The sequence below is a fragment of the Novosphingobium sp. FG137 genome (assembly GCF_057809735.1).
Genome location: NZ_JBMDKN010000002.1, coordinates 108,636 through 216,229 on the forward strand (window position 1 = coordinate 108,636; position 107,594 = coordinate 216,229).

Consider the following 107,594-nt stretch of genomic DNA (forward strand, 5'->3'; position numbering starts at 1 on the left):
ATTGAGCGGCCAGGAAGAGCGCGGCCCCATCAGCCGCACTTGCCCCAGCACATCGCCCATGCGTTCCTGCACCGCGCTCTGGAATGCGCCGTCGGGCAGCGCCATCGCGCCGGGCGCGTCCTTCTCGCTCACCGTCCACACCAGCGCCGAGCGGTGGTTGCCTTCCGCATCGTCGAGCAGCGGCAGCAGCGCGAAAGGCCCCGCCGGATAGAAGATTTCCCACGCCACGTTGCCGTGCGGCTTCGAATGCGCCAGCCCCACGATCATCGCGCGGTGGCCATAGCTCCAGCGCGCGGGGGTGAAGCCCGCCTCGTCGCGGGTTGGCGAAGCGCGGCCTTCGGCGCCCACCATGAGGCGCCCCTTGATCACGCGGCCATCGGCAAGCGTCACCGCCACGCCATGCGCATCGCGCTCCCGTTCCGCCACCCGCGCATTGGGCAGGAAGGTGATGAGGTCCTCCTTCGCCGCCGCATCGTACATCGCCACGCGCAGATCGCGATTGGCGAACATGCGGCCAAGCGAGCCATCCCCCGGTGCGGGCTGGAAATCGATCCGCCCGGGCTTCATCCCGTCCGTCACTGCGATCGAATCGATCGGGCAGCCCAGCGGCTCGAGCACTTCGGCAAGGCCGAGATGGCTGTAGAGATTCCAGCTCGCGGTCGAAATCGCCGAGGCGCGACCATCGAAGCCTTCGGCGGTCTGCGCCGAAGGGTCGGAGCTGTCGATCACCACGCTGGGGATGCCCGCCTTGGCAAGACCGATGGCGAGCGTCATCCCGACGAGCCCGCCGCCGATGATCACGATATCAGAGGCCATCGTCTGGCTTCTGGGTGTTTCGCTCATGGCCGTGCTCCGCAAGTATCGCCGGTGCCTGCATCGAGATCGAGGCAGCGCCCGTCAAATGCCCCTGCGGGCACGGGCAGACCGATCAGTGCCGCAAGCGTGGGGGCAATGTCCACCGTTTCGACCGGGCTGGGCTGCTCGAAGGAGGCCATCCCCTTGCGCCAGAACAGCATCGGCACGCGCCGATCATAGTCCCACGGCGAGCCATGCGTCGCAACATAGCCCGGCCCCGGCACCGGAATCGGCACCACCCCGCGCTTCAGCATCAGCACGAGATCACCCGAGCGCGGGCGGTAGAACGAGGCCTTGGCGCGCGCGATCAGCGGCCAGGTCTCGGGCGAGCCGGTGGGCGCGGGGGCGGCCGTGATCTCGTCGGCGGTGAAGGCGGCGGCAACTTCAGGGTTGGCCAGCAGTTCGGCCTTGAGCGCTTCGAGGGCGCGGGCCTTGTCTGCCGGCGCCAGATCGCGCCGCAGCCAGATGTCGCCCGAAGCGCCATCGGAGAGGACGAGGCCGCTCGGATCGAGCCCGGTCTTCGCCGCCACTGCCGCGCTCAGCGCTTCGGGCAGGAGCGACTTGCTCACCCGGTGCGAGGCAGGCAGCGCCTGCTCGCCCAGCCGCTCGGGCATGTCGAACCCGCCGTGATCCGCCGTAAGCACCACGGCATAGTCGATCCCGCGCTGGTCCAGCGCCACGAAGAAATCGCCCAGCGCCAGATCGAGCTGCTGCATCTGGATGCACATCTCGCTGCCTTCGGTGCCATAGCCGTGGCCGACATAATCCGTTGCGGAAAGGCTGACCGACAGGACGTCGGGCGTCGCGCCCTTGCCCAGCTTGTTCTCGTCCACCAGTTCGGTCGCGAGGTCGATCGTCGCGCGGTCGAGCCGGGGCGAGGCGCGGAAGCCGTTCTTGTCGCCCGGGGCCAGCGCAAAGCGGCCGGTGCCAACCGCAAACGTGCTGCTCAGCGGCACGGCACGGTCCTTGGCCTTGCACCAGTCAGGCAGCGAAAGCTCCGGCGCGCCCGCGCTCAGCACTTCGCCAAGCGCCTTGTTCTCGTTCACCGCCGCCGGGGTCAGCGCGCGCCCGTCGAGCGAGGTGAAGCCGGCACCCTTCCACCAGTAGACGCTGTCGATCAAATGGCCGCCCATCATCAACGCGGCGCGGTCCTTGCCTGAAACGGCGACATTGCGGCTGGTCGGCCAGAGCGCCTTGACCCGCTCGCCCAGCGTGGGGACGAGGAGGTGACCGACCGAGGCGACATAGTCCTTGGGGTCCGCGGCCGCCTGAGTCTCGTCCTCGGCGCAGTAGACGGCCTTCTTGCCGCGCGCGACTGACTGGTCGATCCAGGTGTTGGCGATGATCCCGGTGCGCGCGGGGTGCACACCGGTCAGGATCGTGGAGTGGCCGGGGCAGGTCTCGGTCGCGGCATGGCTTTGATAGCCCGCCGGAAACACCGCGCCGGTGGCGAGCCGCGCCAGGCCGCCGGTGAAGTGCGAGCGGTACTGGGCGAAAAGGTCTGCCGAGAACTGGTCGATCGAAATCGCGACGATGAGCTTGGGCGCATTCGCGGCCGGCAGGACTGCAGGGGCAGCCGCCGGGGCTGGTGCCCGTTTCGCGGCCGGACGTGCCAGCCCGCAGTGCGGCAGGACGATCACGGCGGCGAGCGCAGCCGCGCCCAGAGTGACGGACCGGAACGTGCGAAGCGCCATAGAGTAACCTTTCTCGGTACTTGGCCGAACCGGAGTCGCCTGCTCCGGGCCGGGCCGCTGCGTGATGGCCCCGGCGGCGCATGCGCGCAAGAGGCCTCGCGTGGCTGCTTGCCCGCAAAGGCACCGGGGGCGCCGGAGCCGGGCGGGCAGGTGGCCAAAGCGATTGCGGTGCGATAGACGAGGCATATGGCATTCCTGCGAAACATCGCCCTTCTGCTCGCGGCCTGCTGGCTAGCGCTGGCTGGCCCGCCCGTTGCGGCGCAAGGGCCGCACATCCGCGCCTCGCTGCTCGCCGAGCGGCCCGCAAAGCCCGGCGAGACGATAACCCTCGCGGTGCTGATGCAGCCGGACAAGGGCTGGCACGGCTATTGGACCAATCCCGGCGATGCCGGCCTGCCGATCACGCTCGAATGGACCCTGCCGCCGGGCGCTGGCACCGGCGCGCTCGAATTCCCCGTGCCGCAGACGCTGCTGCTGCAGGGCTTGATGAACCACGTCTACGAGCATGACTACGCCGTGCTCGTGCCCTTCACCGTACCTAAAGATGCTGCCCCCGGCACCACGCTGCCGATCAGCGCCAAGGCCAATTGGCTCGCCTGCACCGAGGCGATCTGCGTGCCCGAAAGCGCGACGTTGCAGGGCACCGTGACCGTGGGCAGCGGTGCGGCGGATGCGCGCTTCGATGGCTGGCGCGCTGCGCTGCCTGCCCCGCTCGACCGGCAGGGCACCGTCGCAGCATCCCCCACCGGCTGGCGCATTGCGCTGCCCTTCCCGGCGGGCGCCGCCATTGGCGAGCCGCACTTCTTCATCGATGCGCCGGGCGTGGCGAGCTACGCCAAGCCGCAAGCGTTCAGCCGCGTGGGCGATACGCTCGTGATCGAACTCGCCAAGGCCTCCTTCGCCTCGCCAGAGCCGCCCGCCACGCTCTCTGGCGTGCTGTCGCTGGGCACTGGCGCGAAGGGCGAATCGCTCGGCGGAATTGCCTTCACCGCCGCACCCGGCGCGGTGCCGACGGGCGGCACGCCGCTCGGCAAGGGGAGTGCGCCCGCACCGTTCTCCGCCGCCACGCTGGTGCTCGCCATCCTTGGCGCGCTCGTGGGCGGGCTCATCCTCAACGTCATGCCCTGCGTCTTCCCGATCCTCAGCCTCAAGGCGATGGCGCTGGCCCGCGCAGGCAGCCACAACGCGCATGTCGAAGGCCTGGCCTACACCGCCGGCGTGATGCTGGCCTGCATGGGCCTCGGCGCGGCCATGCTCGCATTGCGCGCGGCGGGCACGCAAGTCGGCTGGGCATTCCAGTTGCAGGACCCGGGCGTCGTCGCGCTCCTGCTGCTCCTCGCGGTCGCGATCACGGCGAACTTCATGGGGCTTTATGAGTTGCCGGGGCTTTCCATCGAAAGCGGCGGCGGCGCAGGCAAGGGTGGCTGGGTCGGCGCGTTCGGCACCGGTCTGCTGGCTGCTTTCGTCGCCACGCCCTGCACCGGCCCGTTCATGGCCGCTGCGGTCGGCGCTGCGCTGGTTCTGCCGGCATGGGCTGCGATGGCGGTCTTCGCCGCGCTCGGATTCGGCCTCGCGCTGCCGTTCCTGCTGCTGGGCTTCGTGCCTGCACTGCGCCGACTGCTGCCCAAACCCGGCGCATGGATGGAGCGCTTTCGCCGCGCGATGGCCGTGCCGATGGGGCTGACGGTGCTGGCGCTGTGCTGGCTGGCATGGCGGCTGGGCGGACCGGCTTATGCGGCAGGTGCCATCGCGCTCGCCGTGCTGGTCGTGGCGCTGCTGATCATGATCGGCCGCGCACAGCGGCAGGGCCTCGGCACGATGAAGTGGGCCCTGCCCGGCAGCGTCGCGCTGGCCGCGCTCGCCCTAGCCGCCACGCCGCGCCTCGCCACGGCGGGCCCCGGCGGCGAGGTGGAAGCGGGACTCCTCGATGCCAAGCCCTTCAGCGAGGCCGCGCTGGCTGCGGCGCGGGCTGAGGGCAAGCCGGTGTTTGCCTATTTCACCGCCGACTGGTGCCTATCCTGCAAGGTCAACGAAGCTGCCGCGATCGAGCGCGAGACCACGCGCGATGCCTTCCGCAAGGCCGGCGTCGTCGTGCTGGTGGGCGATTGGACGCGGCGTGATCCCAAGATCACGAGCTTCCTTGCGCAACAGGGCGCAGCGGGCGTGCCGCTTTACCTGTGGTATCCGGCCAAGGCCGCCGAGCCGCAAAAGCTGCCGCAAGTGCTGAGCGCGGACTTCATGGCGGGGCTGCCGGGGGGCTCAAGCTAGCATTCAGGGTTTGATTGGCCGCGTGTGCATCCAGAGCGCACTCCAGCGGTATGGCTCGCAAGCCACCCCGTCTGCATCCGCATCAAGGCTGTCACGATAGCCGGGTTCCCCGATGTACAGTGGCACGGTGCCTGCGGCTCGCGCCTGATCGCAACTGATCCAATGATCGCCCGTCTGCGGCGCGCGCTTTCGCATCAACCCGAGATTTACCGCAGCCGAGCCTACCCAGTTCCTCGCGGTCGCCAGCGCACCATCGTTGATCGCCAAGCTTGCAGTTCCGGTTCCGATTCCTACAATTGCCGCCAAGGTGAGCACGCCGAGGCTCTTCCGATGCTTGCCAAGCAAGCCTGCACGCGCACGCCGTTCTGGCCGTGCCGCTACAAGACGAAGGTTACCCCGTGGTCGCATGACATCCGGTTTAGCAGGCTATGGTAAAATCTCCGTTTGCCCCGATGCCTGCTGCCGCCGCCCCCTACAAACTCTGCCCGTCGTCCACCGTGATGTGCGAGCCCGTCACCTGCCGCGCAGCATCGCTGGCGAAGAACACCATCGGTTCATCCAGCGCGGTGATATCGGTCAGGCGGCGGCGGGGCCAGGTGTTGATCTGGGCCTTGCCGCCTTCGGTATCGAACCAGTCGCCAGCGATTTCGGTGCTGATGTAGCCGGGCTGGATCGTGTTGACGCTGATCCCCAGCCGCGCCCATTCCTGCGCCAGCTGACGGCCGAGGTGCTGCACGGCGAGCTTGGTGGCGGCGTAGGAGGCATCGCCCTGCCCGGTCATGTGCGAGGTGATCGAGCCGATCAGGATGACGCGGCCCTTCTCGCTCGCCTTCGATCCCGCCTTGATCATCCGCCGCGCCCCTTCGCGGGCGGTGAGGTACACGCCGGTGAAGTTGGTATCGACGACGGAGCGGATGCCTTCGGCGGGCACATCGATCGCCCGGCCCGGCACCACGATCCCGGCATTGGCGACGACCACATCGGGCACGCCGATGGCTGCTTCTGCCGCATCGAACGCCGCGATGATCGAGGCTTCGTCCGTCACATCAAGCGCCACGGCCAGCGCTTTCCCGCCGCCAGCGTTGATCTCGTCCGCCAGCGCCGCAATGCGCTCCACGCGCCGCGCGCCGATGACAACCGCAGCGCCCTCACTCGCATAGAGCCGCGCGAAATGCTCGCCGAGGCCCGAAGAAGCGCCGGTGATCAGCGCGATGCGTCCAGCCAGTCTGTTACCCGTCATGTGAACCTGTTGTCCCTCGGAAAGCCGGTGGGCGGAAGCCGCCCAGCCGCGCCGCGCGCGACCTTCCACGGCAGAAGGTCCTTTTCAGTGCGCGTGCGCCCGCTTTCTCCCCCCATTGCCCACGAAAGGCCATCCGCAAAAGTGAGCGTGATGGCGTCTGCCAGCCCGCCATCCTTGTAGCGCTGCAAGGTCACGCCCTGCCCTTTGGCGAGCACTGGCACTTCGCTCAGCGGGAAGATCACCAGCTTGCGGTTCTCGCCCACCACGGCGACATGGTCGTGCTCCGCCGCAATCTCGCGCACCACAGTCAGCTTCACGCCGGGTTTGGTGGTGACGACGCCGCGGCCCTTGCGGGTTTCGGCCAGCAGCTCGTCCATCTCGGCGGCAAAGCCGCGCCCGCTGCTCGCGGCAAGCAGCAGCTGCCCCTTGGCCTTGTGCACCACCAGCGCCGCGATCTGCGCCTCCGGATCGATATCGAGCATCGTGCGCACCGGCTCGCCAAACCCGCGCGCGCCCGGCAGCTTGTCCGCCCCCAGCGTGTAAAACCGCCCGTTGTCGAGGGCGAACAGCAGCTTGTCGGTCGTCTGGCAGTGCAGCGCGAAGGCCGGGCCATCGCCTTCCTTGAACTTGAAGTCCGTATCAAGCGCGAGGTGGCCCTTTGCGGCCCGGATCCAGCCGCGCGCCGAAAGGATCACCGTCACCGGCTCCTTCTCGATCATCGCATCCATGCTGAATTCGCGCGTCGGCGCGGCCTCCAGCAGCGTGGTGCGGCGCGCGCCGAGCGGGGTCGTCTCGGCGTATTCCTTGCGCAGCGCCTTGAGGTCGGCCTTGAGGCGCTTCTTCTGGAGCTTGGGATCATCGAGCAGCGCCTGCAGGTCGGTCTGCTCGGCGATCAGCCCGTCGCGCTCCTTGCGCAGTTCCATCTCTTCCAGCTTGCGCAAGCTGCGCAGCCGCATGTTGAGAATCGCCTCGGCTTGCCGGTCGGTCAGCTCGAACTCGGCCATCATGATCGGCTTGGGCTCATCCTCGGTGCGGATGATCTCGATCACCCTGTCGAGGTTGAGGTAGGCGATGATGTAGCCGCCGAGCAGTTCGAGCCGGTTCGCGATCTTCTCCAGCCGGTGGCGTGAACGGCGCAGCAGGATGTCGATCTGCGCGATCACCCATTCCTGCAGCAGCAGCTTGAGCCCCAGCACGCCGGGCGTGCGCCGCGCATCGAGCACATTCAGGTTGAGCCCGAAGCGCACTTCGAGATCGGTCAGCCGGAACAGCGATTCCTTGAGCAGATCGGGATCGACATTGCGGCTCTTGGGCACGAGCACGATGCGGATCGCCGAGTCGCTCTCGTCGCGCACGTCCTCGAGGATCGGCAGCTTCTTGTCCGCAATCAGGGCGGCGATCTGCTCGATCAGCTTGCCCTTCTGCACCTGGTAGGGGATTTCGGAGAGCACCAGCTGCCACTGGCCGCTGCCGAGCTTCTCGATGCCGGTTTCCTCCCAGCTGCCATCCTCCTGCCGCCCGGTGGAGAACCGCCCGCGCACGCGGATCGCGCCCTTGCCGCTTTCATAGGCGGCGCTGATCGAAGCCTTGCTGTCGACCACAAGGCCGCCGGTCGGGAAATCGGGGCCGTGGAACACTTCCATCAGCTCGGCATGGGTGGCCGCCGGGTTGTCGATCAGCATGAGCGTGGCGTCGACGATCTCGGCCACGTTATGGCTGGGGATATTGGTCGCCATGCCGACTGCAATGCCGCTGGAACCGTTGGCGAGCAGGTTCGGGAACAGGCCGGGGAATATCTCCGGCTCTTCCTCCTCGCCGTTGTAAGTGGGGTGGAAGGTGACGGTGCCTTCTTCCAGCCCCGCCATCAGCCGCATCGCGGTGCGCGTCAGCCGCGCTTCGGTGTAGCGGTAAGCGGCGGCATTATCCCCGTCGATATTGCCGAAATTGCCCTGTCCCTCGACCAAGGGATAACGCAGCGCGAAATCCTGCGCGAGGCGGACCATCGCATCATAGACCGAGGCATCGCCATGCGGATGATACTTGCCGATAACATCGCCCACCACGCGCGCGGACTTCTTGAACGCGCCCGTTGGATCGAGCTTCAGCTGCTGCATCGCCCAGAGCAACCGCCGATGTACGGGCTTAAGCCCATCGCGCAGATCGGGCAGCGAACGCGCGGTGATCGTGGAGAGCGCATAGACGAGATAGCGCTCCGACAGCGCTGCATCAAAGGGCGCATCGACGATGGCGTCGAAGGGATCGGGTTCGGCTTCGGTGGTGATCTTGGTCATGCTGGCGAATCCATAGCAAGCGCGCCCAGCTTCCGGAACCGCCCGGAACACCGGCATCCCCCGATCATTACCCTGTCAGTCCCGCCCCCGACAGAAAGCATATTTCCCATGGCCAAGCGCGTCCTCATCATTGCGACCGACGGTTTCGAGCAATCCGAACTCATGGAACCCCGCAAGCTTCTCGAAGCCGCGGGCATCAAGACGACGCTCGCCAGCCCCACCCCGGGCAAGATCCGGGGTTGGAATCACGGGGAGTGGGGCGAAGCCGTCACCGTCGACAAGGACATTGAGGAAGTTTCCGCCGAGGACTTCGACGCACTGCTGCTCCCCGGCGGGCAGATGAATCCGGATGTGCTGCGCATGGACGACCGGGTGATCGAGCTGATCGAGAACTTCGATGCGGACGGCAAACCGATCGCGGCGATCTGCCACGCGCCGTGGCTGCTGATCGAGGCCGATCTCGTTCATGGCCGCACTGTCACTGGCTGGCCCTCACTCCACACCGATCTCGAAAATGCCGGTGCCGATGTGGTTGACGAGGAAGTTGCGATCGATGGCAATCTCATCACCAGCCGCAAGCCCGAGGATATTCCGGCCTTCACCGAGGCCCTGATCGAGGCGCTTGAAGCAGCCGACGAGGAAATCGACGAGGAAACTGGTGAGGGAACCCACGACGGGACCGAAGTGGACGAGATCGAAAGCATCTAAGCCAAGCCCGCTCTTGCCGGCAGTCAATCCGGCAAGGGCGGGCCCTGCCCTGCCCCTCAGCGGCCCTGCCCCTCAGCGGCCCTGCCCCTCAGCGGCCCTGCATATCCCGCGCTTCTTCGGGAACGCGCACTTCCAGCCCGTCGAGCGCATCGGTGAGGACGATCTGGCACGAAAGGCGGCTCGTCCGCGTTACCCCGGCGGCAAGATCTAGCATGTCTTCCTCGTCATCGCTGGCAGGATCGAGCTTGCCGAACCATTCAGGCGCCACGACGACATGGCAGGTCGAGCAGGCCATCTGCCCCTCGCACGTGCCTTCCAGCGGCATCCCGACATTCTGGCCCGCTTCGAGCAGCCGCGTCCCAACTGCCGCCTCGGCGCTGATCCGCTGGTCCTGCGCGGTGATGAAGGTGACCTTGACCATGGCTTATGTCGCTCCCTGCAACCCGGCGCGCAAAGCGCGCCACGCGCTCACTGACTGTTCGCCGCCGCGTTGATCGCAGCCGCCGCCCGCTCAAGATCCTCTGCCCTGGTATAGCGTCCGAAGCCGATCCGGATCGCGGTTTTTGCTTCCCTGTCCGAAAGTCCGAGCGCGCGCAAGACATGGCTGGGCCGACCGGAGCCACTGGCACAGGCAGAGCCTGCAGAAAATGCGAGGCTGCGGCAATCGGACATCAGTCGCGCCACATCGAGCCCATCGCGGCGGATGTTGAGATTGCCATGCCAGCGCTGGTTTGCGCTGCCGTTGAGTGTCCAGCCCGCAAACAGCGCACGGGCCTGCTGCCACAGGCTTTCCACGTGCTGTCCATCGCTTTCCCGCAGACTTGTACACAAGGCGGCCGCCGCACCGAACCCAGCGCAGAGCGCAGGCGAAAGCGTGCCAGAGCGCAGGCCCTGCTCCTGCCCGCCGCCATGGATAAGCGGCGTCAGTGTCAGCCCGTCGCGCACCCACAGCGCGCCGATGCCCTTGGGGCCGTGGAGCTTGTGCGCGGAGATCGCGATCATGTCCGCGGTCGCGGGCGGTGCGAGCTTGCCGGCGGCCTGCACCGCATCGCAGAGAAACAGCGCACCCGCCGCATGCGCCGCCTCGGCCAAGGCCTCCACCGGTTGGATCGTGCCGATCTCGTTGTTGACCTGCATCGCTGCGACGAGGCCTGTGCCCGCCTGAATGGGGGCAGCTGCGTCCACCAGCCCGTCCGCGCTGACCGGCAAGACCACACAATCCGGATCGGCAAAGCGCGCGGTATCGAGCACCGCCGCATGCTCGATGGCCGAAACAGCCATGCGCCGCGCCCCGCAGCCCAGAATGGCGATATTGAGCGCCTCGGTCGCGCCGGCGGTGAAGATCACCCGGCCACCGGGCGGCAGGAGCGCCGCCACCTGCTCGCGCGCCACCTCCACCGCCGCCGCCGCTGCCCGCCCCGGACGGTGCGGGCTGTGCGGATTGGCGAAACCGTCATCAGCCAGCCAGCGCAGCATGGCCTCGCGCGCTTCGGGCGCGAGCGGGGTGGTGGCTTGATAGTCGAGGTAGATCACGCGTTCACCTCGGCCCAAGCCTGCGCAAAGGCATCCAGTTCGGCGGGCGTGGTGTTCCAGCCAAGGCTGACCCGGATCGTGCGGCGCGCCACATCGTGATCGATGCCAAAGCCTTGCAGCACGCGGCTGGGTTTCAGCGTGCCCGACGAACAGGCGCTGCCTGCGGAAATCGCAAAGCCCAGCGAATCCATGCGGATGAGCATCGCCGTGGCGGCCATGCGCGGGGCGGCAACGGCGAAGATATGGCTGCATTGCACGCCGGGCGTGAGCACTTCACCATGGCGGAACAGCGCATTCCTGAAATCGAAGCGCTGCTCGGCGGTGGTCTGCCAGCTTTCAATGTCCCCCGCCTCGAGCGCCGCCGCAAGGCCAAGCGCGCCGGGCAGGTTCTCCGTTCCCGGACGATAGCCGCGCTCCTGTCCGCCGCTGGGCTGCAGCATCGCCCAATCGCGCACCAGCAGCGCGCCTACGCCAATCGGCCCGCCCAGCTTGTGCGCGGAAACCACGATCATGTCGGCATCCGGCAGCGCCGCCTTGCCCGCCGATTGCGAACAGTCCGCCAGCAGCATCCCGCCCGCCGCGCGCACCTGCTCGGCAAGGATGTTACGCACAAGCGGCATCAGTACGGTGCCCGTTTCCGAATTGATCGACTGCACGGCAACCACCGCGCGGCCCGGTGCGGCAAGCATGGCCGCAAGCGCATCGGCATCCGGCTCGCCCTCGCGGATCGGAAGCACCTGCGCATCGGGCGCCGCGCGGAAGACCGCATCGTGCTCCACTGCCGAGACAATCCGCCGGTCCGCCTGCGCTCGGCCCAGTCCGATCGCCAGAGCCTCGCTCGCGCCGCTGGTGAACACCACTTCGCCCGGCCAGCCCAGCGCCGCCTTCACCCGCGCGCGTGCGTCTTCCAGCGCCGCCCGCGCGGCGCGGCCAGCCTTGTGCGGGCTCGAAGGATTGGCCCAGATCGCAAAGCCCTCCATCATCGCCTCGCGCGCTGCGGGCAGCAGCGGCGTGGTGGCGGCATGATCGAGGTAGATGGCAGGCATCGGGCGCAGGGATCCGTCGTATGGCGGGAATGATTGCTTTTGAGGCAACCGTTTCTATATAGCGGCTTCTCGCTTTTCCCAGCCCCGGCGTGCCGCGCGGCCCCTTGGCCCCACGACAGGGCTCGGTAAATCAGGACAGTCCATGCCCGCAGTCATCTTTCCCGGTCCCGATGGTCGCCTCGAAGGCCGCTTCCAGCCCGCTTCACGCCCGCGTGCGCCTGTCGCCATGATCCTGCACCCGCACCCGCAGGCAGGCGGCACGATGAACGATCGCATCACGCAGGCGATGTACAAGACCTTCGTGGCGCGCGGCTTTGCTGTGCTGCGCTTCAACTTTCGCGGCGTTGGCCGCAGCCAGGGCAGCTTCGACAACGGCATCGGCGAACTGTCTGACGCTGCCGCCGCGCTCGACTGGGTGCAGTCGATCCATCCCGAGGCGAGCACGACATGGATCGCAGGCTATTCGTTCGGCGCGCTGATCGGCATGCAACTGCTGATGCGCCGCCCGGAAATCCGCGGCTTCATCTCGGTCGCCCCGCCGGCCAACATGTATGATTTCAGCTTCCTCGCCCCTTGCCCCGCCTCCGGCATCATCGTGCAGGGCGCGGCCGATACGGTGGTGACGCCGAATGCGGTGCAGAAGCTGGTCGACAAGCTGCGCACCCAGAAGCACATCACCATCCACCACGACGAAATCCCGCGCGCCAACCACTTCTTCGAGAACGAACTCGACGATATGATGCGCGCGGTGGACAACTACCTCGATATGCGCCTCTCGCCGGATTGCCCGATCCGCTGAGCCGGGAAAGCCCCCTCCCCGTTACGGGAGAGGGGGTGTTCAGCTCAGAACTGCACGCGCTTGGTATAGCCGCCATCGACGACAATGTTCGCACCCGTCATCGCCAAGCAGGCAGGCGAGGCGACGAACACGATCGCCCGGGCCAGTTCCTCGCCCGTCGCCATCCGGCCGATCGGGATCTTGGCCAGAGTGCTTTCGTAGAAGGGCGTCATGTTGTTCTTGATATAGGTCCAGGGGCCGTCCTCGGTCATGATCGGACCGGGGGTGATGCAGTTGACGCGCACGCCCTGCGGCGCGAGCGCTTGCGACAGGTCTGATGAATAGACCATCACCGCCGCTTTCAGCGCATTGTAGGGCTGCACGCCCATGAATTCCTCGACCGCGCCGGTCGAGCTCATGCAGATGATCGAGCCGGCATCGGACTTGAGGAGGTGGGGCTTTGCTGCCGCAACGCCGCGGCGCATGGGGAGGATATCGGCCTGCATCACCGCATCCCAGCCGGCATCGCTGTCCTCGCCCAGATTGGCGGAGGTGAAGCTGATGAAGATGTCGCAGCCGCCCAGCGCTTCGGCCGCCTTGTCGACGAAGGCTGGAACCGCCTCGGCATCGGTGACATTGAGCGCCTCAGCATAGACGGTGACCCCGCTCGGCGCGAGTTCACCGACGATCTTGTCAACCTTGGCCTGCGTGCGGCCGCAAACCGCGACATGGCAACCCTCCGCCGCGAGCGCGAGCGCCACCTGACGCCCGATCCCGCCATTGGCGCCAACCAGAATGGCCTTCCTGTCCTTGAGCCCCAGATCCATTGCGCGTTCCTTCTTTGCGTGTTGCGATGCGCGACCATGGGCAGGGCGCGTGGCCGCGGCCACTCGCGTTTTGGGCAGGGGGTGCCCCCAACATTCCCATGCGCTGTTGCGTGTTTACCGATCTCAGGCCCGGTTACGAGTCGCGATCATGTCTGCGGCTTTTTCGGCAATCATGATCGTCGGCGCGTTGGTGTTTCCCGAAACCAGACATGGCATCACGCTGGCATCAACAACCCGCAGTCCATCCACGCCGTTTACCCGCAGCGCGCCATCGACCACTGCCCGATCATCGATGCCCATGCGGCAGGTGCCCACCGGGTGATAAATGGTTTCCGCCCAGCCCCGCATTTTTTCAAGCAACGCGGCGCGGTCGGTCACCTGTGGTCCCGGCCAGGCTTCGCCATCGTTGAACGCAGCAAACGCAGGCTGGCCGCCAATGCGCCGGGCCATTTCAACCCCGCTGAGCAGCGTTTCGACATCTTCGGGCGCGCTGAGATAATTCGGGTCGATCGCCGGGTGTGCAAGCGGATCGGGCGATTTCAGGCGGATTGTGCCGCGGCTTTCGGGGCGCAACTGGCAGACGTGGAGCTGATACCCATGGCGACTGCCAAGCCCGCCGCGGCCATGCGGATTGCCGAGCACCGGCATGAAATGCATCTGGATATCGGGCGCGGCAAGACCTTCGCGGGTTGAAAGGAACGCGCCCATGGGCGTGGGCATATGCGCGCCGTTGCCAGAGCGCAAAAAGACCCATTTGCCCAGCGCCGCCAGTTTGTTGATCATCTTGCTGTTGCGGTTCAGCGTGATCGGCTGGCTGCAATGCCATTGCACAATCACATCGAGGTGATCCTGAAGATTGCCGCCGACATCCGGGCTATCGGCCACCACCGGCACGCCGAAGCCTTGCAGATGCGCAGCCGGACCGATGCCGGACAGCATCAGCAATTGCGGGCTGTTGACCGCGCCGCCGCAGAGAATAACCTCGCGGCCCGCGACGCTGAACGCCGCATTGTTCTGCCGATAGGACACCCCTGTCGCCCGCGTGCCTTCAAACAACACACGTTCCACCTGCACCCCTGTCAGGATGGTGAGATTGGGGCGTTTGCGCACCGCCTCGGTCAGATAGGCCTTGGCTGCGGAGAAACGTTCGCCATCCTTGATCGTGGCATCATACTGGCCTACCCCTTCGAATTGCGGGCCATTGAAATCATCGGTGCGGGCATATCCGGCTTGCACAGCAGCTTGTACGAAGGCTTCGTTGAGCACGCTTTGCAGCGCGCCCTTGCGGCTGGTGTGCAAGGGGCCGCCGCTACCGTGAAAATCGTCCGCACCGCGTTCGCTGTCTTCGGACTTGCGGAAATAGGGCAGAACATCCTCCCAGCCCCAGCCAGTCAGGCCGAGCTGCGCCCAGCGATTGTAATCGCTGGCATGGCCGCGAATATAAACCATGCCATTGATCGAGGACGATCCGCCCAGCGCGCGCCCGCGCGGCCAGTAAAGCTTGCGATTGCCAAGCTGGGTCTGCGGCTCGGTCCAGAAACTCCAGTCAAACGCGCTGTTCTTGTCCGGCGGGATGATTTCGGCGATGCCGCCCGGCATCTGGATGAACATGTTCTTGTCGCTACCACCCGCCTCGAGCAGCGCCACGCGCGTGCCGGCATCGGCCGACAACCGATTGGCCAGCGCGCACCCTGCAGACCCGCCGCCAACGATCACAAAATCAAATTGCCCGTCCATGTTGCAACATTCTCCCCGGAACCCACGCTGCCCATATCCTTGCGCTGCCATGGGTGCGAGCCGATCATGCGGAATGGAAATCACGGTAACAAGTGCATTGCCGCCAAATCCCCTGCCCAACTGGCGCAGCGCCATATTCCTGTAACGCGCTGATCTGGCTCAAGGTCGCCCAAGCCCCCGGGCCTTGCTCTTTGTCATTGTCGGTCGGGTCTGCAACAACGCGCGGCGGGGTGTGCCACCTTCAAGGCGCCAAATTCGGGGGTGCACGGGCTGTGGCCCTTGCCCGCCGGAGGCTCTTCTTCTGGCCTCGCTCCGAGCCGAGAAGACCTCTCCCCTGTCCTTCGACTCGCTCAGGATGAGCGGGGGAGAGGGCTTTACGGGGTCAGATCAGAACTTCACCGTTGCTTCGATGCCGAACTGCTGGCGCGGCGCGACAACGCCGAAGTAGAACAGGCCGGCGTCGAGTACGTTGGCAAGGCGGCCGCCCTTGTTGAGCAGGTCGCGGGCATAGGCGGAGACGCGCAGGTTCTTGATCGCGCTGCCTTCGTGGAGGAGCGCGATCGAGGCATCGAGCGTGCCGTAGGCCGGGATCACGTCGCGCCGGGCGCCGGTGGTATCGGCGAGCGGCGAGGCGGTGAGGTCGTCGATGAAGGCGTAGTCGAGCGTGAAGGTCACGCGGTCGGCCGAGCTGACCTGCATCCCGTAATCGACGCCGGCGTTGAACGAGACCTTGGGCGCGCGGCGGAAGTTGCGCTGGCTCGAGACGTCGATGAATGTGCCGGGGTTGGCAAGGTTGGGGATGAGGAACGTCTTGTACCTGCCGTTGAGGTAGCCGCCCGAGGCACGCAGGGTGAGGTCGGGCGTGGGGCGGGCCTGCATTTCAAGCTCGAGGCCCCAGATCCGCGCCGAGGCCGCGTTCTCGACGATGGTTTCAGTGCCGGCGCCCGCCGCGCGGATGATGTCTTCCTGCTTGTTGTTGTAGTTCACCCAGAACGCGGTGGGATTGAGCCGCAGCTTGCCGCCGAAGAATTCGCTCTTCACGCCGGCTTCGTAGCTGTCGACCTTTTCGGGGTTGTAGGGCCCGATCGAAGTGGCCGAAGTGGCGCGGCCGTTGAAGCCGCCCGAACGGAACCCGCGCGACCAGCTGGCATAGAGCATCGTGTCGGGGTTCGGCTTCCAATCGAGGATCACGCGGCCGGTGGGATCGCTGAAGGTCTTCTTCGCCTTGGCCGAAAACGCGCCGGGCACGGTGAAGTCGATGTTGAAGTCCTTGGTTTCCCACGTGTAGCGCCCGCCGACAGTGAGGCGGACGTTGCTGCCCAGCTTGATGATCGATTCGGCGAAGACCGCGAAGGAATCGAGCCTTTGCCCCGCGGTGAAGTTCTGCACCGGGCCGTTGAGGATATAGGCCTGCGCGGCGCGCGCGCCGTTGTAGGGGTAGGGTTTGATGAAATAGTTGGTGTGCAGGTAGTAGGCACCGGCGACGATATCGATCCGGTCGGTCAGGTTGCCGCTGATGCGCACTTCCTGACTGAACTGCTTGTAGGACTGATCGCGCGCGGCAACGAACAGCGGCAACGCAACGCCGGGTGCAACCGGGATCGGCGGTGCGCCGGTGTTTTCCTCGAGCAGCGAGTCGTTGGTATTGCGGTAGCCGGTGATCGCGGTGAGCTTGAAGCCGCCGAGCTTGGTGTTGATTTCAAGGCTGCCGTTCACCCCGTCGATAAAGCTGCGGAACGGCAGCGAGGTGTTGGCCAGCGTGTAGTTCTCCTTGGCCTGCTTCAGGTAGCCCTGCGAGGCGCAGCCGAGATCGCCGAGGCCGATGGCGAGCGTGAAATCGCAGATATTGCCGCCCGCACCGAAGGGGAGGCCGCTGGCCTGCGTGAGGTTGACCGTGGACGGGTAGCCTGAGCGGTCCTTCTGGTAATCGACCGAGAGCAGCGCGGTGGTATCAGGCCCCAGATCCAGCAGCATCGAGCCGCCGATGTTCCAGAAATCACGGCCCTTCTCGCGCTCGCCGGTGTAGCGGTTGCGGGTGAAGCTGTCGCTTTTCCGCAAGAGGCCGAACAGCTTGATCGAGGCGACATCGCCGATCTTGGGCAGGTTGACCACAGCATCGAGATCATACGTGCCATAGCTGCCGTAGCGGCCATGGAGGGTCGCGCCGAGTTCGCCGGTGGGCTTGGTGCGGCGCATGGAGATCGTGCCGCCGATTGTATTGCGGCCATAGAGCGTCCCCTGCGGTCCGCGCAGCACTTCGACCGATTCCAGATCGAAGAAGTCGACATTCGCGCCGGTGTTGGTGCCGAGGAATACGCCGTCGATCGAGATGCCGATGGCCGGATCGAAGGTCTTTTCAAGGTCCGCAAAGCTCACGCCGCGGATCGAGGCGGCGAGCGCATTGCCCGCGAAAGATACGCGCGCAAGCTGCACGTTGGGCAGGAACTTCTGGATGTTCTGCACATCGAGCAGCACCGAGTTCTGGATGATGTTCGCATTGAGCGCACTGACGGAGAGCGGCGTGTCCTGCAGCTTTTCATTGCGGAAGCGCGCGGTGACCACGATGTTGTCGATCCCGCTGGTGTCAGTCTGACCTTCACTGGCGCCTTGCGCATCGGCTGGCTGGGACTGTGCCATGGCGGCGGCGGGCACCAGCGCACCACCGATCATCAAGAGCTTGAAAAAGCGCGCCCTATTGGCGCGGGCCAATTGCTTCATGCTGCCTCTCCCCATTTTTCTTTTGTTTCGGCGAAAGGCAACAAGGCCAAACGCCGATGGGGAGAGGCTGAACCGGATCGGACCTTTGGGCCACTGCGGATTTGGTTAGGGGAAACCGCGCAGTGCGGCGGCGTCCTCAGAGGACGAAATGATCCCCCGAAGCGCGGACGGTGACCTCGGAAATCGAGACGCCCCACGGCTGGTTGATCGCGTGGATGATCGCATCGGCGATGTGATCGGGCGCGAGGCTGGCGTAGTCGATCGAATCGGGGCTGAGGCGCTCTGCGGGGAAGGTTCCGGCGCCCATCTGGCCGACCATCTCCATGAAATCAGGCATGTTGTGCGCCACAATGCCAACCCCGGCGGCGGGGTTGATCACGGTGCCGGAAAGGCCCGTGGTGGGCACGCCGGTGGGCTTGATCGTGGTGACTTTGATCTTGCCCCGGCTTTCGACACGCAGCGATTCCGAAAGGAAGTTCACCGCAGACTTGGACGCGCCATAGACCGCCGCGCCGATCACCGGGAAGTTGCCGTAGATCGAGGAGAGATTGACGATATGCCCGCGCCCGGCGGCGATCATCGGATCGTAGGCGGCGACCATGCCGTTGAGCACGCCCTTGATGTTGATATCGATGCAGCGCTCCCACGCGGGATAGGCCGCCTCGTGATCGGAAAAGAACGCGAGCGGCATGATGCCGGCGTTGTTGATCATCACGTCGATCCCGCCGTGGGCTTCGGCAGCGCGGGCGATGAGCGCCTTGACTGCACCAAGATCGCGCACGTCGGTTTCGACCGCGATGGCCGCACCGCCAGCGCTGATGACCGCGTCCGCAGTAGCCTCGGCAGCGGCAAGATCGATATCGCCGCAAGCCACCTTGGCGCCGAGCGCGGCGGCCTTGAGCGCGACAAGCCGGCCAAAACCGCCCCCCGCACCGGTGATAACGATGGATTTGCCCGCGATGTGGTTGGTCATGGTCTCTCCGAAGGTCTGGGTGCCTGTGGCACCGGGTTAGTCGGAGAGATTTACGGCGGCGGCAGCGGGAATCCACCCCCGTTCCTTCAGGCGCAGCATTTCGTCACCGGCATCAGGGCTGCGCAGCCGCTGCCGTGAGCGTCTGGCCGCCGGTTGTCGGCAGTGACCAGATCACGACATTGGTGATCATCACGGCTGCCAGGATCGCCATGAGCGCCGGGCGCTGGCGCTCGCCCTTGCGCCAGAGGAACACCGCGCCCGCGAGGAGTGCGAGCGCGGTGAGCATGGCGAGCGATAGTGCCGCGTCAGTCATCGAGGTGCGAAAGCGCCGGCTGTCAGGACTTGAACAGGCCCGAGGCCAGGCCACCAAGATTGCCGAGCGGGTTTTCGCCTTCCTTCCCGCCGAGCAGTCCGCCGATCATGTTGGCCGCATCGGGGTGCTGGGCGAGCATAGTCGCGAAGCTGGCGAGCGAGCCCTCGCCGCCGATGTGGCCGACGATCTGCTGCAGCACGCCGGCATCGATCCCGGTGTTGGCCGCAGCGGTTTCGACCGTATCGGTCGGCGCGGCGTGGCCAGCGGCGAGCCCGGCAATCGCAGATTCCATCATCGAGGGATCGATGCCGACCTTGGCGGCAAGGTTCTTCACATCGACATTGCTGCTGATCTGGCCGAGGATCTGATCGAAAATGCTCATGCGCCGAACTCCCTGAAGGATGAGGCGCGCAATCTAGCCGATGATGATCCGGAAGCCATCACCAATATGGCCCGCCGCAATCAGGCGAAAGCGCCGCGCGTGCCCGTGGGCGCCGTGCGCGGCTGATCGCGTCGGCGGAGGATCTGCTGCACCGGCGCATCGAACCAGCGCATCGCGAACCAGGCAAGCGCGAGGGCGCAGGCCGCCTCTGCCACGGCGAACAACGCGAACTGGGCGGGCGAAAGCGGGTAGCGGCGCACTACTTCGAGCCCGAGCCGCAGCACAGCGGCCTGCGTGATGTAGAGCGGATAGGACAAGGCCCCGATCACGGCAAAGGCGCGTTCAAGCCTGGGGCCAGGCCGGTTGGCGATGCCCAGCCACACCAGCAGCGGAAACAGCATGACGACACAGGCAAGCGAACTCCCCGCACCCCAGCCGAACGGCGCCAGCAGCACGGCAAGCAGGACAAGCATCAGGCCTCCCCCCGCCAGCACGCCGCTGCCAGGGGCGGCAGGCAGGCGGCGCAGGAGGACACCGGCGAAGAACGGAAAGATCACGCGGGGCACGCCGAGGAGTACGGTTGCCTGTTCGTGCCCGCCGCTGATCCCAGCATTGGCATAGGCGAGCCACGCCAGTGCCGCGCCGCCTGCCAGTAGGATCGCGATCAACACCGCGTTGCTGAGCCAGCGCGCGATGCACGCAAAGAGCACGTTGGCGAGCGCTTCGAACGTGAGCGACCACGCCGCCGGATTGAAAGGATAAGCCGTGGGCCACTGTGGAAACACGAAGGACGGCAGCAGGAGGAAGGCAAAGAGCGCCGCAGTCGCCACATCAGCCGGGCTGACCGAACCCTTCACCGCGGCCGCGAGCGCCGCCAGCATCGTGCCCAGCAGAATGCCAAGGAACGCCAGCGGATAGAGCCGGATGAAGCGAAGCCGCGCAAACGCGCGCAGCGATAGCGCGCCGCCCGCCAGCCGCGCCTCATAGGAATGGGCAACGACGAAGCCGCTCAGCACATAGAAGAAATCGACCGCAAGCCCGGCGAAGGGCAGCGCGGCCAGCGTGCGCTGCTGGACGATGTGGAACACAAGCACGACGAGGGCCGCGATACCGCGCATGCCATCGAGAGTGTGGAACCGCATCGTGCATTCTCCTGCGGGACAAGCGGCCATCGGCACCTGCCGCGGCACGACGCGCAAGGGTGCGCCGTGCCGCAGCCTTCGGGTTCAGATCACGATGGGATCCGGATGGATGTTGCTGAGCGTGATCGCCTGCGTGTGACCGAAGGAATCGTTGAGCAGGAACGTGGTGCCATCGAAGGGCCCGCCCTTGATCTCGTAAAAGCTGCCCTTGGTCGGGTTCGCAGTGAGGAACCGGGCCATCGCGTTGATGTCTTCCTGACCGTCGATGAAGTAGGAACCGGTGCCCTTGCGCGACATGCCGAGCGTGCCGAAGATATCGTCGAAGCCGGTGATGCGCACATTGTCACCGTCCGCGAAGGTGAGGTCGGTGACCATGACCCACTGCCAGACCTCGGTGACACCGCGGCCGCCGCTGAAGCTCATGGGCGCGAAGCCTTCGCCCGAGCGGAACACGAACTGATCCGCGCCGGCGCCACCGGTAAGCGAATCCTGGCCCCCGCCGCCCTTCAGAACGTCGTTACCATCGCCGCCATAGAGCCAGTCCTTGCCGCCACCGCCGTAAAGCATGTCGTTTCCGCCGCCGCCAAACAGCACATCCCTGCCACCCCCGCCGGTGATCGTGTCGGCACTTGCCGTGCCCGTGATGATTTCATTGCCCTTTGTTCCGTTGATCGTCGCCATTTTAATCTCCAATACTTCTATGACCGCGTACTTGACGCTCTCATCCGGAATTAACGTCCGACAATTGCAATTATTAATTCCATATTAAGGATAGCACGTTTGACAAATACTTATCTATACGTGGTAACCCAGTCGGTATTGGCCTTGATCGAGGCAGACGGCCGGCGCAGCGAACGCCTCTAACCTCGTGCATAGCGGTGCGTGGTGGCCTCGCCGCGTGGAAACAGGTTCAGTTCCGAAGCAGTTGGCGGCGCTCACGCTATGTCGCCGCACGAAAGCGGCGGAGAAAACCGGTGCGGCGCGGCCGCGCGGTGCCTGCAGGCGAATCAGCGCCGACTAGAACATGCCGCGCAAGCCAGGCGCGGGCCGGTTCATCGAACCAGACGAGCACGGCCCAAGCCGCCAGCAGCAACAAAGGCGCGAGCAGAAGCGCTGCCCAGTTCCCGCCTGCGCCTCCCCCAGCATATTTCAGTACGCCGGCGGCAAGCGCGAGCACCGGCACATGTATGCCGTAGACCGGATAGGAAAGCCGCCCGAGCAGCGCACCTCCGGGCAGCACTTGTTCCTGTCCGGCGGCGACGGCGACCATCAGCACGGCCGGCATGCACACAAGCACGACGAGCAGCTGCCAGCCCAGCACTGGCAATGGCAGCGCGAGGAAATAGACCAGCGCTGCCAGCACCATGATCGCGCTGGGGCGGCCCATGCGCGGGAGATTGTGCCGCACGCGGTGCAGCAGCAGACCGCTGCCGAAACCGAAGCCCACCCGCGCCGCGCCGCCAGCCAGCGACACGGCCTCCCAGCCGATATCGAGCGTGCCGAAGCGCAGCCCCAGCACGACGAGCAGCCCCGCACTCACGGCGACGAGGCTGCAGAGCACCTTCGTGCTGCGCCCGGCAAGGAAGGCAGCCCAGACGAAGTTGATCGCGATCTCGAAGAACAGCGACCACAGCGGGCCGTTGGCGGGGAACATCTCCCAGCCCGTCGCGCGGCCATGCCAAAGCTTGGGCAGGAGCAGGAGGTTCAGCAGGTTCGCGCCGAGAACTTCGGCCAGCGGATCGGAACGAGCAGGTGCGGCAAAGGCGCGCGCGACGAGATAGGCCCCGCCGGCTAGTGCCCCGAGCACGGCCACCGGCGCCATGCGGACAAGGCGGCGCGCGGCGAAGGCGTTGAACGACATGCCGCTGGCAAGCCGCGCCTCGTACGCCTCGGCAATCACGAAACCGCTGAGCATGAAGAAGAAATCGACCGCGAGGAAGCCGTTGGGCAGGATCAGCGGGCCGCCGCCCCGCGTGCCGATGTGGAAGACCAACACCGCCAGCGCGGCAACCCCGCGCAGTTCATCAAGCAGCCGATAGCGTTCGTGACCAGCCATGGGCCGGGATCTCCTTCGTTCGCGCTGAAAGGCGGGAGAAAGGGCCGGCAAGTCCATGCCCGGTTGCTCCATTTTCGAACCAATCCCCGCCGCGCGATGGTGCACGACGCGGCTTTGACAGCGGGCGGCTGGTGGGACACTGTCCGCCGCATGACACAGCAAGCCTCTGCCGCCCCCGCCCTTTCGCCCGCTCTCTCCCCTGCCCTATCGCGCCGCGAGGCGATCGCGGGCCTCGCTGCAGGGGCTGCCGCGCTGGCGCTGCCTGCGCAGGCTCTTTCGGCGCAGGTGCAACCGGCAGGAGCGCCCTCGCCGGCTGCGGCACTGCTGGATGATGCCGCGTGGCGGATGCTGGCGCTGAAGCCGGAGAGCGCGACCTCGCTGGGGCTCGATACCGGGGCCCATGCTGCCTTGCGGGGCGCGCTGGAAGACCGCTCGGCTGCGGGGCAGGCGGCTGTCGCGGCGCTGGTGCGCGCCGATCTCGCCAAGGTCGAGGCGATTGCCGACGCGGGCCTCGATCCCGTCACCCGCACCAGCCTTGCGGTGGTGAAGAGCGCCTATCGCACCGCGCTGGACGGGTTTGCCCTGCCTTATGGCGACGTCACCGTCGGCGGATGGCGCAACACGCCCTACGTCGTGATCCAGAACGTGGGTGCCTACATCGACGTTCCGCGTTTCCTCGATTCGGACCATCCGGTGGGCTCGGCGGCGGATGCCGAGGCCTATCTGGCGCGGCTGGCGCAGTTCCCTGCGGTGCTGGCTGGCGAGACGGCGCGGCTGAGGGCCACGGCGGCGCAAGGCGTGATCGCGCCCTCGTTCCTGATCGAAAAGGCGATCCGGCAGATGGGCGCGAGCCTTTCGGCGATGGGTTCAGGCGGAGGCCTTGTCGAATCGATCGAGCGGCGCACGCGCGAGAAGGGGATCGCCGGCGATTGGGCGGGCCGTGCGCGCGAGATCGTCACCAAGCAAGTCGCCCCGACTTTGGAGCGGCAGCTTGCCGAGTTGATCGCACAGCGCAGCAACGCGGTGCCGGCAACGGGCATGCACCAGCGCCCCGGCGGCGATGCGTTCTATGCCTGGGCCCTGCGCGCCAGCACCACGACGCGGATGACGCCAGACGAGATCCACAAGCTGGGCCTCGAATCGCTGGCCGAACTGCAGGGGCAGATGGACCCGATCCTCCGCAAGCTCGGCTATACCAGCGGCACGGTGGGCGAGCGGATGACCGCGCTGGGCAAGGACCCGCGCTTCCAGTTCCCCGACAACGACGAGGGCCGCGCGCAGATCATCGCGTTTATCCAGAAGCGGCTGACCTATATCCGCGCGCAGATGCCGCGCGCGTTTTCCCGGCTGGTGCGCGGCAATCTGGAGGTGCGGCGCCTGCCCCCGGCAGAGGAACCCGGCGCGCCCGGTGCCTATGGCGGTCCCGGCTCGATCGATGGTTCGATCCCGGGCAAGATGTGGATCAATCTCGGCACCACGCGGCTCCACAGCACTTACAGCCTGCCGACACTGGTCCACCATGAGGCGATCCCCGGCCATGTCTGGCAGGGCGAATATTCGAACCAATTGCCGACGATTCGCGCGATGCTGGCCTTCAACGCCTATTCGGAAGGCTGGGCGCTTTATTCCGAAACGCTGGGCGACGAGCTTGGCGCCTATGACGACGATCCGGTGGGCAAGCTGGGCTATCTCCAGTCCATCGCCTTCCGCGCCTGCCGACTGGTGGTCGATACCGGCCTCCACGCGCGCGAATGGACCCGCGAGCAGGCGATCGACTGGTTCGCCAATTCAAACGGTTCGGGCCGCGACGAGGTGACCAGCGAGGTCGAGCGCTATTGCAGCTGGCCGGGGCAGGCCTGCGGCTATTTCATCGGGCGCAGCGAGATCCTGCGCCAGCGCGCGCGTGCCATGGCGGCGCTTGGCAAGGCCTATGACTTGCGCGATTACGACAACGCGGTGGTCGAGGGCGGGAACGTGCCGCTCGACGTGCTGGCGGCCAATATCGACCGGTATATCGCGGGCAAGCAGGCCGGCTGAAGGGCGCCGTCAATCCCGATCCGGCGCGCCGAGCGGAAAGAAGGGACGGTAGGGGCGCGCGTCTTCCACGCAGCGCGCCACCGGCGGCAGCGCGAGCAGATAGGCGCGGTAGGCCGCAAGGCGCGGGCATGATGCGGGGATCGGCAGAACCCAATCGGCGTAGAACAGGGACGGCGCCGCTGCGCATTCGATAAGGCTGATGGCCTCGCCCGGTGTGTAGTGCTCCAGCCAGCGCTCGAGCCAGATGTAGGTCCGCTCCAGATTGGCGCGCGCCTTGGCGATGCGCGCCTGATCCATCCCGCCGCCGGGCAGGTGTTCATCGACGACCGCCTGCATCGGCGCCATGACGTAGTTGTCGAAAACCCTGTCGATCATCCGCACATGGGCCGCCCGGACAGGATTGGCCGGAAGCAAGTGCGCCGCGCCGGAATGGTGGAGCCAGAGATGCTCGATGATCGAGGTGGCCTCAAACACTTCGGCATCGCCATCGATCAGCAGCGGAAACTTGCCGAGCGGACTGGCGGCGGCCACGCGGGCGCCGTTTTCCGGCTCATCCGGGCCGAGCATGCGGAAGGCGAACGGCGTTTCGCTGGCGTAGAGCGCGATCAGCGCTTTCCAGGTGTAGGATGAGAAGGGGTGGCCATAGAGTTCGAGCATCAGCTTTCCCCGGCTCGTGCTGCCTCGATGGCGGCGATGTCGATCTTGCCCATGGTCATCATCGCCTCGAACACGCGGGCGCGCGCGGCCGGGTCCGGGTCTGACAGGCCCCGCGCCAGTGCGTTCGGGGTGATCTGCCACGAGAGGCCCCACTTGTCCTTGCACCAGCCGCAGCGGCCCTCGCTGCCGCCGGCCGCCATGATGGCATTCCACAGGCGGTCAGTCTCTTCCTGCGTTTCGGTAGGGACCTGTAACGAGACGGCCTCGTTGAGTTTGAAATAGGGTCCGCCGTTAAACCCCACGCAACCGATGCCGAGCACACTGAACTCGACGGTCTGGACGCTGCCTTCCTCGCCCGGCACACGGCGTATCGCGCCAACCCGGCTGTTCGGGAAGGTCGCGGCATAGAATTGGGCGGCATCCTCGGCCCCGCTTTCGTACCACAGGAACAGGACCGCGGAGGTCATCCCTTGGCCGCCTTGATCAGCTCCCGGTCGATCGCCTTGGCGGACTGGTAGCCGGCGCGGGTGCGGATGCGTTCGGCATAGGCGGCAAAGCTGGGGAGCGGCGGGATCGAGCCGAAGTTCAGGCCCCAGTCGATCTGGCTGCCGACATAGACGTCCGCCATCGTGAAGCGCGGACCGCAGACCCAGTCGCGGCTGGAAAGCAGCCCGTCCATCACTTCAATGGTGAGCTCATAGGTGCCGAAACCGGCCATCCCCGTTTTGCCTTCAGGCACATTCCAACCCATCGCGCGGCTGATCACCGCCTGCTCGAGCGGACCAGCCGCAAAGAACATCCAGCGGTAGTAATCCGCCTTTTCCTCCTCGCGCGGGAAAAGATCGGCTTCCGCGTGGATATCGGCCAGATAGGCGCAGATGCCCGCGCATTCGGTGATCACGCGGTCGCCCTCCGGCGCGTGGTGGATCAAGGTGGGCACCTTTTTCATCGGATTGGCGGCGGCCAGTTCGGCCGGGCGATCCGCCCAATCGACCAGCACATGCTCATACTCTGCACCCGCTTCGTGGAGCGCCCAGCGGGCAATCTGGCCGCGCGACATGGGGACGGTGAAGAAGGTGTAGTCTGCCATGGCTCAGCTTTCTCGTTGGCCGACAAGCGCGAAGGGCGCGCCCTGGGGATCGGTGCCGGCAACGGTCCAGTCGCCGCCCGGTACCTGATGCGGCCCGTTCAGCACCTGTCCGCCGTGCGCGGCAACCGCTGTGACGGCCTGATCGATATCGGCCACGCGGATGTAGTAGGTCCAGCCCCTGCGCGGCCAACCAGGCGGCGCTTGCATGGCCGCACCAATATCGACGCCGTTCTGGTCGATGAAGCAATAGTCCCCGAGTTCACCCATCGGCATCGTGCGATGGAATTCGAAGCCGAAGTGGCGCGCGTAGAAGTCCTTCGCCGCTGCGAGATCGGGCGTGACGAGTTCGTTCCACGAGACGTGCTGCGGTGTGGTCCGATCATAGCAGGTGCTCACCGCATCGGGCATATCGGGCGGCGGGACCGGGTGCATGACGTAGAAGGGCATGCCCTGCGGATCAGTGACCATGGCGAACCGGCCCTGCGGAATGTCCTGCGCGGGCATGAGCACGCGTCCGCCTTCGGCCACGATCGCCGCGGCCTTGGCATCGACATCATCGACGTGGAAATAACCGAGCCACGTGGGATGCGCGCCCTCGGCGATCATCTCCTCCGAGAGGCGGAGCGCCCCGCCGGTAGCGCCGCCATCACTGCGCATGATCATGCGGTAGAAATCCTCGCCCGGCTGCTCGCCCGGGCCATCGATCCGCCAGCCGACGACCGCATCGTAGAACGCCTTGGCCCCATCGAGATCGGGCGTCATCAGTTCGTACCAGATGAAGCTGCAGGGCACGCTCATGTCCGTTCTCCGATCCACAGCAACTGTTCGATCATGCGCGGTCTCTCGCCTCGCCGCTGCACGCCTGTGCCTATCTACACCCTCTCCATTCCGGTTGCCCGGCGCCTGCGATCAGGCGGGAACGAGATCGGGCAGGATGCGCTGCATGAGTGCCGCTTCCTTCTGCGCGACAGCCTGCCACGCAGGGCGCGCCAGCGCGCGGGCATGCCATGCGGCGGTCTTCGGATAGGTCGCCGCATTGGGGCCATGGCCGACATAGCGCAGAGTGCAGAGCATCGAGGCGACGGTGATGTCTGCAATGGTGAAGCCCTCACCCAGCAGCCAGCCTTCGTCCGGCGTCACGCTCTCGATGTAATCGAAAATGCGCGGCAGTTCGGCCTCGCCCTCAAGGGCAAGCGCCTCGTTGACAGGCAGGCCGAGGAAGCGCGGGCCGACCACGCGGTTGAACAGGATCTTGAGGCCCGAGGCGGCGAAGATGGTATCGCCGAACTCGTCGAACCACACCGCGAGGCCGAGTGCCTGCGGATCGGTGGGGATCAGTGCCGGGGAGGGGTGTTTCGCCTCAAGATAATGAACAATTGCCGACGAATCGGCGAGTGTGAAGCCATTGTCATCGATCGCCGGGATCTTCGCAAAGGGGCTGACCGCGAGGAACTCTGCGTCCGTGACGCCTGGGCCCCCGCGCGCGGGGGTGTAGTCCAGCCCCTTCTCGCCCAGAACCACCGCCACCTTGCGCACGAAGGGCGAGAGTAGAGCCCCATACAATTTCATAGCATCCGCCTCCCGCGGTCGAGTCAGCACGCAAAGCTTATTGCAGCCTTTCGCAGCCCCGTATAGGCGATGAGGCGATGAGCGATATTCCGAACCTGCAGGCCGATACCCGCGCCACCACCGTCCTTGCCGCCCCCGACATCACGCTGAGCGTGCGGGAGACCTTCGGCATTCCCATCGACATGACAGTCCCGGCCTTCTCGGTGGCCGACGAGCGGGTGCCGGATCTCGATCCGAACTACGTGTTCGATCCGGATACAACGCTGGCGATCCTGGCGGGCTTTGCCCACAACCGCCGCGTGATGGTGCAGGGCTATCACGGCACCGGCAAATCGACGCACATCGAGCAGGTGGCAGCCCGCCTCAAGTGGCCGTGCATCCGCATCAACCTTGATGCGCATATCAGCCGCATCGACCTCGTGGGGCGCGACGCGATCGTGCTGCGCGATGGCCTTCAGGTCACTGAATTCCGCGAGGGCCTGCTGCCCTGGGCCCTGCAGACGCCGACCGCACTGGTCTTCGACGAATACGATGCGGGCCGGCCTGACGTGATGTTCGTGATCCAGCGCGTGCTGGAAACCGAGGGCAAGCTCACGCTGCTCGACCAGAACCGCGTGATCCGCCCGAACCCCAACTTCCGCCTTTTCGCCACTGCGAACACGGTGGGCCTGGGTGACACGAGCGGGCTTTATCACGGCACGCAGGCGATCAACCAGGGCCAGATGGACCGCTGGAACATCGTCGTCGCGCTGAACTATCTGCCTGCCGCGACGGAGATCGACGTGGTGACCAAGAAGGTCCCCGGGCTCGACGCCAAGACGGCGGCGGACATGGTGCGCGTCGCTGATCTCACCCGCAAGGGCTTCATGGCCGGTGACATCTCGACCGTGATGAGCCCGCGCACGGTGATCAGCTGGGCGCAGAACACCGGCATCTTCGGCGATACCGGCTTTGCCTTCCGCCTCTCGTTCCTCAACAAGTGCGACGAGACCGAGCGGGTGCTGGTGGCCGAATACTACCAGCGCGTGTTCGGCAAGGACCTGCCTGAAAGCGTCGTCGGCAAGGTTTGATTGCCGCTTGCCAGCGGCTGCTTTGGGGGAAGCAGATGTTTGCAGGTTTGAAGACCGCGCGGCGCTTCGCGGCGCTCATACTGGCGGGCCTCGCGCTCTGGTCGGCGCCCGCTCATGCCGGGGGCAACCAGCCCTATGACGTGACGCTCACCGGCTATGTCGTCGAGGCCTCGGGCAAATCGATGCCGCTGGCGAAGGACGTCACGCTGAAGGAGCACGACATCGTGTTCTCCGGCAAGCTGGCCTGGTTCAGCACCGCCGACCTTGCCGCCCCGGTCTCGTTCGATGCGGTCGGGGCGAAGTTTGCGGTCACGCAGGATGCCGTGCTCCGCCTCGCCGTGGGCCTGCGCGGCGGCGATCTTGCCGATCTGCCCAAGACCACCCGCACCTTCTGCGATGCCAGCCGCCACAACATGGCCAAGGGGCTCGCCAATCTGGCGACCGCGGGCATTCTCTCGCTCGGCGCGCGGCTGCGCAGCGATACGCAGGTCTGCCTTGTCGACAAGGACGCCAACGGCGATTTCGAGAGCGCCTTCATCATCGGCACGAAGAAGCCCGAGGACCGCCACCTCGTCGCGATCGAGCCGGTCCGCTACGTGTCCCGGACGCTGACACCGATCGACGGCGATTCCGTGCTCGAAGTCGAATACCTCGATGGCGGCGCGCTGACTGGCCCCAAGTTCTGGCTGAACATGCGCGTGAAGGGCGAGAAGTTCCAGTTCGCGGCGCTGCACATGTTCCAGCTGGGCCGCTTCGGCTGGCGCACGCGCGTGCCGATCGCGCAGTCGATCAAGGTTGCCAAGCTGCCGACCACGTTCCTGTTCGGCGCGGCGAGCCTCACCGTCACGAAGATCGATCCGGTGACGCGAGCGGCAACGGTCGATCTTCTGACGGACTTCCGCCTCGACGGGTTCGTGATCGAACCGACGCCGCAGACGATTTACATCTACTACTGAGCCTCAGGCAGTCGGCACCACCAGATACTTCTCGCCCGTGCGCCGCGCGTTGTACTCGGCGACGGCGGCGGGTTCCAGCATGCCTTCAAGGCTGACTTCGGCCTTGTAGTGGCTGGCGAAGGTGGTGGTGAGATCGCGCGCGACGCGGGCGCGCATGCGGCCCACTGTGTCCATGCCGGCCTTGGCCATGAACGGCGTCAGCAGCCAGCCGCCGAGATCCCAGGTGAGGCCGAAGGCGCGATTGAGGATCGTCGGCCCGAGATCGAGCGCGCCGTAGATGTAGACTTTCTTGGCCACCGAGGAGCCATAGCGGCTGAACGCGGCGCCCCGGCTGGCGGAGGATTCCATCGCGGCGAGGATCTGCCCTGCGAGCGTGCCGCCGCCGATCGGATCGAAGCCGAGCATCGCGCCGGTTTCGTGGATTGCATCGACAAGCGCGGCCTGGAAGCCGGGTTCGGTCATGTTGAGTACATGCGTTGCGCCAAGGCCCTTGAGCAGCGCGACCTGCTCTTCGCTGCGCACGATGTTGACCAGCGGCACGTTGTCTTCCTGACAGATGCGCACCAGCATCTGGCCGAGGTTGGACGCGGCGGCGGCGTGGACGAGGCCGGTGAAGCCTTCCATCCGCATCGTCTCGACAAAGCCCAGCGCGGTCATCGGATTGACGAAGCTGGAAGCAGCCTGCGCGGCGCTCACGCTGTCATCGACGGGAAGGCACATGCCCGCCTCGGCATAGGCGTAGCTGGCATAGGCGGTGCCCGGCACGCAGGCGACGCGCTTGCCCATCAGCGCCTGCGCGGCAGGGCTGTCACCAGCGGCGACGACGATCCCCGCCGCCTCGTTACCCGCCGGCATGTCGAGCCCGTGGCGCGCGGTCATCGCGCGGGTGGCATTGTCGGGCATCTTCGCCACGACCTTGCCGGGGCTGTAGGCGGCATTCGCGGTATCGGCAGAGGCGAACAGCAAGCCGAGGTCTGAAGGGTTGATCGGCGTCGCCTCGACAGCCACGAGGACCTGGCTGCCGGTGGGGGCCTCCCACGTCTTCGGTACGATCTGGACGGTCAGCGTGCCGTCCGCATCGAGTCGGGTGGTGAGCTGTTTGCCGGAAAATGCCATGGTTCTCTCCTGATTGCGGCCGCGCCGGGTCTGTCCCGCGCGGGTTTCAATCCGCAACTTAACGGCTCAATCGGCCGGGTAAAGCGCGCGCATGAAATAGAGGCCATCGGGAGGCGCATTGTGGCCGAGGCGTTGCCGGTCGCAAGCATCGAGCGCATCGCGCAGATCGGCGGCGCTCCACCGCCCCTCGCCCACCATGGCAAGGCAGCCGACCATCGAGCGCACCTGATGATGGAGGAAGCTGCGCGCCTCCGCCGCAACGATAACGTGATCCCCTTCGCGCCGCACGGAGAGGTGGCGCAGCGTCTTCACCGGGCTCGCCGACTGGCATTGCGCCGAACGGAATGTGGTGAAATCGTGCCGCCCCACCAGCACTTGCGCGGCGTGGTGCATGGCGTCCGCGTCCAGCGGCTGCGCGATGCGCCACGCCCGCGACGCTTCCAGCACCAGCGGCGCGCGGCGATTGGCGATCACGTAATCGTAGGACCGCCCAATGCATGAAAACCGCGCGTGCCAATCGTCCGGCACTACCACGCAATCGAGCACCGCCACCGCCTGTTCCGCCAGCCGCAGCCGCGCGTTGAGCGCCTCGCCCATGCGGAACGGCGGCAGGGGCTTCTCGCTATCGAAATGCGCGCGCATCCCCCGCGCATGCACGCCTGCATCGGTGCGCCCGGCGGAATGCAACGTGACCGGATGGCCGACTACGCTTTCCGCCGCGTCCTCGAACGCCTGCTGCACGGAAGGCCCATGCGCCTGCCGCTGGAAGCCCATGTAGGGTCTTCCATCGTATTCGAGCGTGAGGGCGTAGCGGGTCATGCAATCACCCAAGCTGTGTGCCGGCCGGGATCGCCCGCCCGCGCAGCAGGGCGGCGGTCTCCATCGCCGGCTTGCCCGCGCGCTGGATCAACGTCGGCACCAGCACACCTTCGCCGCAGGCAATCGCGAGTCCGTCATCGAGCGTGGTTCCGGGCTCGCCACTGCCCGGCTGGATCGTAGCACCCAGCACGCGGTACCGCTCGCCCTCAAGCTCGAAAAACGCCCCCGGCGCCGGCGCAAAGGCGCGCACCTGCCGCTCCACCTCGATTGCGCTGCGGGTGAAATCGAGCCGGCTCTCCGCCTTCTCGATCTTGTGCGCATAAGTAACGCCCTCCTCCGGCTGCACCACCGGGGGATGCGCGGGCAGATTGGCCAGCACCGCAACCATCAACGCCGCACCCTTCTCCGCCAGTTCAGCGGAGAGTTCACCCGCCGTCTTGCGCGCCACCGGCGTCTCGACCGTGGCCAGCATCGGCCCGGTATCGAGCCCGCGCTCCATCTGCATGATCGTCACGCCGGTAGTCTCATCCCCCGCCAGAATCGCCCGTTGCACAGGCGCCGCCCCGCGCCAGCGCGGCAGCAGCGAGCCATGGACATTAAGGCACCCCAGCCGCGGTGCATCGAGCACCGCCTGCGGCAGGATCAGGCCATAGGCGGCGACCACGCCGAGATCGGCTTCCAGCGCCGCGAACGCAGCCTGCTCGTCTGCGCCCCTTAGCGAAAGCGGCGTGTAGACTGGAATCCCCAGCGCCTCCGCCGCGCGGTGCACCGCCGAAAGCTGGAGTTGCTTGCCCCGCCCCGCCGGACGCGGCGGCTGGCTATAGGCGGCAACCACCTCATGCCCCGCCGCGACCAGCGCATGCAAGGTCGGGACGGCGAAATCCGGGGTTCCCATGAAGACGATGCGCATAACGCTCAAAAGGGCCTTTCGTTTGCGTGGCGTGGCCCTATCTCTCCCCCCATGGCATCGCAAGAGATCGAGGCGCTGGCGAGCGCACTGGCGCGGCTTCCCGGCCTTGGGCCGCGTTCGGCGCGGCGCGCGGTGCTGTGGCTGATCAAGCGGCGCGAGACGAGCCTTGTCCAGCTGGCCGAGGCGTTGGAAGGCGTGCGCGCACGGCTGGTGGAATGCAGCACGTGCGGGAATGTCGATACGGCTAACCCTTGCAGCATCTGCACCGATCCGCGCCGCGATGCCCGCGCGCTCTGCGTGGTGGAGGAAGTCGCCGACCTGTGGGCGCTCGACCGCGCTCGGCTGTTCACCGGGCGTTACCATGTCCTTGGCGGACGACTCTCCGCGCTGGATGGCGTCGGGCCGGAGGATCTTTCGATCGGCCAACTCCTAGTGCGGCTTGAGGCAGGCGGGATCGATGAAGTGGTGCTCGCGATGAACGCAACGCTGGAGGGTCAGGCCACTGCCCACTATATCGCCGAACGGATCGACACCCTGCCTTTGCGCGTCACGCAACTGGCGCACGGCCTGCCGGTGGGCGGCGAACTGGACTATCTCGACGAAGGCACCCTTGCGCAGGCGCTGCGGGCGCGAAGGCCGGTCGGGTAGCACCTTGCGAGTCGGGCGCGCGTTGCTTATCTGCGCCTCATGGCTATCCGCGAAATCCTCGAAGTCCCCGATCCGCGCCTCAAGCAGATCTCCGCGCCCGTCACCGTGTTCGACGAGGAGCTGAAGACGCTCGTCGCCGACATGTTCGAGACGATGTACCACGCGCCCGGCATCGGGCTGGCCGCCGTCCAGGTCGGCGTGCCGCTGCGTGTGCTGGTGATCGACCTGCAGCCCGACGATCCGGATGCCGAGCCGGTGCCCTGCGCGCACGACGGGCATCACCACCATCATCAGCCGACGAAGCGCGAGCCTCGGGTCTTCATCAACCCGGAGATCCTCGATCCTTCCGAAGAACGCCGCGTCTACAATGAAGGCTGCCTCTCGGTGCCCGAAATGTACGCCGAAGTGGAGCGCCCCGCGCGCATCCGCGCCCGCTGGCAAGACCTCGACGGCACGGTCCACGAGGAAGAGATGGACGACCTCCTCGCCACCTGCCTGCAGCACGAGATGGACCACCTCGAAGGCGTGCTTTTCATCGACCACCTCTCGCGCCTCAAGCGGCAGATGGTGCTGCGCAAACTGGAAAAGATGCGCCGCGCGGCGTGAGCTCCACCCCGCTTGCGCTGCCGGTAGAGTCAGGATAAGTTCACGCTTCGTTCCTGTATTGGAGTCGGCGTGGATACCACCCTTGTCTTTGTTTTTCTGATCATTGCGCTGCTTGCCGGCCTCGCCGTGGGCTGGTTCCTCGGCGCGCGGCCGCTTGGCGAACTGCAGGCGCGCCTCGCCGTCCGGGATGCCGAGGCGAAGGATCTTGACGAGAAGTTCCGCCGCGCGATCACCGAACTCGCCGCCGCCAGCGTCAAGGCCGGGCAGCACGATGCACTGGCCGCCGAAGTGACCACCGTGCGTGAGGAACGCGATTCGCTCGCCGCCGGTTTCGCCGCCGCGCAGGAACGCGCTGCCGAGGCAGACCGCATGCGCCCCGAACTCGCCGCGCTGCGCGCCGACCGGGAGGCCTTGCGCGCCGAACTGGAGCGGATGAAGGCCGATGCAGAAAACTTCGCCGAGCAGAAGCGCCTGCTGATCGAAGCGCAGGAGACCTTGCGCAAGGAATTCGAGAACGCCGGGCACAAAGTTCTCGAACGCGCGCAGGAAGCCTTCCTCGCCCGCGCCAATGCGCGCTTTGCCGAAAGCGAGAAGACCAGCGAAGCGCGGCTGCAAGCCGTGCTGGAGCCGGTCGGCGCGCGGCTGCAGAAATACGAGCAGCAAGTGCAGGACCTTGAGGCCAAGCGCGTCGATGCCTTCGGGCAGCTGACGGGGCTGATCGAGGGCATGCGGCAGGGCCAGGAAGCCGTGCGCACCGCCGCGCTGCAGCTCGGCAACTCCTTGCGTAACGGCCCCAAGACGCGCGGGCGCTGGGGCGAACTGCAGCTGCGCAACGTGCTTGAGCAATGCGGGCTGGCCGAACACACCGATTTTGTCACCGAGCATTCGGTCGATACCGAGGACGGGCGGCTGCGCCCCGATGCCATCGTCAAGGTGCCGGGCAACAAGATCCTCGTGATCGACGCCAAGGTCTCGCTCAACGCCTATCAGGACGCCTTCGAGGCGGCGGACGACGATGCGCGCGGCGTGGCGCTGGCGGCGCATGTCCAATCGATGCGCAATCACATCCAGACGCTGGGCGCCAAGAGCTATCAAAGCCAGTTTGATGAGGCGCCGGACTATGTGCTGATGTTCGTGCCTGGCGAGCACTTCATCGCCGCCGCGCTCGAACGCGATCCGGGGCTGTGGGACTTCGCTTTCGAACGCCGCGTGCTGCTGGCCTCCCCCACCAACCTCGTCGCCATCGCGCGCACGATCGCGCAAGTCTGGCGGCAGGACGGCCTGGCACGCGAAGCGCGCGAGATCGGCAAGATGGGCGGCGAGCTTTACGACCGGCTCGCGGTGGCGGCGGAACACCTCAAGCGCGTCGGCTCCGGCCTCGACAGCGCGGTAGGGCACTACAACAAGTTCGTCGGCAGCTTTGAACGTAACGTGCTCTCCGCCGGGCGCCGCCTGCGCGACAAACATATCGAGATCGGCAAGCGCGAGATCGAAGATGTGCCGTTGATCGAGACAGCGCCGCGACACGCCGAAAGTGGTGAGGCAGCAAAGCTGGCGCTGGTGGAACCTGAGGACAGTTCAGCCGTAGTAGGCGAAGAGGCGCCGGAGTAGCGTTCGCCGCGTGCTTCTGGACAGGGCCAGCGCCTTCGTGCGACCCCTTTCGCGAAGGCGCAGGTCAGCAAGGATCATCCATGAAGGCAAGACACGCAGCGCCGGGCCTGATCGCGCTGGCCCTCCTTGCCGGCTGCGGCGGGAAATCCGCGCCGACCGAAGCCCCCTCAGCCTCATCTTCGGCGAGTGCTCCGGCCAGCCCGGCTCCAGCCCCTTCTGCAGCAGCGCCAGTTGCAGCAGCCTCACCTGCCGCACCATTGATCAAAGCCGCCAGCTACCCGCCGCGCGACGATTGCGCCGGTCTGCCCGGCTGGACGGACTTTCGCGCGAAACTGAAACAGGCGGTTGCACAGCGCGATACGGCGGCGCTGGCGGCGCTCGCTGATCCCGCTGTGAAACTCGATTTCGGCGGGGGCTACGGCGTCACAGAGTTGAAGAAGCGGCTGACCAACAAGGAATACCGGCTGTGGGACGAGATTGCGGCGGTTCTGCCGCTGGGTTGCAGTTCATCGCCGGTGGAGGGACAGGGCAAGAGCGCCAGCATGCCTTGGATTTTCGAGAGGTCGCCGCAGGATGTTGATCCTTATGCGGCCATGCTGGTCCTTGGCCCCAGCGTCCCGGCTTATGCCAAGCTAAGCTCGGCATCGTCGGTGATCGGCACGCTCGATTGGGCGCTGGTAGCGGTCCAGACCTATCCGGAACCGGGCAAACCCCTCGCCAAAGTGACGCTGCCCGATGGCAAGAGCACCGCCTTTGTCGAAACCGCCAAACTGAGAAGCATCATCGACTACCGCGTACAAGCTACGCGCGGGAAAAACGGCTGGCGCATTGACGCAATCATCGGCGGCGATTGAACGGTCGCCGTCCTACCCCCTCCGCTTCGTCATCCCCGCGAAGGCGGGGAAGGGGGCGTGGGCGCTGTGGATTCTCTGGATTGCCGTCTGCGCGGGAATGACGAAGATGGGTTTAGGGCACTTATTCGCCCAGCGCCGCCAGCACCTCATAGGCCAGCACCGCCGCTGCCACCGCCGCATTGAGGCTGTCGGCGCGGCCCTTCATCGGCATCGTCACGCGCAGATCGCAGGCCATCTCATACTCTTCCGGCAGGCCGCGCGATTCGTTGCCGACCAACACGAAACATGGCGCCGTGTACGGCGCACCGCGATAGGGCACCGCCTCACGCAAGGACGCCGCGACCAGCTGGCCCGGCCCGGCGCGCAGCCAGCTCTGGAAATCCTCCCACCGCGCTTGCGCCAGCGGGACGGTGAACACTGCGCCCATGCTCGCGCGCACGGCTTCGACCGAGAAGGGATCGGCGCAATCGTCGAGCAGGATCACGCCGCCCGCGCCCACCGCATCAGCCGTGCGCAGCATCGTGCCGAGGTTGCCGGGATCGCGCATGGCCTGCGCCACCAGCCAAAGCGGGGCCCGCGCGCGGTCGAGCGCTTCGAGCCGGGTGTCCCATTCGGCGAATACGCCCGCAACCGCCTGCGGATTATCCTTGCCGGTCACCTTCGCCAGCAAGTCCTCGGGCATTTCGATCACATCGCCGCCCGCGCGCGCCACCGCCGTTTCCAGCGCATCGAGCAAGGGATGCCCTTCGCGCCCTTCGGCCATCATGAGCAGTTCGGGCAGGCGGCCGCATTCGCGCGCATCGGTCAGCAGGCGCAGCCCCTCGGCGAGGAAGCGGCCCTCGCGCTTGCGGTGCTTCTTTTCGCGCAGGGCGCGGACGGCCTTGATGGTCGGGTTGGAAAACCCGGTGATCTGACGGCGGGTCACAAGCCGCTCAATCTTCGCCGAAGCCGTCCTTGACGAGCCCGGCGACCTTCATCAGCACGCCCTGCGCGTCAGGTCCGGTCACGACGATCTCAACCGAATCGCCTTTCGCCGCGCCCAGCATCATCAGGCCGAGGATCGAGCCGCCCTGCGCTTCGGTCCCGTCCTTGATCACCAGGACTTCCACCCCTTCGGGCAGGCGCGCGACGGCATTGACGAACTTTGCACTCGCCCGCGCATGCAGGCCGCGCTGGTTGACGATGAGGACCGTTTCGCGCGCCGTTGTAACATCAGATGAGTTGGCAGCGGCGTCGTCAGTCATGCTCAGGCGTCCTGCCCCAGAAATTCGGATGCAATCGTGATGTAGTTGCGCCCGGCATCGCGCGCCGCGGCGGTCGCCTCGCGCACGCCCATTGAATTGCGGGCCTTGGCGAGGCGGATCAGCATGGGCAGGTTGATGCCCGCGATCACTTCGACCTTGCCCGCTTCCATCAGCGAGATCGCGAGGTTGGACGGTGTGCCGCCGAACAGGTCGGTGAGCACGATGACGCCCTCACCGCTATCCACGCGGCGGATCGCCTCGGCGATTTCCTTGCGGCGGCGCTCCATATCGTCGTTGGGGCCGATGCAGACCGCGACGATATCGGGCTGGCGTCCGACGACATGCTCCATCGCGTGGATGAATTCATCGGCAAGGGCGCCGTGGGTGACGAGGATGAGACCGATCATGCTTGGCGGTTCATAAGGGGGGGTGGCTCCGAAGGGCGACGCGGCGATGTGCCGCGTTCAGGCTGGGCAATTTCGGTCGAGGCTGGTGCCGCATCCGGCTGAATGCCCGATCGGTCCCGCCAACTTCCAGTGCATGCCCATTCCCCCGGTTCCCTGCCTGTCTCCCCGGATGGACGGCAGATGTCTCTTGTTTTCACGTCTGCGCGCCTTCGACCATGTCGGCAGCGCGCGACCCCAGGTTGCGATGCAGCAATGTGGGAGAAAATCCCGCCTCGCGCAAGGCTGAAGCGATTTGTTCGGCCATGAACACCGAACGGTGGCGCCCGCCGGTGCAGCCGAAGGCGATGTTCACATAGGCCTTTCCCTGCGCCTGGAAGCGCGGGAGCAGCAGCAGCAGGAGATCGCGGATCCGCGTGAAAGCCTCGCTAAATGCCGGATCGCGGCGGATATAATCGCCGACCGGCGCATCCTTGCCGGACATGGGCCGCAAGACATCGTCCCAATGCGGATTGGCGAGGAAGCGCATGTCGAACACGAGGTCCGCCAGCGGCGGCGTGCCGCGCGAAAAGCCGAAGCTGCTGATGGTGAGCGTGGTGCGCTGCGGCGTATGGCTGCCGAACTGGTCGCGAATCGCCTGCTGCAGATCGTTGGTGGAAAAATCGGTGGTGGAGATCACCACGTCCGCCCAGCGGCGCAGCGGCTCCAGCAGTTCGCGCTCTGCGGCGATGCCGGTGGCGGCGGGCTTGTCCTCGCTCATCGGATGGCGGCGGCGGGTTTCGTTGTAGCGGCGTTCAAGCTCGGACCCGCCGCAATCCAGAAACAGCGTGGTGAGCGCAAGATCGCCGCGCGATGTGAGCCGCTTGACCCGCTCGATCGTCCTGGCGGGATCGAAGCCGCGGGTGCGCGTATCGAAACCGATCGCAAGCGGGGAACCCGCATCCAGCTGCGCCGAACCCGGCTCGGTCTCCAGCAAACGGTCGAGCAAGCGGATCGGGAAGTTGTCGATGGCCTCCCAGCCCATGTCCTCCAGCGTGCGCAGCGCGGTGGTCTTGCCGGCGCCGAGTACGCCGGTGACGAGCAGGATGCGCTGCCGCGCTTGTTCCGGTTCCGACTCAGCCGACATGGCGGGTGGTTTGCGCCAGCCGAGGCGCGAAGGAAAGACCGCATCGGTGCAACGGACGTGGGTAAGCGCGCGGCTCTGTTCCGCTTTGCGACATCCGGCTCAATCGACGAGGCCGAATGTGCGCAGGGCCAGTTCGGCGCGCAGATGGAGGACAGGGCCGTCAGGCCAGAGCCGGACCTGGGGGATAAGCGCGCCGTGGCGCGTGACGACTTCGGCCACCTCGATGAAGCGCGGGCCCTCGCGGTCGAGCGCGATCACCAGCGCGACCGGCACGCCGCGCGCGGTGGGCATGGTAACGAGGCCAAGGCCGCGCACCTCGAGCAGGCCGGCCGTTTCGGGCACCGGGCTGGCTAGCAGCCGCGCGCCATCGCGTTCGAGCGTGACGCCATCATCCCCCACCAGCACCGCACCGCGATCGATCAGCGCGAGCGCGAGGCTCGATTTGCCCGCACCCGGCGGTCCCTCGATCAGCACCGCGCGGCCCTCGATGGCGACGCAGGTGGCCAGATGCTTGATCGTCTGCTTCACTCCTCGTCCTCCCCGGCCATCGGCAATTCAAGCACCAGTTGCGCGCCGGGCTCGCCGCCGGGACGGTCGGTGATGGTGAGCGAGCCCTCGTGCGCCTCGGCAATCGTGCGCGCGATGGCGAGGCCAAGGCCGCTGTGCGCGCCGAAAGCCTCGCTGGCGGGGCGCACGGAATGGAAGCGCTCGAACACTTTCTCGCGCTCGGCCGGGGGAATGCCGGGGCCATCGTCGCAGACGGCGAGGAAGACGCGGCCCTCGCTGCCCCAGACGACCACTTCGACGGTGCCGCCGGGCGGGGAGAAAGAGACCGCATTGTCGAGCAGGTTCTCAAGCACACGTTCGAGCTGCAGGGCATCGCCGCGCACCATCGCGGTGCCGCCGCCGCGCACCATACGGATCGGGCAGGCCTCACGATCAGGCCGCGCGCCGCGTGCGCCGACAACATCTCCGGCCAGGCCCCCCAGATCGAGCGGGGCGAATGTGGCGCGGCTCAATTGCGCATCGATGCGGCTGGCATCGGCGATTTCGGTGATCAGCCGGTCGATCCGCTGGACATCGTGCGCGGCAATTGCGGCCAATTGCTGGCGCAGCGCCGGGTCGTCCACCTTCTCCATGGTTTCGAGCGCGCTGGATAGCGAGGCCAGCGGGTTCTTGAGCTCGTGCGCGACATCGGCGGCGAAGCTTTCGACCGCATCGATGCGCTGGCGCAGCGCGGTGGTCATATCGGAAAAGGCGCGGGCAAGCAGGCCGATCTCGTCGCCGCGTTCGGGCAGGCGCGGCACCACCACGGCGCGATCACGCCCGAGCCGCACGCGCACCGCCGCGCGGACCAGCGCCCGCAGCGGCTGGACGATCGTGCGCGCGAGAAACAGCGAGAGCTGGATCGAGAGCAGGAAGGCGACGCCGATAATGATCCCCAGCGACTGGCGCGCATCGCGGACCGATTGGGTGACATCGGTCGCATTGCGCAGCGCGAGCAGCATCTCGCCATCCGTCCCGACCGGGGTCGCCGCGGTGATCACCGGGGTGCGATCGGGCGCGTATCGCAAGTAGACCTCGGTCGCCCGTGCGGTGCGGGCGCGCGCGATCTCCGGCCAGTTGGCCGCGCCCGTCTCGGGCGGTTCGCGGTAGCGCTCGATCACAGGGGCGCCGACGATGAAATCCACGCCGCGATCGAGCAGCCGCGCGGCGGTGGTGTACCAGGCCTCCTTGTCCGGATCGGCGAAGGCGAAGGGCGGCGGGGCAAGGCGGAAGCTGTCCGCGATCAGGCCGCCTTTCGCGTCATACAGCGTGAGGCGCAGCTTTTGCGCAGTGCCGATTTCGGCAAGCACTTCGCGGGCCTTGGCTGGACGCGCTTCGGTGAGCGCGGTGGCGGCAATCTCCGCTTCGGCGCGCGCCAGCTTGAAGCGTTCGGCGAGCAACTGCTTGCGGTAGCTGTCGAGGTAGAAGAACGAGCCGGCCAGCAGCGCCAGCGCAATGCCGTTGACCGCGAGAATGCGCACCGTGAGCGAGACACCGCGCACGCGCCAGGTGCGGCGACGCTGACCCGCACGGGCGGACTCGGGCGCCAGATCAGGAATCGGTAAAACTGTATCCGGCGCCATAGAGCGTCTCGATGGCGGCAAATTCGGCGTCTGCCGCGCGGAACTTGCGCCGCAGCCGTTTGATGTGGCTGTCGATGGTGCGGTCGTCGACGAAGACGTCGTCGTGGTAGGCCGCGTCCATCAGCTGGTTGCGCGTCTTGACCACGCCGGGGCGCAGCGCGAGCGCCTCGAGGATCAGGAACTCGGTGACGGTGAGCGAAACCGCCGCGTCATCCCAGGTCACCGTATGGCGCGCCGGATCCATCACGAGGCGGCCGCGGCGGATCGGCTCGGGCAACGGCTGCGCCTCCTCGCCCGGCTCGGCCGGACCCGCCGCATCGCTGCGGGCAATTTCGGAGCGGCGCAGGATCGCACGGATGCGGGCGATCAGCAGGCGCTGGCTGAACGGCTTGGCGATGTAGTCGTCAGCCCCCATCGCAAGACCGAGCGCCTCATCGCCTTCCGCATCCTTGCTGGTAAGGAAGATGACCGGAAGCTGGCTCTTCTCGCGCAGGCGGCTGAGCAGTTCGAGCCCGTCCATGCGCGGCATCTTGATATCGCAGATGGCCAGGTCCGGCGGGTTTTCGATCAATGCCTTCAGCGCGGCGGCACCATCATAATAAAGGCGCGTGGCAAAGCCTTCGGCCTGCAGCGCGATCGAGACGGTGGTGAGAATGTTCCGGTCATCGTCCACTAGCGCGATCACGCGGGGATCATCGCCGCTGCGCGCGGGCGCGCGGAGCGCGGAGGGAGCCGGAGATTGCGATGCGTCGGACAGGGCGGCTTCCGGTCTGGCTGGCGGCGAGGCAGAGCCCAATCGATTACCGGTTCACCTCGCGGCTGGCAACCGGTGCGGGAACCGGTCGGGTTTGCGGGGCAGTTGTACGCGGTGCAACTTGCTGCGCAAAAAACTTGGTTGCCGCGAGGGCATTTGACGCAGCATGGCCGGGTGGCTATGCGCCAAAACGGACTCAGCGCATTCGTATGCAAAACAGCAGCGGATTCGCCGGCGGACGAAAGCATCTGGGTGTGATTGCAACGCGGGGCCCTGCCTCGCCCGGAGCCCCAACCGGCCCGGGCAACTGGCAGACCTGCCATGGGAGACCGATCTGTGTCTGATACCGCATTGAACGTGAGCCTGGCCGAACAGGGCCTTCCCGAGCCGGCACAGATCTTTGCCAACCTCGGCACCGCGCCGCTGGTCGAGCATGCGATCCGCAATGGCGAAGGCGTGCTTTCGGCAGATGGCCCGTTCGTCGTCGCCACCGGCAAGCACACCGGGCGCAGCGCGAAGGACAAGTTCTTCGTCCGCGATGCGGAGACCGAAGACACCGTGTGGTGGGGCAAGACCAACGTCAGCATGACGCCCGAGCAGTTCGCCGTGCTCAAGGCCGATTTCCTTGCCGCGCTTGGCGGCCTCGACAAGGCCTATGTCGCAGACTTGTTCGGCGGTTCGCAGCCCGAATATCGCGTTTCGGTGCGCGTGATCACGCAGTTTGCGTGGCATTCGCAGTTCATCCGCACCCTGCTGGTGCGCCCGACGGCGGAAGAGCTGGCGAGCTTTGCGCCGGAATACACGATCATCGACATCCCGAGCTTCCGCGCCGATCCCGCGCGCCACGGCTGCCGGAGCGAGACGGTGGTTGCGGTGAATCTCTCCGAGAAGCTCATCCTCATCGGCGGCACTGCCTATGCGGGCGAGATGAAGAAGTCGGTCTTCGGCATTCTCAACTATCTGCTGCCGGTGCAGGGTGTCATGCCGATGCACTGCTCGGCCAATATCGGTGCTGACGGCACTACGGCGGTGTTTTTCGGGCTTTCGGGCACCGGCAAGACCACGCTTTCGGCGGACGCCAGCCGCACCCTCATCGGCGATGACGAGCATGGCTGGTCGGACACGGCAGTCTTCAACTTCGAAGGCGGCTGCTATGCCAAGATGATCCGCCTTTCGGCTGAAGCGGAGCCCGAAATCTTCGCGACGACCAAGCGCTTCGGCACGATCCTCGAAAACGTCGTGATCGATCCCGAAACCCGCATGATCGATCTCGATGATGCCTCGCTCGCCGAGAACAGCCGCGGGTCCTACCCGATCGATTTCATCCCGAACACGAGCGAGAAGAACCTCGGTCCGGTCCCGTCGAACATCATCTTCCTCACCGCCGATGCCTATGGCGTGCTGCCCCCGATTGCGCGGCTGACACCCGATCAGGCGATGTACCACTTCCTTTCGGGCTACACCGCGCGCGTTGCCGGCACCGAAATCGGCGTGACCGAGCCGGAAGCGACGTTCAGCACCTGCTTCGGCGCACCGTTCATGCCGCGCCATCCCTCGATTTACGGCAACCTCCTCAAGGAGCGCATCGCCAAGGGCGGGGTGAAGTGCTGGCTGGTCAACACCGGCTGGTCGGGCGGCCTCGCCACGATGCCGGGGATCAAGCGCATGCCGATCAAGGCGACCCGCGCGCTGCTCAACGCCGCGCTCGACGGCAGCCTCAACAGCGCCGACTTCCGCATCGATCCCAACTTCGGCTTCGAAGTGCCGGTGGCTGTGCCGGGCGTGGACACTGCCCTGCTCGATCCGCGCGGCGCCTGGGCCGACGGCGAAGCCTATGACCGCACCGCGGCCGAGCTGGTGCGCAAGTTCATCGACAACTTCGCGCAGTTCGCCGACCATGTCGACGAAAGCGTGCGCAACGCGGCACCGATTGCGGCATAAGCAAGAAGACGACAATCCTATCTGGCGTGAGGCCTCGCCCCGTGCGAGGCCTCTTTTTTGTGCCGGTGTCGGCCAGTCGTTGCTGTCGCAACGACGACGGCGGGGTAAGGGCGCGCTCCTCGTTCTAAAAGGTGTTTACCCATGGCCGCGCATTCGATCCGACTTTTTGCCGATGATGCGGCGGTGCGGCATGTGGGCGAAGGGCTGCTCGCGCGCACTTTGCCCAAGCCGGAGTGGACGCACGAGGCGCATCTGGCTGCGTGCCTGTGGCTGATCCGCGAGCGGCCGGACTTTGCGCCCGAGCAGGACCTGCCCGGCACCATCTGCGCCTACAACGTGGCGGTCGGCGGCGAGAACACCGACAGCGCAGGCTATCACGAGACACTGACCCAGCTCTACATCAAGGGCGTGCGCGCCTTTGCGGATACGCTGGCGGAGGGGACATCGCTGGTCGGCGCGGTGAACGCGCTGCTCGAAAGCGAGATCGGCGACCGCCAGTGGCCGCTGTGCTTCTATTCGAAGGAGCGCCTGTTCAGCGTGGAAGCGCGGCGCGGATGGGTGGAGCCGGATCTGGCGGCGGTTTCGGAATAAAGGGTTCGCGCAGAGATCGCAGAGGCGCGGAGGTGCAGCGCTTTGCGGCAAGGCCGCTCTCCTCTTTTGCACTGCGATGATAAGAAAGGCCTGCGGCCGGGCACACCCTCTTTGCGCCTCTGCGATCCCTGCGCGAAAAATCCTTCTACCCTCAAGCCGTCCGGCGCGGGACGAAGGGATAAGTCCGCCGCTCGATCACTTCCTGCACCGCGCGGTGGGCTTCCTGGATTGCGGCATCGGTGTGCGGGCTCGCCGCCGCATCGCTGTTGGCAATGCTGACAAGGCCGAACGGCTGACGGCCGATCACGCAGGGCCGGTTCGGGCTCTCGCTGTAAACCCAATCCACCGGATCGTAGATCGAGTTGTAGGTATACGAATAGCCGTGGCCCCAGCGGTTCACGGTGATCCCGGCAATATCACGCGCGGCATCGAAGCCCGCAGCCCCCAGCATGCGCTGCAATTGCCGCCGCGTCTCGCGCTCGAAAGTCTCGAAGCTCATCGCCAGCAGTTCGGCGCGGCCGACGCGGTGCTGATCGCGGCGGGGCAGGCCGGGCTTGTTCATATATTTGACGAGGTGGAGCACCACCGGCTCGTCAGGCGATTGCGGGTGCTTCAAGTCGCCGAGGCTGACCGCTTCGGTAAGGCCGACTTCCTGGTGGAACATCGTCGGGCAATGGAAATTCGCAGCACCCAGCTTCACGAAGGGCCGCCAGTTCGTCACCGCCACGCTGGTGTAGACCATCGGGCCTTTCACCCCATAAGCCAGCGCCTCCTTCTGCGCGGCGGGCAGTTCGGGCATCATGTAGGGGATCGCCATGTTCCAGCAGGCCATGATCACGGCCTTGCCGCGCACTTCGACGAGTTTGCCCTGCTTGGCATAGTGCACCGCCACATCGCCCGCCGAAGCGGGATCGCCGCGATGCGCGACATTGAGGACGACGCTGGAGAGGCGGATGCGGGTGGGCGTACCGGGCAGGTCGAGCGCACTGTAGTCGATCACGGCCGTGCCCATGTCCTCCTGCGTGCGGGCCGTCGTCGCCTCGGGCACCAGCCTGGAAACCAGCAGCCGCGCCAGCGTCGCGTTGCCATCGGGGAAGTGGATCGACTTCTCGCCCTCGCGCTGGCGGCCGTGCTGGCCGCCGGGGAGATCGGCGAAGAGGTCCGCCGGCACTTCGCCCAGCGCCATGCCGGAAAAGCCTGGGTAGCCCTGCACCCATGCAAACAGCGCGGGCACGGCATCGCCGCCGACGCAGAAGCTCGCCATGCCGATGTTCTGGAACAGCCAGTAGACCTGTGGATCGACGCCGACTTTCTCGGTGAGGAACTCCTTGTAGGAATGGCGGGCGAGCCAGTCCTTCTTCGCCGCCTGATCGAGGCCCGGCAGATAATCGGGCTGCGGCTTGGCGAAGAGGCGGGCGAGATCGGCGCGCGCCTTGGGGCCGAGGGGCGCCTTCTCCAGCTTCTCAGGCTCGATCGCACCGCCGCGCCAGCCGCCGCCCAAGGCGAGGACCACGTCCCTGCCGCCGAAGGTCTCGGCATCGAAGACCATGCCGTGGCCCATGCCGAGCGACTTGTAGAGACCCGCGTTGGCCGTGTTGTCCCGCTCGTAGCGCGCGATATCGACGCCGATGTCATCGAGCAGCACGCGCGACCACTTGTCGTACCGGCTGGGGCTTTCGATGTTGAGCGTGCCGCCGTTGCAGACGAGCAGGCGGCCCCCCACAGTGAATTCGTTGCGCTTGGCGTGCCCGCCGAAATCGTCGTGGTTGTCGAGCACCAGAACTTTCGCGCCGGGGCCGACACGCTTCTGGAAGAAGTGCGCAGCCGACAAACCAGAGAGGCCGCCGCCAACCACGATCAGGTCATAGACCTCGCCGCTTTCCTCGGCGTCGGCCAGCTTGAGCGTGCCATCGCGCAGCATGTGCGCCGCCTCATAGGTGCCGGCGTGCGAGCCGCGCATGCCCTGCCGCGCGGGAGGATAGGGATTGGGATCGATCTCCGGCGTCATGACGGCCTTGGCGCGGGCGGCAGAGGCGAACGATGTGCCGGGAATGCCGGCGGCCAGCGCCCCAGCGGCAACTCCGTTCACGAAATCGCGCCGGCTGATGGCGCGGTCCATTCCCAGCTGCCGATCTTCGCTCTTCATGTCGCTTGCCCCCTGCATGGCCCTTGCTGCGCAGCTTTGCGCCGCTAGGGGAGCTTGTCCAGCCTTCCCCCCGATTTCAGGGGAACCTCAGGCGTTGAAGGCAGGCATGGCGCGCAGCAGGTTATAGGCCTCGACCACCGCCTGAAGGCGGCCCTCATAGGCCCGGTCGCCGCCATTGCGATCGGGGTGGAAGCGGCGGACAAGCTGCGAATAGCGCGCCCGCAGTGCCTTGCGATCCGCATCGAAGCCGAGGCCCATGGTTTCGTAGGCCTTGCGCTCGTCCGGCCCGATGCCGCGCCGCGCCGCTTCCTGCCGGTGCAGCGCATCCTCGCGGCGCGCCTTGGCGCGCTGGGCGATGGCATCGAGCGGATCGGCAAAATCGTTCCAGCGAGGGGCCTGATCGATCCCGGCGGTAGGGCGGAAGGCGCGCGTCTCGGTCGCCCAGCCGGCCAGCGGAGACTGCGCCGCCATGATTTCCTCCGGCGTCATGCCCTTGAAGAAATCGTAGCCCGCGTTGAACTGGCGCACGTGCTCCAGGCACATCCAGCGATAGTCGCCCGGACCATCGGCTCCTGCCGCACGAGCGCCGGGCGCGCGGAACTCACCCGGCTCGCTGCAACCCGGGGCAGCGCATTGCCGTCCGGTGCCCTGCACCCGGCCATGGAAGCGATCATGTCTCATTCGGCTTTTCACATGGAGATGGATCGGCCAAGATGGAAGCCATGACCGGACCCCTTGCCCAAGAAATCACCCAGCTTCTCACCGAAGCCCTCGCCCCCGAACACCTCGCCGTGATCAACGACAGCGCCAGCCACAGCGGCCACATGGGCGACGACGGATCGGGCGAATCGCACTTCACCGTGGAGATCACCAGCGCGCAGTTCACCGGCGTTTCGCGCGTGATGCGCCAGCGCATGGTCAATGCCGCGCTGGGCGACATTCCCGGTCAGCGGGTGCATGCGCTTGCGATCAAGGCCCGTGCACCGGGTGAGTGATGAGGCGGTGAGTAGTTCGCCGCGGCGCGTCCGCAGGGCCGCGCGGATCCTGCTGATGGACGAGCACGATCGCCTGCTGCTGATCCGCTTTGCCCCGCCCACGCGCCGCGCGTTCTGGTGCGGCGTGGGCGGCGAGTGCGATCCCGATGAGGATTTCCACGCCGCGGCGGTGCGCGAACTGTTCGAGGAGACCGGGCTCAGCGTGGAAAGCTGCGGCCCCGAGATCGCACAGCGCACCGATGATTTCATCACGCTGGAGGGCGAGCCCGTGACCTCCGACGAGCGTTTCTTCCGTGTGCACACCACCAGCTTCACGCCCGATCCTGCCGGGCACACCGCGCTGGAACGCGAACTGATCAAGGAATTCCGCTGGTTTGCCGCCGCCGAACTGGCACAATGGCACGAACCGGTGTTTCCGGTGAACATCCTTGAGCTGCTTCAGGCGGAGGTATCGCCATGAGTGAAACCGCAGGTGGGCCCGTGATGCAAACCCTGACCCCGGTGACGCATGATCTGGGCGCCTTTCAAGTGCGGCGCGTGCTGCCCGCGCGTGAGCGCACGATGGTCGGCCCATTCATCTTCGTCGACCAGTTCGGCCCCGCCGTGCTGCCCACGGGCACGGCGATGGATGTGCGGCCGCACCCGCATATCAACCTTGCGACCGTCACCTGGCTGTTCGGGGGCAAGTATGCCGGCGCGATCGACCACCGCGACAGCCTCGGCACCTACGCCACGATCCGCCCGGGGCAGGTCAACCTGATGACGGCGGGGCGCGGCATCGTTCATTCCGAGCGCAGCCCTGCATCGGAGCGAGAAGGCGGCCCGGCGCTCTATGGCATGCAGACCTGGCTGGCGCTGCCCGACGGGCGCGAGGACATCGACCCCGCCTTCGAGCAGCAGGCGGATCTGCCACCGATCGAGGACGGCTGCACCACCGCGCGGGTGATCATGGGCACGCTTTGGGGCAAGACCGCGCCAACCACGCAGCACAGCCAGACGATCTATGCTGAGATTCTCTTCGCCCCCGGCGGCGCGATCCCCATCGATGCTGCGGCGGACGAGCGCGCGGTGATGTTGGTGGGCGGCGAAGCCAGCGTCGATGGCGTGCCGCTCGCGCTCTACAGCCTTGCCGTGCTGGCGCCGGGCGCGACGCTGAAGCTCTCCTCCGAAGGCGGCGGACGCGTGATGCTGCTCGGCGGAGAGGCTTTTACCACACAGCGCCATGTCTGGTGGAATTTCGTGAGCTCGAGCCGCGAGCGGATCACGCAGGCAAAGCATGATTGGGACGAAGGGCGCTTTCCCAAAGTGCCGGGGGACGAGGACGAGTTCATCCCCCTGCCCAAAGTGCCCAACACCCGCGCCAATCTTTAGATCAGAAAACAAGAGGGAGAGACGTACATGGCATTTGCCGGAGAGGTGGCGTGGATCACCGGGGCATCATCGGGGATCGGCGCGGCAATGGCGCGCGCGCTGGCGGCGGAAGGCGCGCATGTGATCCTGTCGGGCCGCAATGAGGAGGCATTGGCGGAAGTCGCGGCGGACTGCGCCAAGGGCAATGCCACCGCCCTTGTGCTGCCGTTCGAAGCGACCGACCACCCGGCCGGCCTTGCGGCAGCGGAGCAGGCCTGGGCCTGGGCGGCAGAGCGCAGCGGCGGGATCGACATCCTCTTCAACAACGCAGGGATTTCGCAGCGCAGCCTCGCCATTGATACCGACTACACTGTCTATGAACGGATCATCGCGGTCGATCTGCTCGCCCCCATCGCGCTGACGCAGGCGGTGCTCGGCCGCATGGTGGCGCGCGGCAAAGGTCGCATCGCAATGGTCTCGAGCGTGGCGGGCAAAGTCGGCGTGCCGATGCGCACGGCCTATAGCGCGGCCAAGTTCGGCCTGATCGGCTATGCCGATGCGCTGCGCACCGAAGTGACCGGCGAGGGGCTGCAGGTCCATGTCATCGCGCCGGGCTCGGTCCGCACCAATGTCTCGCGCAATGCGCTTAATGCCGATGGCAGCCGCCGGGGCGTGAGCGACAAGGCGATCGACAAGGGCCTCGATCCGGCTGATGCCGCCGCCGCGATCCTTGCCGCCATGGCCGCCGGAGAGCGCGAGATCATCGTCGCGCGCGGGTTCGAACAGGAAATCGGCGAAGCCTGCCGCACGCCTGAAGCCATCTTCGACAAGATGGCCGCGATGGTGGCAGATGGCTATGCGAAGAAGATGGAGCAGGCCAGTGTCGAGTGAACTGACGCGCGTGAAGCTCGCCAACGGAATCGAGCTCGATGTGGTGGATGTCGGCCCGCGCGATGCGCCCGCGCTGATGTTCCTCCACGGCTTTCCCGAATCGCATCGCACCTGGCGGCACCAGATCGCGCACCTTTCGGGCCGTTTCCGTTGCATCGCGCCCGACCAGCGCGGCTATCGCGGCTCGTCGAAGCCCGAGGGCGCGGAGAACTACACGCCGGACAAGCTGATCGGCGATATCTTCCTCCTAGCCGATGCGCTGGGTGTGGGGCAGTTCACCGTGCTGGGGCACGATTGGGGCGGCGCGATTGCCTGGGGTGTGGCGCTGATGGGCCAGGGCACGCGGGTGACGCGCGCGGTGGTCGCCAATGCGCCGCATCCGGCCATCTTCCAGAAGCTGCTCTGGCTCGATCCCGTCCAGCGCGGCGCGAGCCAGTATATGCGCACCTTCCGCGATACCGCGCACGATCCGCTCGTGCGCGAACACGGCCTCGGCGCGCTGCTCATGCAGGCACTCGATTGGGGCGACCGCGCCCCGGTGATGGAAGAGGAAGAGCGCGCGGCGCTGCTGAAGGACTGGTCGAACCCGGACAGCGCGATCGCCATGCTCAACTGGTACCGCGCAAGCCCGATGGATGTGCCGACGATGGATGCGCCCTTCGCCCTGCCCGAAGGCTATGCCCCGTCGCCGCTGCCGCCGCTCGGCATCCCGACGCTGGTGATCTGGGCGATGGACGACATGGCCCTGCCGCCCTCGAACCTTGAGGGGCTGGACGCAATGATCCCGAACCTGACCGTGGTGCAAGTGCCCGATTGCGGCCACTTCGTGCCGTGGGAAGCGCCCGGGAAGGTCAACGCCGCGTTGGATGCGTTTCTGGGGTAATTGGTCAACGCCAATCACCCCGGTTCCGTTCGTGTCGAGCGAAGTCGAGACACGAACGGTCTTGGCTAAAGCTCCAGCCGGTAGAAATGCGTGTCCACCGCCATGCGCGGGAAGCCTTCGGGCAGCGCAGCGGGATCGATCGGCACAAAGCCGTTCTTCTCGTAGAACCGGCGCGCGGCATGAAGGCGCTCGATCGTGCCGAGGGTGATCCCCTTGATCCCGGCGTCGCGGGCATGGTTGACGAGTATGGCCAACAACCCCGCAGCCACCCCAAGATCGCGCCCGCGCGCCTCGGCCGCGACGAACATCTTGCGCAGCGCGCCCTCGCCACTGCCCCCTTTACCGCCGCCAAAGCCGATCAGGCCGATGGTGCCGACAATGCGGCCCTCCATTTCGGCGACCCAGAAGCCCCCGGTGCCGGACTGATAGACATCCGCCACCGCGCGCAGATCGGGCTGCTCCTCGGCGGTGACGGGCACCGAAAACTCGCCCTGCTGGATGGCAAGGATATGCGCGATGACGGCGTCCTCGTCGGACTTGGCGTAGGGGCGATAGTGGATCCGAGGCATGGTCAAAGCGTCTTGTACCCGTCCGTCTCCGCCGCGAGCGTCTCCATCCACCTGGCCAGCGAATCGCGCTTGGCGGGCATCAGCGCTTTGCCCGCGGGCGACAGCACGCGCGCCGGCACATCGCGCAGGTTTTCCTTGAGCATCGGCAGCACCGCCGGGCCATCGGGCTGGCCGCCGTTGGGGTCCGCCAGCGCCATGATGCGCGCCGCGCCGATCGCGCCGAGCCAATCGAGCGCATCGGCATCGTGGAGATAGAGCGATTCGGGCACGGTCGGCGTGCGATAGTACATGTGTTCGCGGATCGCGGCCTGCACGCGTGGCAACTTGGCCATCGGGAAGCCTGTGGGCGCAAGGATGCTGCCGACGATATCGGCGGCGACGTCCGAATGATCAAGATCAGGCTTCTCGTAGGGTTTGAACGCCGCCACATCGTGGAGATAGGCGGCGGCGAAGAGCACGTCGTCGTCCAGCGCAACCTTGTCCGTGGCTGCCATGGCCTTGGCGAGCGCATAGTCGCGGTCCGAATGCGAGGTGCCCCAGGCCGGGTGCTTGCAGTGCTCGATGTTGAACGCGCGCACCTGCTCGCGCCAGCCCACGGGCGGGGAATCGGCAAAGGCGGCGGCCGGCACGGCGGCGAGCGCGAGGGCGGCGAGGAGCAGTTTCATCGGGCGCATGGGGGGCTTTCTCCGCGAAGTTGGCAAGAGGCTAGCACGGGCGGCGGCAGGCGCAATTGGTCCCTGCGGCCAATCACGCTGCTCCGTGCCACGCCACCCACGCACCGTGGGCATGCGCCTCGCCCAGCAGCACCGGCTCGGCGCCGCCGGGCCAATACCGCACGGTCAGCTCATGCCGGAAGGTCTCGCGATTGGTTTCCAGCATGATCCACGCGATGCGCTGGCCTGCCTCACCCGCGCCGGTGATCGCCGCCGTGATCCGCGCGCGGGTTTCGGGGGGCAGATATTGCCAGACGATCGAATGGTAGAACACGCGGGTGGTGCCTTCCGCCAGCGGCGCGGCAAGGCGCTGGTCCACCCAGTCCCCCGCATCCATCTGCGTGAGGGTCGGCGGCTGCTCCCCCGCCAGCCGGATCGCCGCGTCGATGCGGGCCATGCGCTCGGTCACCTCGGCCCAGACATAGCTCTTGAGGCGCAGCGCTTCGGCGGGATCGGCGAGGTTCACCGGCGCGCGGTCGCAGCCCTGAATGGAAGTGATCTCCACCGGCGCGGGCACAGGCGCAGGCCCACGCCATTCGGGCTTGATCCGCATCGGCGAATCCGCCGGGCCGACTTCGGTGCCGCCAAGATCGTAGTGATAGCGGTCCATCATCGTGTTGACGCCCGCGCTGGCCCCCAGCTCGTTCAGCTCGAAGCGGGGGCCCATGCGCGGTGAAAGCCACAGCAGCGCTGCCATGATCGAGGCAGAACGCCCTGCCTCGTTGGTCTGCGGCGGCCCATCGAGCCACGGCAGCAGCGCCGCGTCGTGCTGGCGGGCAAGGTCCACGATCAGTGCATCCACTGCGTCCTGATCGGTCACCTCCCCGCGATAGACCGCGGCAAGCCGCAGATCCGCGCCGGAGAGGACCAGATGATGGAAGCCCCCCGCCAGCCGCAGCGGCAGCGCATCCTCGAGCGGAATGCCCGGCCAGCTTGCCAGCCGCCGTCCCGTTTCGGTCTCGCCCGAAAGCAGCGCAAGCTGCGCCCGCACCACCCGCGCAGTGCAGGGCGCGCCGTTGTTTGCCGCGTGATCCGCTTGCCAGGCAATCGCCGCCGCGACGTCGTGCGTATCCATGACCCGTTCCATACGGTTGCCCTTTCCGGCCCTTTGCCATAGGGGCGGGCGCGTCATGACCGCGCCGACCCCTATCGTTTTCGCCCTGCCCAAGGGCCGCATCCTCGACGAGGCGCTGCCGCTGCTGGCGGACGCCGGTGTCGTGCCCGAGGCGGACTTCTTCGACAAGGCCTCGCGCAAGCTGAGCTTTGCCACCAGCCGGGCGGACATGACGATCATCCGCGTCCGCGCCTTCGATGTGGCGACTTTCGTCGCCCACGGCGCAGCGCAGGCGGGGATCGTCGGTTCGGACGTGATCGACGAGTTCGACTACGCCGATCTCTACGCGCCGGTCGATCTCGATATCGGGCACTGCCGCCTTTCGGTGGCCGAACCGGCAGCGGCGGTCGAAAGCGGTGCGACTGCACGCGAAAGCCATGCCCGCGTCGCGACCAAGTATCCCAGCCTCACGCGCCGCCATTTCGAGAAGCTCGGCATCGCTGCCGAAGTGGTGAAGCTCAACGGCGCGATGGAACTGGCGCCTTCGCTGGGCCTCGCCAGCCGGATCGTTGATCTCGTCTCCTCGGGCCGCACGCTCAAGGACAACGGCCTTGTCGAGACCAGCCGCATCATGCCCGTCTCGGCGCGCCTCATCATCAACCGCGCCGCGCTCAAGACCGATCCTGCTCGCATGGGCGCGCTGATCGATACGTTCCGCGAACTCGTAGCGCGCCGGAAGACCGCCTGATGCAGCGTCTTCACACCCGTGACGCGGGCTTTGCCGCCGCTTTCGCCGCTGTCGTCAGCGATCGGCGCGAGAGCGATGCCGATGTCGCGCGCGATGTCACCGCCATTCTTGCCGACGTCCGCGCACGCGGTGATGAAGCACTGGCCGACTACACCGCGCGCTTCGATGGCCACGATCTGGGCGAAGATTGGCGCATCCCGGCGGAGACCTGCCGCGAGGCTTTCGACGCGCTCGATCCGCCCTTGCGCGCCGCGCTCGAACTCGCAGCGGAGCGCATCCGCGCCTATCATGCCGCACAGCTTCCAGAGCCCCGCGACTATGTCGATGCTGCCGGCGTCCGCCTCGGCGCGAAGTGGGGTCCGGTCGATGGCGCAGGGCTCTATGTTCCCGGCGGACGCGCGGCCTACCCGTCCTCGCTGCTGATGAACGCCATTCCCGCCAAAGTTGCGGGCGTAGGCCGGCTCGTTGTCACCACGCCGACCCCCAAGGGTCAGATCAATCCGCTGGTCCTCGCCGCGGCGCACCTTGCCGGCGTAGATGAAGTCTGGCGCGTCGGCGGAGCGCAGGCGATTGCCGCGCTGGCCTATGGCACCGAGCGTATCGCCCCCGTCGATGTGATCACCGGGCCGGGCAATGCCTGGGTGGCCGAAGCCAAGCGCCAGCTCTACGGGGTGGTCGGCATCGACATGGTGGCGGGCCCCTCGGAAATTCTCGTCATCGCCGATGGCGCCAACAATCCGCAGTGGATCGCCGCCGACCTGCTCAGCCAGGCCGAGCACGATCCTGCCGCGCAATCGATCCTGATCACCGACGATGCCGCCTTTGCCGATGCAGTGGCCGCCGCAGTCGAGGCCGAGATCGCACTGCTGCCCACAGCCGCCGTCGCCCGCGCCAGCTGGGATGCGCACGGGGTGATCATTGTCGTCGATTCGCTGGCAGAAGCGCCCGCTCTCGCCAATGCGCTGGCGGCGGAGCACGTGGAAATCGCGACAGACGATCCCGAAGCGCTGTTCGCGGGCATCCGCCACGCGGGCTCCGTCTTCCTCGGCCGCTACACGCCCGAGGCCATCGGCGATTACGTGGCGGGGCCCAACCATGTGCTGCCCACCGGGCGGCGCGCGCGGTTTGCTTCGGGTCTGTCCGTGCTCGATTTCATGAAACGCACCAGCTTCCTTTCCGTGAGCGAAGGCTCGCTTGGTGCGGTAGGCCCGGCGGCGGTGGCGCTGGCCGAGGCGGAAGGGCTTGCTGCGCATGCCCGCTCGATCGAATTGAGGCTTGGAATATGACCCGCTCGAAGGCCCCCAATCGATCTGCCGCGCGGCTCGCCGCCGTGCAGGCGCTCTACCAGCTCGAGATGGAAAAGCCCCAGCTGCACCTGCTGCTGGACGAGTTCCACATGCACCGCCTCGGCGCGGAGATCGAGGACGACCAGTACCTCGAAGCCGATGTCGCCTTCTTCGACGATGTGGTGCGCGGCGTTGCAGCGCGGCGTGACGAGATCGACGATGTGCTGACGCGCCGGCTGGCGGACGGCTGGTCGATCTCCCGGCTCGACCGCACGATGCTCCAGATCCTGCGCGCAGGTGCCTACGAGCTGATGGCCCGCGCGGATATCAACGTGGGCACCGTGATCGGCGAATACCTCGATGTCGCCCACGCCTTCTTCGACGCGCGCGAGACCAAGTTCGTCAACGGGCTGCTCGATGCCGTGGCGAAGGACGTGCGGAAGTAAACGCCCCCTCGGCAGAGCCCCTATCTCGTCATTCCCGCGAAGGCGGGAATCTAGAGCCCCACACCCAGCGCCAGCCGCACTGGATTCCCGCCTTCGCGGGAATGACGAAGAATTGGGTGGGGCTCAGCTTTCAACCAACCATGAGCCGCGTCACCCGCGAGCGTAACGAAGCAATCCAGGGCAGCTTTACTCGGCCCTGGATTGCTTCGCTACGCTCGCGGGTGACGATAGTCGGAGACCTAGAGCCGCTCGGCGTGCCAGCGGATGTGATCGTCCATGAAGCTGGAGATGAAGTTGTAGCTGTGGTCGTAGCCGTCCTGCAGACGCAGCGTCAGGTCCACGCCCGAAGCGTTGCACGCGGCCTCGAACAGCTCGGGGCGCAGTTGTTCGGCGAGGAAGCCGTCCGCCGCGCCCTGATCGATCAGGATGTCGCCCGCCGGGCGCTTGCCGTCTTCCACCAGCGCGGTCGCATCGTGCGCGCGCCACGCGGCGCGGTCCTGCCCCAGATAGCCGCCGAGCGCCTTGTGGCCCCACGGCACTTGCCCGGGCGCGACGATCGGCGCGAAGGCGGTTAGCGACTTGAACTTGTCCGGGAAGGTCAGGCCGATGGTCAGCGCACCGTGGCCGCCCATCGAATGGCCGGTGATGCCCATGCGCGCAGGATCAATCGGGAAATGTTCCTCGATCAGCGCAGGCAGTTCATGCGCGATGTAATCCCACATGCGGTAGTGCGCCGCGAAGGGTTCCTCGGTGGCATTGACGTAGAAGCCCGCGCCAAGGCCGAAATCGTAGGCGCCATCCGGATCATCCGCCACGCCCTCGCCGCGCGGGCTGGTATCGGGGGCCACGAAGATGATGCCATGTTCGGCGCAGGCGCGCCGGTACTCGCCCTTGTCCGTCACGTTGGCGTGGGTGCAGGTCAGCCCCGAAAGGTAGAACAGCACCGGGAGCTTGGCTCCCGCTTCCACCTGCGCCTTTGCCGCTTGGGGGGGCAGGAAGACCGAAAAGGTCATTCCCGTCCCCGTCGCGGTGGAATGGTGCCGATAGACGCCGAGCGTGCCGCCATGGGCTTTGCTGGTCGAAACGGTCTCGAACGTGGAATCAGGCACCATGGATATCCTGCCTCAGCTGCCGATCACGTGCAGCGCGCAAAGCTTGTTGCCGTCCGGATCGCGCAGATAGGCGAGGTAGAACGGCGAGCCTTCGCGCGGCCCCGGCGGATCTTCGCAGGCGGTGCCGCCATTGGCGCAGCCGGCCGCATGCCAGGCATCGGCCTGTTCGGGCGTCATCGCGAAGCCGACCGTGCCGCCGTTGGCGCAAGTGGCGGGCTCACCGTTGATCGGCGGTGTGAGCAGGAACATGCTGCCGTTGTGCGCGTAGATGAGCCGCCCCTTGGGATCGACCATCCCGGGCTTTCCGCCGAAAGCCGCAAACGTGGCATCATAGAACTTCTTCGAGCGCTCGATATCGTTGCTGCCGAGCATGACGTGCGAAAACATGGCCTCTCCTTTTGTAGTCAGCCTTGTGACCGCCCCGGTTCGGGGTCGATGCGGAAGGGGGTGTGCCCGCGCGGAGGGGATGTGGTCAAGGGGCGAGCGGAGGGCTGCGCGAGATTTCAATCGGCCCGGTCACGCCGCGAAATGCCGCGCACGAAAATGCCGACGGCATGGGCTACCTGCCGCTCGATCTCGGCATCATCGGGCGGAGGGATCAAGCCGCTGGAGACGCGCAGATGGAGATCGCCGCGCACCATGGCGAGGAACTGCTCGGCTGCGAGGCGCGGATCAGGGCAATCGATCAGCCCCTCGGCGTGAAACCGCGCAAATGCTGGCGTCAGCACGGAATAGGCCGCCTCAGGGCCATAAGCGAAGAAGGTTCGCGCCACTTCCGGAAAGCGCTGCCCTTCTCCGTGCACGGTGCGATGAATGACCAGCGCATCGGGCTGACACAGCCGGGTAAGGAAAATCTTGCCGAACGCGTGGAGCAGCGAAGCCGGATCGCGCGATGTGTCGGCCAGTTCCTCGAGCGGCCCGATCACTGCCTCGCACTTGCGCTGCATCACCGCCTGGAACAGTTCCTCCTTCGAGGTGAAGTATTTGTATAGCGTGGCCTTCGATCCCCCCAGCCGCGCGGCGATCGTGGACATCGAGGTGATGCCATAGCCCTCAAGGGCAAACGCCTCCGCCGCCACGGCGAGGATGTTTTCTCTCCGTTCGTCAGGGCTTTGTCGCCCCAGCCTCCCCTTGGCCAATGTCTCGCTAGTGACCATTCCGTACACTTATTCACTTGACTCGGCGGACGCAAGCCTTCATCTCGTTAGTGACCGAACCGTACTGTCATTATGGTGTCATCAATGCATTTGGGTATTCCGCCAAAGCACGTCCGCAAGGCGCTGCACACTGTCCTGCTGCTGGGCAGCTGTGGCGCGCTGGCCGGGTGCGCCACCGTGCCTGATCTCGGCCCGCGCCCGGCCCTGCGCGATTCGTCCACGCTGGGCGCGGTCGCGGCTCCTGCGGATGCGGCCCCGGGACAGTGGCCCGGCGATGGCTGGTGGAAGGACTATGGCGATCCACAGCTTGCCGCGCTGATCGAGGAAGCGCTGGCAGGTTCGCCGACGCTGGCGGCCGCCGATGCGCGTGCCCGCAAGGCGGCGGCCTATGCGCAAAGCGCTGGCGCCGCGCTGCTTCCCTCGCTCAGCGCCGATGGCCAGGTGACCGAAGTCAAGCAGAGCTACAACAATGGCTTCCCCGCGCAATTCGTGCCCAAGGGGTTGAACGATACCGGACGCGTCAGCCTCGATCTCAATTACGAGCTCGATTTCTTCGGCAAGAACCGCGCAGCCTTGCGCGCCGCAACATCGGAGCGTGAAGCCGCCGGGCTCGAGGCACGCGCGGCCCGGCTGGCGCTGGCCACCTCGGTCGCCGCTGCCTACGCCGATCTCGCCCGCCTCGCCGCCGAGCGCGAGGTGCAGGTGGCTGCGGTGCAGCAGCGCGTGGAAGTAGCCGCGCTCGTCGCTCGCCGGGTAACGAGCGGGCTCGACACGCGCGGCGAGCAGCGTCAGGCCGATGCCGCAGTGCCACTGGCGCGGGGAGATCTCGCCGCAACGGACGAGGCCATTGCGCTCACCCGCAATCGCATCGCCGCCCTGCTCGGGGCCGGGCCGGAGCGCGGCGCGGCGATTGCCCTGCCGTCGCCCCGCAGGCTGACCACCCCCGGCCTGCCCGCCAACCTCGCGCTCGATCTTGTCGGCCGCCGCGCCGACATCGCTGCCGCGCGCCGCCGCGCCGAAGCTGCCGGGGCACGCATCACCGTCGCCCGCGCTGGCTTCTATCCCAACGTCAATCTCATGGGCTTCATCGGCCTGCAGTCGCTGGGCCTCGGCAATCTGACCGCCCAGGGATCGGACATCGCGCAAGCCGGCGCTGCAATCAGCCTGCCGATCTTCTCGGGCGGGCGGATTCAGGGCAACTACCGCGCCGCGCGGGCCGACTATGACGAAGCCGTGGCGCAGTACGACCAGACTCTCGTGCGCGCGCTCAATGAAGTGGCCGATGTGGCGGCCTCGCAGCGCGCGCTCGGGGTGCGGCAGACGGAGGCACATGCAGCGCTCGCCGCTTCGGAGGAAGCCTACAGCATCGCACGGCGACGCTATGAAGGTGGCCTTTCGCCCTATCTCTCGGTGCTGACGGCGCAGGACGCGCTGCTTCGCAACCGCCAGCTTGTCGCCGCGCTCGATGCGCGTGCGCTGACCCTCAATGTAGAGCTGATCCGCGCCCTTGGCGGCGGATACGGCCCGAAAGCCTGAAGAAAGAGCACCCGATGGCCGACCGCGATCCCCAGATCATGCTCGAAGAGACCGAAACCATGGCGCCTCCCCCTCCCGCCGCCCCCACCAGCGATCCGGCTGGCAAGCGCAAGCGCGGCTTTGCCATTCTGGGCAGCGTCGTTCTCGCGGCCACGCTTGTCTATGGCGGATACGAATGGCTGTTCGCGGGCCGATATGTCGAGACCGACAACGCCTACGTCGCGGCCGAGATCGCGCCGGTCACGGCGCTGGCGCCAGGGACGGTGATCCGCGTCGCCGCGGTCGATACGATGCAGGTGAAGAAGGGCGACGTGCTGATCGAGCTCGATCCGGCCGATGCACGCATAGCCGTGGCCGAAGCGGAAGCCGCTGTCGCGCAGGCGCTGCGGCGCGTGAACCAGACGGTCGAGACCGGGACAGCGCTGGCCGCGCAGGTTCAGGCAACCGATGCGGATATCCGCCGCAAGCAGGCGCTTGTCGGTGTCGCCTCCGCCAACCTTGCCCGCGCCCGGATCGATCTCGCGCGGCGCGAAGCGCTGGTTTCGGGTGGTGCGGTTTCGGGCGAGGAACTTTCGAGCGCACGCAATGCCTTCGCGGCGGCGCAGGGCCAGCTGACTGTTGCCGAAGCGGACCTTGCACAGGCGCGTGCCTCGCGCGGATCGGCGCAGGGGCAATCTAACGCCAATGCCGCGCTAGTCGGCGGTACGGCGCCGGCTGGGAACCCCGATGTGCTGGCCGCCAAGGCACGGCTCGAGCGCGCGAAGCTCGATCTTGCGCGCACCGTGATCCGGGCGCCGGTCGATGGCATCGTCACCCAGCGCGCCGTGCAGGTGGGCCAGCGCGTTGCCGGCGGCACGGTCCTGATGACGGTGGTTCCGCTGGGCGAGGCGCATGTCGATGCCAACTTCAAGGAAGGCCAGCTGCGCGGTGTCGCGCCGGGCCAGCCGGTCGAACTCACCTCGGACCTCTATGGCTCGGGCGTGATCTATCACGGCCGCGTCGCTGGCTTCTCGGGCAGCACCGGATCGGCGCAGGCGCTGATCCCGGCGCAGAACGCCACCGGCAACTGGATCAAGGTGGTGCAGCGGCTGCCCGTGCGCGTGGCGCTCGATCCGAAGGAACTGCGGGCGCATCCGCTGCGGGTCGGTCTTTCGATGACCGCGACGATCGACACCGGAGCCAAGTGAGATGAGCGGCGGCGCTGCGCTGGACGCAAGGCCGGAGGGACTGAAAGGCTGGCAACTCGTGCTGGCCGGGCTCAGCCTCGCACTGGCCAACTTCGTGGTGGTGCTCGACATCACCATCGCCAACGTTTCGGTGCCGCATATCGCCGGCAGCCTTGCCGTCTCGCCCTCGCAGGGCACCTGGGTGATCACGTCCTATTCGGTGGCAGAGGCAATCTGCGTGCCGCTATCGGGATGGCTCGCGGCGCGCTTTGGCGCGGTGCGCGTGTTCCTGACCGCGATCATTGGCTTTGCGCTGTTCTCGCTGCTCTGCGGGATCTCGCGCAGCCTTGAAGCGCTGATCGTGTTCCGCATCCTGCAGGGCCTCAGCGGCGGGCCGATCATGCCGATGTCACAGACGCTGATGGTGCGCATCTTCCCGCCCGAAAAGGTGGGCATGGCGCTGGGCCTGTGGAGCATGACGGTGGTCGTCGCGCCCATCCTCGGCCCGATCTTCGGCGGCACGATCTCGGACAGCTGGAGCTGGCACTGGATCTTCTTCATCAACCTGCCAGTGGTGGCATTCTGCGCGGTCTTCGCGGTGCGCTATGTCCAGCGCTTCGAGACGCCGACGGTGCAGCGGCCGATCGACTATATCGGGCTTGTGCTGCTGGTGATCTGGGTCGGCGCGCTGCAGATCATGCTGGACGAAGGCCGCAATGCCGACTGGTTCGCCAGCCCGTTCATCTGCGCGCTCGCGGTTATCGCGGTGATCGGCTTCGCGGCGTTCCTGATCTGGGAGTTGACCGAAGCCAATCCGGTGGTCGATCTCTCGGTGTTCCGCCAGCGCGGCTACAGCGCGGCGGTTGCTGCCCAGAGCATTGCCTATGCCGGGTTCTTCTCCGCCATCGTGGTCATCCCGCTCTTCCTCCAGACCAACCTTGGCTACACCGCGACTTATGCCGGCTATGCCACGGCGTTCGTCGGCGTGCTCGCGGTGTTGATGTCGCCCGTGGCCGCCGGCATGATGGCCCGGTACGACGTGCGCATGCTGGTCTCGTTCGGCGTCTGCTGGCTTGGCGCAATCTCGCTGCTGCGCACCGGCTGGGTAAGCCAGATGGACTTCTTCACCATCGCGCTGCCGCAGTTCCTGCAGGGGCTGGGCATGCCGTTCTTCTTCATCGGCACGACGTCGCTGGCGCTGGGATCGGTGCGCCCGGATCAGACCGCCTCGGCGGCAGGCCTGCAGAACTTCATGCGCACCCTGGCAGGGGCCTTTGCCACTTCGCTTGCGACGACGATGTGGGAGCGCGAGGCAAAGATGGCGCATGAGGACCTTGCCGGCCTGGTTCATCCACTGCCGCAGGGAACAGGTTTCACCGCCGAGCAGGGGCGAATGGTTCTCGAGCGAATCGTCCAGACCGAAAGCGTAACCCTGGCGACAAACGCGGTATTCTGGGGCTGTACCGCCTTGTTCGCACTCGCAGCGATATTGGTCTGGCTGGCACCGCGTCCGCGCAGCGATGTCGATCTAAGCGCCGCACATTGATGGTTAATCTATTGTTATATTGCTATTTTATTTCGCATAATCGGGTACCGAGCATGTGCGACCTGCATCCTCATATCAATCAGACAAAATCGCATGGTAACAGCGACAAAGCAGATTTTGCGCCAGATTGAATGTATTTTTATTTTATAAATTAAATACTTACTGCAAATGCGAGCCGATGACGCAATCGCTCTTTGCGAACGCAAATTACCTATGATAGTTACTTTCCCTGAGGGTCCATACGTGGATCGGGGTCCAATAAGAAAATCGCAGTTTACCTTCGCCGCTTGCGAGGCGCCGCTTTTGTGTGGAGTAGAAAGATGGCTAACCCCCCCGCTGGCTTTATAGCCCGGGCGATGTGTGCACTTGCCGCCGCATCGCTGATTGCCGCACCTGTGATGGTTTACGCCGATGCAGGTGCACCAGCAAAGCACAAGAAGTCCTTCAAGAAGAAGAGCCTTGCTCGCAAGGGCAAGCACAAGCGGAAGCGTTCGGCAAAGTATATGCCGAAGACGACGACCGTGACGACGACGACGACGACGCCGGCACCCCCGCCGCCGCCTCCCCCGCCGCCGCCACCCCCGCCGCCTCCGCCTCCGCCGCCTCCCCCGCCGCCTCCGCCCCCTCCGCCTCCGCCTCCGCCGCCTCCCCCGGCTGGCTATAGCCCCAATCTCGGCTTCATCTTCGGTGGTGCCGTGCTGGGTGGCGGTATCGGTGCGCTGATCGGCACGAACACGAACGACAGCCCCGGCGGCTGATCGGCTCTGTTCAACGCGAACACCGGGACGGCCCGGCCTCGAAAGGGGCCGGGCCGTTTCCGTTTGCGGTCGATCGATGGGGCCTCGTCCCAGCGCCCCGATCTTTCGCGCCGGATTTCTGCGCTTCAGTGCAGTTTTTAACGCTCGTTTGACGCTGGACCCGCGCCTCATTTGACGCACGCTCCCTAGCACAGGCTCATCGGCGCCGACGGGGACTAGACTCCGCGATCCACGGGGGAGCGCGGCGCCGAAACCGACAGGAGAGCAAAAAATGACCCACAAGACATTCTTCACGGCCGCTTTCGCACTTGCCTCGGTGCTCGCACAGCTCTGATCCCCGCACCACATCGCCACAACGGTCAGCAAAGGGCCGGGAGCACCACGCTCCCGGCCCTTTCGCTTGTGCCTCTCGCGTCAGGCGCGGCAGAATCTTGCCGGGCAACCCGCGCGGGCCCGAGAACTTTCACGGCTGCTGCACTTTTGACGGTCGACTCACGCTCGCTTTGCGCTGGCCCTGACGCTGGCCTCCTAGAACCACTTCATCGGCAGCACGAACCGCCGAAACTTCACGGGAGAGCCAACATGAACACCAAGACCTTCCTCGCCGCCACGATCGCCGCCACCTTCACCTTCGGCGCGATGGCCGCCCCCGCCTTCGCCAGCGCTGCTCCGGTTGCGGACGAGACAACCGTCCAGGTCGCGGTCGTCACCACCGCAGACCTCAACCTCGCGAGCGAAGAGGGGCAGTCGACGCTGAAGGCCCGCATCGCGGGCGCCGTGAACCGCGTCTGCGGCACGTCCACCGGCACGATTACCCCCCAGGAGCGCCTCGCGATCAACGCCTGCCGCGCCAAGGCCCGCACCGCTGCGCTTGCCGCCGCGAAGTCGCGCGGGGACCAGATGCTCGCGCAGCGCTGATCCCGCGCACGCCGCACCGGTCAGCACGGGCTGGGAGCATAGCGCTCCCGGCCCGCTTGCATGTTTCGGGTCCGGAGTGCGCCGACGCCGTGCGAGGCCGGTGGACATTTCCGGCTAAGCATGGATACTTAGCCTTGGAGGGCGGGAATGGAACGGCACAAGGCGGTCTGCACGCAGTCGATGCGGAGGCAACTCTGACCGCCGCGACCCCACCCGATTCGCGCATCAAGGTTGCCATCATCGGCGGCGGCTGCGCATCGATGGCAACGGCCTGGGAACTGACCGGGCCAGAGCATGGTGGCCGCTATCACGTCACGGTCTATCAGGAAGGTTGGCGGCTTGGCGGCAAGGGCGCCTCGGGCCGGGGCGAGAACGGACGGATCGAGGAGCATGGCCTCCACATCTGGCTCGGCTTTTATGACAACGCCTTCCGCATGATGCGCGCCTGCCACGCGGAGCTGGAGGCAAAGGGCCTTGGCCATCTCTATGGCGATTTCCGCGATGCATGGACGGCGGAGAACGACGTCGCGCTCTGTTCCGCCAGCGAGACGGGCGGGTTCCAGCGCTGGCAGGTGCACATGCCGCCGCGCGCCGGCTATCCCGGCGATCCGCTGGCGCCGGACGCGGTGTTCAGCCTGCAATACTACATGGCCGGCGCTTTCGATCTGCTGCGCGCGCTGGTGCTCGATACCACGGTCGACGGGCAGGGCCTCATCACGCGCTTCGATGCGCCGCAGGCAGCGGGTCCGGCAAACCCGGCGGAGCTGACCGCGCGGATCGCCGAACTGGCGCGCATGGGGCTGTTCGCTTCCGCCGCCATGATGGCCGAAGTGCTCGGGGTGTTCGCTACGCTGGTGCGTTCGGTCAGCCCGGCGACGGCGGGCCTGCTCATGAGCGCGGTGGACGCACTGGCCGTGCCGCTGCGCCAGTGGATCGAGGACCGCTTCCTCGCCGATCATCGCCTGCGCTTCCTGTGGGAGATCGCCGATCTCACGCTGGCGACGCTGACGGGCTTCCTGCGCTACGGGATCATGTTCGATCCGCGCGGACTCGATGCAATCGACGATTACGAATGCCGCGAATGGATGCGGCTCAACGGTGCATCACTGCGTTCGCTGCAATCGCCATTCCTGCGGGGTCTCTACGATCTCTCGATGGGCTATGAGGACGGCGATCCTGCCAAGCCGCGCCTCTCAGCAGGGCAGGGCCTGCGCGGCACCTTGCGCACCTTCTTCGGCTATCGCGGCGCGTTCATGTGGCGGATGCGCGCCGGGATGGGCGATGTTGTCTTCGCCCCGCTCTACACCGCGCTGAGGGAGCGCGGCGTGGATTTCCGCTTCTTCCACCGCCTTGCCGATATCGAGCTCGACGCGGCAGGCACCCATGCCGCGCGGCTGCGGTTCGATGTGCAGGCGCAGATCGCGGGCGGCGGGGAATACCAGCCGCTCGTCGATGTGCAGGGCCGCCCGTGCTGGCCTTCCGTGCCGGACTACAAGCAGCTCGAACGCGGTGATGCGCTTCTCGCCGAAGGCCGCAAGTTCGAATCGCACTGGGACCGCCGCCGCGAAGGCGAAGCGGTGCTCGACGTAGGCCGCGATTTCGACATGGTCGTGCTGGGCGTCGGTGTGGGTGCCGTCCCGCACTGCGCCAACGGCATCGTCTCGCGCGATCCGCGCTGGCAGGCGATGTGCCGCGATGTGAAAACGGTGGCCAGCCAGGCCTTCCAGGTGTGGCTGAACAAGGATCTCGAATCGCTGGGCTGGCCCGGAAACAACGCGGCCAACCCGGCGTACATCACCGGCGCCTTCGCCAAGCCGTTCGATACCTGGTGCGACATGGCCCATGTTGTGCCCGAAGAAAGCTGGAAGCGACCGCCGGCAACCTCGGTCTATTTCTGCGCCGTGCTGCGCGATCCGGCGCAGCCTCCCGCCGAAGGCGACATGACCTATCAGCCGGCCCGCGATGCCGAAGTGCGCGCCATTGCCGAAAGCTTTCTCGAAGGCCCCGTTCGCGCGATCTGGCCGGGCGCCTATGACGCCGCCGGCCAGTTCCGCTGGGAGGTGCTCAAGGCCGACGAAAGCGGCGGGCCGGAGCCGGAAGGCCGCGCCCGGTTCGCCACGCAGTACTGGCGCGCCAACGTCAACCCCTCGGACCGCTATGTGATCCACACCCCCGGCAGCTGGCGCAGCCGCATCTCGCCGCTCGACCGGACTTACGACAATCTCACCATCGCCGGAGACTGGACCGACAGCGGCTTCCACTCCGGCTGCGTCGAAGGGGCGGTCATGTCGGGATTGCTGGCTGCCCATGCCATTTCCGGTGCGCCGGACCTCAAGGACATCATCGCCTATGACCACCCCTGAGCAGCACGATCCGGTGGCCGCAGTCTCTGGCCCGGATCAGCGGGTGACCCGACCCGTGGCCGCCCGCTCCGCGCCCCATCGCAAGCCGATCACCAGCGCAGCGGCCCAAGCGCCCACGGCTTCGCCCGCGCCCGATCCCGCGCCGGAAGGCGGTGTCCGCGATCCCGATGCGCTCGTGGTCAACGAAGCCATCGCGGACACGGTGCGCACGGCCTACGATGTGCTGAGCGACACGATCGGGCAGGGCCGCAAGGCCGCCGAGCAGTTCCGCGCGGGCGCCTACAACGTGCGCGATGTACCCGATGATGTGCGCCACATGGCCGCCAATCTGCTGGGCCTCGCCAAGCAGCTCAGCAGCGCGACGTTCGATATCTGCGAAGCCCTGCTGCGTCAGACGGACACCCTGATGACCCCGCCGCCGCCGGGTTCGACCCCGGTGCCGCCGTTTCAGGAGGCCAAGCCCCAGCACCCGGCCCCGAATCCCACGCGGCATCCGGGATCGCACCCGATCTCCGGCACGGCGGCGCCCGCGATCCAGCTCAACGTGCTGTTTGACGGCAAGCGCACCGCCAAAGCGCACACCGCCACGCTGGCGCGTCCGGATTCGCCCACCGGGGCAGACCAGATCAGCTGCAACGGCCTCGTCCCGCACGGCATCAGCGCGCCGCCGATTGCCCGGGTTGCATTCGAGACGAACGCGGGCGGGCTCGGCCTCACCGTGATGGTGTTTGTTCCGCAAGATCAGCCCGCTGGCGTCTATTCCGGCGCGGTCCATTGCGCCACGCAGCCACTTCCGCTTGGCCAGCTGGTGGTCGAGATCGCGTGATGGCAGCCCACGGCGCCCTGCTTCAGCGCTACGGCGCCGCCACGCGGGCGGAAGTCATGCGCTATCTCGCGGCGGGCGCGCCGTCCCCGTTCCTTGACGACATGCTGGCGGACTATCCCTCACGTGGCGGCAAGATGCTGCGGCCGGCAATCTGCCTCGCCAATGCTTCCGTGTTTGGCGGCGAGGCCCCCGCAGCAGCCGTGCGCGCGGCGGCGGCGATCGAGATGCTGCACAATGCGCTGCTGATCCACGACGACGTGCAGGATGGCAGCGAGCTGCGCCGGGGGAAGCCCACGCTCCATGCGCTCCACGGCGTGCCCTTGGCCATCAACGCCGGCGACGCGCTGCTGTTTGCCGCCTTCGGCCCGCTGATCGATGCGGTGAGCCCGCTGGGCAGCCATGTGATCCGGCAGGTGATGGACGTGACTTCGATGATGGCGCGCCAGACCGCCGAGGGCCAGGCGCTCGAACTTGGTTGGCGTGACCGCAACGTGACCGGCCTGACCGAAGCCGACTACATGCGCATGGCGCTCAAGAAAACCGCGTGGATGGGGATGATCTGGCCGGCGCAACTCGGCCTCATCATCGGCTCGCGCGGGCGGCTCGATCCGGAAATGGTCGTGCGGTTCGGCTATTTCCTCGGGCTTGCCTTCCAGATCGAGGATGATTTGCGCAACCTCTCTGAAGACCCCGGCTACGGCAAGGAGCAGAACGGTGACCTTGCCGAAGCCAAGCGCACCCTGATGCTGATCCACGCGCGCGCCGCCTGCGACGAGGCGGAACGCGCCCGGCTCGATGCGTTCCTCGGCCTCAGCCGCGAGGAGCGCAGCGCGCAGGATGTGCTGTGGCTGGCCCGGCTGATGCACCAGCGCGGCTCGATCGAGCACGCGCGCAAGGTGGCCGCTGCGATGGCGGGCGCGGCGGAGCACGAGTTTGCCGCGGTCTATGGCGCGCTGCCACCTTCGGAGGAACGCGCGTTCCTCGGCAGTCTCGTCCGTTGGGTGTTTGACCGGGCATGAGCCGCGCGCTGCTCTATGGGGCTTCTGGCTATACCGGCAGGGCCATCGCGGCGGCGCTGGCGGGCGATCTTGATCTGGTGCTGGCGGGCCGCAATCCGCAAGCGGTGCGCGCCGTGGCGGAGCCGCTGGGCCTGCCTTGGCGGGCCTTTCCGCTCGATGCGCCAGAGGCCCTGCACGCGGCGCTCGCGGATGTGGGCGCGGTGCTGCATGCCGCCGGGCCGTTCGCGGCCACCGCCATGCCGATGCTCGATGCCTGTCTGGCAAGCGGCACGCACTACCTCGATCTCGGCGGTGAATGGCGGGTGATCGAGGCGCTGTTTGCCCGCGATGCCGCGGCACGGGAAGCAGGCATCGCGGTGCTCCCCGGTGCGGCGCTCACCCCGGCGGCCACAGATTGCCTGCTACTCGCTGCGGTGGAGCGCTGGCCCGATACCCGCGCGCTGAAGCTGGGCATTTCCGCAGCCGAAGTCGTCTCGCGCGGGAGCGTCGCGACGATGGCGGGGCTTGCCGATCCGGGCACGGTGATCCGGCGCAGCGGCGCGCTGGCGATGGTGCCGGCGGGAAGCCTTGCCGCCATGTTCGATTTCGGCGCAGGGCCGTGCGAGACGGTGGCGACCGACTGGGCCAGCGTGATCACCGCCGGCGCGCTGACCGGGGTGCCCGACATCGCGATCTATTCCGCGATGCACTGGTCGATGCGCGCGGGCTATCGCGCTTCGGGCATCGGCATGGGGCTGACGGGTGCCGCGCCGTGGCGCCTGGCGGGCTCGGCCATGGCGCGCGTCTGGCCCCAGGAGCCCGATGAGGCCCGGCGCGAGGCGGCGCGCTTTACCATGATTGTCGAAGCGCACGACCCCTGGCGGCGGGTGCGGCGTCTCTCCATGGAAACGCTCGATGGCTACGGCGCGAGTGTGCGGATCGCTTGCGAGGCGCTGCGCCGCGTGCTGGCAGGCGGCGCTCCCGCCGGCGTTTCCAGCCTGGCTGCCGCGTTCGGATCACGGTTTGCGGTGGAGGCGGGCGCCGCGCGCTTCCTCAGTGAAGACAGGAGCACGGCGGCATGAGCACACGCGTCCCCTACGTCCAGTCCGCCGCCAGCCAGCAGGTGCCCCCGCCCTATCACTTCCCCGGCGTGACGGTGAACGCCTTCTACCTCAACGTATCGATGGCCAAGGTTCAGGAATACTGCGACCGCTATCTCAACATCGGTGAGGAAAAGACGCGCGGCTACGTCTATCGGCCGGTGCCGTTCTGGCCATACGCGACCGTGCTGTTTCTCGACTACCCGACGATGATCAGCTCGGCCCCAGCGAGCGCGCATCTGGGCGAAGTGGCCTACTCCGATCGCGGCGCGATCAGCCAGACCGAAGTCTTCGTGGCGATCCCCGTCATGCGCTATGGCGTGGGCGCGGCGAAGCTCATCACCGATACCGCGGTCGAATGGGCCCTGCCCTTCATTGTCGTCGGCAATCCGATGTCGAGCGTATGCGGGCGCGAGATGCTCGGCCTCGGCAAGCTGCTCGCCGATATCGAGATCGGCGAGGCCCGCTATCCGGACAGTTTTCGCGGCAAGATCAGCCTTCCCGGCTGGCCCGACAGCGAAACCGGCACAATGCAGGCGCAGCAGGAGTTCATGAAGGTCGAGACCAAGCCGTTCCTGCCGACCCCGACCGGCACCCAGCCGCCGCGCCGCACCTTGGCGAGCCTCCTCGAAAGCCCGGAGGCGTCGAAGCTGCTGGGCGGCGTGGCCGCTGCTGCCAACTTCATCGACACCTTCTCGCTGGGCCTTGTCCCCACCGCAATGCGCACGGTGGGCCTGAAGCAGTATCGCGATGCCGCCAATCCGCACCGCGCGGTCTATCAGGCGCTGGTCACGTGCCGGGCGCAATACCTCAATGTGCGCGACGTGCGCTTCTACAACGAGAAGGACATCGACCTCACCTTCAACGACCTCGCGAGCTTCCACCAGATCCTCGAGGTGTTCCTCGACGTGGGCAAGGAACCCACAGGCAAGCCGTTCTCGGTGAATACTGTGGCCGGCTGCCGGTTCATGGCGGACATCAACTTCGACACGATGCGGATCATCCGCGAGTTTCCCATCGACCGGGATGGCCTGCCGCCCACGACCGGCTCAAGCGATCTTGTCGCGCGCTGGTATCGCCCGCTGCGCGGCTTCTTCGGTCCCCGCAGAGGAGTGGGCCTGCCATGACCGCATTCATCGAATCCTTCTCGACCGACCAGCTGCTGCCACCGTGGCAATCGCTCGGCGCGCGCACCTGGTTGTTCGTGATCGCGGTCGACCGCGGACTGATCGCGCAGCATCTGGACACACGCTTCAATGCCGCCGCGCCGGACCGGGCGCCCTTCCACTACACCCCGCTGCCGGGCAAGACTTATGGCCTGCTGTGCGTAACGCGGCATGAAAGCCTTTCGAGCACCTGGGAGCACCGGACCGGCTGCGATACGGTAAGCCATACCGAGCTCGTCTGGACCTTCCCCGCGCTGCGCCACAGCGTCGGGGCGGACAATCTGCTTCACGATCCGCACCGGGTGTGGATCCAGCCGTTTGCGTTCACCGACAATAGCTATGTGATGTTTTCGGCGCGCGAGATCTGGGGCACGGAAATGGGCATGGCGGCGCTGCGCATGGCGGAAGGTGCCGCCCCGGCGGACCTTGCGATCGACATGGCGATCGAAGGCATGGCGAAGTTCGATCCCCACGCGCAGAGCCAGAGCATCGGCTGCATGCGCATGGGTCTGAGACCAACGGCGGCAATGGCAAGCCTCGGCCAGTTGCTCGATGAGGAAGGCGATCTCAACACCTTCGTCGACATCCTGCTGGCCGACGGGATCTTCACCGGCAGCATCGACAGCGGCATCGGGACCGACTCGGCGGGGATGGAAGTGAACACGCTGCGCCAGTTCCGTGACGTGTTCGACATGGACTGCGCCGCCTACCGCGCCATCGTTTCCTCGACAGTGCAGCACAGCAATATCCGCGACCTCGCATTCTTTTCCGGCGCGAACACGGTGGTCGAATTCCTCTGCTCCGACAGCATGGAGGAAACGCTCCACGCCACATTCGGCGGGGGCGTCCATCATCCGCAATCGCAGCTCACCGTGCCGCCCCCCTCGCTCAACGCGAAGGGGACCCCGCCGACGAATTGGGACATGGAGTATCTGCCGATCGAGGTGGCGCTGGGCATTTCCTACACCGCCGACGCCCAGTTCCACATCAGGACGACCTTGCACACCTACGGGCAGACCGCCTGAAGGGCGCCTACTCGCCGGGCGCAGGCCCTGCTTCGACTACGCGGCGAACCGCAGACTTGAAATCGAACGGCACCCAGGCCGCGCAATCGGGCCACTGGCCGGTATCCTGCCAATAGCGGCACAGGCCGAGCCTGTGGCACACACGGACGAAGCGCGGGTGGGAAAGCAGGCAGCTCCACGGCCCCAGCGCGACGCCGGGATAGAACAGACTCGGCGTCGGCCCGGCCGGATCGAAGACGTGGCTGTAGTCCGCCTGCTCGACCAGCTCGAAGGCCTCATCCGGAAGGCCGATGAAACCGAGGCCGGTGGGCAGGCTCAGCGTGATCGTGCCGGTCGTTTCAAGCAGGCCCCGATAGCGCGCCGCGCGCGACAGCTTCACGTTCATGTCCTTTGAGAACACGGCTTCGACATAAGCCCGCACGGCGGCAAGGTCACGCCCCTGCCAGCCTTCGAAACCATCGATCGCGCTGATATGGCGATAGTAGACATCGGGATAGCCGAGCGAACCGGCCCAATTGAGCAGCGCCATCAGGATGCCGGCATTGCGCGGCCAGCGCAGGTGCAGCTCCTCCAGCATGCTCACCGAGGTATCGTAATCGCCGACATAGGCGCGCATCTGCGCCACATGGAGCCGCGCGGCGGGCATCAGCGGATTGAGCTCGCAGGCCTGCTCGGCATAGGCGAGCGCATCGCGGAAGCGGCCGACGCCCCAGCAGAAATCGCTCATGTCGGTCAGCGCGGCAGGATCGCGCGGGGCGACTTCGAGCGCCTGGCGCAGCAGCTTCTCGCGTGCCGAATGGTGCCCCCATGGCTCGAGCATGGCGAGCGCCCGGTAGGCCCCGCCGCGGCGCGGATCGAGCTGGAGCGCCGTCTTCGCGGCCACGACCACGGCTTCCCGCGCCTCGGCAAAAGGCTGCGTGCTGCGCCCCGAACGCAGCACGAGCGCGCGGGCGAGCGCGAGCATTTCCCACGCCGGGGCATGGCCTGGCGCATCTGCCGTGACCGCTTCGAGCAGCGGCACGGCCTCGCGTGCGGTATTGTCGAACTGCGCATCGCCATCGGCCAGCAGGCCCCGCGCGCGTAGGAAGCGTTCGTAAGTCGCCGGCTCCAGCGTCGGTGTCGGCGTGCGCGGCAGCAGCGTGAGCTGGAGCGCGGCGGCCACTTGCTCCGCGATCGAATCCTGTAGCGCGAAGACATCCTCGAGATCGCCGTCGAACCGCTCGCTCCACACCGCGCGGTGGCTGGCGCACTCGACGAGTTCGGCCGTGATGCGCAGGCGCGTGCCGCTGCGCCGCACCGAACCATCGAGCAGGTGCGAGGCGCCGAGTGCGGCGGAGACCTGGGCGACGCCCTTGTCGGCCCCGCGGAACTGGAAGCTGGATGCGCGCGCGACCACCGCGATCCCGGTGCCGCGCGCGACGGTGCGCTGGATCTCTTCCGAAACGCCATCGCAGAAATCGGCGAGATCGGGATCGGAGGACAGATTGTCGAAGGCAAGCACGGCCAGCACCAGCCCACCGCTCGGTGGCGGCGGTGCCGATGCGGCCGCCTTTGGTGACACCGCTTCCGATGCTACCACGAGCGGCTCTGGGATCGTTTCGCTGCGCAGCGCGGCATCGACCAGCGGGCCGGGAGCGACCCCGATCTCGGCAGCGAGCAGATCGCGAAACGCCTGATAGCGGATGTGCGCCGCTGCCCGCGCGCCGGTGGCAATCTCGGCCCGGATAAGCGCGGCCACGGCCGGTTCGCTCAGCGAATCGCGGCGTAGCCATGCGGCGGCGAGTGCCTTGACGGCGGCCCAATCACCCGCACTTTCGCGCGCGGCCAGATGCCGGGCAAGCCCATCGGCCATGCGCGCATCGATTTCGGCGCGGGCCACATCGAGCCACTCGCCATAGGCTCCGCCGAGTTCGAGGTCCTGCAGCAGCGGTGCGGTGCCGGCTCCGTCGATCAGGCGCGCCGCCGCTTCCCAGTCCTCGCCGCCCAGCGCCTGACGCAAAGCGAGGGCGTCGCAGGTGAAGGCGCCCGGGACGAGCGCGACCGTCTCACGCGTCGCGATGATATGATCGGCATCGCTGCCGCCGCCGGAAGCAAGCACGCCGCGCAGTTCGAGCAGGCACTGGCGCAAGCTGGCGCGCGCCTGCGCATCGCTGCGATCACCCCAGAACAGGCCGGCGAGGCGCTCGCGCCCCATCGACTGCTGCGGGGCAAGCACCAAGGTGGCCAGCAAGGCGCGGGTGCGGCGGCCCTGAATCGGAATGGCCGCGCGATCGGGCCCTGAAAGGCGGAACGGGCCGATCAGCTGAACGTCGAAACGGGCATTGGCGGCCGTTTCGCGCCCAAGTTCTGTCGTTACCGCACCCATGCGAATCTTGTGCCCGCCCCTGTCACTCGGGCAACATTAGCGCGAATTGTGCCGTTTTGGCGACAAGTTATTGTTCGCCACTTATGTCAAACCATTGCCTGATAGGGAAATTGGCGCATGCCGGCCGCGCCGCTATCGCCACGCCCCGCTTGCATCCGAAGCCATGCCCACGGCCCGGTAGGCCGCGTCGATCAGCGCCTGTCCGCGTGCATTGACGAGAATGCCTGCACCCATCCGGTTCATGGTGTAGCCCATGCTCAGCCCCTGCGCTGGATCGGCAAAGCCCACGCTGCCACCCATGCCGACATGGCCGAATGCGCTCTCGCCGAGGATCAGGCTATCGCCGCCGGATGCCCGGTTGTCGGTGCTCATCATGAAGCCCATGGCAAAGCGCATCGGCTGGCACAGGACCGCGTCGCTGTGCGTCGCGGCGCTGACGCGGCCCATGCGGTGTACCCGGTCGGGCGAAAGCAGGGTGCCCCCACCGTTCGCCAGCGGTGCGTACATGCCGGCAAGCCCGCGCGCATTGGTGATGCCGTTGGCGCTGCCGATTTCCGCCGCATGAACCTCGCGCGAGTTGAAGTCCGCTCCGCCAAGGTTGGTGAGGAACAAGTTGGGCAAGCTCCCCGGTTGCGTGGTCGCGGCGCGGAAGAAGGCCGAGGTGAAGTTCACTTCCGCCGGATCGGGCGCGATCATCGGCGCGACACGCGGCTCCTCGCTTTCCGGGAGGCCGATATGGAAATCGAGGCCAAGCGGCCCCGCCACGTTTTCGCGGAAGAACTGCCCCAGCGGCATGCCCGCAACGAGCCGGACGAGCTGCCCCACCGTCCATGCGTAGGTTACGCCGTGATAGCCCTGCCGCGTGCCCGGCTCCCAGTGCGCGGCCTCGGCTGCGACGCGCGCGGTCATGTAGTCCCAGTCGACAAGCCCGCCCGTGCGGATGGGGTCGCGCAAATGGGGGACGGGTGAAGTGTGCGCCAGCATCATGCCGACGGTGGTTGCTTCCTTGCCGCCGCTGGCGAATTCCGGCCAGATATCGCCGACCAGCGTCTCGTAGGAAATCTTGCCCTGATCGACGAGTTGATGGAGGCACAGCGCCGTCGCCGCCTTGGTGCACGAATAGACGATCGAAACCGTATCGCGCGCCCAGGGCTCTGCAGCGTCCTCGCCTGTGGCAGGCCGCGCCTGTCCGCCCCACAGGTCGACGACCAAACGGCCGCCAAGCGTGATGGCGACACTCGCCCCGACTTCCTTGCGTTCCTCGAAATTGCGGCGAAACTCGGCCAGCACCCCGGTGAACTGCGCATCGCAGCTGCCGGAAATCGTGCGGCCATCGGCCAGTTCGATCGCAATCGCGCTCATGTCAGGCTGAAATCCTCTGGCTTGAAGTTCTTGGTCATCTTCCAGTAGTCGACCAGCCGATAGGGCAGAAGCGCAAAGACGCGGCCAGCATCGTTGCGATACCAGTTGGTGAGGCCCTTGTGGGTCCAGACCATGCGGGCATGCCGCTCATCGACATCGGCGACATAGGCATCGTGCGCTTCCGGCTTCACATCGATGGCCTTGGCGCCGGTCTCCATCACCTCACGCAACGCGGTGAGGATCAGGCGCATCTGGCATTCGGTAATGAAGATGACGTTGCCGCCATGCGCGAGCCCGGTGTTTGGCCCCATCAGCATGAAGAAGTTGGGAAAGCCCGGCACCATCGTACCGATATAGGCAGTCGCATCGTCGGGCCCCCAGATGGCGTGCAGATCGCGCCCGCCCTCGCCGGTGATCGTCATGGGCGCGAGCATCTTGCTGGCCTGAAAACCGGTCGCGTAGACGATCACATCGGCCTCGATCAGCGTGCCATCGGCCATGACCACGCCTTCGGGCACGATCTTCGCGGGTACCCCCGTCACCAGATCGACATTGGGCCGCAGCAGCATGTCGTACCAATTGTTATCGACGAGGATGCGCTTGCCATAGGGCGGATAGCTCGGCGTGCATTTGGCGATCAGGTCCTCGCGCCCCGCCAGCTTGCCGCGCAGATAGCGCTCCATGAACTGGCGGTGCCGCGCATTGACCTGGTTGATCGACTTGCCGCCATCGTCCCACGCCGGATCGACCTGCAACGAGGCGTGGAGGCCATCGGCAAAGGCCCAGAACAGCTGGAAGCGGTACCACCGCGCGAAGAAGGGCACGTGGGCGAGCACCCACTTCATCCCTTCGGACACTTCGGCGAAGTAATTGGGATTGGGCACCACCCAATGCGGCGAACGCTGCAGGATGGTGAGCTTTGCCACATCGGGCGCGATCGTCGGGCCGACCTGCTGGCCCGATGCACCGGTGCCGATCATCACCACGCGCTTGCCCTTGAGGTCCAGCCCCTCCTGCCACTGCGCGGTGTGGAGCGCTGTGCCGGCAAAAGTCTCGCGCCCCGCGATATCGGGCAGCTTGGGCCGGTTGAGCACGCCAACCGCCGAAATCACTGCGCGCGCCTTGATGTGGCTGACCACGCCGGAGGCATCGCGCGTCGCCACGTCCCAGGTGCCTGTGGCCGCATCATAGGTTGCGGCGCTTACTTCGGTCTCGAAGCGGATATGCTCGCGGATGCCGTACTTGTCGGTCGCGCGCTCGAAATAGGTCCACAGCTCGTCGCGCTTGGCGAAGAAGTGCGACCATTCGTGGTTCAGTTCGAACGAGTAGGAATAGAAGTGGTTGGGGGTATCGACCCCGCAACCCGGATAGAAATTCTCATACCAGCTACCGCCGACCGCCGCGTTCTTCTCGATCAGCGTGTAGGGAATGCCCGCCTGCCCCAGCCGGATCGCGGCGCACACGCCAGACATGCCGGCGCCGATGATCACCACCGGGAAACTTTCGAGCGCGGCGGGCGCAGGGCGTTTGCGCCAGATCAGCCCGCGCGGATCGGGCTGGGCGGCTTCCAGATCCTCGCGCATCATCGCGGTATAGTCCGCGCTCACGTGCTCGCCGACGGCGGTGGACAGCATGTCCTGCAGGAAATCGCCTTCGGGCAGCGGCGGCAGCGGATCGCCGGTGCGTGCGTAATCGAGCAGCGTCGCCTCGAGCCGCTCGCGGATTTCCGCACGCAAGTCGTCGGGCATCGTCTCGTGGTAGTTCATCGGCCCGGTGATGTGCGGCCGTGCGCGATCAAGCAGGCCGTGATCGCCCGTCAGCTGGACCAGCACGAGCATCAGCGTGGCAGCGTCGGCTTCTGCCAGAGCGGCGCGCAGGGCAGCAGGATCGGCAGCGAGCGCGGCCAGATCGACCGGGTCTCCGGCCGGGGCCAGGCTTTCCAATTTCAGCGTGGTCAAGCCACTCTCCCTGATTATCACTTGCCATCTACCTAGCGGAACAGGTATCTACGCACCAGTAGATAAAAAAGGTACGCAGTTTCAATACTGCGGGGGATGAGGGGATAGAAGATGGTTCGCAGCCAGTTTTCCGCACGTGTCGATTCGAATCTGCGCCGTACCGCGCTGGCCGCGCTGCTCGCAGGCGGCGCGCTGATCGCCGCGCCCGCCGTGGCGCAGGAAGCCGCCCAGACTGCCGCTCAGCCGACCGAGGGCCTTGCCGATATCGTGGTGACCGCCACGCGCAGCTCGGAATCGCTGTCGAAAGTCGCGGCTTCGGTTTCCGCCGTCTCGGCCGCCGATCTCGGCGTTGGCGGGGTCAAGGACGTCCAGTCGCTCGCCACCGCGATCCCCAACCTTTCGGTGGGTGATCAGTTCGGCGTGAACCGCATCTTCATCCGCGGCATCGGCCTCACCTCGATCGATCTCGGCGCAGACGGCGGCGTTGCCTTCCTGCAGGACGGCGCCCAGATCGCCCGCCCCGCTGCGCAGCTTTCGGGCTTCTACGATCTCGAACGCGTCGAAGTGCTGCGCGGGCCGCAGGGCACGCTCTATGGCCGCGGCGCGACAGCGGGCGCGATCAACCTCATCACCAAGAAGCCGACCGACCAGCTCGATGGCTACCTGCGCGGCAGCTATGGCAACTACAACGCGGTCGCCATCGAAGGCGCGGTTGGTGGTCCCATCTCGGGCGACAAGCTGATGGTGCGCATCGCGGGCAAGTACGACCGCCGCGACGGCTATGGCATCAACGAGTTTACCGGCAAGGACATCGACAACCGCGATGCCTATGCCTTGCGCGGAACGATCCTCGCGAGGCCTGCGGACGACGTGGAAATCACGCTCTCGGGCGAATACTTCCACGAGGACGACAGCAACTACGCGTTCCACTACTTCGGCCCCACGGTGGCGCCGGAAAACCTGCTCGGCTCGATCCTCGGCGGCAAGTCGCTGTTCACGGTCGCGGCAGCGGCAGGCCGCCCCGCCAATATCCGCAACATCTGGTCCGATCAGGAACCGCTCAACCAGCGTGACGGCCACAGCTTCACCGGCACCATCGCGTGGACGCCGGGCGACTGGGACGTGAAGTCGATCACTTCGTACCACAAGTTCAAGCGCTTCAACCGCGACGACCTCGACGCGTCCGACGCCAACATGTTCGGGCAGAACAACTACATCGAGAACAGCAAGACCTTCAGCCAGGAACTGGTCGGCCATTACAAGACCGAGAAGCTCGATGTGCTGCTGGGCGCGATGTACTTCCATGAGAACCTCTACGGCGAAGTTCGCGTGCCGCTGACCAACCTTGCCGTGCTGCTCAAGATCGCCGGCCAGGTGCCGCCGTTCGTCCCCGACAACGCCTTCGACAGCCTCAACTACCTGCAGAACGGCACTGTCACTATCGATGCACTGGGCTTCTATGCGCAGGGCTCCTACGCGCTGACCGACAAGCTCAAGCTCACCGCCGGCGGCCGCTTCAGCCACGAAAAGCGCAAAGGCGTCGGCACGTTCGACTTCCTTGGCAGCGTGAACACCGACAAGGCCAAGAGCTGGAACGCCTTCACCCCCACGGTGACGCTCAACTATCAGGCCAATGATGCGACGCTGGTCTATGCCTCGGTCACGCGCGGCTTCAAATCGGGCGTGATCAACGTCGGCTCGCGCAACGACGTGATCAACCCCGAATACGTCTGGAGCTACGAAGTCGGCCTCAAGACCGCGACGGCGGACCGCAAGCTGCAGGCCAATCTTGCCGCGTTCTACATGAACTACACCGACCTGCAGGTCGGCTTCGTCGATGCGAGCAGCGTCGTCACCACGGTCAATGCCGCATCGGCCCGCAACTATGGCATCGAGGCCGAACTGCGCGCCAAGCCGCTGCCGGGCCTGACGCTCGAACTCTTCGGTACCTACCTCAATGCCAAGTACCGCAAGTTCACCACCGGCGATTACCGGCAGGCCTTCAAGCAGATCAGCGTGGCGGGCAACCGCCTCTCCAACGCGCCGGAATTCTCGTTCCGCGCTGGTGCGGACTACGACATTCCCATCGGTTCGGCGGGCAAGCTCAACGCGCGCGCCGAAGTGAACTGGCAGGACCGCGTCTTCTTCACCGAGTTCAACAATGCCGACGCGACGCAGGCGCCCTATGCGCTGATCAACGCGGGACTGCGCTTCACCTCGGCGAACGACAAGTGGTCGGTTGACGTCTGGGGCCGCAACCTCGCCAACAAGCTGGTCATCACCAACAATATCATCACCGCCCCGCTGTTCAGCAGCGTCCGCGTCGGCTCGGTCGCCCCGCCGCGTACCTATGGCGTGACGCTCGGGGTGAACTTCTGAGGATCTGATTGCTCCCCAACTCCGCTCACCCTGAGCTTGTCGAAGCGTCTGGCGCAACCGCTGCGCCATTACCCTTCGACAGGCACAGGGTGAGCGGGGTGGGAAATGATTGTCCTGTTCAAGCCGACGGCCAGTTGCGCTGCAGGGCTACGAGGATCTACGATGCCTCGTATGGCTCGTTCCGTTTTCCGTTTTCTGACCGCAAACCTGATTTTGCTGGCTCCACCAAGCGTGGCGGTGGCGAATGCTGATCCCGCCCCTATAGCAGCGTCACCCGGTGTCACGGATGCAAGCATCGGAGCCGATGTCTTGGATCTGGGACGCAAATGGCTGAGCGGGCAGTCAGATGCCAGGTCCCGCCTCGAAGCTCTCGCGACTGACGGTCGATCCGACGCGCAGGAGATGCTGGGCGAGGTCTTCAATTTTGCACTGAAGGATGAAGTCGCCGCCTGCGCGTGGTTTGCCAAGTCGGCCGCAACCCGGTCCGATGGTCTTCACAACCTTGCGCTGTGTTACGAGAACGGCGGCGGTGTGCCGCGGGATCTAGCCAAGGCTTCGGCACTTTACGGACAGGCCGTGGGGAGAGGCTATGCCAAATCGATGTGTGCGCTCGGCAATCTCTACATCGCAGGCAAAGGGGTCCCAAAGGACGAAACCAAGGGAGCTGCGCTTTGCAAGCAAGGTGCGGAGTTGGGCGAACCGAATGCACAGACCGATCTGGGCAATCTCTTTCTGACAGGCGTCGGTGTCCCGAAAGATATCGTACAAGCGCGTCGTTGGTACGAGCTCGCGGCCGCTCAAGGCCAGCCGAACGCGCAGTTCGTTCTCGGGCAGATCTACTGGAACGGCGATGGCGTTGAACGAAGTCAGGCAAAGGCCGCAGCGCTTCTGGAACAGGCATTCAAGGGTGGCCGACGCGACGCCGCGCCGCTACTGGCCAAGTGGCTGTTCGCAGGCTGGATGTCCGCGCATGTACGCGGCGATCTCAGCGGCCTTGATGCAGCAATCGGATACCAGAAAGTCGCGCTTAGTTCGGCTACCGACAAAAGTCGGGCCGATGAGCAGGCTCTGCTGAATCTGATGCAAGCTACCCGAAGCGCCGCTGAAAAAGAGAAGCTGTGAACGTCGCCTAAAGCCGCTCTTTCTTCAGCCGCATCCCTGCCTTTTCGCGGTCCCATGTATCGGGCGTGATCCCTTCGGCGCGCAATTCGGCCTTCATCACCTTGGCAGTCGGCGTCTTGGGCAGTTCGGGCAGGATGCGGATATAGCGCGGCACCATGAAGTAAGGCATCCGCGCAGCGAGGAATTCCGAGAGCTTTACCGGGTCGATGCTAGCGCCCGGCACCGGGGCGATCACGGCCATCACCTCATCTTCCGAATACTCGCTCGGCACGCCGATCACTGCCGCCTCGCGCACATCGGGGTGCGCAGTGACATCGCTCTCCACTTCGAACGAGGAGATGTTCTCGCCCCTCCGGCGGATCGCGTCCTTCACCCGGTCGACGAAGTAGAAATAGCCCTCCGCATCGCAGCGGAACGCGTCGCCAGTGTGGAACCAGCCGTTGCGCCAGGCCTTGGCGGTGGCTTCGGGGTTCTTGTGATAGCCGTGGTTCATCGCCCAGGGCCGGTCGGTGCGCACGATCATCTCGCCCACCGTGCCCACCGGCACTTCGCAATCGTTGGCATCGACCAGCCGCACATCGACCCCCGGGCGGATCTTTCCACACGTGCCCAGCTTCACCGGATTGGGCTCGGAGACGATGGGCGAGGAAATCTCGGTCATGTTGAAGATCGTGTAGACATCGATCCCGAAGCGCTCGTGGAACGGCCCCGCCGCTTCGGTCAGCGGCACCATGAAGGCCTTCTTCACGCCATGATCGGTGTCTTCAGGCCCAGGCGGACGCTTGATCAGGAAAGTCGCCATCACGCCCAGCAGGAAGATCGTGGTGCAGCCGGTGCGCTTCACGAAATCCCAGAAGGTGTCGGTGGAGAAGTTCTCCATCAGCGCAATCGAACCGCCGCGCGCCAGCATCACGAAAGGAATGCCGAGCCCGCCGATATGGAACACGGGCATGTTGACGAGGAAGCGGTCCTCGCGGCCCACGAAGTGCCAGCTTTCCGGCCCGGCATTGGTGTAGAGGTGGAGGTAGGAGGAGAGCACGCCCTTGGACGGCCCGGTCGTGCCCGAAGTGTAGATGATCGACTGGGTGTCCCACGGCTCGATCGGGCGATCCAGCGGGGCCAGATCGGCTTCCTCGCCGGTCACATCCTCGAATGCGTGGACGGCAAAGCGCGCAGGCGCAGTGCCCGCGCCCAGCTGGACGATGGTGGTGACAGCAGCGGCATCGGCTCCCTCCAGCCGGTCCAGCAGTCCGCCATGCGCCACCAGCACGGTGGCATCCGAATTAGCCAGCACATGCTCGAGGATCGACCCGCGATAGGCGGTGTTGAACGGCACGAAGACGCCGCCGAGGTAATTGATCGCGTAAAACGTGATCAACGCCTCGCGCCCGTTGGGCAGCCAGACGGCGACATGATCGCCGCGCTTCACGCCCAGCCTTGCGAGCCCCGCCGCCTTGCGCACCACTTGCGCGCGCAGCTCGGCATAAGTCCACTGTCCGCCATCCTCGAACACGGCATAGACCGCCTCAGGCTGCGAGGCCGCGAAATCATCGATCAGGTAGCGCAGCACGCAGCGGCGACGATCCAGCACACGCGGATCGGTGTGGCCCTTCGCCTCAGGCATGCTTGCCCCCTGCCGGCTGGACCATCTTCTGCACCATGCTGATCGCGTCCATCACCACTTCGGTGGCCGACCAGCGCCCGCCCTCGTGATACCACAGCGCGATCCAGCTCAAGAGGCCCGAGACCCAGATCGCGGTGCGCGAAGGCGCCGCCACATCGAACTCGCCAGTCTTGCGCCCCTTCTCCAGCAGCGCTGCCAGCTTGGTATCGAAGGTATGGCGCAGATCGCGGATGCGCCGCGCGTCTTCGGGCAGCAGGCTCTTTTCCTCACGAAGGTAGACCGTCACATAGCGCTGGTTCTCGATGATGATCCGCGCCACCCGCTCGACCACGATCTTCAGCTGCTCGCTCGCCGTGCCTTCCACAGAAAGCGCCTCTTCCAGCGCGGTCAGCGAAAGCTGGATGCCCGTCTGGCAGATCTCGTAGAGCAGCTCGCCCTTGTTCTTGTAGTACGAATAAATGAAGGGCTTCGTCACATTGAGCTGCTCGGCCACCGAATCCAGCGTCGTCGCCTCATAGCCGTTGAGGAAGAAGAAGTGGCTCGCTTCCTCGAGGATGCGCCGCCGCTTGTAGGCTGTGATCTCATCCTTGAGCTGGGATGCGGCGCGCTTCTTCTTCGGCTTGTCCATCAGCTCCGCCATGTCCGTCAGGTCGGCGAGTTTGTGCATCAGCCCATCGCGGTCCGCAAGATTTCCATCACGTCAGCCGCCGTCTTGATCGTACGCGGATTGGTGCGGCCCCAGATGTCTTCCAGCGTGTATTCGGAGATCAGCTGGAGCTGGTCCTCGCGCACGCCCACTTCCTTGAGGCTGCGCGGCATTCCCAGCCCGCGGATCAGCTTGTCGAGCAGTTCCGGCGCGGGGCGCGAAGCATCACCGAGGCAGGCACTGATGCGCTTCTGCCGCTCGCCGTTGACGGGTGCATTGAACGCCTGGACATAGGGCGACATCACGCAACTGGTATGGCCATGCGGCACATCGCAGGTGCCGCCAAGCACATGGCCGATGGCATGGCTTGCCCCCATCGGCACACCGCCAATGATCGGGATCATCGATTGCCACGCGCCGATCTGGCATTTCAGCCGCGCATCGAGGTCGGCCGGGTCCGCCTTTACCGCCGGGAGACCCGCCGCGAGCAGCCGCAGCGCGCTGTCGGCAATGCCGTCGCAGAAATCGTTGGAGAGGAACGAGGCCAGCGTCTCGGTCGCATGGTCGACCGCGCGCACGCCGGTCGAGAGCCACAGCCATTCGGGCGTGTGCACCGTGATCGCGGGATCGAGCACGACGCAGACCGGCACCATCTCGCGCTGGGTATAGGCCTGCTTGAGCTTGATCGCCTCGTCCGTGGCGCCCGAAAGCGGATTGAACTCACCGCCCGAAAGCGTCGTCGGCACGCAGATCGCGCGGACATCCGGCCCGGCGAATTCGGGGATCACCATCGCGCCCGTATCGTCCACGCGCACGCGGTAATCGTCGAAGCATTCGATGGTGGTGATGTTGTGCTTGAGGCAGATCAGCAGGATCTTGCCCGCATCCGTCACCGAACCGCCGCCCACGGTGACGACTAGATCGGCCCCCGCAGCCCGTGCGGCATTGGCCGCCGCCAGAACATCGCTGCGCGGTGCATGGGGCTGGATGCCGTCGTGCGTCGCGGCGTGGCGCGCGCCGAGCGCGGCCTCGATGCGGCGGATCTCGTCGGTCTGGCGATTGAGGTAGCTGCTGGCGAGAATGAACACACGGCTGGCACCGCGCGCCGCCGCTTCCTGCGCGACCGCTTCGGCTGCCGGGACGCCCAATGTGACGCGCTCGGTTGCCGTGAGCATGACCTGTGAGGCTGTAACCATCGCCGCTCTCCCACTATTGCTTTGTTTATACTGCTTGGTAGCAATTGTGGAATACGGGTCAACTGGTGATCAGGTCCAGCCGATCACGAAATTGCAGGCGGGGGCGCCCTGCGCGCAGCAGTGATCGTGCCGCACCAGCACGCGCGGGCTCACCAGTTCCCTAAACAGCCGGGTGAAGACGCCCCGGTGCCACGGGCATCCCGGCATGGCGATCGGATTGTCCGCGATGGAAATGACCACCGCGCCGCGCTCGATCCGCGCAGAAAACGCCCCTGAACCGGCAAAGGTCCAGGCATGGGCACGGATCGCACGCAGGAGCATGTGGGCCGAAAGCGCCGCCGGCAGCCGCCGCAGCACCCACTGTGCGCCCTTGGGAATGCGGTTTTCGAGTAGATACTCGGCGGTCCGCTCTCCCGCTTCCCACGAAAGCTCGTCCCAATCGCCCGCACGCCGCGATTGCACCACGCGGTGTAGCGCAGCCGCCTCGCGCTCGTCGGTCATCCGTTCGGGATCGGCGGCGAGATACTTGGCCAGCCCCGCCGCACGCAATGTCGCCGCGCGCTCCTCCAGCCCGATCCGGTCGGCCAGCACATCGGCGAGCTGGATGATCGCGTTCGGGCCGACCTTTCCGGCCAGCGCCGTCATGTATGCGCTCCGCTCCGCCCCGGCGCATCCCCGCGCGTAGGCTGCATATCGCCCCTCGCGGGCAGCGCATTTAACGCATCGGCTTCCTCGTCGGTCAGTTGCTCCGTCCCGCCGCCGCAAGCCTTGATCACGCCGGCTGCCTCATGAACCACCGCCTCGCGCTTGGCTGCCTTCCGGCTGGTCTCGGCCACCGCTTGCCAGTCGCCGGTTTCGGCACGGTGGTTGGTGCGGGTGCGGTCGAACTTGAAGTCGACGCCCTTCTTCGATTGCGGCCCCCAGTAGTTCACTCGGCCCAGATCATAGAACGTGCGCTGGAAGCCCGCCTTGAGGAACGCCTTGAGGCACCCAAGCAGGTATTTACGGCGATACCCCGTCCCCTGCCACGGATAGGAAAACAGCGCCTTGCGCATGTAGAACCGGCGATAGTTGTTCATCACCCGGTCGAGCAGCTCGGCCCGGTCCATCGCGGCGGGTCTGATGATCGGGGTGACGAAATTGTACTTGTCGAAATCGTGGATCTCGACCTTGTCGCCCAGCTCCTCGAACAAGTTGGAGAACGGCCAGGGGGTATACATCGACCAGTTGGCAAGGTCCGGCTTCCAGTCCATCGCCATGCGGTAGGTCTCTTCCAGCGTCTCCGCCGTCTCGTTCTCCAGCCCCACGATGAACTGCGCCTCGACGAGAATGTCCGCCTCGCGCAGCAGGCGGATCGCCTTCTTGTTTTGCTCGACCGTGGTTTCCTTGTTGAACAGATCAAGCTTCAGCTGCGCCGCCGCCTCGGTGCCGAGCGACACATGGACCAAGCCCGCCTTGCGATAGAGCGCCAGATATTCCTCATCGCGCAGGATATCCGTCACGCGTGTGTTGATGCCCCACTGGATCTTCTCCGGCAGGCCCCGCGCGATCAGCTCTTCGCAGAAGGCGATGAACTTCTTGCGGTTAATCGTTGGCTCCTCGTCCGCCAGGATGAAGAAGCCCACATCGTGGTCGTTCACCAGCGTCTCGATCTCGTCGACCACGGCCTTGGGATCGCGGATGCGGTAATCACGCCAGAACTTCCACTGCGAGCAGAACGAGCAGGTGAACGGGCAGCCCCGCGCCATGTTGGGGATCGCCACCCGCTTGCCGAGCGGGATGTAGATATACTTGCCCCACTCCAGAATGCCCCAGTCCGGCTTGATCTTTTCAAGATCCTTCACCGTGGGCGCGGCCTTGGTAGCGATGATGTCCTGCCCGTCGAGGAAGGCGAGGCCCTCGATTTCATGGCGCGCCAGCGGCCAGCGGCCATCGTCGATGGAGCGCACCAGATCGAGCAGGATCTCCTCGCCCTCCCCGCGCACGATCACGTCGATCCACGGTGCCTCGGTCAGCACCTGCTTGAACATGAAGGTCGCGTGGACGCCGCCCAGCATCGTGATGATCGCGGGCGAGACCTTCTTGGCGATCCGCAGCGTTTCCTCCGCCTTGTAGATCGAAGGCGTGATCGCGGTCGTGCCGACAATATCGGGTTTCAGTTCGCGAATGCGCGCTTCAAGGGCCGCGTCATCCACATGGTCGGTCATCGCATCGATGAAGTGGACGTCGTCATAGCCCGCGCCGCGCAAGGCCCCCGCGAGATAGGCCGCCCAGGCAGGCGGCCAGTTCCCCGCAATCTCCGCGCCGCCGGAATGGTAATTCGGATGAACAAGAAGAATGCGCATGATCTGTCACTCCAGCTGGACAGATCGAAATTCCACACTTCTGGACACCGGATCATTGATCCAGCGCAACTGCGCTCAGCCGGCCTCCACCATCGCGATCCGCTGCATCACCAGCGGCAGTTGGTCATTGCCGAAGTACATGTAGGCGCCGTCCACGAAGATCGTCGGCGAACCGTAAGCCCCGCGCGCAATCGCCTCGTCAGTGTTCGCACGCAGCCGCGCCTTCACCGCATCGCTCCCCGCTGCCGCCTTTAGGCCCGCGCCATCAAGCCCGCAGGCATTGGCAATATCCTCCAGCACTTCCGGATCATCGATATTACGCGCGTCGCCGAAATAGGCCTCGAACGCCGCCTCGCTGAAGCGCAGCAAATCCTCAGGCTGCTCCGCCAAAGCGCAGCAAAACCGCATGGCGTGGACTGACTTCACCGGATGGAACTCCGAGGGGAAATTCATCCTGAGCCCCGCCAGCCGCGCCCATTCCTTCAGCCACACGAAGCTCAGCCGGAACTTCGGATTGTCCGGGTTGGCGCGGCTTTCATAAACGCTCTGGTTCACCGCGTTGAACACCCCGCCGACCAGAAACGGCCGCCAGGTAACCGCCAAATCGCGCCCTGCAATGGCTGCGCGGAAATTGTGAAACGCCAGCCGCGTCCACGGCGAGGACAGGTCATAGAAAAACTCGACTCGCACGCTCATGGCTTTTCCTCATTCTTGATCCCGAACAGCACCCGCCGCGTCTCGGCATCGTCCTGCGGCCGCTTGTTGATCCGCTCGCGCCCCACTGCCATCCCGCGCCGCAGGCCCGGGCGCTCCTTCAGCCGATCATACCACGCTTTCAGTGCCGCAAATTCCTCCAGCGGAATCCCTTGCGCCTTCCACGTCTGAATCCACGGGAAGCAGGCCATGTCGGCAATCGAATAGGCCTCACCCGCCACATGCTCCTGCCGCGCCAGTTGCCGGTCGAGCACCCCGTAAAGCCGCAGCGCCTCGGCGCGGTACCGCTCGGTGGCATAGGCAATCCGCTCGGGCGCATAGAGCCGAAAATGCCCGTGTTGCCCCAGCATCGGCCCCAGCCCGCCGACTTGCCAGAACAGCCATTCCATCACCGCCTTGCGCCCGCGCAGATCAGTAGGAAGGAACTGCCCGGTCTTCTCCGCCAGATAGACCAGGATCGCCCCGGTCTCGAACACGGGCACAGGCTCGCCGCCATCAGCCGGGGCATGGTCGACGATCGCGGGTATCCGGTTGTTCGGGCTTACCGCCAGAAAGTCCGGCGCGAACTGCTCGCCCTTGCCGAGGTTGATCCACTTCACCTCATACGGAAGGCCGCATTCCTCAAGCATGATGGAAATCTTCCACCCGTTCGGCGTGGGCGCGCTCAGCAATTCGATCATCACCGCTCCTGCATCTGGCAAGCGGCGCAAGGCATCCCACGGCGGCGGCGCGCATGCAACGGCGCGCGCGCCTGCCAAAACCTACAGGTTTGCAAAGGTCGCCACGATCCACTTCTGGATCAGCTTGATGGCCGGCAGCCCGCGCAAATCGCGGTGGACGATCAGCCAGGGCTGCCGCGTCGGCAGGGCAGCCGGCAGCGGAATTTCGACCAGCGTCCCCGTCCGTGCCGCAAATGGTGCGGGCAGAAAGGCAATTCCGGCCCCGCACAGCGCCGCCGTCAGCAACGCGCGCGTGCTCCCCGTGCGCATCACGACGCTCTCGTCCAGCCCGCGCCGGGCGATCCACTCCAGTTCCGGAAGGCGGCCATAGCTGTCATCATAGACCAGCAGCCGTTCAGCCCCGAGGTCGATCGTGTCCGCCGCCCGCCCCGCCAGATAGGCCGGGGCCGCAAAGAACCCCAGCCGGATCTCGGCCAGCCGCCGCGCATAGAGGCTCGCGCCTTCGGGGCGGACCATGCGGATCGCAAGATCGGCGTCACGCCCCGCAAGGCTGACGACATCGGCCTGCGATTGCAGGTGCACCGGAAAATCCGCCCCGCTCGCCCACAACCGGTCAAGCGCCGGGGCCAGCACGTCGGAGATCACGAACTCGGTCGCCGATATCCGCACCGGCACCTGCGCCCCGCCCTTGCGCAAGCTGTCCGCCACCCGGCGCACGCGCAGCAGTTGCTCGGCCAGCGGTTCGGCCGCCTCGGCAATCGCGAGCCCGCCGGGAGTCAGCCGCACGCCATCTGCGCGGCGGTCCACCAACGAGAGGCCGAGCGCGGCCTCCAATGTCTCGATCCGGCGCGAAACGGTGGAAATGGCCACCCCGCGCGCCTTGGCCGCCGCGCTCAGCGTGCCTGCCTCGCGGATGGCGATAAGATCGGCAAGGTCCTGGGGATTGACGCTGATGGCCCGAATCCTCGCGCAAACAGGAAAGCGGTTTGCGATATCGCAAAATTACAGCACCCGCGCAATGCCGTAACCCATCAGACAATCGTGGGAGATCAACACAATGAATGACAGACAGGCGGGTCTGCGCGGCATGCGCACTATCGGGTTCTGGCTGGCCGCCGCCATCGCCGCATTGCAAGGCCTCAATGCAGTTCGCACCTTCGCCAATCCGCTCGGCTTTGCCACCTACATGGGCCTGCCGCTGGCGGGCGCGGAAGCGGCGGCATGGGTCCAGGTCTATGGCCTGCGCGCCGGCTTCATCGCGATTATCACCACGATCCTGCTGATCCGGCAGGACTTCGCCGCGCTGCGCTGGACAGCGCTCGCCGCGCTGGTGATGCCGCTCGGCGATGCCTGGCTGACCGTGCATGCAGGCGCACCGACTGCAATCGTCGCCCGCCATCTCGGCATCGCGGCGTTCCTTGTCGCGGCGTGGTTCTTCCTCTCGCGCGCGGCCACCCGTCAAGCTGCGGAACGGAGCGCCTGATGCCCGGTCTGCTGGCCCGGCTCGGCGCGCGCCTCGATACGTGGAACGGCGCGGCGCGCATGGCCCGGTTCCGCACGGGCTGGCCCGCGAAGGCCACCCCGGCGGTGCGCTTCCATTCTACCCCGCTGGTGCAATATCGCTATCTGGAAGCTGGCTCAGGGCAGACCATCGTCTTCACCGTCGATCCCCCGATGACCATCGAGGTCTATGCCCCGCTGCTGGCCATTTTCTCCGAACGCTTCCGCGTCGTGGTGGTCGAATTGCCCGCCATGGGCTTTACTGCTGCCGCGAGCGGGTACGGCTTCGGCTTCACCGAAACCAATGACGACCTCGCCAGCTTCATCCGCGCGGTCTGCGGGTCCGGCTGCGTGTTCGCCTTCTCCTGCGCCGCCAGCCTCGCCGCGTTAGATATCGCCCGCCGCATGCCGGAACTCGCCTCCCACTTGTGCCTGATCCAGGGCGGCGGCACGGAGGCCTTCGCAATCTGGAAGGCCGGGCGCGATCCCAAGGGCATTCTCGCCCGCCCGATCATCGGCCAGCTCGCAATGCGCCGCCTCGCCCCGCGCCGCATGCCGCAATGGTACGGGCTCTCGGTCGGCCGCAAGGAACGCGTCGCGGACTTCTGCGAATGCGCTGAGCGGTCCTTCAGCCATGGCGCGATGTGGTCGCTTGCCAGCGCCTACCAGATCTACCTCGCCCCGCGCCCCGAACTGCCGCGCCCGCCCCAGCCCATGCTCTCGATCTGGGGCGCCGCCGATGGCTCGCACCCGGCCAGCAACGCCCACTCGCTCGCGCGGCTCTATGACGGGGTCGAGCAAGTCACCCTCGATGCGCTCGGCCATACACCGGAGCTCGAAGACCCTGCGCTCGTGTTCGCAGCGATCACCGCATTCCTGGACCGGACATGACAAGCATCGCCCCCGGCATACCCGACGGCTTCGCACGACACTTCCGCCAAAGCCCGGTCACCGACCCATGGGAGCCGCTCTACATGCGGCGGGCCGATGATCTCTTCGTGCTCGCACTGAGGATCGACACGCCCCACTGCAACGCACGCGGCTTGCTGCACGGCGGCGTGATTTCGGCTCTCGCCGACAACGCGATGGGCCTCGCCTGCGTGCTCCTGCTGGAGAATGCCTCGGCGCTGACGATCAATCTCTCGGTCGATTTCCTGAGCACGGGAAAGGTCGGCCAATGGCTCGAAGTGCGCGCCGCCCCCACCCGCCTCGGCAAGACGCTCGCCTTCGCCGATGCCCGCGTGTTCGCGGACGACGCCCTCATCGCCAAGGCCAGCGGCACGTTTCGCATCGTGGCGCGGTAACTTCGGGCGCTGGCCCGCCCGTTCGGCATGCTAAAGGGGCTTGATGCGCGCCAGCGATCCCGCCATACGGCGCCTCCGGCATAGCCGCCGAGTCTGGCTATCAGCCGGTCCGTGTGCGGGTGTAGCTCAATGGTAGAGCAGCAGCTTCCCAAGCTGAATACGAGGGTTCGATTCCCTTCACCCGCTCCAGCGCTTTCAATGACTTAGAGGGTGTGAGGGGCCTGCGTTCTGACTCCTGCCGAGTCAGAATTCTGACTCTTCGCGGCAATGGCAGATTTGAGGAAGGTGATCAGCTCGGCATAGGCGTCGTCCGGCAAAATGCCGACGAGGTACATTGCCAGCAAGCGAGCGCGGTTATCGACGTTGAAATTGTGTTCGATCATCAAGCGATCAAGCTCAATAAACTGATCGGCGATATCGGTCATGCCTTCTTCCTTTGGCGTGATTTCTTGGTGCTGTCTGCCAGCAGGGCGACGGTCATGTTGCTGTCTACGGGGCCGTAGACCTTCATGATGGCGTCCACGCTGCCGGGTTCGTGGCCGGTGAGGGTGGCGATGCGGTCGTGGCTGTAGCCCTGACGCTTCAGCTCTACCACGCGGCTGCGGCGCAGATCGTGCCAGACAAGATCATCCATGTGCGTGCGGCCGGTCTTCTCGATCGCGTGATCCTTGATTTCATTCCAGCGCCGGTTGAAGTGGCGATAGAGCCAAGGCTGCCCGCCGGGCTGGCCGGGGGTCTCGTTCACCAGCACGTGCGTGAGCAGGCGTGGCGGGGTGGCGGCGCGATCGACGGCGCGGTTGCGCGCGAGGGCGGCGCGCACTTCGGCCAGCAGCTCCGGCTCGATCGGGATGTGCATGCTGACCGGGCTATCGCGGTGCTTGCTCTTGCCCTGCACCAGCAGCCAGCCCATGACCTTGCCCTTGTCCGGCCCCTGCCGCACCGTGAAGACGGCGCGATCCTGCGCATCGAGGATGTGGTTCATCGGCACGAGCTGGGCTTCGGTGAACTGGAGCAGGTCTTCGGTGCGCTGGCCGGTGTAGAATGCCAGCTTCATGGCGAGGGCCATGAGGGGATAGCCGAGATTGTTGGCAGCGGCGATGAACGCGGCGCGATCGTCCGCCTCCCAAATCTGGTTGCGGCCTTTGGGCTGGCTGAACTTCTCGTGCGGGTTCTTGATCCAGGCGAGCAACGCGCGGAAGGTGCGCAGCCGATTGTGCGCCGTGGTATCCGACACCTTGCGGCCGAGGTGGGTATAGGCCCCGCGCCCGCGCAGCGAATCGGTCCAGTTGGTGATGTGGTGGGGCAGGATGTCGCTGGGCAACAGATCCCCGAACACATCGCAAATGAGCTTCAGGTTGCTGCCAGCGGTGCGCTGGTGGCCGGGCGACTTGTGGACGAGGTATTGCGTCCGGTAGCGGTCCGCATGTTCGCGGATGGTTTGAAACTGGCTGTGCTTCAGCGGCGCGGGCGCGGGCGTGATGCCGGCATCGCCGGCGGCTTCGGCCGGTTCCTCTCCGCGCCGCCAGGCGGCAACTTCTGCATTGCGGTGCTCGGCCCCGGCGAGGGCAGCGCGCTTATCTTCCTTGAAGGCGATGGGCTTCCACCCGGCAGCCTTTTCGGCGCGGTTGGGTTCCCAGTACCAGAGCAGGCGTCCGCCGGCGGCGGGCTTCACCGTGAGGCCCTTGATGGAGCTGGCGACGAGGCGCGCGCGGCGCAGCTCGGGAGTGGGCTTGGGCATCGGGCGTACTCCTGTGTCAACGTCAGGGGCGCAATAGGGGGAATGTGTGGTAGATGGCGGCGGCGCGGTCAACAAACGGGGGCGTGGCGATGGACGATGATGTATTCAATCCCGAATACTACCTGCTGCTGATCGTGCTTTGTGGACTGGCCAAGGGCTGGTCCGAAGTGATGGAGCGCGATGTAAGGCAAACGGGCTATGCCTTTGCGCGGGCTTACGGAATGCTGTTCATCGCAGGCTTGGCGCTCGATTTGCGGTATGAGGGGCTGGCCTGGGCGAGCGTGCTGCATTTCGTGCTCAAATACCTGGGAGCCTATCATGGGGCGAGGCTGCTTTCGTGGGCTGTGACCGCGACGCTTGCCAGGTATCATCTGATCCGCCCGCCCCGCGATGGCGCGCGTGGCAATCCCTGACCTTGGCCGGGCAGGTTTCCCACCAGAAATAGCAGGACCCCGACCCGGCCGCAGGATCGCGGCCGCAGATCGATTTGCGGCGCTCGGTCATGTGGATCGCTTGCGCTGATGTTCGCCGCAGAAATCGCCCGTCCTTGTCCATGGACAGTGCTGCGAATTGCCGTCGCCGTAGCGCACTGGCGGGTAGCGCCGGCATTCGCCCATTCCGTTGCCGAAGGGCTGATGAAAGTGGCAATTGCCACAGCATGCCTGTTCCAGCGGTGAGGACGGGCGGTTGACCATGGTGTCGATCGTGATGATTGGCGGAATTGGCGGACAAAGAAACTCGCCAAAAGCCATGAGCCATCGGGGCCATTTCATACCGGATCGTCCAGATACTCCAGATCGTCATCCGACCCGCAATAGCCGTCGCACTGGTTCTCGCCGCAGTGCTCGCAGACGTCGAGGCATGCCTCTTCGCCGCAATGTTCACAGCCGCAGCCGCCGAGTTCATCGGAGCCGCAGCAGAGGAAGCCGCATGCGTTGCACATGTTACGCTCCATCCCCTTCGGTTTCGTCGCAGATGGGGCGGCTGAAGCGAGTATTCCAAGCGTCACGCAAGGCCGGTTTCGGATCATCGCCGCACGCAAATCGAAGGCCCATGCAGCCGTGGCAGCGTTCGTTCGTGCATTGAATGAAGTGGCCGCCAAAATCAGGATTGGCTTCGCCGCCTTCGGTTACAATGCCAAACTTGGCAGGTGCTCCGCAGAACGGACAAGGTTTCAAGTCTTCTCCCATCGCCCCTACTCCAGCCCCAGTGCGCATTTGTAGGTATCGAGGATGGCGTCTTGTTCTCGACGATCATCGGGCCGGAGTTTGCGCAGGCGGACGATGGCGCGCATGATCTTGGGATCGTAGCCGGTGGCCTTGGCTTCGGCGTAGACGTCCTTGATGTCGTCGGCGATGCCCTTCTTTTCTTCCTCCAAGCGCTCGATGCGTTCGATCAGGAGGCGGAGGCGGTCGTCTGTGGAATCGGCCATGGTTGTTCCTTTGAGGTTGTGGGGCCGGTCAACGCGACCGGCCCCGGTGCGACCCGCTGGGCGGGATCAATCGCGCCAGGTGAGCGCCTTGACGGCCCACATCTGCGCGCCCTGTGCTTCGGTGATGGCGATGCTGGCGAGGCGCTTGGCTTCGGGCGTGGTGCCCGGCGCGTTGCGGAAATCGTTCATCTGATCGATGGCAGACGCAAACTGCGCCTTGCACATGGCCACGGCATCATCGCCGCTGGGATTGAAGGTGAGGCCAACGGCCTTCTGGCCGAATGTCAGTGTGTCACTCATTGCTGTGCTTTCGCTGGATTGCCGGGTGCCGCCCGGCGCGGGATCAGAAGGGCAGGTCTTCGTCGTCGAGGTGCGGCTTGGCATCGCGGACGAGGGCTTCGCGGGCGAAGGCGACGCCTGCATCATCGACAGCTTCGGACAGCACAGCCCAATTCTCGCCCGATGGCAGCGCATCGAACGGCGTGCCCTTGTCCAGCAGGCGCAGGAAGCGCTCTGCCAGCAGGTGCCGGGTGCCGCAGGCGGGCGGTTCATAGGGCGGCAGGCCATAGGCCTCGCCCGTCTGGTGGCGACCGTAGGCGGCGCAGGCGGCTGCCGTGAGCTGGTCGATATCCTCCATGGGCGCGATGGCCGCCAGCGCGGGGCATGCGTCCATCAACGCGGTCTTCATCACGTCGAAGGGATCGGTAGCGATGCCGCTTTCGCGCGGCGGCGCGGGTGTCTCGACTTCGCTCGACACGAACGGGTCTTGGATGACATAATCGCCGGAAACGCGAATGGTGTGTGCCGGATTGGGCTTGGCAGGGCCTTCGGCGGGATCGGCCGGTGAGGCTGGGTGGTCTACACCACGTTCGGCGAGGAGCGCATAAAGCGGGCGTTCCGCAGTATGGGGCAAAGCAACCGCTACGCGCCGAAGATGGTCGGTGAAAAGCAGATTGCCAAACTCGTTTTCGGCAATGCTGAACTTCAAGCCAGCGTCGGTGGTCGAGTATCGAAATAGCTCCTTCATGCGGCAAGGTTCCTCCAGTTGGGGAAGCGGCGGTCTACCGCTTCGGTGATGCGCTTCACGGCGGTGGCGAAGTGCTTTTCGTTGTGTTCGATGCCGGTGAAGCGCTTGCCCAGGCGGATCGCGGCGACGCCGGTGCTGCCGGTGCCCATGAAGGGATCGCAGACGGTGCGGCCGTTCACGTTGGCGAGGATCTTCACCATCACATCATCCGGCTTCACGGTGCCGTGATCATGAGTTTTCGAGGGGAGCGCGCGGGCCGAGACGTGGCGGTGCATATCGTGGTGTTCGCCCACGGGATGGAAGCCGCGATTCCAGGCGTGAATGTAGGGCTCCAGATCGGGCAGATAGTGCTTGTTGCGGTGGGGCGATGGGTTCGGCTTCGTCCAGGCGCACAAGGCGAAGCGGTGAAAGCTGCCATCGAGATAGGGGAGCAGCCGGGGCAATTGATCATTGTGGCAGAACACCACGACCGCGCCGCAGAGCATGGGGTTGATGATGAAGCGATCAAACCCTTCGGTCAGCCCTTCGGCCACGATCCGATCACTGTTGCCGCGCGCCTTGCGCCAGGCGCCGCCGCCGCTGTTGTTGAACTCATAGGGCGGGTCCATCACATCGGCATCGAACCAGCCAAGGGTGGGGCGGATGGCATAGGCATCGCCCAGAATGAGCGTGGCGGGGCCGATGCGGACGGTGTGGGGAGCGGTCATGGCGCGGGCGCCCATGCTTCATCATACCCGGCGAGCCAGGCATCGCGCTGCCAAGGGCGGTCTTCGCCATAGGGGCACTCATCGCGGTAGTGCTTCGCGCCGATGCGGCCGCGTGCCGCGCCGCGATTGAACGCGGCAATCAGCACAGCGTTTGGGGGCGGTGGCGGATCGGCCAAGGCTGGGCGGATGCTCATGCCCAGCCATCCAGAAAGCGGGCGAGCGCGGAAATGAGCTGGCCGTGTTCATCGGGATCGAGCGTGCCCGGCGGGGGCATGGCGGCGCGCTCTATGCGGAGAATGGCGCGCAGGGCATCGGCCGTGTTCTGCGCCGGATCGAGCGCGAAGGGTTCAAAGGCTTCCTGATCGCCTTCGCGCGAGAAGCGCAGCAGCTCTGCCACGACTTCGGAAAGCTGGCTGGCCGCGACCAGGGCGAGGCCGCGCCGGGCATCGGGCTGGGCGCAGTGGCTGCACAGCCTTTCGCCGACCCACCAGCAGGGGCCGCGCAGATCATCGCCGCAGGCGCGGGTTTCGGTGCAGCCGCAGACGGCGCAGGCGGCAGGCATCGGGACTTCGCTTGACGCGAACGTGAGGGGGGCGGTCATTGCAGATCGCCTTTCGCGGCGAGGCAGCCACGGCTCCAATCGGAGTCACGGGATGCGGAAGGCAGCAGCTCCACCCCGGCAGCGCGCTTGGCCTGAAACTCGGCCATGGCAGCCGGTTCATAATCATAGGAATGATCGTTCGGCCCGGCGATGGCGCGCGGGGCTTCATCTTGCGCAAAGTAGGCGAGCGTGATCGGGTGCCAGCACCTTTGGCAATCATCGCCGAGTATCCACGGGTTGGGATAGTTGCCGTGGTGATCGATGCCATCGTGCAACGCCTTGTTCCAGCTATCGATGCCGGGTTCGTTGCACAGTGGGCAGAGCCAGCGGGTGAACTGGTCGAAGGTGGGCGGCTGATCGGTCATGCGCCAAGCCCTTCCGTCTTGACGCGGATTGTCAGCTCTGCGCCGTACCGTTCCACGCGGATGTCGGAGAAGACGGTCAGCACGACCTTGGCCGTTGCCTCACGCAGTGCGGCTTCAAGACGATCCTTCGCGGCGGCGATTTCGGCCTCGACCAGCTTGCCAGTTTCGGCGCGCAGGGCATCAAGAATGGCGGCTTCAAAGTTGTTGCTCACAACAAGCTTCCTTGGGGGCTGGAGGGCGCGGGCGCGATGGGTGGGGCCTTGGGGCGCGGCGCGCGGGCGGAGACGGTGTGGCAGGACATGCAGCGCCAAGGGCCGGTGGGGCCATCGAGCGACCATGAGGGCCACGGCGCGCCGCAATCGGTGCAGGTGGCGGGCTTCCATGTGGGGTCCGCGTCGGTCATGCGCCTTGCTCGAGCGTTTCGGGCTTGCCCAACAAGATCGCGGTCTGCTTGCGCAGAACGGCCGTGATGTGATCGCGCTCGCGTTCGCCCAGCGGACTATCGATATCGTGGATGCGGATCGACCACGGATTGAGCGGGTTGTTCAGCGTCCAAGTCGGCACCTTGGCCCAGAAATCGGGATGAGCGAGAACGTACTCGCGGCCGTCTTGCGTAAAGCGCCATGCATGGTCCTTTGGGAACATGGCAGAGCTGCCCAAGAAGGGCGCTGGCGGCAGGTCCTTCACTAGCTCCATCGCCTTGCGGATATGCTCCAGCGTAAGGCCGGGGCCATCGGAGAAGGTGCCGCTCACTTGCGCGTCCGATCGATGTAGCGGGTGCCGCTGTCCATGAGGGCGGCGACGTAGGCGACGGGATCGCGGCCAGCATCGACGGCGCGTTCCAGTTGCAGGTTGGCGATTTCGGTGATTTGCTGGCGCGCGAAGGCACAGATTTTGGCTTCGCGGGTGCCGGGTTTGGCGTGGCGGGTCTTCGTCCAGGCCTGCACGTAGGACACGAGGGCCTGACCATCGCTGACCGTGGCAGCGTGGAAGCTGCGGCGGCAGGGATCGGAGCAGAAACGCTTGCCCAGGCCGCGCCCGCCGGGGGCGAAGGGCGTGCCGCAGCCGGGGCAGGTGCAGGCCGGTGTCTCGACTTCCGGCCCTTCAGGCCGGAAGTTCATCCCGAGCGAAGACGAGGGGCTCGACACGAACGGGGCGGGGATGGCGTTCATGCTGCCACCTTGGCGCACTGGACGCGCAGGCCATGGATCGGGCATGTGACGATGCCATCGGCATCGGGCGCGAAGCTGGACAGATCAACCTTGCGGTGCGGGCAGAGCAGGCGGCCATCGGATTTGGCAATGGGTTGGGCTGGATCGGGATAGGCCGCGCGCAGGGCCTGCATGAGCTTGTTGCCGCCCAACACAAACGGAAGAGCATCAACCCGGCACATGAGCCGTTGAAGCCCCGGCCTGCCTCGCCGGTGCGGATGCGCGAAATGAAACAGCGGATAGCCAGTCGCAACTGTGGCGGCATTGGCTACGGTCGCGGTCCAATCTTCATCGTGCAAACGAAAGACACCTGCCCGCTTGGCGGCCCAGCGTATCCGGCTCTTTGACAGGAAACGAACATCGACATGGTAATGCCGGTGCGGGAAGTTGAAGTGATCGGCATCCGTGTGCAGCGGCCCCAACACGGGCCAGTGATCCCACCGGCCATGCCAGATATACTTGATGACAGGCACCATGTAGTACCGGCCGACCACGGGCGGTTCGCGCAGATCGGAGAGCAAAGGCGCGTTCATGCGCCCTTCCCCTTGGCGAGGGTGGCGGCAAGCTGGGCGTTGCTGCGTTCGAGCATCTGCGCTTCGGCGGCATCGGCCATCTTGACCAGCTCGGCCGCGAGCAGGCGCGCGCCTTCGGGGGTGAAGGCTTCGTGCAGCATCAGGCGGTGGCGCTGGAGCTGGAGCAGGATGTGGACCGGGCCGCTTTCCAGCGTGAACAGCGATGTGCAGAACCACATTGCAGGCAGCGAAACCTGCCCGCCGGGCATTTGCGTGACAAAGGGCAGTGGGCTGATCGTGTGATCGGCGGCATCAAGGACGCGAGCGGCGCTATTGTCGCAACCGGCAAACGGATCATCGGCCATGATTGGCTTCCTTTTCAGCCTCAAGATCGAGGCGCTGGAGGAGGACGAGGGAGAGCGCGGCGAGCTTGATCGCGCGGCGGCGCTGGAGGGCGTGGCCCTGCTGGAAGTGTTCGCCATCGGCGAGGGCCTGGACGCGGCGGAGCAGCTCCCCCACGAAGTAGCGCACGGGCATGCCCGCATCGCTTTGCGCGGTGTGACCATGGACCAAAACCTGATCGAGCCGGGCCTCCAGGACTTCGCGCAAGGCGCTGTCTGCCAAGAGACGCTGGGTGAAATCGGCCAGCTCTTCCGCATCGAACGTGGTTTGATCCATGGCGGCGCTCATGCCGTGCCGCTCCACCCCGCCACCCACGCGGCAAAGCCGGTGAGCACCGCGACGGCGACCATGGCGACGATGAACAGCGCCAGATCGAGCAGATCGGGGCGCGGGTTTTCAGGCGGCATCGGGTGAAGCATCGCCCTAACCCCAGAACCGGAGGGCGGCATCGGCCAGCACCGCGCCGACATAGAGCGCGGCAAAGCCGATAAGCAGCGTGTAGGGCAGAGCGCGCGCCATGCCGGGGGCGAGCAGCGCGGTAGACGGCGGCGGGGGCGGCGGCATTTCCGCATCCCAATCAGCCTGCTGCTGGTGGAGGGCGTTCATGCCTGCACCTTGCCGGTGAAGCGTTCGGCGAGGATCGCATCGACGCGGCCGGCACGGGTGGCATCCGCCGGGAGGCTATCGGGCAGGGTGCCGGCGTAGCGGGCATCGACCCAAGCGTCGACGGCGGTGCGCAGCCATTCGCTTTTGGGGGTGACGGCATCGGCACCATGGACGGGCATGCCGGCGCGCAAGCGCGAGGTGACCGGCGGGGGGAAGCCGGACGCGCGAATGTGCGCGCGGATGTGGTGGACGACGGTGCGGATATCGACCGCCGTGAGCCGAAGCTGGCGGGCGACGTACATCACGCCGCAGAACTGGCCGCGCTGGCCGAGTTCGGTAACGGTTTGCGTGGCTGGCGGATTGGCCGGGGCCGGACCGGCGCGCCAATCGGCGATGTTTGTAACAGACATCGAGAACCTCCGTTCGGGTGAACGGAGGTGTTATGTTCTCGAATTGATTACAAGGTCAAGCGCAAAAATTATCGGATCGATAACACGCCTATGCCGCTCGATCGGAATCAGCGGTTTTTGCCGGATCGGCGAAGGGCACCGGATCACGCGGTTCGGCAACGCGGTGGATCATATCGCGCTGGAACGGGGTGGCGGCACGATAGGCGCGAACCAGCTCCATCTCCTCTTCCCGGAGGAATGCGTTCTGTTCCTCCTCCAGCAGCAAATCCACGGGCGTGAGGCCGAGGGCGCTGGCGATGCGCTTCATGTAATCCAGGGTGAGCTGCATGCGGCCGACTTCGAGCGAACTGATCGTGACCTTGGAGACGCCGACCTTATCGGCCAGCGCCTGCTGCGACAGCTTTTCCGCCATGCGGATCGCGCGGATGCGGTTGGGTGCCTTGTCCATAGGCAGGAGATGAATGACATCACAAACCATGGCTAGACGAGTAATTGATGACGGGGGCTTGTCAACGTGTAATCGAAACCATTACACGAACCATTATGACACATCCTGACAGCATCGATCGCATTGACACGACGGCCGCCCTGTCTTTGCCGGGCACCTGCCACCCGCTGCGTGCCTGGCGCATGGCGCAAGGCCTTTCGCTGGCGCAAGCGGCGGACAAGGTGGGGACGACGCGGCAGGTGTGGCACAATTGGGAGACGGGCAAGCGGCGGCCGCGCCCGCGATACATGGCGCGGCTGCGCCAGGTGACGGGCGGCAAGGTGAATGCCGATGTGTTTTACCCGGAAACAGATGCTGCGTGATGGCCGAAGGGGCACGGCGCGAGCTGACAGCAGAGCAGCAGGCCGCACGCGCGGCCGAGCTGGCGGAGATTCGCCGCAGGTTGAATGACCGCGTGGACGAGCTGGTGCCAATGTATCTTTCCGGGGCGCGGCAGGCGGGCCGGTTCTGGGAAGTGGGCAGCCTTGAAGGCGAGCCGGGCCAATCGATGAAGATCAACCGTGACGGCACGCTGAAAGGGCACTGGACCGCGTTCAAGCTGCAACGGGGCGAGCACGGCCGCAGCGGGCAGATGCTGGACCTGGTGATTGCCAAGAAATACGGGGGCAATTTCGGCGAGGCGATCAAGGCGCTGCGCCAGAGCCTTGGCCTTGCCAATGTGAGCGATGCCGACCGGGCGCGGTTTGCCCGCGAGGCGGAGGCGCGCGCAGCGCAGGCCAAGGTGGACACCAGCGCGGCGGCGGCAAAGAAGCGCAGCCGGGCGCAGGCGCTGTGGCACGGCGCGGTGCCGATCCACGGCACGCCGGCGGAAGCCTATCTGCAATGGCGCGTGCCGGGCTGGCGCAGCCTTGGCGCGTGGCCGGGAGCGCTGCGATACCGGCCTGACGTGGGGTGCCCAATCCGATCGCATTATCCGAGCTGGATCGGATATCCTGCCATGCTGGCGGCGGTGTTCGGCCCCGAGGGCGACATTGTGGCGGTGCACCGCACCTACGTCGACATCAGCGGGTGGGACCATGCGAGCCGGACTGGCCGCGTGGTGCAGCACAAGCTGATCCGGCTCGAGCTGGAAGAAGTGGACGAGGAAGGCGAAGTGCGGGTGATCCGGGGTGAACCCGAAGTGATGGGCACGCGCCACCTTGGCTTGACGGGCAAGATCAAGAGCCACAAGGCGACACTGGGCACCTATCACGAGGTGGGCGGGTATATCCCGCTGCGCAAGGGCGCGGGCGGCAAGCGGCTGCGCGATATCCCGCCGGGCACGGTGCCGCACTTTTCCGAAGGCATCGAGGACGCGCTCAACTATGCCGTGATGCAGCCGGGCGCGTGGATCGGGGCGGCGGTGAGCCTGGCGAACATGGCCAACGTGTGGCTGCCCGAGCAGGCCGGGGGCGTGTGCTTCATCGCCGATCGCGACGCGGCGGACAACGAGAGCGCGGCGGCGAGCTTTGAAGCGGCGGTGGCGGCGCACCAGGCGCGGCGGGACGATCCGGACTTTGTGCGGGCGGTGTGGCCCTCGCCGGGGTTCAAGGATTTTAGCGAGGAAGCCATGGCGAAGGCCGGTTTGGCATGAGCGGCGCGGGGGAGGACGCGACGGGCGGCGGGGCGGAAGGCCAAGTGCTGCCTGACATGCGCGGCAAGGTGGCGGCGCGGAAGAGCAAGCCGCGTGGTGCGCCGGTGGAGCGGGGCGAGCCGGATGACATGCGCGATCCGACCGGCGGGGGCTTTGGGCCGGACTGCCCGGTGACCTTTTTGGGGGTCAACGGGGATAACTTTTACTTCCTCGATTCGCTGTTTCAGTTGCGCTGGACCGACGACAAACTGGTCAAGGGCAAGCTCTATTCACTGTTCACGCCGGGCTGGATCACGGACAAATTCCCGATGATGCGCGATGGCCAGCCCATCCAAGGCAAGCTGGATCAGGACAAGGCGCAAAAGGCCATCATCGCGGCCTGCCAAGCCAAGGGCCGGATCAAGATCGACGATGCCGAGCGCCAGCGGGGCAGCCATGCGAGCCGCAAGGGCGCGCTGGTGCTGCATTGCGGGGACGAGCTGGTGATTGCGGGCGAACCGCGCAATGGGGCGGTGCGCCCGCTCTATGTGCGGCATCCAGGGCTTTACGAGCGGATGATCTTCCCGCTGGACGACGAGCTGGTGCGCCCCGCCGACAAGGCGGCGACGCGGGGCGAGGCATGGGACTGCCTTGACCATATCAACCGGGGCGGGTGGAACTGGAAGGGGCCGACGCATGTGAGGCTGGACGGCGATCCGGCGGACCCGGCGGACAATGTGGATATCTATGCCTGGCTGGTGTTTGGCTGGGCGATGAGCGCGAAACTGTGCGGCGCGCTGTTTCGCCGCCCGGCGCTGCTGGTGACGGGGCCGACCCAGCAGGGCAAATCGACGCTGCTGGCGCGGCTGAAAGACCTGATCGGCGAAGGCTGGTTCATCAGCCCCGAAGATCCCAGCGAGGCGGGCATCACGGCCGAGATGGGCAAGGCGCGCATCGCGGTGCTGCTGGACGAGCTGGAGGGCAAGGAAGACGATCCGGGCTACATCAAGCGGATGTACAACCTGATGCTGCGCAGCTTTGACGGCGGCGGCAAGCTGCGATCGAGCGTAGACCAGAAGGCGGTGAAGACCGAGCTTTATTCCAGCTTTCAGGGATCGAGCGTGCTGCCGCCGAAGATGCGGCCGCAAGAGCGCAACCGCATGATCATTGCCGAAATCGGCGTGCGGCTTGATCCTTCGCAGGCCTATGTGTGCCCGGACTGGTTTGGCGAGATGGGGCCGAAGCTGCACCGGCGGCTTGCCGAACAATGGCCGCGCTATGCCGCGACGCTGAAGGCATACGAGGGCGAGATGGCGCGGCGGGGCAGCACGGGGCGCGAGCGCGATTGCTATGCCACGGCGCTGGCATGCGCTGACCTGGCGCTGTTTGAAGATGCCCCGGACGCGGCGAGTGAGGCTGGCAAGGATGCTGACAATCCGGCGCGGGTGAAGGAAATCGTGGCGGCGATCGTGCCGCTGATCAGCACGCTGCGCACCGAGAACATCGACCATCCCGAACGGGCGGTAGCAACGCTGCTATCGAGCCACCTGCCATCGAGCGGCGGGCAGGTGCAGCAGACGGTGGGGCAGTGGATCGAGCGCGGGATCATCGCGCTGGGCACCGATGACGAGACGGGGTGGAACCTTGCCCGGACCCAGCTGGCCGCCCACGGCATGCGGCTGTGCAATCTGAAGCCGGACCATGCCGCCAGCAAGGCCGGTGTGATCGAAATGACTGACCTGGGCACCGGGTATCTGTGCATCGCGGGGCCGACGCACGAGGGCATGGCAAAAATCTACAAGGCCACCGAATTCAATCAGGGGCGGTGGCCCGATGCGCTTTCGCGCCTGGTGCATGTGGTGCGAAACAAGGCTGGCCACGAGACGGGGCAGATGCCTGCGATCAAGGGCAAGATACCCAAGATCGGCGGGTGGCAGGGCGCTTGCACGCTGATCCCGCTGGCGGCGTTCCTCGACCTGGTGGACCTTTCCGAGCAGATCGAGATTGCGATCGCGGCGAAGGAGCTGGGCCACGCTGAAGCGGTGCGGCGGATCAGGGAAGAGCGCAAGCGCAAGGGGGGCGGCGAATGAGCGGCGAGCCGGAGGGCGCGGCGGTGCTGCCGATCCGCGAGGGGCTGGACCTGGTGGCCGACGTGCAGCGCGAGGCTTTGGACTATTTCAAGGATCGGCTTGCCGCCTATGGCGGGCCAGACATGATCGGGATGTGCTTTACCGTGCATGACAAAGACGGGCGGTGCGTGTCGTTCAGTTATTCCGCGCTGGAAGGGTTGCCCAATGCCCTGCTGGAAGCGCAGGCGGCCGTAGTGCTGGCGGACGCGGCGCGCGGCGGGAGTTGTGGCGGTGGGTGACGGCAAGCCGCTGACAGAGCGGCAGCAGCAGTACATCTGGCTGGCGGGCAGCCACCCTGACAAGATCGTTGTGCAGGGGCGGGGCTATCGCACGCGGCAGTTGGGTTATGGATTGGACGGGGACGAACTGGTTCTGTTCGGTTATTCCACGCCGTTGCTTTGGCTGGAGCGGCGCGGCCTGTTCCGCAAGCTGGCCAATGCCAATGCCTACGTGCTGACCGATGCGGGCGAGCAAGCGTACAGGACGCTTTTGGTGCGCGGTGCGGGGCTGCGTATCAATCCGACGCTTCGGAAAACCACTGTGAAGCCGCGCGAAACGCCTTGAGCGCATGATGCAAAAAGGCCCCGGCGCTGGTGCGGCGGGGCCTTTTGCGTGGGTGGCGGGTGGTTTGGTCAGGCCTTCCTGATCCTGCCCTGATCGATCCAAAGCGTGGTCTCGTGGGGCATGTCTGCCCGGACCCAATCGTGTGCCTGCGAGGCCCTGACAGGATCGAATTGCGGCCATGACGGTTCGGGCGGCGGCGTGCCGGTGCGCACGCCTTCGGGCGTATCCCAGTAGGCCTCCCAGCGCTCCTGAGAGGCTTCCTGATTGCGGATGTGGGTGAGCAGCGCGGGGCTGGTCATTTCCACCAGCATGCCGGTATCCGACGCGCTGCGATAGCGGATGGCGTAGGCCATGGTTCAGGCATCCCCATCGATGCGGGCGAGGAGCGCGGAAATCTCTTCGTCCAGCGCCTCGCCGTCTTCAAGGTGGGCGGGCGCTTCGAGATCGCGCAGCAAGTCTTGCGCCTTGCGCAGCGCGGCTAGAATTTCGAGTGAATACTTAGCCAAATCGCTGCGCTGGTAGTGGTCAACCATCTTTTCAGCGAGCCGCCGCGTATTGCGCCAGCAAAGCGGCTCCGGCGACTGATCGCCTTCGGCGCGAATGGCAAACATGCCGTGCTTGGTCTTTTCGATGATGTAGGTTCTCATGTTTCATTCTCCTGTCTGGCGCGGCCACCGTGGCCGCCCACATGGCCGCCGGACCGTGATCCGGCCCGGCGGCACAATGGGCGGTCAGAGCAAGCCGAGCTGCAATGCCGGCATCGGGGCAGGCATGGGGGCAGGCGATGGCGCGGCGATCGGCGCGGGGGCTTCCTCGGCCTCGGCATCGATGTCTGCCGGTTCATCGTCCAGGCCTGCGTTTGCCAGCACCATGTCTGCGGCGAGCTGGGCGAGGCTGGCGGCCTTGAAGATCATCTTCTTGTCGCTGCGCAGCGCGGTGAGCCAGTGCGCCAGATAGGCGGCATGGTTATCGATGTGATCGCCGACGATGCCGAGACGCGCGCCGACAAAGGCCGCGCCGATTTCGGCCACCAGCTCTTCGAAGGCATAGTCCTTCGAGCCGAACGCGTTGAGCTGGGCGCGATCAAGGCGCGAGCTGTGGCCCGTCCAGTGGCACAGCTCGTGCGCCAGCGTGGCAAGGTATCCGCCTGCCGTGTGGAAACGGTCAAACGTCGGCATGTTCACGTAGTCCTGCGAGGGAACGTAGAACGCCTGGTCGCCGCTTTCGCGGATATCCGCGCCGGAGCTGCGCAACGCCGCCTCGGCCAGCTCGGCGCGCTGCTTGGGGCCATAGGGGAGCGGCGCGGCAGCGGCGGGCAGGAAGCGGGCGGGCAGCCCGTCAATCTGGTCGACGTTGAACACGGTATAGCCGCGCAGCATGGGGATTTTCTTCTCGGCTTCGCCGGTGGGATCGGCGCGATCGGCAACGGTGAGCTGCTTGAAGAAGACGATGCCGGTGCCCTTCTCGCCCTTGCGGACGGCACCGCCGAGCGCGATAGCCTGCTTGAAGGTCATCCAGGTGCTGGAGCGGTATCCGCCTGCCATGCTGGAGGCCCACAGCAGCAGCACGTTGATGCCCCGGTAGCGCTTGCCACAGGCGCGGCGGGGCATGCCGGTGCCGGTATCGCTCACCCAATCCTTGCGCCAGGGGCGCGCGCCGCTTTCGAGCTGGCGAACGATGGTGTCTGTCACGTCCTGGTAGATGTCGCGGGGCATGGTGGTTTCTCCGTTTGAGGCTGGCAGAATGGCCGCCTATCCGGCAGCCGGACCCGTTCTGCGGACCCGGCGGCACGGGGGGCGGTCAGGCGCGAATGACGGAAACGAGAGCCTTGGCCGGGGCCAGCTGGTTGCCGAGCTGCAAGGCTGCTTCGGCATCATCGAAGCTGGCGCGCTCAAAGCCACGCTGCTTTGCGGCCCAACGGCTGTTGAACCAGTCGAATTCTTCGCCCTTGCGATAGAGCACGCGGTCATCAGCGTTGCCGCCGAACATCGGGTCACCGTTGCCGGAGAAGTACCAAACCTCGAACATGGTTCAGGCCTCCCGCGCGAGGATGTCGGCGCATTCCAGCAGCTCGACCAGGCGGCGCGCCCAGGCTTCGGCATCAGCCTGCTTGCCGCACTGCTTGTAGGCGATGGCCTTGGCGAGAGCCTGGGCGATGGCGGAACGGTCAATCATGGGTAGGCCTCCGTTGGTTGGGAGCCCTATAAATATAAGCGTTATCGGTTATGTCAATATCCGTTATCGCTTATTCGGCGCGATTGACGCAAAAAACGATAACGGATAAGGCTTCGCGCCATGGGTAGACCGGCAATTGGCAAGTTCACGGCGGTGCGATTGGCACCGGAAACGCTGGCGCGGATCGATGCGCTGGTGCCGGACGGGAAGCGCGCCGAGTTCATCCGGCACGCTGTAGAGCTTGCCCTGACTGCGGCAGAGGCTGACCGCGCCGAAGGGCACGGCGACGCGCGCCAGGCGGACGGCAAGAAGACTTAAACCAGCTCGCGCGGACAGCATCGGAACCCGGCCATAGCCGGGGCCGATGCGGTGCGTCCGCGCACATCATTCCTTCCTCTCGGCCGAGTTCGCCCGGACCCGATGAGGCGCGCCGCGTCGTCATAGATCGGTTAGCGCCTCGCTCTCTCTATCCCGGACCCGTACCCATGGATGGGGATGGCAAGAGGGCTTTGCCGGGCCTGCCGGTGGGTCGGGGGGCGGCGATAACCGCAAGGCTAACTTGCGGCGCTAACCTATAGGGCGGGGAAAGGCCTTGTAATTGCTCGCTTATCTGGTGGTGGTTAGCAGGTTAGCGGGTTAGCGCCCTTCTCTATATGCGCGCGATCAGGCGCGCGCGATCGGGCCGGATCGATGGGCTTCGCGGCTCGCATGCGTATTTGGCAGGGCAAGGCGCTAACCTGCTAACCTATCGGATTATATCTATATGTTTCTGTAGGTTAAGAGGGGTGGCCGGTTAATCGGTGGCGGTTAGGGCGGTTTCAGGCGTCGCTACCCATTAACCATTTGCGGCGGCTCCGATCCGGGGGATACATATCCGGCCCTATGGCGTCGGGCACTCATCTCGCAGCGAATAAACTAGGGGCTGGAAATGCCGGGGCGCTCGGCGTGGCCGCCTCGATGTCGTCCAGACGGGTGTTTGGTGCGGCGGGGGGCGGCGCTGCTGGGAAGTTTTCCG

At 66.0% G+C, this 107,594-nt stretch carries 122 protein-coding genes and 1 tRNA gene (1 of these 123 only partly in view); 44 read left to right on the forward strand and 79 right to left on the reverse strand.

Annotation, left to right across the window (positions count from 1 at the left end; genetic code table 11):
• Both ACODS2_RS06120 and ACODS2_RS06125 read right to left on the reverse strand, forming a co-directional pair.
• Positions 1–843: the 5' portion of a UbiH/UbiF/VisC/COQ6 family ubiquinone biosynthesis hydroxylase gene (locus ACODS2_RS06120; protein WP_488998016.1), read on the reverse strand. Its footprint begins 396 nt before the window's first position; the window shows 843 of its 1,239 coding nt (coding positions 1–843); the start codon lies at positions 841–843; its stop codon lies off the left edge, out of view.
• Positions 840–2,549: an alkaline phosphatase family protein gene (locus ACODS2_RS06125; protein ID WP_488998017.1), complete on the reverse strand. Its 1,710-nt coding sequence runs from the start codon at positions 2,547–2,549 to the stop codon at positions 840–842. The genes ACODS2_RS06120 and ACODS2_RS06125 overlap by 4 nt, the downstream gene beginning before the upstream one ends.
• A 186-nt stretch (positions 2,550–2,735) precedes the next feature.
• Between ACODS2_RS06125 and ACODS2_RS06130 the strand changes: the two genes are divergently transcribed.
• Entirely contained in the window at positions 2,736–4,817 is a 2,082-nt protein-coding gene (locus ACODS2_RS06130; protein ID WP_488998018.1) for a protein-disulfide reductase DsbD family protein, read from the forward strand.
• A 3-nt stretch (positions 4,818–4,820) separates the two neighbouring features.
• Here ACODS2_RS06130 and ACODS2_RS06135 read toward each other — a convergent pair whose 3' ends face one another.
• From ACODS2_RS06135 to parC, 3 genes are all read right to left on the reverse strand, one after another.
• Positions 4,821–5,225, reverse strand: a complete 405-nt coding sequence (locus ACODS2_RS06135; protein ID WP_488998019.1) for an excalibur calcium-binding domain-containing protein — start codon at positions 5,223–5,225, stop codon at positions 4,821–4,823.
• 64 nt (positions 5,226–5,289) lie between these two features.
• A complete protein-coding gene (locus ACODS2_RS06140; RefSeq protein WP_488998020.1) occupies positions 5,290–6,057 on the reverse strand; it encodes an SDR family NAD(P)-dependent oxidoreductase in 768 nt (255 codons plus the stop codon).
• Entirely contained in the window at positions 6,054–8,348 is a 2,295-nt protein-coding gene (parC, locus tag ACODS2_RS06145; RefSeq protein ID WP_488998021.1) for a DNA topoisomerase IV subunit A, read from the reverse strand. The genes ACODS2_RS06140 and parC overlap by 4 nt, the downstream gene beginning before the upstream one ends.
• A 108-nt stretch (positions 8,349–8,456) precedes the next feature.
• Between parC and ACODS2_RS06150 the strand changes: the two genes are divergently transcribed.
• The gene (locus ACODS2_RS06150; protein ID WP_488998022.1) at positions 8,457–9,056 is read left to right on the forward strand and encodes a type 1 glutamine amidotransferase domain-containing protein; all 600 of its coding nucleotides are present in this window, start codon (positions 8,457–8,459) and stop codon (positions 9,054–9,056) included.
• An 88-nt stretch (positions 9,057–9,144) separates the two neighbouring features.
• Here ACODS2_RS06150 and ACODS2_RS06155 read toward each other — a convergent pair whose 3' ends face one another.
• The 3 genes from ACODS2_RS06155 to ACODS2_RS06165 are packed head-to-tail and all read right to left on the reverse strand — an operon-like array spanning position 9,145 to position 11,635.
• Positions 9,145–9,477, reverse strand: coding sequence for a 2Fe-2S iron-sulfur cluster-binding protein (locus tag ACODS2_RS06155; RefSeq protein ID WP_298171903.1), 333 nt, complete (start codon positions 9,475–9,477; stop codon positions 9,145–9,147).
• A 47-nt stretch (positions 9,478–9,524) separates the two neighbouring features.
• Entirely contained in the window at positions 9,525–10,589 is a 1,065-nt protein-coding gene (locus ACODS2_RS06160) for a cysteine desulfurase family protein (protein WP_488998023.1), read from the reverse strand.
• The gene (locus ACODS2_RS06165) at positions 10,586–11,635 is read right to left on the reverse strand and encodes a cysteine desulfurase family protein (protein ID WP_488998024.1); all 1,050 of its coding nucleotides are present in this window, start codon (positions 11,633–11,635) and stop codon (positions 10,586–10,588) included. The genes ACODS2_RS06160 and ACODS2_RS06165 overlap by 4 nt, the downstream gene beginning before the upstream one ends.
• Positions 11,636–11,777: 142 nt before the next feature.
• Between ACODS2_RS06165 and ACODS2_RS06170 the strand changes: the two genes are divergently transcribed.
• Positions 11,778–12,434, forward strand: coding sequence for an alpha/beta hydrolase (locus ACODS2_RS06170; RefSeq protein ID WP_298171912.1), 657 nt, complete (start codon positions 11,778–11,780; stop codon positions 12,432–12,434).
• 44 nt (positions 12,435–12,478) lie between these two features.
• Here ACODS2_RS06170 and ACODS2_RS06175 read toward each other — a convergent pair whose 3' ends face one another.
• The 9 genes from ACODS2_RS06175 to ACODS2_RS06215 all read right to left on the reverse strand — a co-directional run bounded on the left by ACODS2_RS06175 (position 12,479) and on the right by ACODS2_RS06215 (position 22,561).
• Positions 12,479–13,240, reverse strand: coding sequence for an SDR family NAD(P)-dependent oxidoreductase (locus tag ACODS2_RS06175; RefSeq protein WP_488998025.1), 762 nt, complete (start codon positions 13,238–13,240; stop codon positions 12,479–12,481).
• 123 nt (positions 13,241–13,363) lie between these two features.
• Positions 13,364–14,977 (reverse strand): GMC family oxidoreductase, encoded by a 1,614-nt coding sequence (locus ACODS2_RS06180; RefSeq protein WP_488998026.1) that lies wholly within the window; start codon positions 14,975–14,977, stop codon positions 13,364–13,366.
• A gap of 387 nt (positions 14,978–15,364) precedes the next feature.
• On the reverse strand, positions 15,365–17,695 hold the full coding sequence (locus ACODS2_RS06185; protein ID WP_488998027.1) for a TonB-dependent receptor: 2,331 nt from the start codon (positions 17,693–17,695) through the stop codon (positions 15,365–15,367).
• A gap of 136 nt (positions 17,696–17,831) precedes the next feature.
• Positions 17,832–18,668 (reverse strand): SDR family oxidoreductase, encoded by an 837-nt coding sequence (locus tag ACODS2_RS06190; RefSeq protein WP_488998028.1) that lies wholly within the window; start codon positions 18,666–18,668, stop codon positions 17,832–17,834.
• A gap of 112 nt (positions 18,669–18,780) precedes the next feature.
• Positions 18,781–18,981 carry a hypothetical protein gene (locus ACODS2_RS06195; RefSeq protein ID WP_298169826.1) on the reverse strand — a complete coding sequence of 67 codons (201 nt, stop codon included), beginning with the start codon at positions 18,979–18,981 and terminating at the stop codon, positions 18,781–18,783.
• Positions 18,982–19,003: 22 nt separating this feature from the next.
• The gene (locus ACODS2_RS06200) at positions 19,004–19,363 is read right to left on the reverse strand and encodes a hypothetical protein (protein WP_488998029.1); all 360 of its coding nucleotides are present in this window, start codon (positions 19,361–19,363) and stop codon (positions 19,004–19,006) included.
• An 80-nt stretch (positions 19,364–19,443) separates the two neighbouring features.
• Entirely contained in the window at positions 19,444–20,505 is a 1,062-nt protein-coding gene (locus ACODS2_RS06205) for an acyltransferase family protein (RefSeq protein ID WP_488998030.1), read from the reverse strand.
• 84 nt (positions 20,506–20,589) lie between these two features.
• Positions 20,590–21,186, reverse strand: coding sequence for a calcium-binding protein (locus ACODS2_RS06210; protein ID WP_488998031.1), 597 nt, complete (start codon positions 21,184–21,186; stop codon positions 20,590–20,592).
• A gap of 259 nt (positions 21,187–21,445) precedes the next feature.
• Positions 21,446–22,561: an acyltransferase family protein gene (locus tag ACODS2_RS06215; RefSeq protein ID WP_488998032.1), complete on the reverse strand. Its 1,116-nt coding sequence runs from the start codon at positions 22,559–22,561 to the stop codon at positions 21,446–21,448.
• 150 nt (positions 22,562–22,711) lie between these two features.
• Here ACODS2_RS06215 and ACODS2_RS06220 point away from each other — a divergent pair, with 150 nt between their 5' ends.
• Complete coding sequence (locus tag ACODS2_RS06220; RefSeq protein ID WP_488998033.1) at positions 22,712–24,598, forward strand: DUF885 domain-containing protein; 1,887 nt, start codon at positions 22,712–22,714, stop codon at positions 24,596–24,598.
• A 9-nt stretch (positions 24,599–24,607) separates the two neighbouring features.
• Here the strand turns inward: ACODS2_RS06220 and ACODS2_RS06225 are convergent, their stop codons facing one another.
• From ACODS2_RS06225 to ACODS2_RS06245, 5 genes are all read right to left on the reverse strand, one after another.
• Complete coding sequence (locus tag ACODS2_RS06225) at positions 24,608–25,258, reverse strand: glutathione S-transferase family protein (protein ID WP_488998597.1); 651 nt, start codon at positions 25,256–25,258, stop codon at positions 24,608–24,610.
• A complete protein-coding gene (locus tag ACODS2_RS06230) occupies positions 25,255–25,722 on the reverse strand; it encodes a VOC family protein (protein ID WP_488998034.1) in 468 nt (155 codons plus the stop codon). Before ACODS2_RS06230 ends, ACODS2_RS06225 begins: the two co-directional genes overlap by 4 nt.
• Positions 25,719–26,345 carry a glutathione S-transferase family protein gene (locus ACODS2_RS06235; RefSeq protein WP_488998035.1) on the reverse strand — a complete coding sequence of 209 codons (627 nt, stop codon included), beginning with the start codon at positions 26,343–26,345 and terminating at the stop codon, positions 25,719–25,721. Before ACODS2_RS06235 ends, ACODS2_RS06230 begins: the two co-directional genes overlap by 4 nt.
• Positions 26,346–26,348: 3 nt before the next feature.
• Positions 26,349–27,143 carry a VOC family protein gene (locus ACODS2_RS06240; protein ID WP_488998036.1) on the reverse strand — a complete coding sequence of 265 codons (795 nt, stop codon included), beginning with the start codon at positions 27,141–27,143 and terminating at the stop codon, positions 26,349–26,351.
• A 111-nt stretch (positions 27,144–27,254) separates the two neighbouring features.
• Positions 27,255–27,914 carry a glutathione S-transferase family protein gene (locus ACODS2_RS06245; RefSeq protein WP_488998037.1) on the reverse strand — a complete coding sequence of 220 codons (660 nt, stop codon included), beginning with the start codon at positions 27,912–27,914 and terminating at the stop codon, positions 27,255–27,257.
• Positions 27,915–27,991: 77 nt separating this feature from the next.
• On the opposite strand from ACODS2_RS06245, the gene ACODS2_RS06250 reads away from it, so the two are divergent.
• Both ACODS2_RS06250 and ACODS2_RS06255 read left to right on the forward strand, forming a co-directional pair.
• On the forward strand, positions 27,992–28,984 hold the full coding sequence (locus ACODS2_RS06250; protein WP_298169804.1) for an AAA family ATPase: 993 nt from the start codon (positions 27,992–27,994) through the stop codon (positions 28,982–28,984).
• A 35-nt stretch (positions 28,985–29,019) separates the two neighbouring features.
• Entirely contained in the window at positions 29,020–29,940 is a 921-nt protein-coding gene (locus tag ACODS2_RS06255; protein ID WP_488998038.1) for a hypothetical protein, read from the forward strand.
• A 3-nt stretch (positions 29,941–29,943) separates the two neighbouring features.
• Here the strand turns inward: ACODS2_RS06255 and ACODS2_RS06260 are convergent, their stop codons facing one another.
• The 3 genes from ACODS2_RS06260 to fmt all read right to left on the reverse strand — a co-directional run bounded on the left by ACODS2_RS06260 (position 29,944) and on the right by fmt (position 32,785).
• Positions 29,944–31,056, reverse strand: a complete 1,113-nt coding sequence (locus ACODS2_RS06260) for an MDR/zinc-dependent alcohol dehydrogenase-like family protein (RefSeq protein ID WP_488998039.1) — start codon at positions 31,054–31,056, stop codon at positions 29,944–29,946.
• Between the two features lie 66 nt (positions 31,057–31,122).
• Positions 31,123–31,875, reverse strand: a complete 753-nt coding sequence (gene truA / locus ACODS2_RS06265) for a tRNA pseudouridine(38-40) synthase TruA (protein ID WP_488998040.1) — start codon at positions 31,873–31,875, stop codon at positions 31,123–31,125.
• 4 nt (positions 31,876–31,879) lie between these two features.
• Positions 31,880–32,785 carry a methionyl-tRNA formyltransferase gene (fmt, locus tag ACODS2_RS06270; RefSeq protein WP_488998041.1) on the reverse strand — a complete coding sequence of 302 codons (906 nt, stop codon included), beginning with the start codon at positions 32,783–32,785 and terminating at the stop codon, positions 31,880–31,882.
• Positions 32,786–32,836: 51 nt separating this feature from the next.
• Here fmt and recR point away from each other — a divergent pair, with 51 nt between their 5' ends.
• From recR to ACODS2_RS06290, 4 genes are all read left to right on the forward strand, one after another.
• On the forward strand, positions 32,837–33,433 hold the full coding sequence (gene recR / locus ACODS2_RS06275; RefSeq protein WP_488998042.1) for a recombination mediator RecR: 597 nt from the start codon (positions 32,837–32,839) through the stop codon (positions 33,431–33,433).
• A gap of 39 nt (positions 33,434–33,472) precedes the next feature.
• Positions 33,473–34,039, forward strand: a complete 567-nt coding sequence (gene def / locus ACODS2_RS06280; protein ID WP_298172384.1) for a peptide deformylase — start codon at positions 33,473–33,475, stop codon at positions 34,037–34,039.
• Positions 34,040–34,108: 69 nt separating this feature from the next.
• Complete coding sequence (locus ACODS2_RS06285; protein ID WP_488998043.1) at positions 34,109–35,650, forward strand: DNA recombination protein RmuC; 1,542 nt, start codon at positions 34,109–34,111, stop codon at positions 35,648–35,650.
• 80 nt (positions 35,651–35,730) lie between these two features.
• Positions 35,731–36,504 carry a hypothetical protein gene (locus tag ACODS2_RS06290; RefSeq protein ID WP_488998044.1) on the forward strand — a complete coding sequence of 258 codons (774 nt, stop codon included), beginning with the start codon at positions 35,731–35,733 and terminating at the stop codon, positions 36,502–36,504.
• Between the two features lie 121 nt (positions 36,505–36,625).
• On the opposite strand, the gene ACODS2_RS06295 is transcribed toward ACODS2_RS06290, so the two are convergent.
• From ACODS2_RS06295 to ACODS2_RS06325, 7 genes are all read right to left on the reverse strand, one after another.
• Entirely contained in the window at positions 36,626–37,429 is an 804-nt protein-coding gene (locus tag ACODS2_RS06295; protein WP_488998045.1) for a TrmH family RNA methyltransferase, read from the reverse strand.
• 7 nt (positions 37,430–37,436) lie between these two features.
• On the reverse strand, positions 37,437–37,748 hold the full coding sequence (locus tag ACODS2_RS06300; RefSeq protein WP_298172392.1) for an HPr family phosphocarrier protein: 312 nt from the start codon (positions 37,746–37,748) through the stop codon (positions 37,437–37,439).
• 2 nt (positions 37,749–37,750) lie between these two features.
• Positions 37,751–38,155 (reverse strand): PTS sugar transporter subunit IIA, encoded by a 405-nt coding sequence (locus ACODS2_RS06305; RefSeq protein ID WP_488998046.1) that lies wholly within the window; start codon positions 38,153–38,155, stop codon positions 37,751–37,753.
• 193 nt (positions 38,156–38,348) lie between these two features.
• Positions 38,349–39,278 carry an RNase adapter RapZ gene (rapZ, locus tag ACODS2_RS06310; RefSeq protein WP_488998047.1) on the reverse strand — a complete coding sequence of 310 codons (930 nt, stop codon included), beginning with the start codon at positions 39,276–39,278 and terminating at the stop codon, positions 38,349–38,351.
• Positions 39,279–39,377: 99 nt separating this feature from the next.
• Positions 39,378–39,806: an HPr kinase/phosphorylase gene (locus tag ACODS2_RS06315; protein ID WP_488998048.1), complete on the reverse strand. Its 429-nt coding sequence runs from the start codon at positions 39,804–39,806 to the stop codon at positions 39,378–39,380.
• Positions 39,803–41,407, reverse strand: coding sequence for a sensor histidine kinase (locus ACODS2_RS06320; protein WP_488998049.1), 1,605 nt, complete (start codon positions 41,405–41,407; stop codon positions 39,803–39,805). Before ACODS2_RS06320 ends, ACODS2_RS06315 begins: the two co-directional genes overlap by 4 nt.
• Positions 41,376–42,092 carry a response regulator transcription factor gene (locus tag ACODS2_RS06325; protein WP_298172407.1) on the reverse strand — a complete coding sequence of 239 codons (717 nt, stop codon included), beginning with the start codon at positions 42,090–42,092 and terminating at the stop codon, positions 41,376–41,378. Before ACODS2_RS06325 ends, ACODS2_RS06320 begins: the two co-directional genes overlap by 32 nt.
• A gap of 390 nt (positions 42,093–42,482) precedes the next feature.
• Here ACODS2_RS06325 and ACODS2_RS06330 point away from each other — a divergent pair, with 390 nt between their 5' ends.
• Together ACODS2_RS06330 and ACODS2_RS06335 are read left to right on the forward strand one after the other, a co-directional pair.
• Positions 42,483–44,102, forward strand: a complete 1,620-nt coding sequence (locus ACODS2_RS06330) for a phosphoenolpyruvate carboxykinase (RefSeq protein ID WP_488998050.1) — start codon at positions 42,483–42,485, stop codon at positions 44,100–44,102.
• Positions 44,103–44,243: 141 nt separating this feature from the next.
• The gene (locus ACODS2_RS06335) at positions 44,244–44,693 is read left to right on the forward strand and encodes a hypothetical protein (RefSeq protein WP_488998051.1); all 450 of its coding nucleotides are present in this window, start codon (positions 44,244–44,246) and stop codon (positions 44,691–44,693) included.
• A gap of 151 nt (positions 44,694–44,844) precedes the next feature.
• On the opposite strand, the gene ACODS2_RS06340 is transcribed toward ACODS2_RS06335, so the two are convergent.
• Positions 44,845–46,839, reverse strand: a complete 1,995-nt coding sequence (locus tag ACODS2_RS06340; RefSeq protein WP_488998052.1) for an NAD(P)-binding protein — start codon at positions 46,837–46,839, stop codon at positions 44,845–44,847.
• A gap of 87 nt (positions 46,840–46,926) precedes the next feature.
• Positions 46,927–47,520, reverse strand: coding sequence for a J domain-containing protein (locus tag ACODS2_RS06345; protein ID WP_298171273.1), 594 nt, complete (start codon positions 47,518–47,520; stop codon positions 46,927–46,929).
• 41 nt (positions 47,521–47,561) lie between these two features.
• Between ACODS2_RS06345 and ACODS2_RS06350 the strand changes: the two genes are divergently transcribed.
• Genes ACODS2_RS06350 through ACODS2_RS06370 form a run of 5 tightly spaced genes read left to right on the forward strand, consistent with a single transcriptional unit; the run spans position 47,562 to position 50,958 of the window.
• A complete protein-coding gene (locus ACODS2_RS06350) occupies positions 47,562–47,834 on the forward strand; it encodes a BolA family protein (RefSeq protein WP_298171275.1) in 273 nt (90 codons plus the stop codon).
• Positions 47,835–47,841: 7 nt separating this feature from the next.
• Complete coding sequence (locus ACODS2_RS06355; protein WP_488998053.1) at positions 47,842–48,294, forward strand: NUDIX hydrolase; 453 nt, start codon at positions 47,842–47,844, stop codon at positions 48,292–48,294.
• Positions 48,295–48,317: 23 nt separating this feature from the next.
• Positions 48,318–49,205 carry a pirin family protein gene (locus ACODS2_RS06360; RefSeq protein ID WP_488998054.1) on the forward strand — a complete coding sequence of 296 codons (888 nt, stop codon included), beginning with the start codon at positions 48,318–48,320 and terminating at the stop codon, positions 49,203–49,205.
• 27 nt (positions 49,206–49,232) lie between these two features.
• Positions 49,233–50,075 carry an SDR family NAD(P)-dependent oxidoreductase gene (locus tag ACODS2_RS06365; RefSeq protein WP_488998055.1) on the forward strand — a complete coding sequence of 281 codons (843 nt, stop codon included), beginning with the start codon at positions 49,233–49,235 and terminating at the stop codon, positions 50,073–50,075.
• Positions 50,065–50,958 (forward strand): alpha/beta fold hydrolase, encoded by an 894-nt coding sequence (locus ACODS2_RS06370; protein WP_488998056.1) that lies wholly within the window; start codon positions 50,065–50,067, stop codon positions 50,956–50,958. Before ACODS2_RS06365 ends, ACODS2_RS06370 begins: the two co-directional genes overlap by 11 nt.
• Positions 50,959–51,023: 65 nt before the next feature.
• Here the strand turns inward: ACODS2_RS06370 and ACODS2_RS06375 are convergent, their stop codons facing one another.
• From ACODS2_RS06375 to ACODS2_RS06385, 3 genes are all read right to left on the reverse strand, one after another.
• On the reverse strand, positions 51,024–51,527 hold the full coding sequence (locus ACODS2_RS06375) for a GNAT family N-acetyltransferase (protein WP_488998057.1): 504 nt from the start codon (positions 51,525–51,527) through the stop codon (positions 51,024–51,026).
• A gap of 2 nt (positions 51,528–51,529) precedes the next feature.
• Positions 51,530–52,192 carry an HD domain-containing protein gene (locus ACODS2_RS06380; protein ID WP_488998058.1) on the reverse strand — a complete coding sequence of 221 codons (663 nt, stop codon included), beginning with the start codon at positions 52,190–52,192 and terminating at the stop codon, positions 51,530–51,532.
• A gap of 82 nt (positions 52,193–52,274) precedes the next feature.
• The gene (locus ACODS2_RS06385; protein WP_488998059.1) at positions 52,275–53,315 is read right to left on the reverse strand and encodes a DUF2332 domain-containing protein; all 1,041 of its coding nucleotides are present in this window, start codon (positions 53,313–53,315) and stop codon (positions 52,275–52,277) included.
• A 55-nt stretch (positions 53,316–53,370) separates the two neighbouring features.
• On the opposite strand from ACODS2_RS06385, the gene hisG reads away from it, so the two are divergent.
• From hisG to nusB, 3 genes are read left to right on the forward strand one after another with little or no spacing between them, the layout of a single operon-like run.
• On the forward strand, positions 53,371–54,042 hold the full coding sequence (gene hisG, locus ACODS2_RS06390; protein ID WP_488998060.1) for an ATP phosphoribosyltransferase: 672 nt from the start codon (positions 53,371–53,373) through the stop codon (positions 54,040–54,042).
• Positions 54,042–55,328, forward strand: coding sequence for a histidinol dehydrogenase (gene hisD, locus ACODS2_RS06395; RefSeq protein ID WP_488998061.1), 1,287 nt, complete (start codon positions 54,042–54,044; stop codon positions 55,326–55,328). Before hisG ends, hisD begins: the two co-directional genes overlap by 1 nt.
• Positions 55,325–55,774, forward strand: a complete 450-nt coding sequence (nusB, locus tag ACODS2_RS06400; protein WP_298171302.1) for a transcription antitermination factor NusB — start codon at positions 55,325–55,327, stop codon at positions 55,772–55,774. The genes hisD and nusB overlap by 4 nt, the downstream gene beginning before the upstream one ends.
• A 239-nt stretch (positions 55,775–56,013) precedes the next feature.
• Here the strand turns inward: nusB and fghA are convergent, their stop codons facing one another.
• From fghA to ACODS2_RS06415, 3 genes are all read right to left on the reverse strand, one after another.
• Complete coding sequence (gene fghA / locus ACODS2_RS06405) at positions 56,014–56,886, reverse strand: S-formylglutathione hydrolase (RefSeq protein WP_488998062.1); 873 nt, start codon at positions 56,884–56,886, stop codon at positions 56,014–56,016.
• 12 nt (positions 56,887–56,898) lie between these two features.
• Positions 56,899–57,273, reverse strand: a complete 375-nt coding sequence (locus ACODS2_RS06410; RefSeq protein ID WP_298171307.1) for a VOC family protein — start codon at positions 57,271–57,273, stop codon at positions 56,899–56,901.
• A 116-nt stretch (positions 57,274–57,389) separates the two neighbouring features.
• Positions 57,390–58,043: a TetR/AcrR family transcriptional regulator gene (locus ACODS2_RS06415; protein ID WP_488998063.1), complete on the reverse strand. Its 654-nt coding sequence runs from the start codon at positions 58,041–58,043 to the stop codon at positions 57,390–57,392.
• An 84-nt stretch (positions 58,044–58,127) separates the two neighbouring features.
• Here ACODS2_RS06415 and ACODS2_RS06420 point away from each other — a divergent pair, with 84 nt between their 5' ends.
• The 11 genes from ACODS2_RS06420 to ACODS2_RS06470 all read left to right on the forward strand — a co-directional run bounded on the left by ACODS2_RS06420 (position 58,128) and on the right by ACODS2_RS06470 (position 71,445).
• Positions 58,128–59,579, forward strand: a complete 1,452-nt coding sequence (locus ACODS2_RS06420) for an efflux transporter outer membrane subunit (protein ID WP_488998064.1) — start codon at positions 58,128–58,130, stop codon at positions 59,577–59,579.
• 14 nt (positions 59,580–59,593) lie between these two features.
• Positions 59,594–60,766 carry an EmrA/EmrK family multidrug efflux transporter periplasmic adaptor subunit gene (locus tag ACODS2_RS06425; RefSeq protein WP_488998065.1) on the forward strand — a complete coding sequence of 391 codons (1,173 nt, stop codon included), beginning with the start codon at positions 59,594–59,596 and terminating at the stop codon, positions 60,764–60,766.
• Position 60,767: 1 nt separating this feature from the next.
• The gene (locus ACODS2_RS06430; protein WP_488998066.1) at positions 60,768–62,291 is read left to right on the forward strand and encodes a DHA2 family efflux MFS transporter permease subunit; all 1,524 of its coding nucleotides are present in this window, start codon (positions 60,768–60,770) and stop codon (positions 62,289–62,291) included.
• A gap of 356 nt (positions 62,292–62,647) precedes the next feature.
• Positions 62,648–63,049: a hypothetical protein gene (locus ACODS2_RS06435; RefSeq protein ID WP_488998067.1), complete on the forward strand. Its 402-nt coding sequence runs from the start codon at positions 62,648–62,650 to the stop codon at positions 63,047–63,049.
• Between the two features lie 582 nt (positions 63,050–63,631).
• Positions 63,632–63,967: a UrcA family protein gene (locus ACODS2_RS06440; protein WP_488998068.1), complete on the forward strand. Its 336-nt coding sequence runs from the start codon at positions 63,632–63,634 to the stop codon at positions 63,965–63,967.
• An 89-nt stretch (positions 63,968–64,056) separates the two neighbouring features.
• Positions 64,057–66,330: an FAD-dependent oxidoreductase gene (locus ACODS2_RS06445; RefSeq protein ID WP_488998069.1), complete on the forward strand. Its 2,274-nt coding sequence runs from the start codon at positions 64,057–64,059 to the stop codon at positions 66,328–66,330.
• Positions 66,317–67,156, forward strand: coding sequence for a hypothetical protein (locus ACODS2_RS06450; RefSeq protein ID WP_488998070.1), 840 nt, complete (start codon positions 66,317–66,319; stop codon positions 67,154–67,156). The genes ACODS2_RS06445 and ACODS2_RS06450 overlap by 14 nt, the downstream gene beginning before the upstream one ends.
• Entirely contained in the window at positions 67,156–68,175 is a 1,020-nt protein-coding gene (locus ACODS2_RS06455; RefSeq protein ID WP_488998071.1) for a polyprenyl synthetase family protein, read from the forward strand. The genes ACODS2_RS06450 and ACODS2_RS06455 overlap by 1 nt, the downstream gene beginning before the upstream one ends.
• Positions 68,172–69,236 (forward strand): saccharopine dehydrogenase family protein, encoded by a 1,065-nt coding sequence (locus ACODS2_RS06460; RefSeq protein ID WP_488998072.1) that lies wholly within the window; start codon positions 68,172–68,174, stop codon positions 69,234–69,236. The genes ACODS2_RS06455 and ACODS2_RS06460 overlap by 4 nt, the downstream gene beginning before the upstream one ends.
• Positions 69,233–70,381: a hypothetical protein gene (locus tag ACODS2_RS06465; protein ID WP_488998073.1), complete on the forward strand. Its 1,149-nt coding sequence runs from the start codon at positions 69,233–69,235 to the stop codon at positions 70,379–70,381. Before ACODS2_RS06460 ends, ACODS2_RS06465 begins: the two co-directional genes overlap by 4 nt.
• Positions 70,378–71,445 (forward strand): hypothetical protein, encoded by a 1,068-nt coding sequence (locus ACODS2_RS06470; RefSeq protein ID WP_488998074.1) that lies wholly within the window; start codon positions 70,378–70,380, stop codon positions 71,443–71,445. Before ACODS2_RS06465 ends, ACODS2_RS06470 begins: the two co-directional genes overlap by 4 nt.
• 7 nt (positions 71,446–71,452) lie before the next feature.
• On the opposite strand, the gene ACODS2_RS06475 is transcribed toward ACODS2_RS06470, so the two are convergent.
• From ACODS2_RS06475 to ACODS2_RS06485, 3 genes are all read right to left on the reverse strand, one after another.
• Positions 71,453–73,810 (reverse strand): BTAD domain-containing putative transcriptional regulator, encoded by a 2,358-nt coding sequence (locus ACODS2_RS06475; protein WP_488998075.1) that lies wholly within the window; start codon positions 73,808–73,810, stop codon positions 71,453–71,455.
• A 132-nt stretch (positions 73,811–73,942) separates the two neighbouring features.
• Entirely contained in the window at positions 73,943–75,172 is a 1,230-nt protein-coding gene (locus ACODS2_RS06480; protein ID WP_488998076.1) for a serine hydrolase domain-containing protein, read from the reverse strand.
• Positions 75,169–77,130 carry a flavin-containing monooxygenase gene (locus ACODS2_RS06485; protein ID WP_488998077.1) on the reverse strand — a complete coding sequence of 654 codons (1,962 nt, stop codon included), beginning with the start codon at positions 77,128–77,130 and terminating at the stop codon, positions 75,169–75,171. Before ACODS2_RS06485 ends, ACODS2_RS06480 begins: the two co-directional genes overlap by 4 nt.
• A 111-nt stretch (positions 77,131–77,241) precedes the next feature.
• Between ACODS2_RS06485 and ACODS2_RS06490 the strand changes: the two genes are divergently transcribed.
• On the forward strand, positions 77,242–79,509 hold the full coding sequence (locus ACODS2_RS06490) for a TonB-dependent receptor (RefSeq protein WP_488998078.1): 2,268 nt from the start codon (positions 77,242–77,244) through the stop codon (positions 79,507–79,509).
• 171 nt (positions 79,510–79,680) lie between these two features.
• Positions 79,681–80,631, forward strand: a complete 951-nt coding sequence (locus tag ACODS2_RS06495) for a tetratricopeptide repeat protein (protein ID WP_488998079.1) — start codon at positions 79,681–79,683, stop codon at positions 80,629–80,631.
• Between the two features lie 7 nt (positions 80,632–80,638).
• Here the strand turns inward: ACODS2_RS06495 and ACODS2_RS06500 are convergent, their stop codons facing one another.
• The 8 genes from ACODS2_RS06500 to ACODS2_RS06535 form a co-directional block, all read right to left on the reverse strand.
• Positions 80,639–82,255, reverse strand: coding sequence for an AMP-binding protein (locus ACODS2_RS06500; RefSeq protein WP_488998080.1), 1,617 nt, complete (start codon positions 82,253–82,255; stop codon positions 80,639–80,641).
• Entirely contained in the window at positions 82,248–82,922 is a 675-nt protein-coding gene (locus ACODS2_RS06505) for a TetR/AcrR family transcriptional regulator (RefSeq protein WP_488998081.1), read from the reverse strand. Before ACODS2_RS06505 ends, ACODS2_RS06500 begins: the two co-directional genes overlap by 8 nt.
• Complete coding sequence (locus ACODS2_RS06510) at positions 82,922–84,097, reverse strand: iron-containing alcohol dehydrogenase (protein ID WP_488998082.1); 1,176 nt, start codon at positions 84,095–84,097, stop codon at positions 82,922–82,924. Before ACODS2_RS06510 ends, ACODS2_RS06505 begins: the two co-directional genes overlap by 1 nt.
• Positions 84,098–84,166: 69 nt before the next feature.
• Positions 84,167–84,742, reverse strand: a complete 576-nt coding sequence (gene bchJ / locus ACODS2_RS06515) for a bacteriochlorophyll 4-vinyl reductase (protein ID WP_488998083.1) — start codon at positions 84,740–84,742, stop codon at positions 84,167–84,169.
• A complete protein-coding gene (gene bchE / locus ACODS2_RS06520; protein WP_488998084.1) occupies positions 84,739–86,442 on the reverse strand; it encodes a magnesium-protoporphyrin IX monomethyl ester anaerobic oxidative cyclase in 1,704 nt (567 codons plus the stop codon). The genes bchJ and bchE overlap by 4 nt, the downstream gene beginning before the upstream one ends.
• Before the next feature lie 75 nt (positions 86,443–86,517).
• Entirely contained in the window at positions 86,518–87,138 is a 621-nt protein-coding gene (locus ACODS2_RS06525) for a 2-hydroxychromene-2-carboxylate isomerase (RefSeq protein ID WP_488998085.1), read from the reverse strand.
• A complete protein-coding gene (locus tag ACODS2_RS06530) occupies positions 87,135–87,836 on the reverse strand; it encodes a glutathione binding-like protein (protein ID WP_488998086.1) in 702 nt (233 codons plus the stop codon). The genes ACODS2_RS06525 and ACODS2_RS06530 overlap by 4 nt, the downstream gene beginning before the upstream one ends.
• Before the next feature lie 81 nt (positions 87,837–87,917).
• Positions 87,918–88,829 carry a LysR family transcriptional regulator gene (locus ACODS2_RS06535; protein WP_488998598.1) on the reverse strand — a complete coding sequence of 304 codons (912 nt, stop codon included), beginning with the start codon at positions 88,827–88,829 and terminating at the stop codon, positions 87,918–87,920.
• Positions 88,830–88,893: 64 nt separating this feature from the next.
• Here ACODS2_RS06535 and ACODS2_RS06540 point away from each other — a divergent pair, with 64 nt between their 5' ends.
• The 4 genes from ACODS2_RS06540 to ACODS2_RS06555 all read left to right on the forward strand — a co-directional run bounded on the left by ACODS2_RS06540 (position 88,894) and on the right by ACODS2_RS06555 (position 90,829).
• Positions 88,894–89,319, forward strand: a complete 426-nt coding sequence (locus ACODS2_RS06540; RefSeq protein ID WP_488998087.1) for a DUF4267 domain-containing protein — start codon at positions 88,894–88,896, stop codon at positions 89,317–89,319.
• Complete coding sequence (locus tag ACODS2_RS06545; RefSeq protein ID WP_488998088.1) at positions 89,319–90,227, forward strand: alpha/beta fold hydrolase; 909 nt, start codon at positions 89,319–89,321, stop codon at positions 90,225–90,227. The genes ACODS2_RS06540 and ACODS2_RS06545 overlap by 1 nt, the downstream gene beginning before the upstream one ends.
• Positions 90,224–90,640, forward strand: a complete 417-nt coding sequence (locus ACODS2_RS06550; RefSeq protein WP_488998089.1) for a PaaI family thioesterase — start codon at positions 90,224–90,226, stop codon at positions 90,638–90,640. Before ACODS2_RS06545 ends, ACODS2_RS06550 begins: the two co-directional genes overlap by 4 nt.
• A 115-nt stretch (positions 90,641–90,755) precedes the next feature.
• A tRNA-Gly gene (locus ACODS2_RS06555) sits at positions 90,756–90,829 on the forward strand.
• Between the two features lie 14 nt (positions 90,830–90,843).
• Here the strand turns inward: ACODS2_RS06555 and ACODS2_RS06560 are convergent.
• Together ACODS2_RS06560 and ACODS2_RS06565 are read right to left on the reverse strand one after the other, a co-directional pair.
• Positions 90,844–91,065 (reverse strand): hypothetical protein, encoded by a 222-nt coding sequence (locus ACODS2_RS06560; RefSeq protein WP_488998090.1) that lies wholly within the window; start codon positions 91,063–91,065, stop codon positions 90,844–90,846.
• A complete protein-coding gene (locus ACODS2_RS06565; RefSeq protein WP_488998091.1) occupies positions 91,062–92,378 on the reverse strand; it encodes a hypothetical protein in 1,317 nt (438 codons plus the stop codon). Before ACODS2_RS06565 ends, ACODS2_RS06560 begins: the two co-directional genes overlap by 4 nt.
• Positions 92,379–92,467: 89 nt before the next feature.
• On the opposite strand from ACODS2_RS06565, the gene ACODS2_RS06570 reads away from it, so the two are divergent.
• Positions 92,468–92,791 (forward strand): hypothetical protein, encoded by a 324-nt coding sequence (locus tag ACODS2_RS06570; RefSeq protein WP_488998092.1) that lies wholly within the window; start codon positions 92,468–92,470, stop codon positions 92,789–92,791.
• Positions 92,792–92,878: 87 nt separating this feature from the next.
• On the opposite strand, the gene ACODS2_RS06575 is transcribed toward ACODS2_RS06570, so the two are convergent.
• From ACODS2_RS06575 to ACODS2_RS06675, 21 genes are all read right to left on the reverse strand, one after another.
• The gene (locus ACODS2_RS06575) at positions 92,879–93,130 is read right to left on the reverse strand and encodes a hypothetical protein (protein ID WP_488998093.1); all 252 of its coding nucleotides are present in this window, start codon (positions 93,128–93,130) and stop codon (positions 92,879–92,881) included.
• A 17-nt stretch (positions 93,131–93,147) separates the two neighbouring features.
• Complete coding sequence (locus ACODS2_RS06580) at positions 93,148–93,321, reverse strand: hypothetical protein (RefSeq protein ID WP_488998094.1); 174 nt, start codon at positions 93,319–93,321, stop codon at positions 93,148–93,150.
• Between the two features lies 1 nt (position 93,322).
• Complete coding sequence (locus ACODS2_RS06585) at positions 93,323–93,568, reverse strand: Lar family restriction alleviation protein (RefSeq protein ID WP_488998095.1); 246 nt, start codon at positions 93,566–93,568, stop codon at positions 93,323–93,325.
• A 5-nt stretch (positions 93,569–93,573) separates the two neighbouring features.
• The gene (locus tag ACODS2_RS06590; protein ID WP_488998096.1) at positions 93,574–93,810 is read right to left on the reverse strand and encodes a DUF2312 domain-containing protein; all 237 of its coding nucleotides are present in this window, start codon (positions 93,808–93,810) and stop codon (positions 93,574–93,576) included.
• A 66-nt stretch (positions 93,811–93,876) separates the two neighbouring features.
• Positions 93,877–94,110: an Acb2/Tad1 domain-containing protein gene (locus ACODS2_RS06595; protein ID WP_488998097.1), complete on the reverse strand. Its 234-nt coding sequence runs from the start codon at positions 94,108–94,110 to the stop codon at positions 93,877–93,879.
• A 43-nt stretch (positions 94,111–94,153) separates the two neighbouring features.
• Positions 94,154–94,837: a hypothetical protein gene (locus ACODS2_RS06600; protein WP_488998098.1), complete on the reverse strand. Its 684-nt coding sequence runs from the start codon at positions 94,835–94,837 to the stop codon at positions 94,154–94,156.
• Complete coding sequence (locus tag ACODS2_RS06605; protein ID WP_488998099.1) at positions 94,834–95,544, reverse strand: DNA methyltransferase; 711 nt, start codon at positions 95,542–95,544, stop codon at positions 94,834–94,836. The genes ACODS2_RS06600 and ACODS2_RS06605 overlap by 4 nt, the downstream gene beginning before the upstream one ends.
• Positions 95,541–95,738 (reverse strand): hypothetical protein, encoded by a 198-nt coding sequence (locus ACODS2_RS06610; RefSeq protein ID WP_488998100.1) that lies wholly within the window; start codon positions 95,736–95,738, stop codon positions 95,541–95,543. Before ACODS2_RS06610 ends, ACODS2_RS06605 begins: the two co-directional genes overlap by 4 nt.
• Entirely contained in the window at positions 95,735–96,145 is a 411-nt protein-coding gene (locus ACODS2_RS06615; RefSeq protein WP_488998101.1) for a hypothetical protein, read from the reverse strand. Before ACODS2_RS06615 ends, ACODS2_RS06610 begins: the two co-directional genes overlap by 4 nt.
• On the reverse strand, positions 96,142–96,510 hold the full coding sequence (locus ACODS2_RS06620) for a hypothetical protein (RefSeq protein ID WP_488998102.1): 369 nt from the start codon (positions 96,508–96,510) through the stop codon (positions 96,142–96,144). The genes ACODS2_RS06615 and ACODS2_RS06620 overlap by 4 nt, the downstream gene beginning before the upstream one ends.
• Complete coding sequence (locus tag ACODS2_RS06625; RefSeq protein WP_488998103.1) at positions 96,507–96,722, reverse strand: hypothetical protein; 216 nt, start codon at positions 96,720–96,722, stop codon at positions 96,507–96,509. The genes ACODS2_RS06620 and ACODS2_RS06625 overlap by 4 nt, the downstream gene beginning before the upstream one ends.
• Positions 96,719–96,913 (reverse strand): hypothetical protein, encoded by a 195-nt coding sequence (locus tag ACODS2_RS06630; protein ID WP_488998104.1) that lies wholly within the window; start codon positions 96,911–96,913, stop codon positions 96,719–96,721. Before ACODS2_RS06630 ends, ACODS2_RS06625 begins: the two co-directional genes overlap by 4 nt.
• Positions 96,910–97,263 carry a hypothetical protein gene (locus tag ACODS2_RS06635; protein WP_488998105.1) on the reverse strand — a complete coding sequence of 118 codons (354 nt, stop codon included), beginning with the start codon at positions 97,261–97,263 and terminating at the stop codon, positions 96,910–96,912. The genes ACODS2_RS06630 and ACODS2_RS06635 overlap by 4 nt, the downstream gene beginning before the upstream one ends.
• On the reverse strand, positions 97,260–97,682 hold the full coding sequence (locus ACODS2_RS06640; RefSeq protein WP_488998106.1) for a hypothetical protein: 423 nt from the start codon (positions 97,680–97,682) through the stop codon (positions 97,260–97,262). Before ACODS2_RS06640 ends, ACODS2_RS06635 begins: the two co-directional genes overlap by 4 nt.
• The gene (locus ACODS2_RS06645; protein ID WP_488998107.1) at positions 97,679–98,254 is read right to left on the reverse strand and encodes a hypothetical protein; all 576 of its coding nucleotides are present in this window, start codon (positions 98,252–98,254) and stop codon (positions 97,679–97,681) included. The genes ACODS2_RS06640 and ACODS2_RS06645 overlap by 4 nt, the downstream gene beginning before the upstream one ends.
• On the reverse strand, positions 98,251–98,598 hold the full coding sequence (locus tag ACODS2_RS06650) for a hypothetical protein (RefSeq protein ID WP_488998108.1): 348 nt from the start codon (positions 98,596–98,598) through the stop codon (positions 98,251–98,253). Before ACODS2_RS06650 ends, ACODS2_RS06645 begins: the two co-directional genes overlap by 4 nt.
• Positions 98,588–98,923 (reverse strand): hypothetical protein, encoded by a 336-nt coding sequence (locus ACODS2_RS06655; RefSeq protein ID WP_488998109.1) that lies wholly within the window; start codon positions 98,921–98,923, stop codon positions 98,588–98,590. The genes ACODS2_RS06650 and ACODS2_RS06655 overlap by 11 nt, the downstream gene beginning before the upstream one ends.
• Entirely contained in the window at positions 98,920–99,054 is a 135-nt protein-coding gene (locus tag ACODS2_RS06660; RefSeq protein ID WP_488998110.1) for a hypothetical protein, read from the reverse strand. The genes ACODS2_RS06655 and ACODS2_RS06660 overlap by 4 nt, the downstream gene beginning before the upstream one ends.
• Before the next feature lie 4 nt (positions 99,055–99,058).
• Complete coding sequence (locus ACODS2_RS06665) at positions 99,059–99,241, reverse strand: hypothetical protein (protein ID WP_488998111.1); 183 nt, start codon at positions 99,239–99,241, stop codon at positions 99,059–99,061.
• The gene (locus tag ACODS2_RS06670; protein WP_488998112.1) at positions 99,238–99,651 is read right to left on the reverse strand and encodes a hypothetical protein; all 414 of its coding nucleotides are present in this window, start codon (positions 99,649–99,651) and stop codon (positions 99,238–99,240) included. The genes ACODS2_RS06665 and ACODS2_RS06670 overlap by 4 nt, the downstream gene beginning before the upstream one ends.
• Before the next feature lie 88 nt (positions 99,652–99,739).
• Positions 99,740–100,099 carry a helix-turn-helix transcriptional regulator gene (locus ACODS2_RS06675; protein ID WP_488998113.1) on the reverse strand — a complete coding sequence of 120 codons (360 nt, stop codon included), beginning with the start codon at positions 100,097–100,099 and terminating at the stop codon, positions 99,740–99,742.
• Between the two features lie 95 nt (positions 100,100–100,194).
• On the opposite strand from ACODS2_RS06675, the gene ACODS2_RS06680 reads away from it, so the two are divergent.
• Genes ACODS2_RS06680 through ACODS2_RS06700 form a run of 5 tightly spaced genes read left to right on the forward strand, consistent with a single transcriptional unit; the run spans position 100,195 to position 104,404 of the window.
• Positions 100,195–100,461 (forward strand): helix-turn-helix domain-containing protein, encoded by a 267-nt coding sequence (locus tag ACODS2_RS06680; RefSeq protein WP_488998114.1) that lies wholly within the window; start codon positions 100,195–100,197, stop codon positions 100,459–100,461.
• On the forward strand, positions 100,461–101,732 hold the full coding sequence (locus tag ACODS2_RS06685) for a DUF7146 domain-containing protein (RefSeq protein WP_488998115.1): 1,272 nt from the start codon (positions 100,461–100,463) through the stop codon (positions 101,730–101,732). The genes ACODS2_RS06680 and ACODS2_RS06685 overlap by 1 nt, the downstream gene beginning before the upstream one ends.
• Complete coding sequence (locus ACODS2_RS06690; protein ID WP_488998116.1) at positions 101,729–103,801, forward strand: hypothetical protein; 2,073 nt, start codon at positions 101,729–101,731, stop codon at positions 103,799–103,801. The genes ACODS2_RS06685 and ACODS2_RS06690 overlap by 4 nt, the downstream gene beginning before the upstream one ends.
• Entirely contained in the window at positions 103,798–104,079 is a 282-nt protein-coding gene (locus tag ACODS2_RS06695) for a hypothetical protein (protein WP_488998117.1), read from the forward strand. Before ACODS2_RS06690 ends, ACODS2_RS06695 begins: the two co-directional genes overlap by 4 nt.
• Complete coding sequence (locus ACODS2_RS06700) at positions 104,072–104,404, forward strand: hypothetical protein (RefSeq protein WP_488998118.1); 333 nt, start codon at positions 104,072–104,074, stop codon at positions 104,402–104,404. The genes ACODS2_RS06695 and ACODS2_RS06700 overlap by 8 nt, the downstream gene beginning before the upstream one ends.
• A gap of 68 nt (positions 104,405–104,472) precedes the next feature.
• Here ACODS2_RS06700 and ACODS2_RS06705 read toward each other — a convergent pair whose 3' ends face one another.
• From ACODS2_RS06705 to ACODS2_RS06725, 5 genes are all read right to left on the reverse strand, one after another.
• Positions 104,473–104,757 carry a hypothetical protein gene (locus tag ACODS2_RS06705; RefSeq protein ID WP_488998119.1) on the reverse strand — a complete coding sequence of 95 codons (285 nt, stop codon included), beginning with the start codon at positions 104,755–104,757 and terminating at the stop codon, positions 104,473–104,475.
• A 3-nt stretch (positions 104,758–104,760) separates the two neighbouring features.
• Positions 104,761–105,051: a hypothetical protein gene (locus ACODS2_RS06710; protein ID WP_488998120.1), complete on the reverse strand. Its 291-nt coding sequence runs from the start codon at positions 105,049–105,051 to the stop codon at positions 104,761–104,763.
• Between the two features lie 84 nt (positions 105,052–105,135).
• On the reverse strand, positions 105,136–106,119 hold the full coding sequence (locus tag ACODS2_RS06715) for an ArdC family protein (protein ID WP_488998121.1): 984 nt from the start codon (positions 106,117–106,119) through the stop codon (positions 105,136–105,138).
• Positions 106,120–106,204: 85 nt separating this feature from the next.
• The gene (locus tag ACODS2_RS06720; RefSeq protein ID WP_488998122.1) at positions 106,205–106,432 is read right to left on the reverse strand and encodes a hypothetical protein; all 228 of its coding nucleotides are present in this window, start codon (positions 106,430–106,432) and stop codon (positions 106,205–106,207) included.
• Positions 106,433–106,435: 3 nt separating this feature from the next.
• Complete coding sequence (locus ACODS2_RS06725) at positions 106,436–106,579, reverse strand: hypothetical protein (RefSeq protein ID WP_488998123.1); 144 nt, start codon at positions 106,577–106,579, stop codon at positions 106,436–106,438.
• A gap of 120 nt (positions 106,580–106,699) precedes the next feature.
• Between ACODS2_RS06725 and ACODS2_RS06730 the strand changes: the two genes are divergently transcribed.
• Positions 106,700–106,897 (forward strand): ribbon-helix-helix domain-containing protein, encoded by a 198-nt coding sequence (locus ACODS2_RS06730; RefSeq protein ID WP_488998124.1) that lies wholly within the window; start codon positions 106,700–106,702, stop codon positions 106,895–106,897.
• Positions 106,898–107,594 lie beyond the last annotated feature (697 nt).

Bases quoted from the DNA above. Each gene is read 5' to 3' on its own strand.
- ACODS2_RS06290 (WP_488998044.1), top strand. From the start codon at position 35,731: ATGAAGGCAAGACACGCAGCGCCGGGCCTGATCGCGCTGGCCCTCCTT.
- ACODS2_RS06155 (WP_298171903.1), bottom strand. From the start codon at position 9,477: ATGGTCAAGGTCACCTTCATCACCGCGCAGGACCAGCGGATCAGCGCC.
- ACODS2_RS06415 (WP_488998063.1), bottom strand. From the start codon at position 58,043: ATGGTCACTAGCGAGACATTGGCCAAGGGGAGGCTGGGGCGACAAAGC.
- ACODS2_RS06530 (WP_488998086.1), bottom strand. From the start codon at position 87,836: ATGATCGAATTGCTGAGCGCGCCCACGCCGAACGGGTGGAAGATTTCC.
- ACODS2_RS06465 (WP_488998073.1), top strand. From the start codon at position 69,233: ATGAGCACACGCGTCCCCTACGTCCAGTCCGCCGCCAGCCAGCAGGTG.
- ACODS2_RS06475 (WP_488998075.1), bottom strand. From the start codon at position 73,810: ATGGGTGCGGTAACGACAGAACTTGGGCGCGAAACGGCCGCCAATGCC.
- bchJ (WP_488998083.1), bottom strand. From the start codon at position 84,742: ATGACGGCGCTGGCCGGAAAGGTCGGCCCGAACGCGATCATCCAGCTC.
- ACODS2_RS06420 (WP_488998064.1), top strand. From the start codon at position 58,128: ATGCATTTGGGTATTCCGCCAAAGCACGTCCGCAAGGCGCTGCACACT.
- ACODS2_RS06375 (WP_488998057.1), bottom strand. From the start codon at position 51,527: ATGCCTCGGATCCACTATCGCCCCTACGCCAAGTCCGACGAGGACGCC.
- parC (WP_488998021.1), bottom strand. From the start codon at position 8,348: ATGACCAAGATCACCACCGAAGCCGAACCCGATCCCTTCGACGCCATC.
- ACODS2_RS06690 (WP_488998116.1), top strand. From the start codon at position 101,729: ATGAGCGGCGCGGGGGAGGACGCGACGGGCGGCGGGGCGGAAGGCCAA.
- ACODS2_RS06610 (WP_488998100.1), bottom strand. From the start codon at position 95,738: ATGAGCATCCGCCCAGCCTTGGCCGATCCGCCACCGCCCCCAAACGCT.
- ACODS2_RS06170 (WP_298171912.1), top strand. From the start codon at position 11,778: ATGCCCGCAGTCATCTTTCCCGGTCCCGATGGTCGCCTCGAAGGCCGC.
- ACODS2_RS06460 (WP_488998072.1), top strand. From the start codon at position 68,172: ATGAGCCGCGCGCTGCTCTATGGGGCTTCTGGCTATACCGGCAGGGCC.
- ACODS2_RS06565 (WP_488998091.1), bottom strand. From the start codon at position 92,378: ATGCCCAAGCCCACTCCCGAGCTGCGCCGCGCGCGCCTCGTCGCCAGC.
- ACODS2_RS06720 (WP_488998122.1), bottom strand. From the start codon at position 106,432: ATGTTCGAGGTTTGGTACTTCTCCGGCAACGGTGACCCGATGTTCGGC.
- ACODS2_RS06440 (WP_488998068.1), top strand. From the start codon at position 63,632: ATGAACACCAAGACCTTCCTCGCCGCCACGATCGCCGCCACCTTCACC.
- ACODS2_RS06615 (WP_488998101.1), bottom strand. From the start codon at position 96,145: ATGACCGCCCCCCTCACGTTCGCGTCAAGCGAAGTCCCGATGCCTGCC.
- ACODS2_RS06190 (WP_488998028.1), bottom strand. From the start codon at position 18,668: ATGACCAACCACATCGCGGGCAAATCCATCGTTATCACCGGTGCGGGG.
- ACODS2_RS06510 (WP_488998082.1), bottom strand. From the start codon at position 84,097: ATGGTTACAGCCTCACAGGTCATGCTCACGGCAACCGAGCGCGTCACA.
- ACODS2_RS06130 (WP_488998018.1), top strand. From the start codon at position 2,736: ATGGCATTCCTGCGAAACATCGCCCTTCTGCTCGCGGCCTGCTGGCTA.
- ACODS2_RS06470 (WP_488998074.1), top strand. From the start codon at position 70,378: ATGACCGCATTCATCGAATCCTTCTCGACCGACCAGCTGCTGCCACCG.
- ACODS2_RS06710 (WP_488998120.1), bottom strand. From the start codon at position 105,051: ATGAGAACCTACATCATCGAAAAGACCAAGCACGGCATGTTTGCCATT.
- ACODS2_RS06590 (WP_488998096.1), bottom strand. From the start codon at position 93,810: ATGGCCGATTCCACAGACGACCGCCTCCGCCTCCTGATCGAACGCATC.
- ACODS2_RS06560 (WP_488998090.1), bottom strand. From the start codon at position 91,065: ATGACCGATATCGCCGATCAGTTTATTGAGCTTGATCGCTTGATGATC.
- hisG (WP_488998060.1), top strand. From the start codon at position 53,371: ATGACCGCGCCGACCCCTATCGTTTTCGCCCTGCCCAAGGGCCGCATC.
- ACODS2_RS06260 (WP_488998039.1), bottom strand. From the start codon at position 31,056: ATGGCATTTTCCGGCAAACAGCTCACCACCCGACTCGATGCGGACGGC.
- ACODS2_RS06490 (WP_488998078.1), top strand. From the start codon at position 77,242: ATGGTTCGCAGCCAGTTTTCCGCACGTGTCGATTCGAATCTGCGCCGT.
- ACODS2_RS06575 (WP_488998093.1), bottom strand. From the start codon at position 93,130: ATGGCTTTTGGCGAGTTTCTTTGTCCGCCAATTCCGCCAATCATCACG.
- ACODS2_RS06215 (WP_488998032.1), bottom strand. From the start codon at position 22,561: ATGGCTGGTCACGAACGCTATCGGCTGCTTGATGAACTGCGCGGGGTT.
- ACODS2_RS06435 (WP_488998067.1), top strand. From the start codon at position 62,648: ATGTGTGCACTTGCCGCCGCATCGCTGATTGCCGCACCTGTGATGGTT.
- ACODS2_RS06240 (WP_488998036.1), bottom strand. From the start codon at position 27,143: ATGAGCGTGCCCTGCAGCTTCATCTGGTACGAACTGATGACGCCCGAT.
- ACODS2_RS06430 (WP_488998066.1), top strand. From the start codon at position 60,768: ATGAGCGGCGGCGCTGCGCTGGACGCAAGGCCGGAGGGACTGAAAGGC.
- ACODS2_RS06305 (WP_488998046.1), bottom strand. From the start codon at position 38,155: ATGATCGGTCTCATCCTCGTCACCCACGGCGCCCTTGCCGATGAATTC.
- ACODS2_RS06450 (WP_488998070.1), top strand. From the start codon at position 66,317: ATGACCACCCCTGAGCAGCACGATCCGGTGGCCGCAGTCTCTGGCCCG.
- ACODS2_RS06205 (WP_488998030.1), bottom strand. From the start codon at position 20,505: ATGCGGTTCCACACTCTCGATGGCATGCGCGGTATCGCGGCCCTCGTC.
- ACODS2_RS06725 (WP_488998123.1), bottom strand. From the start codon at position 106,579: ATGATTGACCGTTCCGCCATCGCCCAGGCTCTCGCCAAGGCCATCGCC.
- hisD (WP_488998061.1), top strand. From the start codon at position 54,042: ATGCAGCGTCTTCACACCCGTGACGCGGGCTTTGCCGCCGCTTTCGCC.
- ACODS2_RS06410 (WP_298171307.1), bottom strand. From the start codon at position 57,273: ATGTTTTCGCACGTCATGCTCGGCAGCAACGATATCGAGCGCTCGAAG.
- ACODS2_RS06500 (WP_488998080.1), bottom strand. From the start codon at position 82,255: ATGCCTGAGGCGAAGGGCCACACCGATCCGCGTGTGCTGGATCGTCGC.
- ACODS2_RS06350 (WP_298171275.1), top strand. From the start codon at position 47,562: ATGACCGGACCCCTTGCCCAAGAAATCACCCAGCTTCTCACCGAAGCC.
- fghA (WP_488998062.1), bottom strand. From the start codon at position 56,886: ATGGTGCCTGATTCCACGTTCGAGACCGTTTCGACCAGCAAAGCCCAT.
- ACODS2_RS06360 (WP_488998054.1), top strand. From the start codon at position 48,318: ATGCAAACCCTGACCCCGGTGACGCATGATCTGGGCGCCTTTCAAGTG.
- ACODS2_RS06545 (WP_488998088.1), top strand. From the start codon at position 89,319: ATGCCCGGTCTGCTGGCCCGGCTCGGCGCGCGCCTCGATACGTGGAAC.
- recR (WP_488998042.1), top strand. From the start codon at position 32,837: ATGGCATCGCAAGAGATCGAGGCGCTGGCGAGCGCACTGGCGCGGCTT.
- ACODS2_RS06650 (WP_488998108.1), bottom strand. From the start codon at position 98,598: ATGGCCGATGATCCGTTTGCCGGTTGCGACAATAGCGCCGCTCGCGTC.
- ACODS2_RS06255 (WP_488998038.1), top strand. From the start codon at position 29,020: ATGTTTGCAGGTTTGAAGACCGCGCGGCGCTTCGCGGCGCTCATACTG.
- ACODS2_RS06580 (WP_488998094.1), bottom strand. From the start codon at position 93,321: ATGTGCAACGCATGCGGCTTCCTCTGCTGCGGCTCCGATGAACTCGGC.
- ACODS2_RS06670 (WP_488998112.1), bottom strand. From the start codon at position 99,651: ATGTCTGTTACAAACATCGCCGATTGGCGCGCCGGTCCGGCCCCGGCC.
- ACODS2_RS06330 (WP_488998050.1), top strand. From the start codon at position 42,483: ATGGGAGACCGATCTGTGTCTGATACCGCATTGAACGTGAGCCTGGCC.
- ACODS2_RS06175 (WP_488998025.1), bottom strand. From the start codon at position 13,240: ATGGATCTGGGGCTCAAGGACAGGAAGGCCATTCTGGTTGGCGCCAAT.
- ACODS2_RS06135 (WP_488998019.1), bottom strand. From the start codon at position 5,225: ATGCGACCACGGGGTAACCTTCGTCTTGTAGCGGCACGGCCAGAACGG.
- bchE (WP_488998084.1), bottom strand. From the start codon at position 86,442: ATGCGCATTCTTCTTGTTCATCCGAATTACCATTCCGGCGGCGCGGAG.
- ACODS2_RS06600 (WP_488998098.1), bottom strand. From the start codon at position 94,837: ATGAAGGAGCTATTTCGATACTCGACCACCGACGCTGGCTTGAAGTTC.
- ACODS2_RS06620 (WP_488998102.1), bottom strand. From the start codon at position 96,510: ATGACCGATCAGCCGCCCACCTTCGACCAGTTCACCCGCTGGCTCTGC.
- truA (WP_488998040.1), bottom strand. From the start codon at position 31,875: ATGACCCGCTACGCCCTCACGCTCGAATACGATGGAAGACCCTACATG.
- ACODS2_RS06550 (WP_488998089.1), top strand. From the start codon at position 90,224: ATGACAAGCATCGCCCCCGGCATACCCGACGGCTTCGCACGACACTTC.
- def (WP_298172384.1), top strand. From the start codon at position 33,473: ATGGCTATCCGCGAAATCCTCGAAGTCCCCGATCCGCGCCTCAAGCAG.
- ACODS2_RS06365 (WP_488998055.1), top strand. From the start codon at position 49,233: ATGGCATTTGCCGGAGAGGTGGCGTGGATCACCGGGGCATCATCGGGG.
- nusB (WP_298171302.1), top strand. From the start codon at position 55,325: ATGACCCGCTCGAAGGCCCCCAATCGATCTGCCGCGCGGCTCGCCGCC.
- ACODS2_RS06695 (WP_488998117.1), top strand. From the start codon at position 103,798: ATGAGCGGCGAGCCGGAGGGCGCGGCGGTGCTGCCGATCCGCGAGGGG.
- ACODS2_RS06235 (WP_488998035.1), bottom strand. From the start codon at position 26,345: ATGGCAGACTACACCTTCTTCACCGTCCCCATGTCGCGCGGCCAGATT.
- ACODS2_RS06455 (WP_488998071.1), top strand. From the start codon at position 67,156: ATGGCAGCCCACGGCGCCCTGCTTCAGCGCTACGGCGCCGCCACGCGG.
- ACODS2_RS06150 (WP_488998022.1), top strand. From the start codon at position 8,457: ATGGCCAAGCGCGTCCTCATCATTGCGACCGACGGTTTCGAGCAATCC.
- ACODS2_RS06140 (WP_488998020.1), bottom strand. From the start codon at position 6,057: ATGACGGGTAACAGACTGGCTGGACGCATCGCGCTGATCACCGGCGCT.
- ACODS2_RS06680 (WP_488998114.1), top strand. From the start codon at position 100,195: ATGACACATCCTGACAGCATCGATCGCATTGACACGACGGCCGCCCTG.
- ACODS2_RS06195 (WP_298169826.1), bottom strand. From the start codon at position 18,981: ATGACTGACGCGGCACTATCGCTCGCCATGCTCACCGCGCTCGCACTC.
- ACODS2_RS06250 (WP_298169804.1), top strand. From the start codon at position 27,992: ATGAGCGATATTCCGAACCTGCAGGCCGATACCCGCGCCACCACCGTC.
- ACODS2_RS06715 (WP_488998121.1), bottom strand. From the start codon at position 106,119: ATGCCCCGCGACATCTACCAGGACGTGACAGACACCATCGTTCGCCAG.
- ACODS2_RS06605 (WP_488998099.1), bottom strand. From the start codon at position 95,544: ATGACCGCTCCCCACACCGTCCGCATCGGCCCCGCCACGCTCATTCTG.
- ACODS2_RS06685 (WP_488998115.1), top strand. From the start codon at position 100,461: ATGGCCGAAGGGGCACGGCGCGAGCTGACAGCAGAGCAGCAGGCCGCA.
- ACODS2_RS06185 (WP_488998027.1), bottom strand. From the start codon at position 17,695: ATGAAGCAATTGGCCCGCGCCAATAGGGCGCGCTTTTTCAAGCTCTTG.
- ACODS2_RS06230 (WP_488998034.1), bottom strand. From the start codon at position 25,722: ATGACCTCCGCGGTCCTGTTCCTGTGGTACGAAAGCGGGGCCGAGGAT.
- ACODS2_RS06165 (WP_488998024.1), bottom strand. From the start codon at position 11,635: ATGCCTGCCATCTACCTCGATCATGCCGCCACCACGCCGCTGCTGCCC.
- ACODS2_RS06335 (WP_488998051.1), top strand. From the start codon at position 44,244: ATGGCCGCGCATTCGATCCGACTTTTTGCCGATGATGCGGCGGTGCGG.
- ACODS2_RS06300 (WP_298172392.1), bottom strand. From the start codon at position 37,748: ATGACTGACGACGCCGCTGCCAACTCATCTGATGTTACAACGGCGCGC.
- ACODS2_RS06675 (WP_488998113.1), bottom strand. From the start codon at position 100,099: ATGGACAAGGCACCCAACCGCATCCGCGCGATCCGCATGGCGGAAAAG.
- ACODS2_RS06595 (WP_488998097.1), bottom strand. From the start codon at position 94,110: ATGAGTGACACACTGACATTCGGCCAGAAGGCCGTTGGCCTCACCTTC.
- ACODS2_RS06210 (WP_488998031.1), bottom strand. From the start codon at position 21,186: ATGGCGACGATCAACGGAACAAAGGGCAATGAAATCATCACGGGCACG.
- ACODS2_RS06340 (WP_488998052.1), bottom strand. From the start codon at position 46,839: ATGAAGAGCGAAGATCGGCAGCTGGGAATGGACCGCGCCATCAGCCGG.
- ACODS2_RS06540 (WP_488998087.1), top strand. From the start codon at position 88,894: ATGAATGACAGACAGGCGGGTCTGCGCGGCATGCGCACTATCGGGTTC.
- ACODS2_RS06645 (WP_488998107.1), bottom strand. From the start codon at position 98,254: ATGAACGCGCCTTTGCTCTCCGATCTGCGCGAACCGCCCGTGGTCGGC.
- ACODS2_RS06200 (WP_488998029.1), bottom strand. From the start codon at position 19,363: ATGAGCATTTTCGATCAGATCCTCGGCCAGATCAGCAGCAATGTCGAT.
- ACODS2_RS06385 (WP_488998059.1), bottom strand. From the start codon at position 53,315: ATGGATACGCACGACGTCGCGGCGGCGATTGCCTGGCAAGCGGATCAC.
- ACODS2_RS06380 (WP_488998058.1), bottom strand. From the start codon at position 52,192: ATGAAACTGCTCCTCGCCGCCCTCGCGCTCGCCGCCGTGCCGGCCGCC.
- fmt (WP_488998041.1), bottom strand. From the start codon at position 32,785: ATGCGCATCGTCTTCATGGGAACCCCGGATTTCGCCGTCCCGACCTTG.
- ACODS2_RS06630 (WP_488998104.1), bottom strand. From the start codon at position 96,913: ATGACCGACGCGGACCCCACATGGAAGCCCGCCACCTGCACCGATTGC.
- ACODS2_RS06525 (WP_488998085.1), bottom strand. From the start codon at position 87,138: ATGAGCGTGCGAGTCGAGTTTTTCTATGACCTGTCCTCGCCGTGGACG.
- ACODS2_RS06125 (WP_488998017.1), bottom strand. From the start codon at position 2,549: ATGGCGCTTCGCACGTTCCGGTCCGTCACTCTGGGCGCGGCTGCGCTC.
- ACODS2_RS06345 (WP_298171273.1), bottom strand. From the start codon at position 47,520: ATGAGACATGATCGCTTCCATGGCCGGGTGCAGGGCACCGGACGGCAA.
- ACODS2_RS06570 (WP_488998092.1), top strand. From the start codon at position 92,468: ATGGACGATGATGTATTCAATCCCGAATACTACCTGCTGCTGATCGTG.
- ACODS2_RS06245 (WP_488998037.1), bottom strand. From the start codon at position 27,914: ATGAAATTGTATGGGGCTCTACTCTCGCCCTTCGTGCGCAAGGTGGCG.
- ACODS2_RS06730 (WP_488998124.1), top strand. From the start codon at position 106,700: ATGGGTAGACCGGCAATTGGCAAGTTCACGGCGGTGCGATTGGCACCG.
- ACODS2_RS06425 (WP_488998065.1), top strand. From the start codon at position 59,594: ATGGCCGACCGCGATCCCCAGATCATGCTCGAAGAGACCGAAACCATG.
- ACODS2_RS06180 (WP_488998026.1), bottom strand. From the start codon at position 14,977: ATGGACGGGCAATTTGATTTTGTGATCGTTGGCGGCGGGTCTGCAGGG.
- ACODS2_RS06585 (WP_488998095.1), bottom strand. From the start codon at position 93,568: ATGGGAGAAGACTTGAAACCTTGTCCGTTCTGCGGAGCACCTGCCAAG.
- ACODS2_RS06505 (WP_488998081.1), bottom strand. From the start codon at position 82,922: ATGCACAAACTCGCCGACCTGACGGACATGGCGGAGCTGATGGACAAG.
- ACODS2_RS06220 (WP_488998033.1), top strand. From the start codon at position 22,712: ATGACACAGCAAGCCTCTGCCGCCCCCGCCCTTTCGCCCGCTCTCTCC.
- rapZ (WP_488998047.1), bottom strand. From the start codon at position 39,278: ATGTCGGCTGAGTCGGAACCGGAACAAGCGCGGCAGCGCATCCTGCTC.
- ACODS2_RS06705 (WP_488998119.1), bottom strand. From the start codon at position 104,757: ATGGCCTACGCCATCCGCTATCGCAGCGCGTCGGATACCGGCATGCTG.
- ACODS2_RS06320 (WP_488998049.1), bottom strand. From the start codon at position 41,407: ATGGCGCCGGATACAGTTTTACCGATTCCTGATCTGGCGCCCGAGTCC.
- ACODS2_RS06480 (WP_488998076.1), bottom strand. From the start codon at position 75,172: ATGAGCGCGATTGCGATCGAACTGGCCGATGGCCGCACGATTTCCGGC.
- ACODS2_RS06655 (WP_488998109.1), bottom strand. From the start codon at position 98,923: ATGAGCGCCGCCATGGATCAAACCACGTTCGATGCGGAAGAGCTGGCC.
- ACODS2_RS06495 (WP_488998079.1), top strand. From the start codon at position 79,681: ATGGCTCGTTCCGTTTTCCGTTTTCTGACCGCAAACCTGATTTTGCTG.
- ACODS2_RS06665 (WP_488998111.1), bottom strand. From the start codon at position 99,241: ATGAACGCCCTCCACCAGCAGCAGGCTGATTGGGATGCGGAAATGCCG.
- ACODS2_RS06660 (WP_488998110.1), bottom strand. From the start codon at position 99,054: ATGCTTCACCCGATGCCGCCTGAAAACCCGCGCCCCGATCTGCTCGAT.
- ACODS2_RS06640 (WP_488998106.1), bottom strand. From the start codon at position 97,682: ATGAACGCCATCCCCGCCCCGTTCGTGTCGAGCCCCTCGTCTTCGCTC.